Origin of the sequence: Niallia sp. RD1, from assembly GCF_024219955.1 — a bacterium.
GTDB lineage: Bacteria > Bacillota > Bacilli > Bacillales > Cytobacillaceae > Niallia > Niallia alba.
Genome location: NZ_CP100420.1, coordinates 2,751,103 through 2,866,445, shown reverse-complemented (window position 1 = coordinate 2,866,445; position 115,343 = coordinate 2,751,103). Strand labels below are relative to the sequence as shown.

General features: G+C 35.3%; 106 protein-coding genes, 1 tRNA gene and 3 pseudogenes (2 of these 110 only partly in view). 31 read left to right on the top strand and 79 right to left on the bottom strand.

Annotated features, from left to right (window positions below; genetic code table 11):
• On the top strand, positions 1–124 hold the final stretch of the coding sequence (locus tag NKG37_RS13780; protein ID WP_254414805.1) for a polysaccharide deacetylase family protein. 1,301 nt of this gene lie to the left of the window's left edge; only the last 124 of its 1,425 coding nucleotides appear in the window; its start codon lies beyond the left edge, outside the window; the stop codon is at positions 122–124.
• A gap of 503 nt (positions 125–627) precedes the next feature.
• Here NKG37_RS13780 and NKG37_RS13775 read toward each other — a convergent pair.
• Positions 628–699: transfer RNA gene (locus NKG37_RS13775), tRNA-Val, on the bottom strand.
• Between the two features lie 129 nt (positions 700–828).
• Positions 829–1,365: an NADPH-dependent FMN reductase gene (ssuE, locus tag NKG37_RS13770; protein ID WP_254414804.1), complete on the bottom strand. Its 537-nt coding sequence runs from the start codon at positions 1,363–1,365 to the stop codon at positions 829–831.
• 271 nt (positions 1,366–1,636) lie between these two features.
• Here ssuE and NKG37_RS13765 point away from each other — a divergent pair, with 271 nt between their 5' ends.
• Entirely contained in the window at positions 1,637–2,233 is a 597-nt protein-coding gene (locus tag NKG37_RS13765; protein ID WP_254414803.1) for a DoxX family protein, read from the top strand.
• Positions 2,234–2,593: 360 nt separating this feature from the next.
• Here NKG37_RS13765 and nrdG read toward each other — a convergent pair whose 3' ends face one another.
• Together nrdG and NKG37_RS13755 are read right to left on the bottom strand one after the other, a co-directional pair.
• Entirely contained in the window at positions 2,594–3,088 is a 495-nt protein-coding gene (gene nrdG / locus NKG37_RS13760) for an anaerobic ribonucleoside-triphosphate reductase activating protein (RefSeq protein ID WP_016204353.1), read from the bottom strand.
• The gene (locus NKG37_RS13755) at positions 3,085–4,929 is read right to left on the bottom strand and encodes an anaerobic ribonucleoside triphosphate reductase (protein WP_254414802.1); all 1,845 of its coding nucleotides are present in this window, start codon (positions 4,927–4,929) and stop codon (positions 3,085–3,087) included. The genes nrdG and NKG37_RS13755 overlap by 4 nt, the downstream gene beginning before the upstream one ends.
• Before the next feature lie 208 nt (positions 4,930–5,137).
• Between NKG37_RS13755 and NKG37_RS13750 the strand changes: the two genes are divergently transcribed.
• The 4 genes from NKG37_RS13750 to NKG37_RS13735 all read left to right on the top strand — a co-directional run bounded on the left by NKG37_RS13750 (position 5,138) and on the right by NKG37_RS13735 (position 8,043).
• The gene (locus tag NKG37_RS13750) at positions 5,138–5,863 is read left to right on the top strand and encodes an alpha/beta hydrolase (protein ID WP_205835583.1); all 726 of its coding nucleotides are present in this window, start codon (positions 5,138–5,140) and stop codon (positions 5,861–5,863) included.
• 389 nt (positions 5,864–6,252) lie between these two features.
• Positions 6,253–6,762, top strand: a complete 510-nt coding sequence (locus tag NKG37_RS13745) for a 2'-5' RNA ligase family protein (RefSeq protein WP_169188142.1) — start codon at positions 6,253–6,255, stop codon at positions 6,760–6,762.
• A gap of 6 nt (positions 6,763–6,768) precedes the next feature.
• Positions 6,769–7,194 carry a GNAT family N-acetyltransferase gene (locus NKG37_RS13740; protein WP_254414801.1) on the top strand — a complete coding sequence of 142 codons (426 nt, stop codon included), beginning with the start codon at positions 6,769–6,771 and terminating at the stop codon, positions 7,192–7,194.
• A 165-nt stretch (positions 7,195–7,359) separates the two neighbouring features.
• On the top strand, positions 7,360–8,043 hold the full coding sequence (locus NKG37_RS13735; protein ID WP_016204348.1) for a DUF421 domain-containing protein: 684 nt from the start codon (positions 7,360–7,362) through the stop codon (positions 8,041–8,043).
• Between the two features lie 6 nt (positions 8,044–8,049).
• Here NKG37_RS13735 and NKG37_RS13730 read toward each other — a convergent pair whose 3' ends face one another.
• Positions 8,050–8,307: a hypothetical protein gene (locus NKG37_RS13730; protein ID WP_169188140.1), complete on the bottom strand. Its 258-nt coding sequence runs from the start codon at positions 8,305–8,307 to the stop codon at positions 8,050–8,052.
• A 356-nt stretch (positions 8,308–8,663) separates the two neighbouring features.
• On the opposite strand from NKG37_RS13730, the gene NKG37_RS13725 reads away from it, so the two are divergent.
• Positions 8,664–10,997, top strand: coding sequence for a UvrD-helicase domain-containing protein (locus NKG37_RS13725; RefSeq protein ID WP_224427371.1), 2,334 nt, complete (start codon positions 8,664–8,666; stop codon positions 10,995–10,997).
• A 65-nt stretch (positions 10,998–11,062) separates the two neighbouring features.
• On the opposite strand, the gene NKG37_RS13720 is transcribed toward NKG37_RS13725, so the two are convergent.
• The 8 genes from NKG37_RS13720 to NKG37_RS13685 form a co-directional block, all read right to left on the bottom strand.
• Positions 11,063–11,317 (bottom strand): sporulation-specific transcription regulator SpoVIF, encoded by a 255-nt coding sequence (locus NKG37_RS13720; RefSeq protein ID WP_101730314.1) that lies wholly within the window; start codon positions 11,315–11,317, stop codon positions 11,063–11,065.
• 374 nt (positions 11,318–11,691) lie between these two features.
• Entirely contained in the window at positions 11,692–11,805 is a 114-nt protein-coding gene (locus NKG37_RS13715) for a YjcZ family sporulation protein (RefSeq protein WP_254414800.1), read from the bottom strand.
• A 146-nt stretch (positions 11,806–11,951) separates the two neighbouring features.
• Entirely contained in the window at positions 11,952–12,629 is a 678-nt protein-coding gene (locus NKG37_RS13710) for a DUF421 domain-containing protein (protein WP_016204343.1), read from the bottom strand.
• 62 nt (positions 12,630–12,691) lie between these two features.
• Entirely contained in the window at positions 12,692–13,048 is a 357-nt protein-coding gene (spoVAE, locus tag NKG37_RS13705) for a stage V sporulation protein AE (RefSeq protein ID WP_016204342.1), read from the bottom strand.
• A 74-nt stretch (positions 13,049–13,122) separates the two neighbouring features.
• Positions 13,123–14,133, bottom strand: a complete 1,011-nt coding sequence (gene spoVAD / locus NKG37_RS13700; RefSeq protein ID WP_016204341.1) for a stage V sporulation protein AD — start codon at positions 14,131–14,133, stop codon at positions 13,123–13,125.
• Positions 14,133–14,615 carry a stage V sporulation protein AC gene (spoVAC, locus tag NKG37_RS13695; RefSeq protein ID WP_212121797.1) on the bottom strand — a complete coding sequence of 161 codons (483 nt, stop codon included), beginning with the start codon at positions 14,613–14,615 and terminating at the stop codon, positions 14,133–14,135. Before spoVAC ends, spoVAD begins: the two co-directional genes overlap by 1 nt.
• A gap of 12 nt (positions 14,616–14,627) precedes the next feature.
• Complete coding sequence (locus tag NKG37_RS13690) at positions 14,628–15,107, bottom strand: sporulation protein (protein ID WP_254414799.1); 480 nt, start codon at positions 15,105–15,107, stop codon at positions 14,628–14,630.
• Positions 15,108–15,474: 367 nt separating this feature from the next.
• Positions 15,475–15,831, bottom strand: coding sequence for a DUF1360 domain-containing protein (locus tag NKG37_RS13685; RefSeq protein WP_016204338.1), 357 nt, complete (start codon positions 15,829–15,831; stop codon positions 15,475–15,477).
• Between the two features lie 160 nt (positions 15,832–15,991).
• Here NKG37_RS13685 and NKG37_RS13680 point away from each other — a divergent pair, with 160 nt between their 5' ends.
• A complete protein-coding gene (locus NKG37_RS13680; RefSeq protein WP_016204337.1) occupies positions 15,992–16,480 on the top strand; it encodes a CotY/CotZ family spore coat protein in 489 nt (162 codons plus the stop codon).
• Positions 16,481–17,007: 527 nt separating this feature from the next.
• On the opposite strand, the gene NKG37_RS13675 is transcribed toward NKG37_RS13680, so the two are convergent.
• From NKG37_RS13675 to mgtE, 4 genes are all read right to left on the bottom strand, one after another.
• Positions 17,008–17,514 carry a CotO family spore coat protein gene (locus NKG37_RS13675; RefSeq protein ID WP_169188138.1) on the bottom strand — a complete coding sequence of 169 codons (507 nt, stop codon included), beginning with the start codon at positions 17,512–17,514 and terminating at the stop codon, positions 17,008–17,010.
• A gap of 383 nt (positions 17,515–17,897) precedes the next feature.
• Positions 17,898–18,671 carry an enoyl-ACP reductase FabI gene (fabI, locus tag NKG37_RS13670; RefSeq protein ID WP_169188137.1) on the bottom strand — a complete coding sequence of 258 codons (774 nt, stop codon included), beginning with the start codon at positions 18,669–18,671 and terminating at the stop codon, positions 17,898–17,900.
• A gap of 281 nt (positions 18,672–18,952) precedes the next feature.
• Complete coding sequence (locus NKG37_RS13665; protein WP_254414798.1) at positions 18,953–20,806, bottom strand: monovalent cation:proton antiporter family protein; 1,854 nt, start codon at positions 20,804–20,806, stop codon at positions 18,953–18,955.
• Between the two features lie 19 nt (positions 20,807–20,825).
• Entirely contained in the window at positions 20,826–22,196 is a 1,371-nt protein-coding gene (gene mgtE / locus NKG37_RS13660; RefSeq protein WP_016204333.1) for a magnesium transporter, read from the bottom strand.
• Between the two features lie 186 nt (positions 22,197–22,382).
• On the opposite strand from mgtE, the gene prpE reads away from it, so the two are divergent.
• Positions 22,383–23,150: a bis(5'-nucleosyl)-tetraphosphatase PrpE gene (gene prpE, locus NKG37_RS13655; RefSeq protein WP_169188135.1), complete on the top strand. Its 768-nt coding sequence runs from the start codon at positions 22,383–22,385 to the stop codon at positions 23,148–23,150.
• A gap of 231 nt (positions 23,151–23,381) precedes the next feature.
• Here the strand turns inward: prpE and NKG37_RS13650 are convergent, their stop codons facing one another.
• The 4 genes from NKG37_RS13650 to NKG37_RS13635 form a co-directional block, all read right to left on the bottom strand.
• Positions 23,382–24,278 carry an RluA family pseudouridine synthase gene (locus NKG37_RS13650; RefSeq protein WP_016204331.1) on the bottom strand — a complete coding sequence of 299 codons (897 nt, stop codon included), beginning with the start codon at positions 24,276–24,278 and terminating at the stop codon, positions 23,382–23,384.
• A 21-nt stretch (positions 24,279–24,299) separates the two neighbouring features.
• The gene (locus NKG37_RS13645; RefSeq protein WP_016204330.1) at positions 24,300–25,094 is read right to left on the bottom strand and encodes an NAD kinase; all 795 of its coding nucleotides are present in this window, start codon (positions 25,092–25,094) and stop codon (positions 24,300–24,302) included.
• Positions 25,095–25,169: 75 nt separating this feature from the next.
• On the bottom strand, positions 25,170–25,802 hold the full coding sequence (locus NKG37_RS13640) for a GTP diphosphokinase (protein WP_169188134.1): 633 nt from the start codon (positions 25,800–25,802) through the stop codon (positions 25,170–25,172).
• A 150-nt stretch (positions 25,803–25,952) separates the two neighbouring features.
• On the bottom strand, positions 25,953–26,324 hold the full coding sequence (locus tag NKG37_RS13635) for a UPF0738 family protein (RefSeq protein WP_016204328.1): 372 nt from the start codon (positions 26,322–26,324) through the stop codon (positions 25,953–25,955).
• Between the two features lie 652 nt (positions 26,325–26,976).
• Between NKG37_RS13635 and NKG37_RS13630 the strand changes: the two genes are divergently transcribed.
• Positions 26,977–27,564 carry a CYTH domain-containing protein gene (locus NKG37_RS13630; RefSeq protein WP_169188133.1) on the top strand — a complete coding sequence of 196 codons (588 nt, stop codon included), beginning with the start codon at positions 26,977–26,979 and terminating at the stop codon, positions 27,562–27,564.
• A 169-nt stretch (positions 27,565–27,733) separates the two neighbouring features.
• Here NKG37_RS13630 and NKG37_RS13625 read toward each other — a convergent pair whose 3' ends face one another.
• Complete coding sequence (locus NKG37_RS13625; RefSeq protein WP_100525938.1) at positions 27,734–28,849, bottom strand: IS4 family transposase; 1,116 nt, start codon at positions 28,847–28,849, stop codon at positions 27,734–27,736.
• Between the two features lie 300 nt (positions 28,850–29,149).
• Here NKG37_RS13625 and NKG37_RS13620 point away from each other — a divergent pair, with 300 nt between their 5' ends.
• The 3 genes from NKG37_RS13620 (at position 29,150) to NKG37_RS13610 (ending at position 31,162) form a co-directional block, all read left to right on the top strand.
• Positions 29,150–29,776: a lytic transglycosylase domain-containing protein gene (locus NKG37_RS13620; protein WP_169188132.1), complete on the top strand. Its 627-nt coding sequence runs from the start codon at positions 29,150–29,152 to the stop codon at positions 29,774–29,776.
• Between the two features lie 106 nt (positions 29,777–29,882).
• Positions 29,883–30,290, top strand: a complete 408-nt coding sequence (locus tag NKG37_RS13615; protein ID WP_016204325.1) for a globin domain-containing protein — start codon at positions 29,883–29,885, stop codon at positions 30,288–30,290.
• Positions 30,290–31,162 carry a ClpXP adapter SpxH family protein gene (locus NKG37_RS13610; protein WP_016204324.1) on the top strand — a complete coding sequence of 291 codons (873 nt, stop codon included), beginning with the start codon at positions 30,290–30,292 and terminating at the stop codon, positions 31,160–31,162. Before NKG37_RS13615 ends, NKG37_RS13610 begins: the two co-directional genes overlap by 1 nt.
• Before the next feature lie 354 nt (positions 31,163–31,516).
• On the opposite strand, the gene pepF is transcribed toward NKG37_RS13610, so the two are convergent.
• The 11 genes and pseudogenes from pepF to NKG37_RS13555 form a co-directional block, all read right to left on the bottom strand.
• Positions 31,517–33,343 (bottom strand): oligoendopeptidase F, encoded by a 1,827-nt coding sequence (gene pepF, locus NKG37_RS13605; RefSeq protein ID WP_169188131.1) that lies wholly within the window; start codon positions 33,341–33,343, stop codon positions 31,517–31,519.
• A gap of 180 nt (positions 33,344–33,523) precedes the next feature.
• Positions 33,524–34,705: a competence protein CoiA gene (locus NKG37_RS13600; protein WP_254414797.1), complete on the bottom strand. Its 1,182-nt coding sequence runs from the start codon at positions 34,703–34,705 to the stop codon at positions 33,524–33,526.
• Between the two features lie 271 nt (positions 34,706–34,976).
• On the bottom strand, positions 34,977–36,494 hold the full coding sequence (gene cls / locus NKG37_RS13595) for a cardiolipin synthase (protein ID WP_169189626.1): 1,518 nt from the start codon (positions 36,492–36,494) through the stop codon (positions 34,977–34,979).
• A 529-nt stretch (positions 36,495–37,023) separates the two neighbouring features.
• A complete protein-coding gene (locus NKG37_RS13590; protein WP_109768540.1) occupies positions 37,024–38,340 on the bottom strand; it encodes an IS1380 family transposase in 1,317 nt (438 codons plus the stop codon).
• Positions 38,341–38,477: 137 nt separating this feature from the next.
• A complete protein-coding gene (mecA, locus tag NKG37_RS13585; RefSeq protein WP_254414796.1) occupies positions 38,478–39,152 on the bottom strand; it encodes an adaptor protein MecA in 675 nt (224 codons plus the stop codon).
• A 517-nt stretch (positions 39,153–39,669) separates the two neighbouring features.
• Positions 39,670–40,065 carry a transcriptional regulator SpxA gene (spxA, locus tag NKG37_RS13580; protein ID WP_016204317.1) on the bottom strand — a complete coding sequence of 132 codons (396 nt, stop codon included), beginning with the start codon at positions 40,063–40,065 and terminating at the stop codon, positions 39,670–39,672.
• A gap of 496 nt (positions 40,066–40,561) precedes the next feature.
• The gene (locus NKG37_RS13575; RefSeq protein ID WP_016204651.1) at positions 40,562–41,137 is read right to left on the bottom strand and encodes a GNAT family N-acetyltransferase; all 576 of its coding nucleotides are present in this window, start codon (positions 41,135–41,137) and stop codon (positions 40,562–40,564) included.
• 3 nt (positions 41,138–41,140) lie between these two features.
• A complete protein-coding gene (locus NKG37_RS13570; RefSeq protein ID WP_016204650.1) occupies positions 41,141–42,349 on the bottom strand; it encodes a putative glycoside hydrolase in 1,209 nt (402 codons plus the stop codon).
• A 202-nt stretch (positions 42,350–42,551) separates the two neighbouring features.
• Positions 42,552–43,490: an ABC transporter ATP-binding protein gene (locus NKG37_RS13565; RefSeq protein WP_016204649.1), complete on the bottom strand. Its 939-nt coding sequence runs from the start codon at positions 43,488–43,490 to the stop codon at positions 42,552–42,554.
• Between the two features lies 1 nt (position 43,491).
• A complete protein-coding gene (locus tag NKG37_RS13560) occupies positions 43,492–44,559 on the bottom strand; it encodes an ABC transporter ATP-binding protein (protein ID WP_101730325.1) in 1,068 nt (355 codons plus the stop codon).
• A gap of 12 nt (positions 44,560–44,571) precedes the next feature.
• A pseudogene (locus tag NKG37_RS13555) lies at positions 44,572–45,114 on the bottom strand (ABC transporter permease); the annotation flags it as partial.
• A gap of 240 nt (positions 45,115–45,354) precedes the next feature.
• On the opposite strand from NKG37_RS13555, the gene NKG37_RS13550 reads away from it, so the two are divergent.
• Positions 45,355–46,542, top strand: a complete 1,188-nt coding sequence (locus NKG37_RS13550) for an IS4 family transposase (RefSeq protein ID WP_254414795.1) — start codon at positions 45,355–45,357, stop codon at positions 46,540–46,542.
• A gap of 152 nt (positions 46,543–46,694) precedes the next feature.
• Here NKG37_RS13550 and NKG37_RS13545 read toward each other — a convergent pair.
• The 3 genes and pseudogenes from NKG37_RS13545 to NKG37_RS13535 form a co-directional block, all read right to left on the bottom strand.
• A pseudogene (locus NKG37_RS13545) lies at positions 46,695–47,081 on the bottom strand (ABC transporter permease); the annotation flags it as partial.
• A 2-nt stretch (positions 47,082–47,083) separates the two neighbouring features.
• Positions 47,084–48,019 (bottom strand): ABC transporter permease, encoded by a 936-nt coding sequence (locus NKG37_RS13540; RefSeq protein WP_169188129.1) that lies wholly within the window; start codon positions 48,017–48,019, stop codon positions 47,084–47,086.
• Between the two features lie 198 nt (positions 48,020–48,217).
• Entirely contained in the window at positions 48,218–49,834 is a 1,617-nt protein-coding gene (locus NKG37_RS13535; RefSeq protein WP_016204644.1) for a peptide ABC transporter substrate-binding protein, read from the bottom strand.
• A gap of 165 nt (positions 49,835–49,999) precedes the next feature.
• Here NKG37_RS13535 and NKG37_RS13530 point away from each other — a divergent pair, with 165 nt between their 5' ends.
• Together NKG37_RS13530 and trpS are read left to right on the top strand one after the other, a co-directional pair.
• A complete protein-coding gene (locus NKG37_RS13530; RefSeq protein ID WP_031540087.1) occupies positions 50,000–51,436 on the top strand; it encodes a DDE-type integrase/transposase/recombinase in 1,437 nt (478 codons plus the stop codon).
• A gap of 1,196 nt (positions 51,437–52,632) precedes the next feature.
• A complete protein-coding gene (trpS, locus tag NKG37_RS13525) occupies positions 52,633–53,625 on the top strand; it encodes a tryptophan--tRNA ligase (RefSeq protein ID WP_254414794.1) in 993 nt (330 codons plus the stop codon).
• A 307-nt stretch (positions 53,626–53,932) separates the two neighbouring features.
• Here trpS and NKG37_RS13520 read toward each other — a convergent pair whose 3' ends face one another.
• From NKG37_RS13520 to NKG37_RS13500, 5 genes are all read right to left on the bottom strand, one after another.
• The gene (locus NKG37_RS13520; RefSeq protein WP_016204642.1) at positions 53,933–54,679 is read right to left on the bottom strand and encodes a YjbA family protein; all 747 of its coding nucleotides are present in this window, start codon (positions 54,677–54,679) and stop codon (positions 53,933–53,935) included.
• Between the two features lie 422 nt (positions 54,680–55,101).
• Entirely contained in the window at positions 55,102–55,857 is a 756-nt protein-coding gene (locus NKG37_RS13515; protein WP_254414793.1) for a DUF2268 domain-containing putative Zn-dependent protease, read from the bottom strand.
• A 387-nt stretch (positions 55,858–56,244) separates the two neighbouring features.
• Positions 56,245–56,667 (bottom strand): Fur family transcriptional regulator, encoded by a 423-nt coding sequence (locus NKG37_RS13510; RefSeq protein WP_254414792.1) that lies wholly within the window; start codon positions 56,665–56,667, stop codon positions 56,245–56,247.
• 258 nt (positions 56,668–56,925) lie between these two features.
• Entirely contained in the window at positions 56,926–58,167 is a 1,242-nt protein-coding gene (gene fabF, locus NKG37_RS13505; protein WP_016204638.1) for a beta-ketoacyl-ACP synthase II, read from the bottom strand.
• Positions 58,168–58,233: 66 nt separating this feature from the next.
• Positions 58,234–59,172 carry a beta-ketoacyl-ACP synthase III gene (locus NKG37_RS13500; RefSeq protein ID WP_016204637.1) on the bottom strand — a complete coding sequence of 313 codons (939 nt, stop codon included), beginning with the start codon at positions 59,170–59,172 and terminating at the stop codon, positions 58,234–58,236.
• A 489-nt stretch (positions 59,173–59,661) separates the two neighbouring features.
• Here NKG37_RS13500 and NKG37_RS13495 point away from each other — a divergent pair, with 489 nt between their 5' ends.
• On the top strand, positions 59,662–60,069 hold the full coding sequence (locus NKG37_RS13495; RefSeq protein ID WP_016204636.1) for a hypothetical protein: 408 nt from the start codon (positions 59,662–59,664) through the stop codon (positions 60,067–60,069).
• 58 nt (positions 60,070–60,127) lie between these two features.
• Here NKG37_RS13495 and NKG37_RS13490 read toward each other — a convergent pair whose 3' ends face one another.
• The 11 genes from NKG37_RS13490 to NKG37_RS13440 form a co-directional block, all read right to left on the bottom strand.
• The gene (locus tag NKG37_RS13490) at positions 60,128–60,931 is read right to left on the bottom strand and encodes a Cof-type HAD-IIB family hydrolase (protein ID WP_254414791.1); all 804 of its coding nucleotides are present in this window, start codon (positions 60,929–60,931) and stop codon (positions 60,128–60,130) included.
• Positions 60,909–61,583: a transaldolase family protein gene (locus NKG37_RS13485; protein ID WP_169188127.1), complete on the bottom strand. Its 675-nt coding sequence runs from the start codon at positions 61,581–61,583 to the stop codon at positions 60,909–60,911. Before NKG37_RS13485 ends, NKG37_RS13490 begins: the two co-directional genes overlap by 23 nt.
• Before the next feature lie 260 nt (positions 61,584–61,843).
• On the bottom strand, positions 61,844–62,236 hold the full coding sequence (locus tag NKG37_RS13480; protein ID WP_224427407.1) for a PTS glucitol/sorbitol transporter subunit IIA: 393 nt from the start codon (positions 62,234–62,236) through the stop codon (positions 61,844–61,846).
• A 44-nt stretch (positions 62,237–62,280) separates the two neighbouring features.
• Entirely contained in the window at positions 62,281–63,303 is a 1,023-nt protein-coding gene (locus tag NKG37_RS13475) for a PTS glucitol/sorbitol transporter subunit IIB (protein WP_169188126.1), read from the bottom strand.
• A 16-nt stretch (positions 63,304–63,319) separates the two neighbouring features.
• Positions 63,320–63,871 (bottom strand): PTS glucitol/sorbitol transporter subunit IIC, encoded by a 552-nt coding sequence (locus NKG37_RS13470; RefSeq protein ID WP_169188125.1) that lies wholly within the window; start codon positions 63,869–63,871, stop codon positions 63,320–63,322.
• A gap of 235 nt (positions 63,872–64,106) precedes the next feature.
• Positions 64,107–64,556, bottom strand: coding sequence for a transcriptional regulator GutM (locus tag NKG37_RS13465; protein WP_169188124.1), 450 nt, complete (start codon positions 64,554–64,556; stop codon positions 64,107–64,109).
• An 11-nt stretch (positions 64,557–64,567) separates the two neighbouring features.
• Positions 64,568–66,502: a BglG family transcription antiterminator gene (locus NKG37_RS13460; protein WP_169188123.1), complete on the bottom strand. Its 1,935-nt coding sequence runs from the start codon at positions 66,500–66,502 to the stop codon at positions 64,568–64,570.
• Positions 66,503–66,619: 117 nt separating this feature from the next.
• Entirely contained in the window at positions 66,620–67,420 is an 801-nt protein-coding gene (locus NKG37_RS13455; protein ID WP_169188122.1) for an SDR family oxidoreductase, read from the bottom strand.
• Positions 67,421–67,657: 237 nt separating this feature from the next.
• Positions 67,658–68,668: a BMP family ABC transporter substrate-binding protein gene (locus NKG37_RS13450; RefSeq protein ID WP_169188121.1), complete on the bottom strand. Its 1,011-nt coding sequence runs from the start codon at positions 68,666–68,668 to the stop codon at positions 67,658–67,660.
• 22 nt (positions 68,669–68,690) lie between these two features.
• Positions 68,691–69,479 carry a Rossmann-fold NAD(P)-binding domain-containing protein gene (locus NKG37_RS13445; RefSeq protein WP_016204633.1) on the bottom strand — a complete coding sequence of 263 codons (789 nt, stop codon included), beginning with the start codon at positions 69,477–69,479 and terminating at the stop codon, positions 68,691–68,693.
• A 236-nt stretch (positions 69,480–69,715) separates the two neighbouring features.
• Complete coding sequence (locus NKG37_RS13440) at positions 69,716–70,453, bottom strand: lipase family protein (RefSeq protein ID WP_016204632.1); 738 nt, start codon at positions 70,451–70,453, stop codon at positions 69,716–69,718.
• A gap of 299 nt (positions 70,454–70,752) precedes the next feature.
• On the opposite strand from NKG37_RS13440, the gene NKG37_RS13435 reads away from it, so the two are divergent.
• Positions 70,753–70,932 (top strand): YjzD family protein, encoded by a 180-nt coding sequence (locus NKG37_RS13435; RefSeq protein WP_016204631.1) that lies wholly within the window; start codon positions 70,753–70,755, stop codon positions 70,930–70,932.
• Positions 70,933–71,106: 174 nt separating this feature from the next.
• Here the strand turns inward: NKG37_RS13435 and clpB are convergent, their stop codons facing one another.
• The 15 genes from clpB to NKG37_RS13360 all read right to left on the bottom strand — a co-directional run bounded on the left by clpB (position 71,107) and on the right by NKG37_RS13360 (position 90,672).
• Positions 71,107–73,701: an ATP-dependent chaperone ClpB gene (gene clpB, locus NKG37_RS13430; protein ID WP_169188120.1), complete on the bottom strand. Its 2,595-nt coding sequence runs from the start codon at positions 73,699–73,701 to the stop codon at positions 71,107–71,109.
• A 688-nt stretch (positions 73,702–74,389) separates the two neighbouring features.
• Positions 74,390–74,569 (bottom strand): YjzC family protein, encoded by a 180-nt coding sequence (locus NKG37_RS13425; protein ID WP_016204629.1) that lies wholly within the window; start codon positions 74,567–74,569, stop codon positions 74,390–74,392.
• A gap of 408 nt (positions 74,570–74,977) precedes the next feature.
• Positions 74,978–75,235: a hypothetical protein gene (locus NKG37_RS13420; protein WP_040343490.1), complete on the bottom strand. Its 258-nt coding sequence runs from the start codon at positions 75,233–75,235 to the stop codon at positions 74,978–74,980.
• 23 nt (positions 75,236–75,258) lie between these two features.
• The gene (locus tag NKG37_RS13415; protein WP_040343487.1) at positions 75,259–76,206 is read right to left on the bottom strand and encodes an IS110 family RNA-guided transposase; all 948 of its coding nucleotides are present in this window, start codon (positions 76,204–76,206) and stop codon (positions 75,259–75,261) included.
• 529 nt (positions 76,207–76,735) lie between these two features.
• The gene (gene argF, locus NKG37_RS13410; RefSeq protein ID WP_040344143.1) at positions 76,736–77,680 is read right to left on the bottom strand and encodes an ornithine carbamoyltransferase; all 945 of its coding nucleotides are present in this window, start codon (positions 77,678–77,680) and stop codon (positions 76,736–76,738) included.
• Entirely contained in the window at positions 77,680–80,802 is a 3,123-nt protein-coding gene (locus NKG37_RS13405) for a carbamoyl-phosphate synthase (glutamine-hydrolyzing) large subunit (RefSeq protein WP_169188119.1), read from the bottom strand. The genes argF and NKG37_RS13405 overlap by 1 nt, the downstream gene beginning before the upstream one ends.
• A complete protein-coding gene (locus tag NKG37_RS13400; RefSeq protein WP_169188118.1) occupies positions 80,795–81,877 on the bottom strand; it encodes a carbamoyl phosphate synthase small subunit in 1,083 nt (360 codons plus the stop codon). The genes NKG37_RS13405 and NKG37_RS13400 overlap by 8 nt, the downstream gene beginning before the upstream one ends.
• 79 nt (positions 81,878–81,956) lie before the next feature.
• Complete coding sequence (locus tag NKG37_RS13395; protein ID WP_016204625.1) at positions 81,957–83,114, bottom strand: acetylornithine transaminase; 1,158 nt, start codon at positions 83,112–83,114, stop codon at positions 81,957–81,959.
• Positions 83,111–83,884, bottom strand: coding sequence for an acetylglutamate kinase (gene argB, locus NKG37_RS13390; RefSeq protein ID WP_254414790.1), 774 nt, complete (start codon positions 83,882–83,884; stop codon positions 83,111–83,113). Before argB ends, NKG37_RS13395 begins: the two co-directional genes overlap by 4 nt.
• An 11-nt stretch (positions 83,885–83,895) precedes the next feature.
• On the bottom strand, positions 83,896–85,140 hold the full coding sequence (argJ, locus tag NKG37_RS13385; RefSeq protein ID WP_224427411.1) for a bifunctional ornithine acetyltransferase/N-acetylglutamate synthase: 1,245 nt from the start codon (positions 85,138–85,140) through the stop codon (positions 83,896–83,898).
• Positions 85,141–85,152: 12 nt separating this feature from the next.
• Entirely contained in the window at positions 85,153–86,187 is a 1,035-nt protein-coding gene (argC, locus tag NKG37_RS13380) for an N-acetyl-gamma-glutamyl-phosphate reductase (RefSeq protein WP_169188116.1), read from the bottom strand.
• Between the two features lie 650 nt (positions 86,188–86,837).
• Positions 86,838–87,554, bottom strand: coding sequence for a LutC/YkgG family protein (locus NKG37_RS13375; protein ID WP_169188115.1), 717 nt, complete (start codon positions 87,552–87,554; stop codon positions 86,838–86,840).
• Positions 87,551–88,981: a LutB/LldF family L-lactate oxidation iron-sulfur protein gene (locus tag NKG37_RS13370; RefSeq protein ID WP_169188114.1), complete on the bottom strand. Its 1,431-nt coding sequence runs from the start codon at positions 88,979–88,981 to the stop codon at positions 87,551–87,553. Before NKG37_RS13370 ends, NKG37_RS13375 begins: the two co-directional genes overlap by 4 nt.
• Positions 88,982–88,998: 17 nt before the next feature.
• Positions 88,999–89,718, bottom strand: a complete 720-nt coding sequence (locus NKG37_RS13365; RefSeq protein WP_016204618.1) for a (Fe-S)-binding protein — start codon at positions 89,716–89,718, stop codon at positions 88,999–89,001.
• A 225-nt stretch (positions 89,719–89,943) separates the two neighbouring features.
• Positions 89,944–90,672: a FadR/GntR family transcriptional regulator gene (locus NKG37_RS13360; RefSeq protein WP_169188113.1), complete on the bottom strand. Its 729-nt coding sequence runs from the start codon at positions 90,670–90,672 to the stop codon at positions 89,944–89,946.
• A 257-nt stretch (positions 90,673–90,929) separates the two neighbouring features.
• On the opposite strand from NKG37_RS13360, the gene NKG37_RS13355 reads away from it, so the two are divergent.
• The gene (locus tag NKG37_RS13355; protein ID WP_169188112.1) at positions 90,930–92,618 is read left to right on the top strand and encodes an L-lactate permease; all 1,689 of its coding nucleotides are present in this window, start codon (positions 90,930–90,932) and stop codon (positions 92,616–92,618) included.
• A 68-nt stretch (positions 92,619–92,686) separates the two neighbouring features.
• Here NKG37_RS13355 and glp read toward each other — a convergent pair whose 3' ends face one another.
• The 4 genes from glp to NKG37_RS13335 all read right to left on the bottom strand — a co-directional run bounded on the left by glp (position 92,687) and on the right by NKG37_RS13335 (position 96,471).
• A complete protein-coding gene (glp, locus tag NKG37_RS13350) occupies positions 92,687–93,943 on the bottom strand; it encodes a molybdopterin molybdotransferase MoeA (RefSeq protein WP_169188111.1) in 1,257 nt (418 codons plus the stop codon).
• Positions 93,944–94,042: 99 nt separating this feature from the next.
• Positions 94,043–95,056 carry a GTP 3',8-cyclase MoaA gene (gene moaA, locus NKG37_RS13345; RefSeq protein ID WP_224427412.1) on the bottom strand — a complete coding sequence of 338 codons (1,014 nt, stop codon included), beginning with the start codon at positions 95,054–95,056 and terminating at the stop codon, positions 94,043–94,045.
• Between the two features lie 199 nt (positions 95,057–95,255).
• Positions 95,256–95,564 (bottom strand): metal-sulfur cluster assembly factor, encoded by a 309-nt coding sequence (locus tag NKG37_RS13340; protein WP_101730336.1) that lies wholly within the window; start codon positions 95,562–95,564, stop codon positions 95,256–95,258.
• A gap of 118 nt (positions 95,565–95,682) precedes the next feature.
• On the bottom strand, positions 95,683–96,471 hold the full coding sequence (locus NKG37_RS13335) for an alpha/beta fold hydrolase (RefSeq protein ID WP_016204612.1): 789 nt from the start codon (positions 96,469–96,471) through the stop codon (positions 95,683–95,685).
• Between the two features lie 252 nt (positions 96,472–96,723).
• Between NKG37_RS13335 and NKG37_RS13330 the strand changes: the two genes are divergently transcribed.
• The 3 genes from NKG37_RS13330 (at position 96,724) to NKG37_RS13320 (ending at position 98,025) form a co-directional block, all read left to right on the top strand.
• Positions 96,724–97,542, top strand: coding sequence for a Cof-type HAD-IIB family hydrolase (locus tag NKG37_RS13330; protein WP_101730337.1), 819 nt, complete (start codon positions 96,724–96,726; stop codon positions 97,540–97,542).
• Between the two features lie 138 nt (positions 97,543–97,680).
• Entirely contained in the window at positions 97,681–97,833 is a 153-nt protein-coding gene (locus tag NKG37_RS13325; protein WP_016204611.1) for a hypothetical protein, read from the top strand.
• A complete protein-coding gene (locus NKG37_RS13320; RefSeq protein WP_016204610.1) occupies positions 97,834–98,025 on the top strand; it encodes a DUF3813 domain-containing protein in 192 nt (63 codons plus the stop codon).
• Positions 98,026–98,158: 133 nt separating this feature from the next.
• On the opposite strand, the gene NKG37_RS13315 is transcribed toward NKG37_RS13320, so the two are convergent.
• The 3 genes from NKG37_RS13315 to tnpA all read right to left on the bottom strand — a co-directional run bounded on the left by NKG37_RS13315 (position 98,159) and on the right by tnpA (position 100,048).
• Complete coding sequence (locus NKG37_RS13315; RefSeq protein ID WP_016204609.1) at positions 98,159–98,515, bottom strand: hypothetical protein; 357 nt, start codon at positions 98,513–98,515, stop codon at positions 98,159–98,161.
• A gap of 13 nt (positions 98,516–98,528) precedes the next feature.
• Positions 98,529–99,353, bottom strand: a complete 825-nt coding sequence (locus NKG37_RS13310; RefSeq protein ID WP_016204608.1) for a YitT family protein — start codon at positions 99,351–99,353, stop codon at positions 98,529–98,531.
• Between the two features lie 227 nt (positions 99,354–99,580).
• Entirely contained in the window at positions 99,581–100,048 is a 468-nt protein-coding gene (gene tnpA / locus NKG37_RS13305) for an IS200/IS605 family transposase (RefSeq protein ID WP_100525941.1), read from the bottom strand.
• Positions 100,049–100,302: 254 nt separating this feature from the next.
• Here tnpA and NKG37_RS13300 point away from each other — a divergent pair, with 254 nt between their 5' ends.
• Positions 100,303–101,163 carry a DegV family protein gene (locus NKG37_RS13300; RefSeq protein WP_101730338.1) on the top strand — a complete coding sequence of 287 codons (861 nt, stop codon included), beginning with the start codon at positions 100,303–100,305 and terminating at the stop codon, positions 101,161–101,163.
• A gap of 94 nt (positions 101,164–101,257) precedes the next feature.
• Positions 101,258–101,389 (top strand): DUF3941 domain-containing protein, encoded by a 132-nt coding sequence (locus NKG37_RS13295; RefSeq protein WP_081836758.1) that lies wholly within the window; start codon positions 101,258–101,260, stop codon positions 101,387–101,389.
• Positions 101,390–101,796: 407 nt separating this feature from the next.
• Here the strand turns inward: NKG37_RS13295 and NKG37_RS13290 are convergent, their stop codons facing one another.
• On the bottom strand, positions 101,797–102,675 hold the full coding sequence (locus NKG37_RS13290; RefSeq protein ID WP_169188108.1) for a CvfB family protein: 879 nt from the start codon (positions 102,673–102,675) through the stop codon (positions 101,797–101,799).
• Positions 102,676–102,875: 200 nt separating this feature from the next.
• Here NKG37_RS13290 and NKG37_RS13285 point away from each other — a divergent pair, with 200 nt between their 5' ends.
• From NKG37_RS13285 to NKG37_RS26340, 5 genes and pseudogenes are all read left to right on the top strand, one after another.
• Positions 102,876–103,370 carry a YajQ family cyclic di-GMP-binding protein gene (locus NKG37_RS13285; protein ID WP_016204605.1) on the top strand — a complete coding sequence of 165 codons (495 nt, stop codon included), beginning with the start codon at positions 102,876–102,878 and terminating at the stop codon, positions 103,368–103,370.
• Between the two features lie 140 nt (positions 103,371–103,510).
• On the top strand, positions 103,511–104,386 hold the full coding sequence (locus NKG37_RS13280; RefSeq protein ID WP_169188107.1) for an SDR family oxidoreductase: 876 nt from the start codon (positions 103,511–103,513) through the stop codon (positions 104,384–104,386).
• A 156-nt stretch (positions 104,387–104,542) separates the two neighbouring features.
• Positions 104,543–106,324 carry an alpha-glycosidase gene (locus NKG37_RS13275; RefSeq protein WP_254414789.1) on the top strand — a complete coding sequence of 594 codons (1,782 nt, stop codon included), beginning with the start codon at positions 104,543–104,545 and terminating at the stop codon, positions 106,322–106,324.
• 476 nt (positions 106,325–106,800) lie between these two features.
• Complete coding sequence (locus tag NKG37_RS13270) at positions 106,801–107,703, top strand: DMT family transporter (protein ID WP_169188106.1); 903 nt, start codon at positions 106,801–106,803, stop codon at positions 107,701–107,703.
• A gap of 184 nt (positions 107,704–107,887) precedes the next feature.
• Positions 107,888–108,378, top strand: a pseudogene (locus NKG37_RS26340) (GerAB/ArcD/ProY family transporter).
• A 46-nt stretch (positions 108,379–108,424) separates the two neighbouring features.
• On the opposite strand, the gene asnB reads toward NKG37_RS26340, so the two are convergent.
• Positions 108,425–110,272: an asparagine synthase (glutamine-hydrolyzing) gene (gene asnB, locus NKG37_RS13255; protein WP_169188105.1), complete on the bottom strand. Its 1,848-nt coding sequence runs from the start codon at positions 110,270–110,272 to the stop codon at positions 108,425–108,427.
• Between the two features lie 240 nt (positions 110,273–110,512).
• Between asnB and NKG37_RS13250 the strand changes: the two genes are divergently transcribed.
• Positions 110,513–111,076 (top strand): DUF2777 domain-containing protein, encoded by a 564-nt coding sequence (locus NKG37_RS13250; RefSeq protein ID WP_169188104.1) that lies wholly within the window; start codon positions 110,513–110,515, stop codon positions 111,074–111,076.
• Positions 111,077–111,521: 445 nt separating this feature from the next.
• Here NKG37_RS13250 and NKG37_RS13245 read toward each other — a convergent pair whose 3' ends face one another.
• Positions 111,522–112,079, bottom strand: a complete 558-nt coding sequence (locus NKG37_RS13245; RefSeq protein ID WP_040344131.1) for a histidine phosphatase family protein — start codon at positions 112,077–112,079, stop codon at positions 111,522–111,524.
• Between the two features lie 303 nt (positions 112,080–112,382).
• Between NKG37_RS13245 and NKG37_RS13240 the strand changes: the two genes are divergently transcribed.
• Positions 112,383–113,624, top strand: a complete 1,242-nt coding sequence (locus NKG37_RS13240) for an IS110 family RNA-guided transposase (RefSeq protein ID WP_254414788.1) — start codon at positions 112,383–112,385, stop codon at positions 113,622–113,624.
• 111 nt (positions 113,625–113,735) lie between these two features.
• Here the strand turns inward: NKG37_RS13240 and NKG37_RS13235 are convergent, their stop codons facing one another.
• Positions 113,736–114,356, bottom strand: coding sequence for an NUDIX hydrolase (locus NKG37_RS13235; protein WP_169188103.1), 621 nt, complete (start codon positions 114,354–114,356; stop codon positions 113,736–113,738).
• A 427-nt stretch (positions 114,357–114,783) separates the two neighbouring features.
• Positions 114,784–115,343, bottom strand: the 3' portion of a protein-coding gene (locus NKG37_RS13230; protein ID WP_016202046.1) for a Gfo/Idh/MocA family protein. 430 nt of this gene lie beyond the right edge of the window; 560 of the gene's 990 nt are visible here — the last part of the coding sequence; its start codon lies beyond the right edge, outside the window; the stop codon is at positions 114,784–114,786.

The window sequence follows — 115,343 nt, the reverse complement described above, 5'->3', positions numbered from 1 at the left end:
TTACGATAAAAGTGCTGATGCAGCAGTGGAAATCATCGAGAAGTTAACGAAAGAAGGATATCAGCTTGTGACTATTTCTCAATTACGAGAAGTACAGGAGGAACGGAAACTACTAGAAAACTAGAAAATATTTATTGGAGATTTAGTAAAAACAATTGATACATCTACTCATGATTACGAGTGTGACGGATGTACAAATTTTCTATTAAGGTTCATTATAGATAAAAAAGAGGATGGGACATAACTAAATAGATACTCTGTAAAGACGAACAATTTCTAATATAGCTAGTAAATAGCGGCTGCTTTCGCATACTTTTTACAAGAGGAAATATAATTAGTTGGAAAAACAGAGCAGCCGGAATACACGAAGACTCCTATGGGATTAGCGAGACAGTCTGAGACCCTGCAGGCCACAGGCCGAAGCGGCTCAGCGCGAGCCCCATGGAAAGCGAAGTGTATTCCGGCTGCGGGGAATCGCACCAAACTTCATGGAAACATCCTTTGAAAAACAAATAAAAGCCCGAACAATTATACGGAACATTCATTAGCATCTTCGTATAATTGTTCGGAATTATCCTTGGCTGGAATACTTATGTCCCAGCCTCTTTTTACATTTCGTATTCATAATGACCTGTACTGGGTTCGAACCAGTGACCCCTTGCCTGTCAAGCAAGTGCTCTCCCACTGAGCTAACAAGTCATGTTGTATAAAGTGAATAATATTTGACTATTGCCTGTTCTTTCTCAAATACTATTTCTATTCTTATCTTACCATGTCCTTTCTTTATATTCTAGAAAAAAATAAAAAGTGACGGTTCATTCCATCACTTTATTGAATCTTATATAATCCCTTAAGCACTTGCTCTAACTGGTTGGTAATCCTTGTCTCTGAATCGGTATCCAATAAGTAGGTTTGATTATCTTGTTCTGTTATTTGATTATCTGTTACATAAGCACCTGTTAATATATTTGTTGCACCTAAATTTGCTAATACTGGTTTTAACGCATAATCCATAACCAATAAATGTGCATAGGTTCCTCCAAGCATTAGTGGAAGGATATTTTTATTTCGAAGACTCTTTTGTGGCAAAAGATCTAAAAATGTCTTAATGATTCCTGAATAGGATGCCTGAAATACAGGTGATAAGACAATAACGCCATCACTTTGTTCCACTTTTTGTCTTGCCTCTACTATATCTTGGTTCATAAAGTCTGCCGTTATTAAGGCATCACTTGGTAATTGATGAACTTGTATAACTTGAACATTCACTTGCTTCTGTCTTAAAAAATCTGCAGCAAATTGTAATATACCTGTTAATCGTGAGTTTATTTTATGCCCACCAGCTATGATGGTTACTGTCTTCATTGAAGTCTCCCCTTTATGAAAATCTTCCCTTGTAAAATTATTGCTTTTTCTTCTTTTCTTATTCTAACATGAATAGCAGCATATATGCTTGAACTGTGTTTCAAATAACACGAGTTACAAAAATCGCTTTTATTATAAATACGTTCACATTTTAGACATATTCTTTTGAACAAATTGTGAATTGATTCACATTATTATTTTTTTCTAAGTAGTATTTGATATATTTAACTTGTAAATAATAAAAACAGAAAAATAAGAAAGGATGATTCTTATGTTTATAAAATTTTTAAGAGAAAATAAAATTGCAGCTGGCATTTTAACCATTATTCGTTTATTTCTAGGATATTCTTGGTTTACTTCTGGATTTGGCAAATTAACTGGTGGAGGATTTGATGCTTCTGGATTTTTAACAAATGCCGTTACTAACCCTGTGAAAGGTCCAGATGGCGCAGTAGTCTACGGATGGTATACAAGTTTTGTCGAAGGATTTGCGTTACCAAATGTTGGTTTATTTAATGTTCTTGTACCAATAGGCGAAGTATTAGTCGGTTTAGGATTAATGTTAGGCTGTTTAACAACAGCAGCAGCATTTTTTGGAGTGGTAATGAATTTCAGCTTCTTACTTGCAGGCACAATCTCTCATAACCCTACTGACATCTTGATGGGTATGATTATCATGTTCGCTGGAGCAAATGCTGGCTACTACGGTCTAGATCGATGGGTATTACCTTATATTAGAAAAGCAATCTTTAAAAATGAGGAAAATAACGAAGAATTGACAAAAAAAACCTCGTTTAAATTAAACAGAAACATACTGGGACATAAGTATTCCAGCCGAAGATCAACCCGGACAATGATACAAATGTAAAAAATATTTCGTATCATTGTTTGGGTTTTTTATTCATGTAAAAAAGAAGATTTGTCGTAATCACCCGCAGCCTGAATACACTTCGCTTTCCGTGGGGCTCGCGCTGAGCCGCTTCGGCTTCGCCTGCAGGGTCTCAGACTGTCTCGCTAATCCCACAGGAGTCTACGTGTATTCAGGCTGCTCCATTTTCCAACTTATTCAGTGTCTATAGCGCAATGGAACGAACTAGTTCTTTCACTGGACTATTTTTAAAAACACTACTAACCAAGTATGCGAAAGCACCCATTATTTAATGGCTAAATTAAGGATTATTCGTCTTTACAGAGTATCTATTTAGCTATGTCCTAGCCTCTTTCTTCTTTACTGCCATTCATTAAATAAACTAATCTTATGCTCCTTTAGACTTTTTTGACAGTCTATAATCCTTTGATTTAGGCTTCCTTTAAATAATAAGCTTAAATCTTTTTGTTCTATCTTAAATCGTCCATCTACTAAAGCGTCTAAATATATACTTAATTGTGTAAATTCATCGGGATAGGTGGTCATTAATTCTTCCCACAGAAATCCAGTATAGCACCAAATATTTTTATTTATCTGTTTACATTCTTTGGCTAATTGGATAAGTTCCCTTATTTGCAGCATTGGTTCACCACCACTAAAGGTAATATCATTTAAAGGGTTTTGATTTACTTTGCTCATGATTTCGTCAATCGACATTTCCCTTCCTCCATTGATTCTCCAACTCTCTGGATTATGACACCCTCTACAATAATGAGTGCACCCTGCGAAAAAGATAGTAGTTCTTAGCCCTGGACCGTCTACAATGCTATCCTCCACAATGGACAATACTCTCATCGATGTTTAACTCTTTCCCGCTCTTCTGCACGTTTCGCACTATTCCAACGATCAAGAGAGCCGACAAGATAGCCAGTTATTCTTCTAATTCTTTCAATCTTTGACTCTTCCTTTTCCCCACAATTAGGACATTCGTTATTAATTATCCCTTTATGTCCACAGCTTATACAACGATCAACAGGGTGATTAATACTTCCATAGCCAATTCCTGTTTCTTTCATCGTCCGGACAATTTTTTCAATCGCATCTAAATTCTTGCTTGCATCTCCATCTAATTCTACATACGTTATATGACCTGCGTTTGTTAGTGAATGAAATGGCGCTTCTCGTTGAATTTTTTCATATATAGAAATCGGGAAATGGACGGGAATATGAAAACTATTCGTAAAGTATTCTCTATCTGTCACTCCTTTAATAATTCCAAATTTCTTTCTAGCAGCTCGTAATGCCTTTCCAGCAAAAGACTCTGCTGGTGTTGCAAGGAGAGAATAGTTTAGCTGATATTTTTCCAATGCTTCATCCGCTTTTTGGCGCATAAACTGTACAATACGCAAACCAATTTCATAGGCCTTTTCACTTTCTCCATGGTGGACACCGAGTAAAGATACAAGACATTCTGCTAAACCAACAAAACCAATAGATAATGTTCCTTGCTTTAAAATGTCCTCAACCTGATCATCCAACTGCAATTCTTCTCCACCTTGCCAAACACCTTGGCCATATAAAAACTTGAAATTTGCTACTTTTTTCTTTCCTTGATATTGAAATCTTTCATGTAACTGCTGTATAACCAATTCTGTCGTTTCATCCAATTTTTGAAAAAACGATTCTATTGTGGTTGACTCTAAAGCCAATAGAGGGAGATTGATACTGGTGAAAGATAAATTCCCTCTTCCAATCGTTTGTTCACTCCCATGAATATTTCCCATTACTCTAGTTCGACACCCCATTGTTGCTACTTCTGATTGAGGAGTGCCATTATAATAGGCCAAATTAAATGGCGCATCGATGAATACAAAGTTAGGAAACAATCGTTTGCTTGTTGTTTCAATCGCTAAGCGGAATAAATCATAATTCGGATCTTCTTTTTGAAAATTAATTCCGTCCTTTACTTTAAAAACGATAATCGGAAAAATGGGGGTTTCTCCGGAACCAAGCCCCGCTTGTGTAGCCAGTAATAAATTCTTTGTTAGCATTCTGCCCTCTTTCGATTGATCGGTTCCTAAATTCACCGAAACAAAGGGAGTCTGACCGCCCCCGCGCGAATGCATACTGTTACAATTATGTATAAATGCCTCACAAGCCTGATACGTTTCTCTTTCGGTCCATTGCCATGTTTTTCTTTCTAACTCTTCTTCATTTTGAATTATCTCACTTAGTCTTGCTCTATTTTGTCTGTATGTTTTTTGTACATATGGTGCAAGGTCATAGTCTAACATTGGGATAGCTTGTCCCCCATGCTGCTGATTCTGGTTGGCTTGTAAAATGATTGATGTCAGTGCCATCGCACTCATAATAGATTTAGGTTCTCTCATAAACCCGTGGCCAGTATTAAACCCACTCTTTAAAATGGTTGCTAGAGGGATTTGACAGCATGTTGTCGTACCAGAAGAATAAAAATCAAGATCATGGATATGGATATATCCTTCTTGATGCGTTTTTTTGACGTTTTCCGATAGTAAATGTTCTACTGTATAGTATTTAGAAGCAGTAGCAGCAAATTGCATCATATGGCTCATCGGTGACATTCCATCCACATTTGCATTTTCTTGAATTAAATCTTGATTATCGCTTCTAATTATTTCTTCAAATTCATTTAATAATTGGACATTATTGCCCATTTAACTCACTCCATTCATCAAGGAATCTTTATCCATTATAATAGCAACCTATTCATTTTTTCTATATATTGTGTTCAATTCACAAAAAATACACAATATATAGAAATGATCAAACGGTGTAACGTAAGGAATATAAAGCTTTACACTATTCACAAAGTATTTTTATTGATAAACTTATTGTAAAATCAGTAGTAAAGGAAGGATAATTATGAATTCAAAAGGGACTATACAAGAGGATACTCTATATAGTAATGAGTTAGGAGAAGAAGTAACTTTACTTATCTATCTGCCTCCAGCCTTTTCTCCTCTTTATAAATATAATTTGCTTATCGCACAAGATGGGAAAGATTATTTTCAATTCGGGCGCATCGGCAGAGTGGCGGATGAATTACATATAAATCATCAAATAGCAGATAGTATTATCGTTGGTATTCCTTATTCCACTGTCCAAAATCGCCGGGAAAAATATCATCCAAACGGAACCCAAAATAAAGCCTATATTCGCTTTTTGGCACATGAACTTGTTCCCTATTTAGATGAACAGTTTCCGACCTTCCAAATGGGATTAGGACGTGGCCTTATTGGCGATTCGTTAGGAGCAACCGTCTCATTAATGACTGCTTTAAAATATCCGCATACTTTTGGAAAGCTTATATTGCAATCTCCACTAGTAAATGATCATGTTTTAGAAACGGTACGCAAGTTCGATCATTATCATTTACTTGAAATGGATCATATTATCGGTACAGGCGAAACAGCTGTCAAAACAACCATTCACACAACTGAAGATTTTCTTGCCCCAAATCGAGCATTATCCCAGCTATTGCAGTCAACAAATGCTGATTATACGTATGAGGAATTTGACGGAGATCATACATGGAAACATTGGCAGCCATATATAGCAAAAATGCTAGTTAAAATGTTTCCTTCTTAAGAATGTTGTTTTTTTATAGAACCCATATAAAACGTAGTGTATGCAGACTACGGATAACAGCAACAAACTTTACGAAACCAGCTATTCATAAAGAAAATTAACCATCAGCAAAGGTGTTCCTCAAGCCTTCACTGATGGTTAGTTGCGCTTATCGGACCTTTATGGGGTAAGTTTAGTCCTCGATTTTCCTTAGCTTCAAATTGGTCCGTTAAAAGTGGAATAAAGCAAACCTCCGTTCGCCAAACATTAGATTTTTTCTGAAATCTTTGAACTAAAAAGAAGAATTTTGTTATAATATCTTACATATAGAACATTGAAATCGTAATAATAGATAGTCCATTTTCTATATTTTAAATTAAACCTTTTATTTTGAAATGGAGGTCCATCGAATGAAATACGGTATTGCTATTTTCCCTGGAAAAGATTTGCAGGATTTGGCCAATTCTCTTCGAAAAAGATATGATCCAAAATATGCTTTAATTCCACCACATATTACGTTAATCGGCGATTTTGAAGCTAATAATGAAGAGATTGAAGAAATAAGTAAAAAACTGGCAACGATTGCAAGCCATTATCATTCTATTCCCATTAAAGTAACAAAAGTCAGTTCTTTTAAACCCGTAAGCAATGTTGTTTACTTAAAGATTGAGCCAAGTACAGACTTAGAACACCTGCACCAAGAACTAATAAGTACATTGGCTGTTAACCCAGAGCATCCATTTGTTCCGCATATTACCCTTGGGCAAAATTTATCGAGTGACGAGCATTTGGATTTATACAGTAATTTACGGATGCAAAACTACAATTTTGAAGAAACAGCGGACCGTTTCCATTTGCTTTATGAATTGGAAAATGGATCATGGACAGTCTATGAAACATTCCGTTTAGGAAAGGAATAGTGAAAAGTGGAAGTAGTAGTTGTTAAAACAGATAAAGAATTAGAAGATGCATTTTATGTACGACAAACTGTTTTTGTAAAAGAACAGAACGTACCAATGGAAGAGGAAATTGATGCGTATGAAAAGGATAGTGTTCATTTTGTCCTTTATGATGGCAACAAACACCCAATTGGTGCTGGACGCTATCGAACCTTTGATGAATACGGAAAAGTGGAAAGAATTTGTATTCTCTCTACCAATCGCAAAGGAGGCGCAGGTAAAGCAATTATGAGTAAAATTGAGGAATATGCCCTAACTAGCGGTGCCCCTACCCTAAAACTAAACGCACAAACACATGCGATTCCTTTTTACAGCAAATTAGGATATGAAGTAGTTTCGGAAGAATTCTTGGATGCTGGTATCCCACATAAAACAATGATTAAGAAATTATAAGGTTATTTTAGTTGCCCTATTGTTTGAAGCAAAGCTTTCCTGCTAAAAGGATAAAGCTTGTGGTTAAACTTAATAGGGCAACCTTTTTTGTTTCCACGATTATAGAATATAAAGGTTTAATTTTTCTACATCTGCCCAAAATAAATGTAGGAAAGGGTGATTTGCATGGAATTCACACATATATTCGGCGAACTTTTTATTGGCTATTTCTTATTGCTTCTTTTAACAAAAGTATTAGGAAAAACACAAATCACTCAGATTACTACATTTGACTTTGTCTCTGTCTTAGTACTAGGTGAGCTTGTTGGAAATGCTATGTATGATGCAGAAACTGGAATTAAGGAAATTATTTATTCCATACTTGTTTGGGGAGGGCTAATTTACATAACAGAATTTATTACCCAAAAGTTCCGAAAAAGCCGACAACTTTTAGAAGGAAAACCATCCATCATTATAAATAAAGGCAAAATTGATTTTAATGAGTTAAAGAAAAATCATTTAGATATTAATCAATTACAACATTTACTTCGTGCAAAAGATGTTTTTTCGATTACAGAATGTGCTTTTGCTATTCTAGAAACAGACGGTACAATAAGTGTTCTAAAGAAATCCGCGTTTGTTAATCCAACTAAGCAGGATATGAATTTACCACTTGATATTATTTCCCTACCGATAAGTATCATTCAAGATGGAGAAATCATAAAGGAAAATTTACCTCGTGTTGGTTGGAATGAGGATCAATTAATACAAGAATTAAAAAAACAAAATGTTCAATCCCATAAAGATATTTTATATGCCGAATGGCGCGAAGGGTCGCCATTATTTATTCAGAGCTACAAGATGAATTAAAACCCTTTATATCTGTGCATGAAAATAAGTGCCTTTTCCAGTTAATTGCGCCATTAACTTCTCATTGGCTGCTTGTTCTTCATGCATGTGTTTTTGCTGGTAAGAAGTCTGAGAAGGATGTTTCATCTCTAGATTGGCAGAAAAATTAGCGATTTTTGCAACAGGATAAATTTCTTCTTTCTTATAATTCTTCGCTTTGCTAACAATATCTCTAATCGCATACTGGTCTGCTTGAAAATGAGTGATTGGTAAAATATATCCCATCAGAATCTGTCCCTTCTTTTTTATTATTGGCTGTTTTGGTAAAGTTTGTTTCTATTCCCCGCGACCTGAGTATACTTCGCTTTTCGTGGGGAAAACGGAAGCCTCCTTAACGTCTGCCTCTCGGATTTCATCTATCTCGCTAATCTCCATAGCGTCTACGTATAATCAGGTTGCTCCATATACTATCTTTTACATTCTCCTATTAACAATCAACCTTATTATGGTATCCTTTTCCCTTCTTTTCCAAATACTAAACCCCTTTTCTACTCTTTCAACTATCCTCTGTTTTTGATATGATAGATATTATTTCTAATAATGCACGGTTACATGTATTACTAATAGATTCGAGGTTTCCTATGTTAACAGCTTTTTATTATGATAGACTCATTTCATTGCATACAATTGACAGACAAGAATTACAGAAAATTTATGAAGCTGGTAAAAATGGTTTTCTCGCATGCTCTGTATGTGGAGAAGCGGTAAAGCTATATTTGGGAATAAAAAGCGCTCCCTACTTTTATCATTATTCTTCTAAACAACCATGTATGACAGAAGCTCCTAATGTTGAAGAGGAACAAGCTGCTACCATTGATATCAATTACGAAGAGAAAAATGGCTTTCGAATTCCTAAGAGTAGAAGTATTTCGAAAAACAGTACAGAAAACACTCCTTTTCAACCGCCAATGTCCGTTAAAGCGACCAGTCATACATCTGAAATCGCAAAAAGTAAACCAGTCACTTTCCCAAAGGAATCTTATTTAACTATTCTAAAACAAAATGGCTATTCTCTTGATACTACCCAAAGTAAAGCTGTTGCAATAGATGATGGACCAATTCTGGTACTTGCTGGTGCAGGAAGCGGCAAAACGCGTGTACTAACGATGCGTGCAGCATATCTCATCCATGAGAAAAATGTTGATCCGTCATCCATTATGCTTGTTACTTTTACAAATAAAGCGGCTAATGAAATGAAAGAACGGTTATTGCACTATCCAATGATGAATAAAAGCTACGTGCAAAAAATTGTTTCAGGAACTTTTCATAGCATTCTCTACCAAATATTAATTTTTCATGAACGAGAGAAATGGCAGCGAAATAAGCTATTAAACAGTAATTGGCAAAGAGAACTTTTATTAAAGGAAATTGCAAGAGAAAAGCAAATGGAAGAAAAAGACTTTCCTTTCGATGCAGCTCTTCAATTGATAAGCGCTTGGAAAAACAACATGCTATTCCCTAAGGAAGTTAAACCTGTTAATGACTGGGAAGAAAAAGTCGCCCAGTTATACATTGGCTATGAAACGAAAAAACAACAGCGAAATCTGTATGACTTTGATGATATGCTTCTTGGTGGCTATCATTTCTTTCTTGAGAATCCAACTATTTTGGAATCTTATCAAAGACGTTTTACTCATTTCTTATTGGATGAATTTCAAGACATTAATAAAGTGCAATATGAATGGATGAGGCTAATGGCAAAATCAGCACAATCTGTTTATGCAGTAGGCGATGATGATCAATCTATTTATTCCTTTCGCGGCAGTGATCCAAAATACCTGTTAGATTTTGAAAAAGATTATCCGAATGCTAAAACAATTATTCTAGATTATAATTATCGCTCTTCTCAAGAAATTGTATCGGTAGCTAAATCCACTATTAGTAAAAACACGAAAAGACGCACAAAAAAAATGATTACTGGCTATTCAGGTAAACATCCGCTTGCTTTTTATCCATATGACGAAGAAGAAGAAGCAACCATGATTTTGAGCGATATTCAAGAAAAGATAAAGATGGGGTATGAGCCTAAGGATTTTGCGATTTTATTTCGGACAAATACAAATAGTCGGGCTATGTTTGAGCGACTTGCTTCGTCTAGTCTGCCATTTCGTTTAGAACAAGATACTGGCTCCTTCTATCAAAGATTTATCGTCAAAAGTATGATGGCTTATTTAAAACTTATCCATGATCCAGATAATCAGCAGGCTGTTGCCGATATTCTTCCTACCCTGTTTTTGAAAAAAACCGTGTTACAGGATATTAAAGCAACAAGTATTCTAGAAGATTGCAGCTTTTTAGATTGTCTTGTTTTTATTAAAACAGGCTTTGCCTTTCAAGAAAGCAGATTAAAAAAGATTCCAGAAATAATAAAACGATTAATTCGTTATTCTCCTTTAGATGCGATAAATTATATTGAAAAAGAACTAGGCTTTCAGGAGTTCATCAAAAAACGAGGCAATGAAGGAAATCAGTGGGATAAAGGGTCAGATGATATCCGAGATTTAAAGGTTGTTGCCCGCAAATTCCAATCAATTAAAGAATTTGTACAATATACGGATCATATGATTGCGATGAATGAAGAATTGCGAAAACAATTCAAAAATGAAGAGAATGTCATCAGCTTAAGTACGATTCATCGTGCAAAAGGTTTAGAATATAAAACGGTCTATATTCTTGGTACGGTTGATGGATCTATCCCTCATGACTTTGCATTAGATTCATTCCGCAATAACAACATCATTCCGTTAGAAGAAGAACGTCGTCTTTTGTATGTTGCAATGACAAGGGCACAACAAGAACTATTTTTATCAATTCCTATGTATTTAAGAGGCAAAAAAGCAAAGGCTTCGCGTTTTTTATCTCCCTTGTCGATAACAGCTTTTACTTCTGAAAAAAAAGATTGCCCAATAATATGAGTTTCTATTTTAAAAAAAATAGGGTAACTATGTCGTGAATTCGAGTAGTTACCCTTCCTTATTCCTTACTTTTTATTAATCATATTAGATAAAGTATTGAAATCAAGCTGTTTGCCGTCTTTTACAATAGATTGAACGATTTTATCCTCTGTTTGTTTCGGAACAGACTTTCCAGCTATTTGTGATACTCTGCGAATAACACTTCTCACTGTTTTTTCATCTTTAAAATTAGCATTTTGTAAGGAATTCGCTAGTTCCAAAATATCTTTCATATTTACGCCAGTTTTTGACTCGATATTTTTAAAGAAATTATTGTTCATACCTGTGTTTCCTCCTTCGATGAGCTACTTTACATTGTATGAAACAAAGAAAAAAAGGTGAGAACATAAGAAAAGAAAACAAAAAATGAATAAAAGGCTTATTAAAATAAAAGGCTGTTTTCGTAAAGTTTGTTGCGATTACCCGCAGCCGGAATACACTTCGCTTTCCGTGGGGCTAAGCTTAAGCCTCCTCACTTCGCCTCCGGGGTCTCAGACTGTCTCGCTAATCCCCGTGGCGTCTTCGTGTATTCCGGCTGCTCCATTTTTCCAACTAATTCTTTTTTCCTATTGAATAAACAACAATCCTTTAGAAAACAGCCAAATAAAAAGGAGCTCTCTATGAAAGAGAACTCCTTTCCCCATTGACTAATTGATTAGTTGTAGAAGCTAGCTCCTACGATAACTAAAAGGATAAATAAAACAACGATTAATGCAAAGGAAGAGATACCATATCCTCCACCGCCATAGCCATATCCACCATAACACATTCCTACTTCACCTCGTTTCTCCTTGTACTCATTATCAGAATATGGAGAATTGAAGTTTATGTATAGGCAAGCTACTAATAATAATTAGAATGTACGAATGTCATGAAAAAAATTATGCTTTAAGTATATTTCAACACCGAGTTATTCTAATCATAAAAATCAAAAGTTAGCTCTCCTTGATAATCTATTTGCGCGAGAAATACTTCACTTAAATGTATTCCTCTTTTTCTAAGTGCTGAATATACCCATTTCTCCGTAAGGTTACATTTTTCTAAAGTACTTTTATTAATTTTGCCGTCCATAATAATAGTATATAACTCTTTTTCAACAGGTGGTAAATCGATCATATCCTCTACAAGTAAAGGCTGTTTTGCTTTTTTTAAAAGGACACTTAATTCCCCATTTGCTTCTAATGTAGCAAATTCCACATCTTCTACTCGAAAGATAGCCTTGATTCGTAATTGCTCCAATAATTCATCTATACTATACTTTTCTTTTTTTAGATGCTTTTCGATTACGTTACCATCTTTAATAAACACAGTTGGTGTGCCTTCCACAAAATCTCTAAAGCGTTTGTACTTTAAAGATAGATAACTGATTGTAATAGGAATACATGTCCAAATGACAATAGAAGCAACCCCATCTACTATTTTCAACGTAGAGTCCAATGATATAGACCCAGCAATATCTCCAACTGTTATTCCAACAATATATTCGAAAAAGGAAAGCTTTGAAAGTTGCTTTTTACCGAGAAGTTTTGTAATAAAAAACAAACTGATAATAATCAAGATAGATCGGATAATTGTACTAATTAATTCATCCATATCAAGACCCCTAGTTATCCTATTCATTCTTTCATAAAAATTAATTCCTTTTATATCAGTATTTACCCCTTAGGCTTAAACAGCAATGCACCGATAAAACCAAATATAATAGCAGCAGATATCCCTGAGCTTGTTACTTCGAACATTCCAGTTAATACGCCGATTATACCGTGCTTTTCTGCCTCTTGCATTGCCCCGTGCACTAATGCATTACCAAAACTCGTAATTGGAATTGTAGCACCTGCGCCTGCAAAATCAGCAAATGGCTCGTATAATCCAAATCCATCCAATATCGCACCAGCAACAACTAATGTCGTTAATGTATGTGCAGGGGTTAGCTTAGCAACATCAAACATAAGCTGTCCAATAACACAAATAATTCCACCTATGACAAATGCCCAAAAAAACATTGGAAGCATAGTAATTCCTCCTTTTCCTTTATTTCATTCCCTATAACAATTAACAGGGGAAACTTGATACCCTGTCTTACTGATTAGATTTCAATTGATACAGCGTGAGCGATACAAGGGATTGATTCATTTTGTTGCACAGTTAGTGGAGAAAGAAGTGCACCAGTTGCTACTAATAGAATTCTTTTATACATCCCTTTTTTCATTTCATTTAATAAATGTCCATACAGTACAGTAGCAGAACATCCCGCTCCACTGCCTCCAGATTGCACAGGCTGCTCATTTGTATAAATTAATAATCCACAATCTTTCATTTTATTTTCATCGATCGCCAAGCCTTTTTCCTTTAAAAGCCCTATTGCCGTTTCTCTACCGATTTTCCCTAAATCACCTGTTACAATTAAGTCATAGTGAGAAGGATCCAAATTCAAATCTTGAAAATGAGTAAGGATGGTATCTGCAGCAGCTGGAGCCATTGCCCCACCCATATTAAAAGGATCTGCTAATCCCATATCTACAACTTTTCCAATTGTCGCAGAAGTTGTATACGGTAGTTGCTCATTTGATTGATTTTTGGTAACTAAGGCAACGCCAGCACCCGTTACGGTCCATTGAGCTGTTGGCGGCTTCTGACCACCATATTCCGTTGGATAACGAAATTGCTTTTCTACGGCTGCATTATGACTAGAGGCACCTGTTAAGACATTATTTGCCCCTTGATAGTTAACCATAAAAGAAGCAAGTGCTAAGCCTTCCATAGACGTTGAGCAAGCGCCAAATAACCCGAAATAAGGTATTTTTAAATCTCTTGCAGCAAAGCTTGAGGGCGTAATTTGGTTGATTAAATCACCAGCTAAAAAAAACTGTGTATCTTCTGGCTTGGTTTCTGCTTTTTTTAAAGCTGTTTGTGCCGCTTCTTCTAATAAAATGCGATGGGCTTGTTCATAAGAGGTTTTCCCCATCCATAAATCATCATGCAATATGTCAAAATCATCAGCTAGCATTCCATTTGCTTCAAAGGGACCGCCAGATACCCCGGTAGCTTTTATTACTGGATGATTTTGAAAAACCCAGGATTGTTTTCCCTGAAGCATTAGAATCCCCCCGTCATCATAATAAATATTGTTTTAATAAGCGCTACTACAAATGCAGAAAATACTCCGAATAAAATAACCGAACCAGCAAGTTTGAAGATATTTCCGCCAACTCCAAGTACAAATCCTTCTGTACGATGTTCAATAGCTGCAGAAATAATACTATTACCAAATCCTGATACAGGAACTGCGCTTCCTGCTCCTGCAAATTGTCCTAATCGATCATAAATTCCAAACCCCGTCAATAACATAGAGAGAAAAATAACCGTTGCTGTTGTCGGATTACTAGATGTTTGTTCTGTAAAATGAAAGAAATAAATATAGAAATAGGAAATGAGCTGTCCTATCATACAAATAAACCCGCCGACAAAAAATGCTTTTATGCAATTTTTTAGAACAGGCCGTTTTGTTTCATATTTTTGTTCGAATTTTTCATATTGCTGTTGTTCTGGTGTTTTATTCTTTTTTTTACTATCTGCCACTTTTTGCCCTCCTTACGTCAATTCATTATTTAGTTTAATAATTTCTTTTAAACGCTTTTCCGCTTTTTCTTTGCTAAAGTCTGGCTCTTGGGTTTTATCCCATAAGCGAATGGTTTCTAAGAAAATTTTAAAATCACTGGAAACCGTGAATTTTTCATCTGGATATTTTGATTTCAGCTTTTCTGTTAATTCTTTTTCAATTCGTTTCATTTTGAAACGGGCCATCTGCTTTACCTTATAGGCAACTAATGTATCCTTTTTCCCTTTAATCACAGCTACATCATAAATAGATGGCATCATACTTGTTTCTTCTTTTATTCCTTGGAGCAATTCCTCTTGACCGGCTGCTGTCTCCGTATAAAGAGAGATTGGAGCTGGATCTACCTTTTTCAGCATAGACCATCTGCTATTCGGAGTTTCTTTCTCACAACCAGTTAAGAATACACATATGCTAAAAATTAAAATATAAAAGGCATACTTTTTATTCGTCATATTCTTCCCTTCCTATGTAAATGATGAATTGATGTATCTTTATTTTTTTCTTATTAAGCATTATTTATTAGATATTTCCAAAACAAAAGACATCCAATTTTTTCAAACTAACTTTTGAGTACAAAAAAAATACCCGCACAAAGTCGGGCATTTTGCTTATTTTGATAATTTTTTTCCACAATTACATCCAGATTTTTTTCTTTTGCTTTTAGTTGGTTGTGGTTTTTTTGGTTCAGTTACTTTAGGTACTTTTTTTCCTAGCAACTCCAATCCCTCCAATATAATTATCTATGCACGAATAATGTGCTTATCACATTGTATGATGGTCAAAACTGTATGTGTAAATAACCAGCCTACCTACTAGTAACTATTCAACAAACAGTCTTTGTAAAACAGCTTCTATCAAAGAAGCAGCTCCAGCTATGGCAAAGACGAGAACAAAAGGTTCACAAATGCTTGGAAAGAAATAATATAAAATAGTAAGAAAGATAGCAACCCACACACCAGTACACCAATAACAGCTGATTAATTCACCAAAAAACCTGCGAATCTTTCCTGATTTAGGAACAATATAAACTTCTATCTGCCCATCTTTATTTTGTTCTTTTACTTCTTCCAAGAAAATTCCCCGAATAAATTCTGTGATTTGATCAAAAACGATTAATCTTGTTAAACGAAAACTTGCCAAAATTAATAAAAAAAGCTCCATCCAATGGATATTCATCCAGATTCTCCTCTCTAATCGACCAAGATATTCAATACGAATGGTCAAACGCCCAAATTTTGAGAAAAAAGGCGTTTGTCCGTAACCCATAAGGCTCTTCGGCAATATGTTAGTAATGTAAGAAACATAAAGAAAGAAACAAACAAGGAGGAAAACAATTATGGGTTGTGGAAAAAAAGAAGATATTTACGGTACATCCAGCTGTGTTTGCGAAGTGGTTCGTGCCATTAAAGATATCCAAGATAACGCTGAAGACACTTGCGAATGCGAAACTAACTGTTTCTCAGAGCCGCTAGGATCCCTTGTATCTCCAACAAAGCGTAACAAAGCAGATACTCGTGTATTCGTTTTAAGCACTGCAGATGGCTCTCCATTCCATGCATTTTATACAGGTTCAGACTGCAACTGTGTATCCATCTTTTTCCGAGTAGAGGACGTATTTGATAACTGCTGCGCAGTATTAAGAGTTCTTGCTCCGATCGGTAAAGACAGAGAAACACTTGATATCGTAGGACACAAAGGAATCGACTTAAGCAAAATTTGTGAATTAGAAGGATTCCGTCGTACTTCAAGCTGCATAACAGTTGACTTAAAATGCTTCTGTGCTGTTCAATGTATCGCTGATGTTGACTTAAATATTTGTGACTAATAACGGAAATTAGTATATGTTTTATCTCGGAGGACGTCTTTTAGGCGCCTCCATTTTGTTTTACTCCTCTCTGTTTTCATTTTATACGCAGAAAAAGTTTGCCATGTTACTAGACAAGTCTGATTCAAATCTGTTCACGAATTTGTTAAAAATAGGTTAATGAGAAGTCCAAAATTAATACCTGTTGTTTACGCTAAGGGAGTATGAAATAACTAATCCTTTCTGACTGATTGCGTAAAAGCAAGTTTTTTTTTTGCTTTATGAAAAAATGGCATTCATTCGCTTTATGAACGCCTTTTTTCTTGCTCTCTTGTTCAAAAATAGCGTTCATTCACTTTATGAACCCAAATTTCCCCTTTCTCTCTTGCACTAAAGCGGCGTTCATTTAAAATAAATTCCCCCACACACATGCTACCTATAAATAAAAAAGGTTATTTCAATTTGATAAATGCTCGAAATATAGTAGTAAAACCACTATATTTTAGGCACAGAATCTAATTGAAATAACCCTCTTAATAAATAGGCATTTATATACCAATCATTCTTACTTCCTGAATCACAGGTATATTTAAAGTGATGGTGGTCTGATCCATTAACTTTATATCTACTTTATCTTCTTTTAAATCAATAACAAATCCACGAACATTTTCGTTAGCAGTTATAACCAGACACGGTACGGGCGGTAACTGTTTAGGAAAATTAAGTAAGTACTCCAATTTCTCGATAATTTCCATTTCTTTAAAGCTCTTCAATCGTTTAAAGGCTGGTTTTCTTGGCGTTTTTTCAGCCTGCTGCTCTTGATAATGTTGGATTTGTTCTTGGAGATTAGAAATTGTTTGTTTCTCCGCTCCTTCTTTTACTTGCTCTTTTTGCTCTTTTATTTCTTGTAGCATTTCTTCCTTCTGCTTTTTCTCCATTAGCTCTTTGTATTGTTTTTGTTTGGAAATTTTCGCAGAATAGCTGACTTGCATATTGCCTTCCATCATTTTTGTACCAGACAGAGAAAGCTGAGGCTTACCATTCTCACTATACATCAAATTTCACCTCCTAAAATAAACAACACAATTTTATAGGATTCATCCTAATGTATGCATGATTTGCCTAATATGTAACTTTAATTAACGAAAAAGGGATAATTAGTAGCTGGAGAGGAATGAATGAAACAAGAAAAGCACAAGCACCTGCTTACACGGACAAACTGGAAGTACACGTGAGGTTCCTGAGGTAAAATTAGTGCGTTAGTGAGCCGATATTGACTTATCGTAAATAGAGAACGGGCCATCAGCCAATATCTCCTAAGTGCCGGGAGCTAGACACCAAATTAATGTGAGAAAACTTATACTTTCTAAAACGTTGAAAAAACAAAAGGCAACCAATCACCAAAATTAACGGATAGGTTGCCTTTACTTTAATGGAATTAACCAACAATATGAAAACCTGAGTCTACATGAATATTTTCTCCAGTAATTCCTCTTGCTAAATCACTGAATAAGAATAATGCCGTATCCCCTACTTCTTCTGGAGTAGTTGTTCTTCTAAGTGGAGAACGTTCTTCGATTTCTTTTAGAATCGAATTAAAATCACTAATTCCTTTTGCAGATAATGTACGAATTGGACCTGCAGAAATGGAGTTTACACGAATGCCTTCTTTTCCTAAATCAGCAGCTAAATAACGAACGCTAGCATCTAAAGAAGCTTTTGCTACACCCATTACATTGTAATTTCTAATCGCACGCTCTCCGCCTAAATACGTTAAAGTCACAATGCTTCCGCCTTCTGTCATTAGTCCTTTCGCTTCTTTTGCTACAGCTGTTAATGAATAAGAGCTAATATTATGTGCTAGCAAGAATCCGTCTCTTGTTGTATTCAAATAGTCGCCTTGTAATTCTTCTTTATGAGCAAACGCAATACAGTGAGCAATTCCATGAATTGTTCCGACTTCTTTTTTAATTGCTTCAAAGCATGTAGCAATCTCTTGATCATTTGTTACATCACATGGTAATACAATGCTATCTGTTGAATCTAAAGTAGCAACAAGGTCACGAACGCTTTTTTCTAATCTTTCCCCTGCATAAGTGAAAATTAAACGAGCACCTGCTTTATGCAAGGAAGTCGCAATTCCCCATGCAATACTTCTTTTATTTGCTACACCCATTACTACATAGGTTTTGCCTTTTAATGAAAAAGTCATTCTTATTCCTCCTATATACTATTACAAGTTATTAGTACCTAGTACTAATTTTACTACAAAAAAATAAAAAAAGAAAGCACTGTTACAATAGGCACTTTTATCAATTTTATGTTTTGGAGGGTGATTCTATTTCTCTTTTGCTTTTTTCTTGGACAAACGGCAGTGGTGATGCCTCTCTGTTACCTTTTCTCCCTGCATAAGGTAGCAATCCCTATTTACATCCAACTAAAAAGCTTTCTCCTCCTTTTATCCAAAAAGGAAGAAAAAGCTTCATTACTCGCTTATTTAAAATTAAATTCCAATTGCCGCTTTAATTCTGTTACATACTCATGTGAACCCGTTACAAGAAGATGGTCATGAAGCTGTAACTCCGTATCTCCATGAGGAATAACGAAATCAGACCCTCTAAAGATGCGAACGAAAATGACATCTCCAGTGAATGGGAATGAGCGTAAAGACATTCCTTCAAAATCTGTATTTCTTAATGTAATTTCATGTAATGATGTCTCCGTATTGCCAAGTAAAGCAAAAATATTTGGAGATTGTATTAGTGCTGTTAATAAAGCCTTCGTCGATGTCAACATGGAGAAAACCTCGATATCTTCTCTTCGTAACTCCTCTTCGTTCTCCATCGATTCCACACGACAAATAACTCGGTCCACTCCTGCCCTTTTTATCATAAGACTCATCTCAGCATTTAAGAGGGAATCTCCGGTCGAAACTACAACAATATCGGCTAAATAGATATCTGTTTGTTGAAGAATCGCTTCCGAATAATTTTCCAACTCAATAATTTCAAATAAGGAATCAGCAATTTGAAAATCCTGTTTTTCTTGTTTTTTATGATAGAAAGTGACATCATACAGAGTTGACTTCAATTCTTGATAAACTTGCATTGTTACTTGATTGACTCCAATAATAGAAACTTTTATCACTTTTTCTTGAACCACATCTTTCGGGAACAATTTTTTAAAGACTATTGGAGTAATAATACAAGAGATAATAGCAACTAGAATAAAGATTCCGCTCATTTGAGGTGTTATTATGTTTAATCGTTCACCAATTGTCGATGCTGCAATAACAAGAGACAAGGTTGATGTTAATAAAAACCCAGAAGCCACAATCGTACTGTTATCATACCATTTTTTTAAATAGTAGATGGGTAATAACTTACTGACTAATAAGGCAATTAATAATAACGGAATAAATAGTAATAGTTTAGGGTCTGTGAATAACGACCATAAATCCATCTCGACACCAATCATCACAAAGAAAATTGGGATTAGAAATCCATACCCAAAGGAATCTAACTGATGAACCAATTCCTCATTTGGTGATAATAGTGACACTAGCACACCTGCCAAAAAAGCTCCTAAAATATGTTCCGCTCCGACAGATTCTGATAAAGCGACAAGAAAGATAATCAGTGCAAATACAGCTCTTGTACCGATTTGTACCGTTCCTCTTGAAAGAGTATCCATTAATTTATTATTTTTTATTCTTCTACCAACAAAGTACAGAATTAACCCTGCTACAAAAAGAATTAATAAGAGCCAAGTATTTCCCCCTGATTCATGGATAGACGCAAAAATGGCAAGTAAAATCATTGTGACTAAGTCTGCGATAACTGCCACAAGCAAGATAATTTGCCCAATAACAGACTTCATTATATTTGCTTCTTTTAAAGTAGGAACTACTACCCCTAAAGAAATAGTTGCAATAATTATCGTCATTAAGAAAGCACTCTCAACAAAACCAGCGAGCACAAATAAAAAGCTTAATAAGATTGATAGAACAAGAATGGCGGCAAAAATAAGCGATGCTGTCGGAAAGGATTTTGGCTCTAATTTTCCATTAGGAAGGGTTTCTCTTTTTTTCTTACTAGAAAAAGCGGAAAAATCTATCTCTAAGCCACTTAAAAACATTAAAAAGATAAAACCTAACGTTGATAGAGTCTCTAGCCACATATCCTGCTCCACTAGATTAAATCCACTTTTTCCGATTATTAATCCCATTAAAATTTCCGCGACAACCACTGGAATAATATTTAGTTTTAGCCGTTGAAGAATAATAGGTGTTAACAAGGCAACCGTAACAACGATAACTAGTGATGCAAAAGAAGCACCGTGTTCCATCGCTATCCCTCCTCTTTTTCTAATTGGTTAAATAGCTCATAAACATTGTTGCCATACCAAAATAAATCAAAATACTGATAATATCATTAATTGTTGTAATAAACGGTCCTGAAGCAACAGCAGGATCAATATTAAACTTGTGCATGATAAGAGGGATAATTGCCCCAGCTATTGTTGCTACAATCAAGGTTCCAAGAATGGAAATGCCGACTAGCATACCAAGAAAGAAATCACCCTTCCATACATACACAACCATTGTAACAAGTATTCCACAGATTGTTCCCGTAATGAAACCAGTCCCTGCTTCTCTTACAATTAATTTCAAACTACTTTCTTTTCCTATATCTCCTGTGGCGATTCCTCGAACAGCTACAGCTAGAGCTTGCGTTCCTGTGTTCCCAGCCATACCAGCTATTAATGGAATAAACACAGCGAGAATGGCAACTTGATCTAACGTTTCTTCAAACCGGCCAATAAGGCTTGCTGTAAACATACCGAGAAATAATAAAATGATTAGCCACGGGAGTCTTTTTTTTGCAGCAGAAAATGGATGCTGATCAACAAAATCCATGCTAGATACAGCAGCAAACTTTGAATAATCCTCAGATGCTTCCTCTTGTATAACATCAACAATGTCATCAATGGTAATTATCCCAAGTAATCGTTTTTGAAAATCAACAACTGGAAGTGCTAAAAAATCATAGTCCTGCATTTTTTTAGCTACCTCTTCCTGATCCTCACTTACCGAGACCGAATAAATACGATCGTTCATAATTTCTTTTATTAGAGTTTGATTATCACTAATGATTAGACTTCGTAAAGATACAACACCGACTAATTGTTTTTCTTCATTTACAACATAAATATAGTAAATCGTCTCTGCGTTTGGAGCCTCTCTTTTCAAAATTTCCATTGCCGTTTCTACTGTTTGTTCTGCCGATAAACTAATATAGTCTACAGTCATAATACTTCCTGCAGTTGATTCTTCATAATGCATCAGTGCTTTAATCCTTGCTGCAGTAGGTTGTTTCATTATGGCCAAATAACTTTCTACTTGCTCTTTATCTAAAACATTTAAAATATCGACAGCATCATCAATAGACATATTTGCCAAAGTCTCTGCTACATAATTAGGCAGAAGCTTGGAAAATATCGCTTGATACTCCCAGTTATCCATTTCTAAATTCGCAAACATTTCGGCAATTTCACTTGGAGCTAAATATTCAAACACTTGAGCTCTTTCTTCTATCTCCATTTCCTTAAAAAAGGAAGCTTGATCATAAGGATGTAAATCAAGGAAATTTTTTCGAAACTCCTGTAAGTTTTCATTTTGTAAAGAATGGAGAATGACACCACGCTGTGCTTCATTTGTTAATATTTTTTCTGACATTCGCTTTTCCTCCTCTCTTTTTGGAAAATAAATATGTTTTTTATAGTAACAAAAGATAGACAATTTGTCTTTTATTTTTATACATACATGTCATCACTTTATCTTTCCCCAAAACCAGAAACAATTAACAAAAATGCTAGGTACAGCAATGGGGTATAGTATAAAAAGAACAGGAAGGGGGATTTTATGAAACTGGATATCATCGGAGATATTCATGGATGCTATGAGGAGTTCAAGCAATTAACAGAAAAATTAGGATACACTTGGGAACAAGGTTATCCACAGCATCCTCAAGGAAGAAAGCTAGCGTTTGTAGGAGATCTAACAGATCGTGGTCCTTCTTCCTTATCCGTAATAGAAACCATTTATCTATTAGTGAAAAATAATTTAGCCTATTATGTGCCAGGTAACCATTGTGATAAGCTATATCGCTTTTTCTTAGGCAGAAATGTAAAAATCGCCCATGGGTTAGAAACAACAGTAGCGGAATGGGAGCAATTAAATAAAAAAGAACAACAAAGAATAAAGGGAATGTTTAAAGACCTATACGAAAATGCACCGTTATACCACATCCTTGATAATCAAAAGCTCGTTATCGCCCATGCAGGCATTCGCGAGGATTATATTGGCCAATATCATAATAAAGTAAAAACTTTTGTGCTTTATGGTGATATTTCTGGAGAAGTACATGCAGACGGTTCACCAGTAAGAAGAGATTGGGCTAAATATTATAAAGGCAATGCGACTATTGTTTATGGTCATACTCCGGTAAGAGAAGTAAGAGAAATTCAACGTACCTATAACATTGATACTGGTGTTGTCTTCGGAGGAAAATTAACAGCCCTCCAATATCCAGAGTTGACGATTAAATCTGTACCGTCGAGTCTGCCATTTATTGCAGAAAAATTTCGCACTTTTGAAAATCAACCAGTAGTCGTCAAACAAAGCCCATGAATACATCAAAGTCTAATAAAAAGGCTGTTTTCGTAAAGTATGTTGCGATTACCCGCAGCCGGAATACACTTCGCTTTCCCTGGGGGTCTCAGACTGTCTCGCTAATCCCCGTGGCGTCTTCGTGTATTCCGGCTGCTCCATTTTTCCAACTAATTCTTTTTTTCGATTAAAAAACAACAATCCTTTAGAAAACAGCCAATAAAAAAGAGTTAAAGATCTTTTAAGTGATCCTTAACTCTTTTTCATGCCTTGCTCTATCCTTTTCATATCATCGGGAAGAGCAACGGTAAATGTCAACGATTGTTTTGTTACAGGGTGGGTAAACTGGAGAAAAAAACAATGCAGAGCTTGACGATTAATCCTGTCTCTTTTCCCTCCGTATAAGTCATCTCCTAGAAGCGGATGCCCTTTATAAGCAAGATGAACTCGGATTTGATGTGTTCTTCCTGTCTCTAGTGATAATTCTACGAGTGAGAAATGCTTACCTTGTGACAATACTCGATAATGAGTAATGGCAGTTTGCCCATCTGCTCTTACTTCTCTTTTAATAATGCTATCTGAGCATCTGCCAATTGGCTCATTAATCGTATCATTTAATGGCGAAATTTCCCCTTCTGCAAAAGCGAGATATTTTCTTTTTACATCGCCGCCTTTTTGCTGTTCGCTAAGTAAATGATGGATGTGGCGATGCTTAGCAATAAGAACTAATCCAGATGTATCTCGATCTAATCGTGTAACAATATGGGTTGTTGATTCAATTCCATGTTTCAAATAGTAACCAACTAAAGCGTTAGCCAAGCTGCCAGTAGGATGCTCTCTTGAAGGAATAGTATTCATCCCATATTCCTTTTGTACAATTAATAAATACTCATCCTCAAAAATAATGTTTAACGGAAGTTGTTCAGGACTTAATCCACTGCTAGGTAGCTCAGGTGGAAAAAGAACTACTAATCGATCGCCACTTTTCAAAGTATAGCGCACATTTTCTTCGCTCTCATTTACAAGAATCTTCCCACCTTTAAACTTTATATCTGTTAAGGCAGCCTTGGAGATACTTTGCTTCTTTAAAAAATCTTTAATGGTAATGCCTGTTTCATGCTGCATAACCCACTCTAACGTAAAGCTCAAACTATCGCTCCTGTCTATTGCTTATTCCGAAATGAAAGAATCATGTACTCGTTTCCAGAACGGAAATGGACGAAACCTTGCAAACCTTACTTTTTCTTCTGCTACTCGATATTGAATCGAATGTACTTTTTTATGTAATAGATTCAAATGATCAATCGAAATTTGAAAATTAGGTTCATTAACTGGTTTAAGTACACAAGTATGATGTTTCGGCAATATTAATGGCGATCCTACTGTTCGAAAAACTCGATTATTAATAGATGCCATTTCCGCAAGCTGTATCGCTTCAATGGAAGGATGTACAATTGCTCCACCTAATGCCTTGTTATAAGCTGTACTTCCTGAAGGGGTCGATACACAAAGTCCATCCCCTCTAAATCGCTCGAAATGTTTTCCGCTCATTTCCACATCCATTACAAATGTCCCTTCGATACTTTTGACCGTTGATTCATTTAAAGCTAAGTATCTCGTTTCCTTCTCTTCATTCTGGTAACGTACAATCACTTCTAAAATAGGATATTCAATAATGTTATATGGCGTTTTTGCGATGGCAATCACTAGTTTTTCCAATTCAGCAGGCGTCCAGTCTGCATAAAACCCTAAATGACCTGTATGCATCCCCACAAATGCCGTCTTGTCTAAACGATTGCTATAACGATGAAAAGCGTAGAGAAGGGTTCCATCTCCACCTACAGAGATAACAATATCTGGCTCTTCTTCATCATATTCAAGTTCAAAATCAAGTAAATATTGTTTAATTATTTGGACTAAGTTTTCTGATTTCGAATCACCCTTTGAGGTAACGGCAAATTTCATAAGTTTGGTAGCTCCTCTTCTCAGTTTAGAAATGCAGAATATAAAATGAGTTTCTTTTGAATTACTAAGAAAACACTAATTATTCTTGTCATTTTCTTTTTTACGATTAAAGAAAGCTTGTGCATCTTGAATTTCTCCCCGGATTAAAGACATTTCTTTATCCAAACGAAAGGCACCTTCGGCAGCTCCCTGTAACCTCATTTTAATATCTTCTGGAAATTGCCCTTTATATTTATAATTCAATGAGTGCTCAATCGTCGCCCAAAAATTCATTGCAAGCGTACGAATTTGAATTTCGACTAGGAGTTTCTTTTCCCCATTGATGGTTTGTACAGGATAGACAATTACCACATGATAGGATCGATAGCCGCTTTCTTTTCTATGTAATATGTAATCTCGCTCTTCAACAATTTCGAAATCATTTCTTTGTCTTAATAGTTCAACTACTCTTATAATATCGTCAACAAATGGACACATCATACGGAGTCCTGCAATATCCTGCATTTCCGTTTCAAGTTTGTCTAAAGGAATCCCCTTTTCATTTGCCTTATCCAATATACTTGCAATCGGTTTTACTCGCCCTGTTACAAATTCTATTGGAGAATGGTCATCTTCATGATCAAATTGACGTCTCATTCCTTTTAGTTTAACCTTTAGTTCCTCCACTGCTAACTTGTAGGGAGCCAAAAATTGATCCCATTGTTTCATATATAACACCTCATTTCCAAGGTTCTTTTCAGACGAGGTATTTCTTTTATAGAAGATTTGTTAATTATTTCTTATTCTTATCTAACAGGAGGAATGCCAACATTCTAAACTGCAATTATACTAATTCCTGTTTAAAAAAAATCTAACAAATCATTGTAGAAAAATGGATGAAACTGCTTTTTCCATATCCTCTCCATAATTTCCATTTCCTCGAATATTTTCAATTAAATATTCTATTTCCTCTTTAAAGCTTTCTAGCAATATTTCCCCATTTGCATCTTTTACAAAAAAGGCATCATTTGAATCTACTGCTTCTTTACAGTCCTTCCATACCTTTTCCGGAATTTCCAGATAAACATATTCGTTTTCTTTTTCAAGTAAATATATAAACGCAAGAGAATCAGAATCAACAAGGATTTGACCACATGCTTTCGTACTTTCTAGAATTGCATTCTCTTGCAATTGAAATACCAGTTCATTTTCCCTTTTTATTGTCTCTTTAATCTTCCATTTTTGCTTCATAATTCACCCTCCAACTATGCATATTTTACCACAATCAAAAGAATTATCATAGAAAAGCGGAAGAGCCTGATTAGCGGTGTACAAACTGGAAGGATATCGACTGAGATAAAGGAAACACGATGAGCAACAGCGAATCGATGTTGACTTATCGTAGGGAGGTAGCCTGAAGTTTGCTAACCGCTAGGCGCTGTAGCTAGACATATAGAAAAGCGGAAGAGCCTGGGTAGCGGTGTACAAACTGGAAGGATATCGACTGAGATAAAGGAAACACGATGAGCAACAGCGAATCGATGTTGACTTATCGTAGGGAGGTAGCCTGAAGTTTGCTAACCGCTAGGCGCTGTAGCTAGACATATAGAAAAGCGGAAGAGCCTGGGTAGCGGTGTACAAACTGGAAGGATATCGACTGAGATAAAGGAAACACGATGAGCAACAGCGAATCGATGTTGACTTATCGTAGGGAGGTAGCCTGAAGTTTGCTAACCGCTAGGCGCTGTAGCTAGACATATAGAAAAGCGGAAGAGCCTGGGTAGCGGTTTATATAACAAAAAATGAATGTAATAAGACCCTAAAAGAAAATCGTCAATAAAATAGCATGTTTGGCAATCACACTTTATAATAATAGACAAGTCATTTTGGAAAGGATTTATTTATGTCTCATAATCAAAACATTGAAATAGAATTTAAAAATATGTTAACAAAAGAAGAATACGCATTGCTCCTAACTCATTTTCACATTCAAAAAGAAGAACTATTTGAGCACGAAAATCATTATTTTGATACAAGTGATTTTGCTTTAAAGAAGAATCATTCTGCTCTAAGGATTCGCAAAAAAAAGGAAGATTATGAATTAACTTTAAAGCAGCCACATCGCGACGGACTTCTTGAAACAAATAAAATTCTTTCAAAGGAGGAAAGCGACGCTATTTTCGCAACTGGGAAAATAAATGATGAACAAATCTCTGGTCTTTTATTAAATATGAACATTAACCCAGCCTCCATATTATATTTTGGTAGCTTACGAACAATTAGAGCAGAAAAACAAATTGGAAATGGTTTACTAGTTTTAGATCATAGTTTTTATTTAAAAAAGGAAGATTATGAGTTAGAATATGAAGTAAGCAATCGGGAAAAAGGAGAAATATATTTTACAGAGTTATTATCTACCCTAAAAATTCCCGTTAGAAAAACGAAAAACAAAGTCCGTAGATTTTATGAAGAAAAATATAAACAGAAATAACCTTAATTTATTTAATCAAAGTCACTAGTGTTGCATAAATGTTGTTAGAATATTCAGTTTAAATATGTCCCCTGTTAAGAGCCAAAAAAGTAAATACCCAACTAAAGGTGGATCCATCCATTTGGAAATTTTTTACAATTAGACTTAAGAGACGACGACAATTTGTTTATTAAGGAATGGTTTTTCCTTCAATCTTTCGAAGCCAAATATGTGCTGGTTTCCACAAAGCTGCCCGTAAATATCGGCTAATTTGTAGGGTTTTTCGTTTACTTTTTGTCTCGATTTGTGCGAGAACATGCAGGCAAAAAACAATAAGTGCGATAAACACTTGATTCTGAATTGCCCATTCGCTTTGGCCGTAAAACTTTTTGATATGGAGATGTTGTTTAATCCATTTGAAAAATAACTCAATCGCCCAGCGTGATTTATACATCTTTGAGATTTCTTCAGCACTTAAATCAAAACGATTTGTGATTAAATGAAGCTCATTTCCTTTTGAATCAATCACTTTTAGAAGACGAAAGTAATTTTCGGCACGGTTTTGCGTCGTACCAATCAACACCATTTGATCCGACAAAACAGATGTATTCTCGGGTAGTTTAAAATCGTAAACCTCCCGTATGACTGCGTTTTTTCGCAGCCTAGAAAGGAAAAAGTAGCCGTCATCTGTCATCCGATCAAAGCGTTCGTAGTCTAAGTAACCACGGTCAAACACATACATACATTCCTTGTCATCAACCATTACTTCAAGCTGACCGCGGTCATGTTCTTTGGCCGTTGTCATAATGGCCTTTTCGGGATAGGATATACCTTTTTCCATAAACACAAGGCGTAAGTGCAATTTAACACCCGCTTTTGTTTTGCGGAATTTTGCCCATTTATGATTAGTCAAATTGAGAGGCAATGTGCTTGAATCAATGATTTTTAATGGCATCACAAGTTTCGTGTTGTGCGTTTTGGCATGAATTTGTGAAACTAAATCAAGGAAAAGCTTTTGGAATAAGTCTGGATTCATGCCATTTAAACGGCGTGAGAGTTGGGAAATACTGATAGAATCAAGATCAATGCCCTTTTGCAGTTGATCATCGAAAAGACAATCGCTCAGCGCATGCAGACTTTCGACTTCTTCTAGCTGCGCAAAAAGTAATAATTTTAGAAATGACTCTGTCGTTAGTTTTTTCGTATAGAAATCTAATTTCAACGTTTTCACGTTTTCTTCAAATAATTGAAGATTTATTGGTGAAAACCATTGTCCAAATGAAGTTTTTCGTGTAATCTTGTCCATGCGATAGTCCTTTTTAGTGGATTTGGACGGGTTACCACCTAACTTATCCATTATAAAGGACTTTTTCTTTGCATAAAATGATAAAATTGAACATTTCAAGTATTTTTAATAGTTAAATTAAATTAACGCAACACTAGTGAATCAAAGTACAAATTAAATCACTTAAAAACAGATTAATCTTTTACACCCTGATATGTAGCAATAAAGATTTTCACACTCTTTATTGCTTCTATTTTGTTAGCTACAAAAGCGTTTTACATTTTGTTATTTTAAGAAGTTGCTAATAGACGGAGGAAAGCAATGAAAATTGATCAATTTAAAGTAATGCTTGAACTCCAAGCTTTACAAGGTTTAAATTCAACAAACACTACCAGTAATGCATCTACTCTCTTCCAAGATTTTCTCAGTAATATGTTGACATCTGAAACAAATTTAACAAATTCAATCGAAAACAATACATTAGGAGCATCTTCCACACCTTTAGGATTAGCGAATAATGTTTCCCTTCTGCCACTAAGTTTAACTAAGCTGAATGCTTCATCGTCATCCACCACAGATTTCGATGAAATGATTAGAACAGCAGCGGAAAAATATAATTTGCCTGAAAAACTAATAAGCTCTGTAATCAAAGTAGAATCCAATTTCAATCCAAATGCAACTAGCTATGCTGGTGCATCCGGTTTAATGCAACTAATGCCAAGTACAGCAAAATCATTAGGAGTACAAAATGTATTCAATCCATTGGAGAACATTATGGGCGGAAGTAAGTATCTAAAACAAATGTTAGAAAAATACAGTGGAAATGTCGAACTTGCTTTAGCTGCATATAATGCAGGACCAGGTAATGTAGATAAGTATGGGGGTATTCCGCCTTTTAAGGAAACACAGAATTACGTCACTAAAGTGACACAGCATTATATGGCATAATTTTCATCTCGATCTATTTACAAGCTATTTATTTGTACAATGAAATGTCGATTGTTACAATATAATTAAAGTAACGATATAAAAGAACAATAAAGGAGTTTTAAATATGGTCGAGAACATGTCGACACCTTATGAACGAATTGGTGAAGCCACATTAAATAAACTTGTAGATTTATTCTACAATCATGTTGGTCAACATCCTGACCTAGCTCCTATCTTCCCAGAAGATTTAACAGAAACAGCTCGTAAACAAAAACAATTTCTTACACAATTTTTAGGTGGTCCAACTCTTTATTCTAATGAACACGGTCATCCAATGCTAAGAGCGAGACATTTACCTTTCCCAATAACAGAAAAACGTGCACTAGCTTGGTTAGCTTGTATGGATCAAGCTATGGAAGAAGTAGAATTAGATAGCAAACTACGAGAAGAGATTTTTTCAAGACTCGTGCTGACAGCAAAACATATGATTAATTCGGAGGAAATCGAAACTAAAAAAGGTGATAACACGTGATGGAAAAAGACTTTTCTGTATCCAAGCCGAAAACAGCTGATGACAATTGCCAAGAAAGCAAACCACTCGAAATATATATGTTTATCGACCCACTCTGTCCTGAATGCTGGGCGCTTGAGCCTATTATGAAAAAATTGCAGATTGAATATGGACGATATTTCTCCCTTAAACATGTATTAAGCGGTAGATTATCTGCCTTAAATTGTAGTAAGAAAAGTAAGTATGCGAATATCGCTGAATTTTGGGAAAAAACCGCTAGTCGTTCAGGGATGTCATGTGATGGATCTTTATGGTTTGATAATCCAATCATTTCTCCTCATTTGCCTTCCATTGCACTTAAAGCAGCAGAATTGCAAGGACGGAAATCTGGTATGAAGTTCTTACGAAAATTACAAGAGCTATTATTTTTGGAGAAAAAAAATATTGCTACATTTGAAGTTCTTAAATCGTGTGCTAAAAGTGTGGGAATTGATGTAATAGAATTTATAGCTGATATTCATTCAAACAGTGCAGCTAAGGCATTTCAGTGCGATTTAAAAATCACCAGAGAAATGGAAGTAAATGAAATTCCCACACTCGTCTTCTTTAATGAAAATATCGAAGAAGAAGGAATTAAAGTGACAGGTTATTATCCATATGAGGTATACGTACAAATTATCGAGGAAATGCTGCAAATCCAACCAGAAAAAGCAGCTCCACCACCGCTTGAAAACTTTTTAGAATGTTTTAAGTTTGTCGCTTCAAAGGAATTATCTGTTGTTTATAATAAATCGATTCAAGAAATTGAAAAAGAAATGAAGAAGTTACAATTACGACAATTAGTAGAGCAAATACCAGCTAAATACGGGGTATTTTGGAAATATATTGGTTAAAAATGGGGGATGTGGCTATCTATTAAGATGCCATGTCTATTTTTTTATATAGTGTATTTTAATTATAGGAATGTCAATTTGAATAAAAATAAAAAAGGACTTGCTGTCTCAAGGCAAGGCCTTTTTTATTTTTACGAACAAAGGGGATGGGAGAAATTTTTCACGGTCAAACAAAGGGGTATAAGTTTGTTTGTGATTAACTTCACAACTAAATAGTATCATAGATCGATAATTTTCTGCAATACACCTGGTACTTTGTTCACAAAAATGTCAAAATTAAAAGATAAAAAGAAGAACCAAATGAAAAAACGAGCAAAAGAGCTGCCTCTCTTACTCGTTTTTCCATTCTAAAGACTATTGAAGCTCATTCAATAAGCTTTCCATTTCATTTAATTTCTCTTCAAAAACCTTACATGCTTCTTCAATTGGTGTTTTGCTTGCCATATCTACTCCAGCTTTTTTCAGTACTTCAATTGGATAATCAGAACTACCAGCCTTTAAGAAATCGATGTATCGTTCTACTGCTGGGTTTCCTTCCTCTAAAATTTGTTTACTTAAAGCAGTTGCAGCACTATAGCCTGTCGCATATTGATATACGTAGAAATTATAATAAAAATGTGGAATTCGAGACCATTCCAAACCAATTTCTTCATCTATAATGATATCTTCTTCTCCAAAATACTTCTGATTTAATGCATAGTATTCTTTTGTCAATAAGTCTGCCGTTAAAGGCTCGTTATTACTTGCTTTTTCATGAATTAATTGCTCAAATTCAGCAAACATTGTTTGGCGGAATACAGTTCCTCTGAATCCTTCTAAGAAATAATTGAGCAAGTATAGACGTTTTTGTTTATCCGTAATGGTTTTAAGCAAGTAATCATTTAATAGTGATTCATTACAAGTTGAGGCTACCTCTGCAACAAAAATTGAATAGTTTCCATAAGGATATGGCTGGGATTTTCTTGTATAGTAGCTATGCACAGAATGACCAAACTCATGGGCTAATGTAAATAGATTGTTTACATTGTCCTGCCAGTTCATTAGAATATATGGATTTGTACCATATGCTCCTGAAGAATAGGCACCACTTCTTTTCCCTTTATTCTCATGGACATCCACCCAGCGGTTTTCAAATCCTTCTTTTAAAATAGAAGCATACTCTTCTCCGAGAGGAGCCAATCCTTTAATGACTAAGTCTTTTGCTTCTTCATAAGGTATTTCCATTTTCACATCTTTTACCAATGGAGTATATAGATCATACATATGGAGCTTATCTACACCTAAAACCTTTTTACGCAGCTTCACATAGCGATGCAATAATGGTAAATTTTTATTAATCGTTTCCACAAGGTTTTCATATACTTGTTCTGGAATATTGTTACCAGCAAGTGCCGCATGTCTTGGTGAATCATAATTTCTAATTTTTGCGTTAAAGGTATGATTTTTTATTTCTCCACTTAATGTTGAAGCAAACGTATTTTTAAATTTACCATACGTATCATAAACTGCTTTAAAGGCATCACGACGTACACGTTGATCCGCACTCTCCAAAAAGCGTGTGTATCTACCATGTGTAACCTCTACTTCTTCTCCATTTTCGTCTTTAATGCTTGGGAATTCCAAGTCAGCATTATTTAACATTCCGAACGTGTTGCTAGATGAATCCAATACCTCTGAAGCTTGGGCAAGTAACGCTTCCTGTTCTGCATTTAAAACATGTGGACGTTGTAGATTAATCTCTTCTATCGCCTTCTTATAAAGCTTCAGTTCTTCCTTTTCTTCTAAAAAAGTATTTATGACTTTTTCATCAATCGATAATAACTCAGGAACGATATAAGCAAGTGCACTTGCAGCATGTGCATATAAGCTTTTAATACGACCTTCTACTCCTTGATAAAAGCTATTTGTTGTATCCTGGTCGTAGCGCATATGTGCATATGTATATAATATCCCAAGCCTTGATAGTAGCTCATCTTGATATTGTAAAGCTTCATAAAGTACATCAGCACTATCAGCAAGCTTGCCCTGATATTCGGTAGCCTTTTGTGATAAATTCTTTACTTCTTCAAATTCTTTGTCCCATTCTTCATCACTTGCGAAGATATCCTCTAATCTCCAAGTATCTTCTGCTGGAACCTCATTACGTAGTGGTAATTTCTTAACACCTGTTTCTGTTGACATGCTTCATCCTCCACTCTATTATTTCGCCATACGAATATAAACCTTACTACATATTCTCTGTTTGCCGACTAACTCCTTCTTATTCTAACAAATTTTCGCTCTATTTCCGATTTTAACGCATGAACTAGTTGCATACATATCCAAGTAGCATATGTGTATTTTATGCTATTTCATTTATGTTTATTGCATATCATTTAATTTTTTTAAATGCTTATAAAATGCCACTTCTTCTTGTGTCTGTACCTTATAATTTCTGATTTCTTTCCAATAAAGAAGACGATAAAAATTCGGTTTTATTTCTTCCATAATTTTCAAATTAATAAGTGTCTGTAAATATTGCTTAACGGCTACTTTCCAGTTTTTCTCTTTTAGAAAAGGCAAGTCTCTTATCTTTATATTGCCTTTTTCTATTCTCCTTTGGAAATGTCCATAAACTTTTTGGAGGGGATATATTTTTGTTGCATCGAAAAAGCTGTCTAAAAAAATAGTGGCCTGCCAATAAAGTGGAGGTGTTTCTATGAGGAAGCCTTCTTTTAAGGGTATACCGATAAATGGCGGTAAGAAATGGAGATGTAGTTCCCTTGCATATAGCTCTTTTAAAAAATGATCATTTGTTTTTGTTGGATAATGCACATCCTTTGTCTTTTGACGGTGAATCAACTCTCGCCAATAAGAGATAGAAAAATTCTTATTTGATAGGATGGGAAGTTTCAGTTCGCCCTCCATTTTTACTAAGGGATAGGAAGAAGTGGAGATAAATGTTTGAGAAATAGAGATAGGGACGGGGTTTTGAATCAAGTAAAATACCCTATCATAAGGACAATATGTTGGGAGTAGATACTGATTCTGATAAAAAGTGAAAAATTGATAAATAAAGGTGGAAAGTTTCACTTTGATCGGATTCCATTTTTTCAAATGATGAAAGCCAATAATCCAAATCGGGTAAATATTTATTTTTCGATAACCTTCTGTACGTTTTTTTACTAATTGCGGAGAAATAACTGCGCATTGATATTCGATCACATATTGCTCCTTGTTAAAGACAAAACTAATATCTGCTCGCTGCTTTATTTCTGGAAAATAAGGTTCTAATTTAGGTTCAAGATTAACTTCGAGCAATTTTTGATATAGTTGTAGCTTTCCTTGCAAATGATAAGAAGACTCAGCCTCTCCATTCCCCGCACACCATTGTGTCCTCTCATGTGCAAAATGAGTAATCTTCTTCTCCCCCATTTTTAAAATGACTCTCCCTTTACATTCTGGACAATATATCGGCAATTCACGTAAGCCTTTTAGCTCATCCTTATTTTCCATCGTAAACAAGTTAATCATTTTTCCTTCTGCCGTTATTGCTGTATACAAGTAATATCCCTCCTTTTATCCTCTTTTTTTATTATTCTTTTTTGTTCTTCTTATTCCTGCAAAAAATTTAAACTTCTCAGAAATACTCACAAAATGAATTTTCTATAAAGACAACTTTAATACTCTCTTCAGCAAAAGTAATTCTCCTAAACCAGAAAAGGGCTAAATTTTCTTCACATTACCATTGAACAAAAATGCTAACATAAAGAGAATTTTAGTCCTTTTCAGAAGTATTTCCTTACATTTATTTCATATATCAAAAAAACAGCATTTATAATAACGGAGATAACAATCTAGAAGTCGATTCAAGCATTCGATATCCGTAATGCCTTTTATTAAAGGTCTCCACTTCTAATTCGATTGAGTGAGTTATATCTTCTAAATAATCTTTCACTAGTTTTTCTGTACTTCTTGTCCTATATAAAAAGGCACTTACTTCAAAATTTAAATGAAAGCTTCTCATGTCCATATTACATGTCCCAATGGAAGCAATTTCACCATCTACAATAATAATTTTGCTATGCATAAATCCTCGATTGTATTCAAAGACTCTTACTCCTGACTCCAGTAATTCTGGGAAATAAGAACGAGAAGCATGGAAAACGATTCGTTTATCTGGTTTGCTAGGAACAAGAATCCGAACATCCACTCCACTTAATGAAGCGATTTTTATAGCAGAAAAAATATCTTCATCCGGAATAAAGTAAGGAGTAGCAATCCAAATTGATTTCTTCGCCGAAGTAATCATGCTGAAAAAAATACTTTTAATAACACTCCATTCATTATCTGGACCACCTGCAATCAATTGTACTCCGCCATGGGAATTTTCCTCAGAAACTGGTGTTAAATATTCCTCTGTTAAGAAACTATGGTTGGTCATATAAAACCAATCTTGAAGAAAAATCAATTGTAAAGACCTAACCGCATCTCCTTTCAGAAGCAAATGAGTATCTCTCCAATAACCAATCGAAGGATTTCTTCCTAAATACTCATCTCCAATATTTAAACCTCCTACAAAGCCGATATTTCCATCAATGATAATAATTTTGCGATGGTTTCTAAAATTAAATTTGCTATTAAAAAAAGGCATTTTAACAGGACTAAAAGCAACCACTTCAATGCCAGCCTCTTTCATTTCTAAGCAGAACTTTTTAGATAGCTGCCAAGACCCAACAGCATCATATAAAAATCGAACCTGTACTCCGGCTCTTGCTTTTTCAAGCAAAATATCCTTTATCTCTTGACCTATATCATCATCTCTCACAATATAATATTCCATGTGAATATGGTGTTTCGCTTTCCTTAATTCCTTTAAAATGGTCGAAAACGTCTCATCTCCATCTGTTAGTACTTGAGTGGAAGTACCAAATGAAATTGGACTATTTCCAAGTTTCTCGGCTAAGTGAAATAAATTGCGTTGATGTCCATCCAGTATCTTTTTCTTCTCTTCTTTTCGGGAACTAATTTCACGTTCAATCTTCAGAAATGCTTCTTTATCTAGAAAGTACTTTTTTCGATAAATTCTTTCTTTGCGATAGTTCCTCCCGAAGAACAAATAAAAAACAAACCCAATAATTGGAAAACTTCCTAATACAATTAACCAGGTTAATGTTTGTGTCGGATGCCTATTTTCAAAGAAAATGACAAAGCCGATAAAAATTACCGACAAACTTATAACTAAACTTAACTGTCCGTAAATTCCCCCTTTTACGGAGAAAAATAAATTAAACACATAAACAAATAGAGCTGCTACTACAAAAAACAATCCTAACCTAGCAGTATGATTCATGACAGGCACCGCCATTCTCCCATTTACTTACAATAAGCTTCGTATAGCTCATTTATTATTCCCTTATATTTACCCACAATGCCACTAAAATACTCCCATCTAAAGCGTTCCTCCGCTCTTTCTGTAAGTAGAGTGAGACCTGACATGCTTTAAGTGATTTAGGTCTATCATTACATTTTCTACAGGTGTCTATATCTATTCATCAAGCTTGGCATTTATACATCCTTCTTCTGCTTCCCTCTTATCTGTACACAAAAAAACTCTACAATGATAGGCACTAACCACACATTGCAGAGTTTCTATTTAGCATCAAATTTTTCTTATATTAATTAAACCTGAATTATTCATACTTCGAACTTAAGTCATAAATAATACCAAAATATAATACTTTTCTACACCCTCGAAAAAATTCATAGTAAATTGGGACACTTCGATGTGGTTTTCAAGCAAGTGCTTGAAGAAAGTCGGTTTTTGGGCAGACTACTCCCTTGGTCAGACATTAACTTTTAAAAAACAGGTATTAAGATGGTTACTCTAGCTTCAAGTTCTGAATTCGCCGAAGTACTTTCCAAAAGAATTCTTGGTACACAAAACTTGAAGATAGTTTAAAGTAAAGGGATCTTCCTGACTTTACTAATTTACTAGCAACTTTAATAATCCGTGTTCGTATTGTTTCGATTTGCATAGTCTTTTGTTCTTCCGGAAAACAAAGTGTACGCAGCCAATTCGTTAGGTTATAAGCTAGCAGACTCAACATCATCTTTACTTCGTTTACCTGGAAAGAATGACTATTCATTTTATCTAAATAGAAACCATTCTTGGCTTCCTTGATATAGTTCTCCATCGTACCTCTTTTCTGGTAAGAAAGAACAATATCTTTTGGTGAAAAGGCGTCTATCAAGTTCGTTACAAAAAAGGAATGCGTGAAAAACAACTCGTCTGCAGGACGGATGGATTTAATAATCACTTTTCTAGGCTTAGACCATGATTTCGCTTGATAAATGGTTTCTTCATAATAACATTCCGTATTCGTGACCTCGGAAGTCATAGATGATGGATGGAGTTCATCCGCAATTCGTTGTAGATTGGCATTTGCTTTGAGTCGAATAACGTAATAGACTGATTCTTTTTCGCACAAATCGTACAGAGCTGGGATGGCAAAGCCACTATCACCACGAACAAGTGGTGTAGTTTCTGGGAACTTTTCATTGTAATGTTCAATGAGCGGTTGAATGAAATCAACAACACCGTTAGAAGTATAGACATTCCCAGGACGAAGCTTAGCTTTGATAAAGTCACCGGTTACTCCATCGAAGGCAACTAATGGGTGGAAACCGACTGTTCCGTAATGGGCATTGTAAGCCGCGGACTCTTGATTTCCATAGGTATCTGAATGCGTGGAATCCAAATCAAAGATGAGTGCTTTGGACTCTCTGATTTGATGTGCTTTGTCAATAAGGTCTTGGTTAGCTAGATTTAATTCCGCTATGGATTGGCTATCAAACCGTTTAAAAAATCGTGACAAACTAGGCTGGGAAGCTAATGCATCCGTTCCAATAATTTGAGTGAATACAGGGTCTTTCGTTAGTTGATCGGCAGCGTCGTCTTCGGAATAGCCAGCAATGATTTGATATATCTTTTGACGAAGCAAGTTTTCATTTGAATGAAAATAGTAAAGTCTGTCATCTTTCAAATTTAAATGTTTAGCCAATGTTTCTGAAAAACCAATTTTTTCATCGAATTCTCTAAAGATGAATTCACCCGTATCGGACGAAAGAGAACCTCCATCATTTGATAATTTGACCTTATGATTGAAATCAAGCGTTAATTGCGGTAAAGTAGCCATTATAAGAATCCTTTCTGATGGTTATTTCGTAGTTGCTTTAACCTTATCAGAAACGGATTCTTTTTTCATTTATTAAGTGAATTACTTCTTAACAAAAAAGCTTATTATACAGGCGTTAGTTGCCAATTAATGATTTTCTATGAATAATTCAGGTTAAAGTATTTTCTTAACTCCATAAATACTTCATTCTCCATAATAACCTTTCCATACTCTTCAAGAACATGAATAGTCATTTTGGAATCCTCTTGAGCATATTCCAGTAAAATGCTTAATGCATTTTCTACTTCCTCTTCTGGAATTTCCTCGTCAAGGAACTGTACAAATAAGTAATATTTTCCATTGTAGCTATAGAGTTTTGTATCCATTCCTTCTAGCCCTTGCATTTTGGATAAGGAAATGATGTCCTCAAAATCATTAAACGTTAAAAGAAATTCAAGACTCTCATCATACTCCTCTTCACCATCTTTTATAGTAAAGTGTTGATCCATTAAGTCTTCAAAACGTTCATCAATAGGTAAATCCTTTAGCTTATCCTCCGGAATGGAAATTTCAAACTTCTGTCCGTCTTTAGAAAGCTGCGCTTTTGTAACAAGAATTTCCAAGCCTTTTTCTAGAGCTTGAACTTGGATCCATAATGGTCCATCAAAGATAAAGTCCTCTTCTTGATGCACTTCGTCCATCATTTCCCAAAATAATTCCTCACTGCGCTCCCGATTGTACCAAATCTCCTCACGTTTAAATCCACGTTCTTCTATATCAATATACGAAATATAAAACTTTACTGTATGATCATTAATTCTTTCAATTTCCATACGCTAACACTCCCTTCAGACTATGATGGAAGGGACAAGAGACCCCCATACAGATTTGTTTTATTTCTTACAAGTAAACTTTCTGAAATAAAATATAATTTTTCCTTGTATTGTACCTTGTACTTTATATTTTATGACAAAAGCAGTATAAATGGAATTAAAACATCTTGGGTTTGAAAAAAACCATTATATGCCTATTCAAAAAACATTCACAATTCTCCATTTTTTTCATGGTTGATAGTTGACTTCTACTTATTCTTTTTTAATACCATATTCCTGTTTAGTTATATTTAGTAGTATTACCTCATAGAAATTATTTCAAACTAAAAAGAAAAGGCAATCAGTGACAGTTTTAACCAAATCCCCAAAGTTTTTATCAGAATCTGTTTCTTCTATTCATAAGGGGAAAGAAAAGGAATTAAATGTTTACCCGTGAATAAAAAAGAAAAATCTGACTGAAAGATACCAAATATATATTTGGTATCGATTAAGTCAGATCTTTTATACTGCGTTCATATTAGTTAACTAATCGTTGTGCTTCTCGTAATTGGAAAGTACGAACTTTTCTTGGTAAAAATCTGCGAATTTCATCTTCATTGTACCCTACTTGCAGCCTTTTTTCATCAATGATAATCGGACGTCTTAATAGCCCTGGGTTATTTTGAATAATGCCAAATAAATCTTGTAATGGCATTGTTTCTAAATTCACATTTAGTTTTTGAAAAGTTTTACTTCTTGTTGAAATAATCTCATCTGTTCCATCTTCTGTCATACGAAGAATTTCTTTTATCTCCTCAATAGAAAGTGGCTCAGAGAATATATTTCTTTCTTTATAAGCAATTTCATGTTCCTCTAACCATGCTTTTGCTTTTCTGCAGGATGTACAACTTGGTGAAGTGTATAATGTTACCATTTTACAAATTCACGCTCCCTTTATTTAGACATGTAATTAACTACATTCGTTATAATTATAAAAAACTTGAGTTCTTGCTTGGAAATTCTTAAATTATAATTAATTCAATCAAGTAATTTATATTAATTATTATACACTAATTGTTTGCTTTATGGTATATGTTTTAAAAAATTTATCCACAAGTATAATTAATTTCTGTATATTAGCTATTAATCTTACGTTATTTGTTGTTATTCTCCTCCTTTATGTAAGAAAAACTCGTTAAATTAAACCGAATTTCTCGCTTATTTTCTTGCTTATCATTATAGACGTTTGAAAACAAAAAAAGTTTCAAAAATTTATCGTATCTGTTAAAATATTTGTTCTAAAATATATACTTTCTGATTAATTACCCATCATTCATTTCTTTTAAACCTATTTCTATTCTCAATTAAAGATATTTTAATGAAAATGAATGTTTCCACTATTAGCTTCTCATTTATGCTTATTCATAAAATCAAATATCATCAAGTATATTTTTCTGTTCTTGGCCATTATTAAATTGAACGACTTTATCGACTGGTTCATAAGCTTCCCCGTAAAAATGGATATCATTATACGTATGAATTTTATTATAGGTTTTTACCAATGCTTGATAAACGACATCTTCGTTTTCATTATTAGGTGCCCAATAAAGTATCTCCATTGCATTTACTTCCCTTGTGGCTAGGGATAACCTTCTATACCCAATGGATGTTGCATGTTTAAACCCTTCTCTTTGGTAAAACTTAAGCCTTTTTTTCGTATCACTATCCTTGTAATTTATTGGTTCCACTTCTAATATAATTGGTTTATCCTTTTCTTTTAACTTCTCCACTAATTGATGCCCAAGCCCCTGACCTCTGGCTTCATTGGAAACAAATAAATAATCAACAAAGATAAAATCCTCTGCTTCCACATACATTAATACATGGTATTTCCCTTCATCTTTATGATAATATTCCGGAAAATCCTTTAACAAGGCTTCCATATGTTCTTGTGATTTCATTTCTTCTACGGGAAAATACTGATTTAACTTATCATACCAATGCATGCCTTAATCTCCTTTTTTCTCTTCATTTTTCGGTGTGTAATCTACATTCTTCGTATAATTATTCCCTGCATTCCATAGTAAAAACTCGTTAACTCCTTGATCATTTAATGCTTCAATCTGTTTTTGAACCTCTTCTTTTCCGTATACTTGATAATTATCTTTTCCAAGCCATGCAGCCGTAAAATCTTGAAGCCATGGTCTTGAAATAGGCGGGTTCTTTAATTCATTCAACTTTTTCTTTTCCATTTTCGTATACTCACTCACAAGTTCATAAGGATGCAAATCTGGTTTTTCAATTCCAAAATACGCGGTCCAATGACTTGGATAGATCATCGAAGAAATGACATCAACATGATTACTTATTTTAGAGAAATTTTGACCGATTCCTGGTGCTTCTTCTAAAGTTGCTGTATATCCAAATATATCCACAGAAACCTTCACGTTATAGGGTTCTAGCTTTTCTTTGGCATACTGAACAAAATCTGTTACCGCTTCTACCCGTTTCTGCCCTTCACTTTTATTTAAATTCTCATAATCACCTTTTGTATAGGTTAATTTATCTCCCTTATTTTCAAAGCCTTCTGGAAAACGAACGTAATCGAATTGGATTTCCTGGAAACCCATTTTAGCCGCTTCAATAGCAAGATTGACATTATAATCCCAAACCTTTTCTTCAAAAGGGTTAACAAATGCTTCTCCTCTTCCATTGGTCCAAACCTTTTCTCCCTCCACAAATGACCATTCTGGTTTTTCTTTAGCTAAAACGGAATCCTTGAAAACAACAATTCGCGCAATCGGATAAATTTTCTCTTTTTCAAGCTGCCCTAATAGAGCCGTCATATTTTTGATAGAATTACTACCAATTTTCCGATATGATGAGCTTTCTTCCGGCATAAAGGTCAAATTACCATGATCTTCTTTATAATCAATTACCATTGCATTTAAATCGGTCGTTTTTATTAAATCAATTAATTGATTCCATTTATTCCCTCCAATTGAATTTGCATTTACATAAATCCCTCTTACAGCATCAGGGTATGTAAATTGGAAGGAATTGTTTTTCATTCTCGGTAAAGAATCTGGCCATTGTTTAACCATAATCTCCATTTGTTTTGTTGGCTGTTTTGGAATTACCTTCTCCTCTTTCGCAAATGCAATATGTGGAACCAATAAATAGAAACTTAATCCAAAGGATAAAAACTTTTTATTCATAGTGAAAACTCCCATCTATGTACAGTATCAATTATCTACTAACGTTGTATATATTATGTATACCTTTTATTGTAACAAACACAAACAACCTTAAGCTAATTTAGTTATTTTCGAACTGCACAAAGATAGAATTGCCAATAACAAGGCTCCAAAACAAAAAAGTCGACAACCTCCTTTCCGCTGAGATTGTCGACTTTGAGAATTATTTATTCTCCAATTGCATTTTATATTTTTTACATTCACTTTCAGAGCAATAAACAAAATGTCCTGGCTTAATTTCTCGCATTTTAAGTTCTTCGCCCTCTTCATATTGATGGACGGTCGGATCATAGACTGTTCTTTTTCTTGTACGCTCTGTTTCTGGATCTGGCAGAGGAATTGCTGATAATAAGGACTGTGTATATGGATGCATTGGGTTGTTATACAATTCATCTGCAGGCGCTAATTCAACTAATTTCCCAAAATACATCACACCAATACGGTCACTTATATACTTAACCATTGATAAATCATGGGCAATGAATAAGTAAGTTAAACCTTTTTCTTTTTGAAGTTTCTTCATTAAGTTAACAACTTGTGCTTGAATCGAAACATCTAATGCGGAAATCGGTTCATCAGCAATGATAAAGTCTGGATCTACTGCTAGAGCACGCGCAATTCCAATTCTTTGTCTCTGACCACCAGAGAACTCATGAGGATAACGATTAGCATGCTCTTTATTTAAACCAACTGTATGAAGCAGTTCGTATACTTTTTCCATTCTTTCTTTTTTGTTTTTCGCTAAACCGTGTATGTCAATACCTTCTGCAATAATATCAGCAACGGTCATTCTCGGATTTAAAGATGCATAGGGATCTTGAAAAATCATTTGCATTTTGCGATTAAACTTCTTTAAGTCCGTTCTTGATTTTCTTCCATGTACGTCTTCTCCGTTAAATAGTACCTGACCACCTGTTGCATCATACAGGCGAATAATGGTTCTTCCAGTTGTTGATTTCCCACAACCTGATTCCCCAACTAAGCCTAGTGTTTCTCCTTTGTAAATATCAAAGGTAACATCATCTACTGCTTTCACGACATTAGGAGTACCGACATTAAAATACTGCTTAAGATTTTTTATTTCTAATAACTTTTCAGCCATCTTATTTATCCCCCTTTACTAATACTGGTGTTTCAAAGTTAGAGGGTAGCTTTCTTATTCTTTCTTTAACAGAAGCAGGTGGTTCTACCGCTGGCGCATCTGGATGCAATAGCCACGACTTTACAAAATGTGTCTCAGACACTTGATATACTGGCGGCTCTTGTTCAAAATCAATTGCTAGCGCATATGGATTTCGAGCAGCGAACGCATCCCCAATTGGAGGATTTGTTAAATCTGGCGGTGTTCCAGGAATAGCTGCAAGCTCATCTTCATTATCATTATCTAAACTTGGCATGGATGCAAGGAGTCCCCATGTATATGGATGTCTTGGATCGTAGAAAATTTCATCCACCGTACCCATTTCAACGATTTGTCCTGCATACATAACAGCAACTCGATCCGCAACATTTGCCACAACCCCTAAATCATGGGTAATAAAGATAATGCTTGTATCCATTTTCTCTTGCAAATCTTTCATTAAATCTAAAATTTGCGCTTGAATCGTAACGTCTAATGCTGTTGTTGGTTCATCTGCAATTAACAGATGTGGATTGGCTGCTAACGCTATGGCAATCATCGCACGCTGCCTCATTCCACCAGAAAATTCGTGTGGATATTGATCTACTCTTTTCTCTGGTTTTGGGATTCCAACTAAACTTAAAAGTTCAATTGCTTTCTTTTTTGCTTTATCTTTGTTCATTTGCTGATGTTTAATCAGTACTTCCATAATTTGCGTTCCAATACGCATTGTCGGATTCAAAGATGTCATTGGATCTTGGAAAATCATACTCATTTCTTTTCCGCGGATGCTTTCCATCTCTTTATCTGTTTTTTGAACAATATCTTCCCCATTAAATAAAATTTGTCCACCTTTAATATGACCAGGAGGCATAGGAATTAATTTCATTAATGTTTGTGAAGTAACACTCTTACCCGAACCAGATTCACCAACAATTGCTAATGTTTCTCCTTTATATAAATCAAAGGATACTCCGCGAACCGCCTGCACTTCTCCTCCATACGTATGGAATGAGACTTGTAAATCCTTTACTTCTAATAATTTTTCCATTTATCTCACTCCTTACTTACGTAGTCTTGGATCAAGCGCATCTCGAATTCCGTCGCCAATAACATTAAATGCAAAGATTGTTAAACAAATAAAGATTGCAGGGAAAAATAAGCGCCATGGATAATATTGCATTGCACCAATTCCATCATTAGCCATCGTTCCCCAACTCGCTAATGGAGGAGTTAAACCTAAACCAAGATAACTTAAAAATGCTTCTGTGAAAATAGCATTTGGAACAGTAAGTGTTAAAGTTACAAGAATTGGTCCCATTGCATTAGGAATTAAATGCTTGCCCATAATTCTTGAAACACTTGCTCCTAATGTTCTAGAAGCCAGAATATACTCTTGGCTCTTTAATGATAATACTTGTCCACGAACCATTCGAGCCATATTGATCCAGCCAGTAATACTCATTGCTAAAATCATTGTCCAAATTCCTTGACCAAGAACAACCATTAGAAGGATAACAAGTAAAAGGTAAGGAATTCCATATAATACGTCAGCTATACGCATCATTACTTCATCTGTCTTTCCACCTTTATAGCCTGCAATCCCAATGTCATAAACCTAAATTGTAAAAATATGTAAATATTAAAAAAGATTCATAAAATTGTTGTATAAAATTGAAAAAACCCCTTGACTTTTCAGAAACACCTCCATAATCAGCGTGAATACCAGTTCTTGGTATATCTCGTACGAAATGGGGTTTTTTTGTTGAAAAAAAGCAAGTTTTTAGAAGCGATTGAAGTATGTAGGGAGGTATTGTACGATTTCCATTTCATGTGCGATTCCCGCATGAAATCAACCTACTTTACACGTAAAGGAGGCAAATTGACTTTCCCAGAAACAATTTTGTTTGTGCTAAATCTAGTAACGAGAAGCTTGCAGATTGAGTTGAATGACTTTTTTGAGTTGATTAAAAAAGAAGGAGAAATTATAAGTAAACAGGGATTTTCACAAGCGCGAAAAAAAATAAAACCAGAAGCCTTCAAGACGTTATTTGACACCATTACGACGTGGTTTTATCAGACAAATAACTCCTTTAAATATAAGGGCTTCCGGTTATATGCGATTGATGCGTCTATCATAGAAATAGCCAATTCCCAAAGGCTAAGAGATACCTTCGGCGCATCAAAGGGCAATGGCAAGGAACTTGCCAGAGCCATGGTATCTACTATTTATGATATCGGAAATGATTTATTTGTAAAGGGGATAATCACAAAATGTACAGATAGCGAGCGCACAGTAGCGATAGAATTAATTGATAGTTTCCTAGAACTGCGTTCTAACCACGACCTTTTTCTTTTTGACCGTGGGTATCCATCTCAATATTTCTTTCACTATCTTTTGAAGAATAAAGTGAATTTTGTTGTTAGAACGCCAGTTAATTTTTACCGAGCCGCTATAAAAGAAGGGATCCCTGATCAGGTCATTGAACTCAAGTATAAAAGCAACGTCATGCGTTTGCGTGCGGTCCGTATCCCATTAGGCTCTGGAGAAGATGAATTACTTATAACGAATATATTAGATGAGTCTTTTGATATTCCGGCTTTTAAAGAGTTGTACTTTAAACGATGGTCAATCGAAACAAAATACGATGTCTTAAAAAACAAAATACAGATTGAAAGATTCTCAGGCGAAACAAAACAGACGATTGAACAAGAGTTTTATGCTGCTTTATTTTTAAGCAACATGGCTTCCCTACTAAAGCATGAGTCAGATGTGATCATCGCCGAGGATCAGAAGGATAAAGACTTAAAGCACAAATATAAAACTAACACCAATATTTTAATTGGCGCACTAAAAGATAAGCTCATTTGTTTAATCATTGAACCAAGTCAAAGGCGAAGAAAAAAGATGTATAAAGACCTACTGAACGAAGTTCAGCGAAATAGAGTCCCAATTAGACCTGGAAGGAAATTTAAACGTTCCAGAGGGCTAAATGCGAATAAACATGGATTTGGACAACGACCAGCTATCTAACAAAACGAACAAATAGGAAAATCAGGGAAATGCCAAAAAAATTAAATAGGCACTTCCCGGGCATCCTATTGGCTTTTTTAGTTATCAGAATATTATAAACATCAATTTTGGTTTACCACTGGTAATTACTGGTTTCTTAACTTGATGACATTGCCTGCAATCCCTCCCCAGATTACACCAATTACTAGGTCAATAAAGGCTGCCGCTATCCCAATAAACAGCGAGATTTTTGCGCCATACCAGATACGTTCGAACATATCTCGACCAAGTTCATCTGTTCCAAAATAGTGTTCTGCACTTGGGGGCTGATTCGTTTTTGTTAAATCATTTTCATAATAATTATATGGAGTTAATAATGGCCCAACAAAAGCCATAGCGATTAAAAGAATTAATAGGACAAGTCCAAATACGGCAAGCTTATTTTTTTTGAAACGAGTAAATACATCTTTCCAGAACGATAGACTTGCTTTTGAAATTTTTTCTGATTCTATGCTGCTATTGCCTACTATTTCAAATTTATCTTTCGAAATTTCTTGCATCTTTACGCTCCTTTCTTCCCGCTCGATAGTTTTATTCGAGGATCTATTAATCCGTACAACAAGTCGACAAGAAGAACAGATACTAACAGGATAATACTATAAAAAACAGTTACTCCCATAATCGCTGTATAATCACGGTTGTTTATGCTTTTTACGAACTGTGATCCAAGACCAGGAATCCCGAAGATTTTCTCTATTACAAAACTACCTGTAACAATTCCCGCAGATAATGGACCCATGTAAGAAACAACTGGAAGGATCGCATTACGGATGGCATGCTTCACTGTAATATTAAAACCGCTAATCCCTTTTGCTTTTGCTGTTTTAATATAGTCATTGCTTAATACTTCTAACATAGAAGATCTAGTTAAACGGGCAATAAAAGCTGTAGGACCTGCTGCTAGAGCCACTGCTGGTAGAACACTTTGCATAAAAGTCCCCCATCTAGCTACAGGGAAAATGCCTAGTTTCATTGCAAAAATATATTGTAAAAAAGCGGCCATTATAAAAGATGGAACCGAAATTCCTAATACAGCAACAATCATCGCTAAGTAATCTTGCCATTTATTATGTCTTAATGCCGCGATTACTCCTAAGGTAACACCAATTGCTAAAGCAATGAATATTGCTTCTAATCCCAATACTAATGAAACGGGAAACCCTTCATTAATTAATTGATTAACAGTTTGGCTCTTATATTTAAAAGATGGACCAAAATCCCATTGAACTACACGTAGCAAATATTCTCCATATTGAACATACCAAGGCTGATCAAGACCATAATGGGCATTTAAATTTGCTTCGATTGCAGGTGGCATTTTCTTTTCCGATGTAAATGGGTTACCCGGTGCCATTCTCATGAAGAAAAACGTTGCTGTAATGATTAACCATAAGGATATTGCCATAAACAGCAAACGTTTTGTCAAGTACTTAATCATGGTTTTACCTCCATTTTTTTCTAAAACAATGCGAATAGAAAGCAAGAGGATGCCTTAGGGAACGAGAATACGAAGTATCACTCGTTAAATAAGACAGCCTCTTTTATCTCTTTGGCTTGTACATCCTAAAAAGGTCCGGATTATCCGAAAGTACGCACCTTTCTTAAACATGATTGAATAATTAAGCCATTCCCTTAATTATTCAAAATGTGCCCATTTTAACTGAGCTTCTCCTAAGCCTGAAATTACTACATCTTTCAGGTTCTCTTTTTGCACCCATGTGTTTGTATAGAAATAAACTGGCGCAATTGGAAGTTCGTTCATAAGAATAGCTTCTGCATCTTGTAATAACTGTTTACGCTTCGCCTCATCTGTTTCTTTTTGTGAAGCAATAAGAAGTTCTTTGTATTCTGGGTTTTCCCAACCAGTGTCGTTATTTCCACCGTTTGCATCACGGTAAAGCTCTAGGAAATTAAATGCGTCATTATAGTCACCAGACCATGACATACGTCCAATTTGATAGTCACCAGAATCAATTTTTTCTAAATATACTTGCCATTCTTCGTTATCTAATTCTACGTCGATTCCAAGATTCTTCTTCCACATATCTTGTACTGCTTGTGCAATCTTCGCATGTGCTTCACTTGTATTGTAAGATAAAGTGATTTTTGGTAAATCTTTTACACTTGCATAGCCTTCTTCTTTCAACCCTTTTTCAAGAGCGGCTTTTGCTGCTTCGATATCATTATCTTTAAAGTAACCTTTTTCGTTTTCTGAGAACATTGTTGGAGGAACAACTGCCATAGCTGGAATTTGTCCACCTTGTGTAATTTGCTCAACAATTGCTTTACGATCAATCGCATATGTTAATGCTTTGCGAATATTTTCATTGTTAAATGGCTTTTCTTCTGTATTAAATTTATACCAATAAGTACCTGCGATTGCTTTCACATTTAGGTCCCCATTGTCTTTCAATGCTTTAATGGAATCGGTAGGTAATGCTCCAAATGGTAAGCCAGCCCAATCTAACTCATCGTTATCAAACATACTTAGTTCGGTTGTTGGCTCTTCCACCATTGACATTTCTACTGTCTCTAATTTAACTGTGTCAGCATCCCAATAGTCTTCATTCTTTTCTAGAAGGATCGATTCACTATGATTCCACTCTGTCATTTTGAATGGACCATTTGTAACATAGTCATCTCCAGCATCTTTATACCAATCTGGATTTGCTTCTGCGACATTTTTATTAACTGGGAAATAAGTATAAAAAGCTAATAGTTGCAAGAAATAAGGTGTAGGATTTACTAATGTCACTTCTAATGTTTTTTCGTTCACAACTTTAACAGCCACATCATCAAGACTGCCTTCACCATTATTTGCTGCTTCCGCACCTTTTATGGAATATAGTTGATATGCATATTGAGATTGATTTTGAGGGTCAATTGCCCATTTCCAAGCATATTCAAAATCTTCAGCTGTTACTGGATCACCATTTGTCCATGTAGCATCTTCACGAATTTTGAATGTATAGGTTAATTGATCATCCGAAACTTGGATATCTTCTGCCATAGCAGGCTGAGGAACACCATCTTTATCAATACGTGTTAATCCTTCAAATGTTTGAATTAACACACCACCTGATGTTGAATCTGTAGCTAATGCTGGATGTAATGTTGGTGGCTCTGAAACGATATTCAGACGTAAGTTTTGTGATGATGATTTATCACTACCACCTTTGTCATTACCACATGCAGCAAGAAAAGCACTTAGTATTAGCACTAAGCTCATTAGTACAAGCATTCTTTTTCTCATGTAATTACCCCCTAAATAATTTTCGTATTGTCAAAACTTTATATAGAAATAGGCTATTATATCCTATAATAGCGGGCTTTTTGAGCAAAAAAATTGCCACCCCCTGAATTCTAAGGATAATTGAGGTTACCACACACCCAACAACCTAGAATAGGAAGTGACAAATTGTACCCTCAAATTATAACCTATTTACTTACTTTTATTAAGTACCAAGATCAGGTTATTCGAACATTATTAACTCTTTTGATTGGGAAAAGTATGTTTGATAAACCTGTAGAAAAACCTGTAAATAAGCCTTATCGAAAACTACAGGTAGACGACCTCCCAATCATCGAAACCCTACAAAAGTTTGATTATAAACTTCTTTTGAATGAGTATCAGGAGAAAAATGGGAAACCCCTTAAACCTGTTCGAAGACACTCAAATTCAAAAACAACTGTTCCTTCCAGCATAAAATGTCCAAAGTGTGGTGCTCCATCTGATTTTCTTTATGCAAATAACGGAGACAAGGGACAGTATCAATGCAAGGTGTGTGCATGTTTGTTTAACCAAAAAAATCATTATTCAAAAGAGGCAATTTTAAAATGTCCTCACTGTGCTAAAACGCTTGAAAAGGTCAAAGAGAGAAAAGATTTCGATGTATTCAAGTGTAAAAACAACGACTGTTCTTATTACCAAAAGAAACAAAATGGACTATCTTCAAAAGAGAAAAAACAGTTTAAAAAGGATCCACAGGCATTTAAAATGCGTTATATTTTCCGTCAGTTTCGTATCGATTACCAACCCTTATCGAAGCGTTCACCTCAGAAACCAAAGTTGGATTTATCAAGACTATATGTGTCGCCACATACATTGGGACTGATTTTGACCTACCATGTGAACTATGGGTTGTCAGCCCGTAAAACAGCTGCACTCATGAAGGATGTACATGGTGTATCCATCTCCCACCAAAGCATTTTGAATTACGAAAATAGCGTAGCACTGATGCTTAAACCTTATGTGGACCATTATCCTTATGAGCTTTCTGATCAATTCTGTGGAGACGAGACCTACATTCGAGTGAAAGGTCGCTGGCATTATTTATTCTTCTTTTTTGATGCCGTAAAAAAGATTATTCTGTCTTATCCTGTTTCTCCTAATCGAGATACTCAGTCAGCCATTCTGGCTATCGATGAGGTTCTTCTAAAGATGAAGGAAATCCCTAAAAACCTCACGTTTATTGTAGATGGCAATCCGATTTACCTATTAGCCCAACATTTCTTTGCCCAACATGATATTTCGTTTGATGTGAAGCAAGTCATTGGATTAACCAACGAAGATCCAGTATCAACAGAATACCGACCACTCAAGCAAATTATTGAACGACTCAATCGAACGTTTAAAGGAAATTATCGCTCGACTCATGGGTTTGGATCTGATCATGGATCTGTTTCTTTCGTCACTTTGTTTGTCGCATACTTTAACTTTCTACGGCCTCATTCAGCCTTAGAAGGAAAAGTACCTGTGATTCATCCAGAGTTACTTCAGCTTCCCAATATGCCAGCAAGATGGACTAAGCTAATTGGATTAGCTCAAGATTGGATTATAGAACAAACAACCTAGCTTTTGTTTAGCTGAGCCCTGAACCAGCAATCGGCGGAGCGAACTCTTGACAAACCGAACTTGCCAATGGTTTAAAATGGAAAAAATCAAGGGCTTATTTGGCATGCCTTCTTTTGTCCCCTTCGCCCTTGATAACCTGAATTCAAACCATTGGTGTGTTTGTCAAGAGCGATTGCGAGCCTCTCCACTTCAAAAAGGAAAGAAGAAAAAGACTTCAGGTTACTTTTTCATAGAAGTTTTGACACTACCATAATTTTCCTCAAATGGAACTTCGAAAATAGCTTTCCCATTCTAAACCTCAGAATACACAAGTAATCATTTCCTAAATAGTCAGTTATTTTAAATGGCTGTTTTCGTAAAGTTTGTTGCGATTACCCGCAGCCGGAATACACTTCGCTTTCCGTGGGGCTAAGCTTAAGCCTCCTCAGCTTCGCCTCCGGGGTCTCAGGCTGTCTCGCTAATCCCCGTGGCGTCTTCGTGTATTCCGGCTGCTCCAATTTCCCTATTAATTCTTTTTTCCTATTGAAAAAACAACAATCCTTTAGAAAACAGCCTTTTAAATAAATAACTATTTGCCGAACAAAATAAAAAACGTTAATAAAACCTATATAATGTTATACAAAAATAATCATTTCGTTCATTCTATTCATTATGTATTCTTACTTGTTTTAAATAATCTGAAATATCACTACCTAATCCATTCGTAATGACAATTATATAATCGGAATATTTATTACGCAAGAATTTTGTAGAATTTTGTAGAATAAAAACAAATCTGAAATATAAAAATCTACAGAATAATTATATTAATATAAATATATCCGAATTATCACAATTAGAAGAATACACTTTCTACTTCATTATTTTATTTTCACTCACTGATCTCTTTTCCCTAAAAGATACCGACAAAAGAATCCCTATTTTTTTATTAAAATCGACAAACTTTAATAAAACAGCCTTTGAATATCAACTAATCATGCTAAAATGGTTATAATAATAATTATAATTAAGTTTCTAGATTCTATTTTAAAAAGTGATTTTTGTATTTGCTCGAAGAAAGCGTTGTTTTGGGAAGATATTGTCTTTCTTTTGCAGATTAACATAGCTAGTAAAAAGGCCTATTAAATAGAATGAATCACTTGATTAGATGCATCTGCCACCTAATCCTGTGTCTAGAATACATATTGGAGGAAGTAATGATGAAAACTATCTTTTCTGGAATTCAACCTAGTGGAACTATCACATTAGGAAATTATATTGGTGCATTAAGCCAATTTGTGGAGTTGCAAGACGAATACAATTGTTTCTTCTGTATTGTGGATCAGCATGCTATAACAGTACCGCAAGACCGGCTGGTACTTAGAAATAACACTCGTAGCTTAGCTGCCCTTTACTTAGCTGTGGGTATTGATCCCCAAAAAGCTACTTTATTTATTCAATCTGAAGTTCCTGCCCATGCTCAAGGAGCTTGGTTGATGCAATGTGTCTCTTATATCGGCGAATTAGAGAGAATGACACAGTTCAAAGACAAATCAACTGGCAAAGATGCTGTGTCTGCCGCTTTATTAACATACCCACCATTAATGGCTGCAGATATTCTTTTATATAGTACAGATATCGTTCCAGTTGGAGAAGACCAAAAGCAACATCTTGAATTAACTCGTGATCTTGCCGAACGTTTTAATAAAAAATACAATGACATTCTGACAATTCCAGAAGTGCGCATTCCAAAAGTGGGGGCAAGAATCATGTCCTTACAAGATCCTACAAAAAAAATGAGTAAATCCGATACAAATAACAAAGCAACTATCACTTTGTTGGACGAACCAGCCCAAATTATTAAGAAAGTCAAAAGCGCTGTTACAGACTCAGAAGGTATAGTTAAATTTGACCGAGAAAACAAGCCAGGCGTGTCCAATTTATTATCTATTTACTCTATCCTTTCTGAGGAAAGTATTCCAAGCCTAGAAGCAAAATACGAAGGTAAAGGCTATGGAGAGTTTAAAACAGACTTAGCGAATGTTGTAGTTGATGCATTAAAACCAATTCAAGAAAAATACAACGAGCTAATGAATTCGACTGAATTAGATGACATTTTAGATGAAGGCGCAGCAAAGGCAAATAAAGTCGCAGGTAAAATGATTAAAAAAATGGAAAATGCGATGGGATTAGGTCGTAAACGCCGTTAATATCCGCTCTTATAGAAACGATGGATGACTCCATCATTTCTGTTTGTCGACAAAAGCATTTTAAAAAAGTTAAATGAAATTTTCTTGCGTTGCTTGAAGTGGAAGGGGGGAGACTCCTGTGGGATTAGCGCGAGCCCCATGGAAAGTGAACCCCTGAAACGGAAAGCAACATCCCTATTAGAAAAGGCAATATAAAGAAGACCATAGGCAAAAATTTCAAATTTCAAGAAGTTTGTCTACAGTTCTAAAGCCCGATGAAAATTCATCGGGCTTTTTCATTCCTATTAATTTTGTAAAACGGCTACTCTTAATTTACTTTCGGACCATGCTCCATTTCCCATAGCTTTTCAAAAAACGGCTGACCTTTTATAATATTCTCACAAAACTGCTCATGCTTATTCGACCAACCGTATTTTGTACACTCAAATAGTTCATTCCATGCATGTTCAAAATTTAAATGCTGAATCTCAAAATAACGTTCCGGACTCCATTCCGTATACCAATAGCGAACTTCTGCCACATTTTCAGACGAATATAGTTGATCTAGCGCCATAAACAATAATTGCTTTAATTGTCTTTCTTTTCTTGTTAATCCATTCATCACATGCGGCTCAGGTGATAAAATATGGAATTCTTTCTTTTCTTCGTTGTTTTGAAAGTTATAATAAATAGTTTCTTGATTTTCAAGCAGTTCATAGGCTAACTGTTCTTGTCTAGGTATCATTCGGCTCTTCCTAATTGGTACAGAATAACCTATTGTATCTACTACTAAAAGACCAATTCCATCAGAAACTACAAAACAATAATCTAATTGAATTCGTTCATGATTTTTTCGTAGATATGCCTTTTGATAAATTTCTTCTAATAATTGTCGTGGTATTTCCGCTAAATCATTTTCTATGTAATTGTATAAACATGAGTCTACTTTCAATAGCGGAACTTGATCCAATAATTCAACACCATCATCTTTTCTCCATTCATGAAAGTGACAAACATTATATCCGTTTTCTTCCCCTTCAAACCAATTTACCCAAACATCATGAAGATACTGCATATTTTATCCCTCACTTCAACAACTGTTTGTCCATAAGTATTGGCAGAGCGTAGTAAATTTATTCCTATTTTCAAAGGATTATTTTTAATCCTCCATTAATTTTGAAAATAACTTACTATCATAATATGTACAAACTTTCGCTTACATGTCTTTTTCATACTACTTTTATGACTATTTTTTCAGTCTGGTTATCCCAGTAAAAGAGATTCCTCTTAGTTTTTCAAATAAGATGCAATAGACGAGCAGATTCAACGCTCGCCTTAAAAAATTTCTTATCCTCTCTTAACGCGTAGTAAGCTCCAATCGCAAACTGAGGAAAATCGAGAAAGCTAGGTGTTAAAACTCTCCCGTAAGGTACGATAACTTTAACTAACCTAACGATCAATAAGGATGAGGTTAGTCCCCCGCTGATAGAATTTTTCTTATAAAAATGCTTCGCTTTTTATTGTAAAGTGCATTTTTTCTGCTATTTTTTTTTGAGAATGATAAGTATTAACTAGATAGAAGCCTGTATTATAACCAATCATTCGTGGATAGCGTCCATATCCATACAATAATTGATCATGTATCTCTTCTGTTTTTTTTACATCTAGATGCTCCTTTAGCTCTTTACCCCAAAATTTCTTTATTTTATCCTCTTCATATAAGTGACACCAGTTGGCATTATATGCTTCTCCACAGTTTTTCTTAACGGCAAGCTCAGCTAATCCTTCCATGATAATAGAATCTAGTAATGTATAATTCTCAATATCTTTTTTTTGATGATGAATTCGGCAAACATGATGGTATTCGTGGATAAAAAGGGCTTCTAGCTCCTTATCATTTTCTACTTCTCCAATAAACAAGAAAAGTTGATTTGGAAACGATACACCGGATTTATTTTCATCTCCTCTCCAGGAAGCCTGAAAAGGAAAAATATATATAGGTACATCTGGTCCATTCCATTTTTTCTTATACTTTTTAAAAAATCGGTCTATTTTATTCCATGTATCTAGTTCTTTCATTTTTTCAAATGTTTGCTTTGAACGTCTTGATGGCTTATACATTCCAAAGTCCATTAAATATCGATATATATTTTGAGTTTTATCTCCATTAAATGTTGCTTTAAAATGTTCACATATAGAAGTTGGCTCATAAAAGTCATCCTCTAACCATTTATTTGTTTCGATTACCCCCACCAATATTTCCCCTTTTAATTCATTTTGTCCTAATCATTTATCAGTATATGGATACTTAATTTATTGGTTCCATAACTATCATCACCTTACAAAAACTTCATTTCCTATTTAGAAAATCACAAGCACCTAGTAAACTTCAAATCAACTTTCCATCGATATTAAAAAAGGGATATACAAAGAAGAGCCTCATTTCGAGTTCTTCTTTGTATATCCCTTTCTTAACAAGCAACGATTTCTGTTAATGATGAGAAAAAACAAGTTATCTTACTATCTAATTTTTATTTATGTGAATCTTTCATAATCCTGCTTCCACACCCACAAATGATCGAGTGCTTCAATTTTTTTATTGGTTGTTTACACTCTAAACAAATAATTTCCTTTTTTCTTTTATGCTTTTGAACACTGCTGACAGGTTCCATAAAATTGGAGATTATGGGAGCTGATAATGAATTTAGATATGGATTTCGCAAATGCTTCTACCTCCCTTAATGTAGGATACCAAATATCTACTATCTCTCCACAATCACTACAGACAATATGATAATGTTCCTCTTTTTTCCATTCATATTTACTTAAGCCTTCTCCAAATTGTATCTCTTTTAACAACTGCAATTCCGTGAATAAATGAACGTTATTATAGACAGTCGTAATACTTACTGATGGCATATTCTCATTTAGTACATGATAAATTTCATCTACTGTCCAATGCTTATTATCTTTAGAAAGTATATTAATTAATTCTAGCCTTTGTGGCGTTAAACGGACATTTTTTTCTTTCAATAGGTTTTTAGCCTTTTCTATACTCAGCATAGAGTTCTTCCTTTCTCTGTAATATCCCTTTATACTGCCCACCTTAAAAAGAAAGCGTTTTCTCAATATGATAATCAAATCCGGCTTGTCTACGTTAAATAATAGAATTATAGTTTTAATTATATACACTTTATAATAATAGTCAATATTAATTTAAAATAATTATAAATAAAGGTTTTAAAGAAAAAAAACTGTTAGAATCTGCCTATAGGATATGACAGATTCTAACAGTTTAATAAATGCCTTTTTCTTTTATAATTATTGATATTTCTTAAATACTATTGTAGCGTTATGGCCACCGAAGCCTAGAGAATTACTCATCGCTACATTTACTTCTTGTTTTCTATGGGTATTAATTACATAATCTAGGTCACAATCGGGATCTGCCGTTTCAAAATTAATAGTTGGTGGTAAGATACTATCTCTTATTGCCAATACACTAAAAATAGCCTCAATTCCACCTGCTGCACCTAATAAGTGACCAGTCATTGATTTTGTAGAACTCATTGGAACTTTATAAGCATAATCTCCAAATACTTCTTTTACAGCCATTGTTTCGAACTTATCGTTATATGCAGTACTTGTACCATGTGCATTAATATAAGAAACATCTTCTGGTGCAAGTCCAGCATCATTAATTGCCATCTTCATTGCTCTTGCTCCACCTTCGCCACCTGGTGCAGGTGAAGTAATATGATAAGCGTCTCCAGTTGAACCATATCCAACTATTTCTGCATAAATTTTAGCGCCTCTTGCTAAAGCATGTTCTAATTCTTCAAGTACAACAATTCCTGCTCCCTCTCCAATAACAAAGCCATCACGATTTGCATCAAATGGTCTGCTTGCTGTTTTCGGATCTGGATTGAAAGATAAGGCAGTATTCGCACAGAAACCAGCAACAGACATCTTTGTAATAGGTGCTTCTGCGCCACCAGTAATCATTGCATCAGCATCTCCACGCTGAATAACTTTAAACGCATCTCCGATTGAGTTTGTTCCAGTTGCACATGCAGTAACAGTACAAGAATTTACGCCTCTTGCTCCTAATGTTATTGAAACTTGTCCAGATGCCATATCCGGAATTAACATTGGTACAAAGAAAGGACTTACTCGTTTATACCCTCTTTTTTGGAAGATTTCATATTGATTTTCGAATGTTTCCATTCCACCAATACCAGAGCCAATCCATACTCCCACACGTGGTGCATTTTCATCCGTGATTTGTAAATCAGCATCTTTAACAGCCATCAAAGAAGCTGCAAGCGCATATTGTGTAAAGCGATCCATTTTTCTTGCATCTTTTTTATCCATAAAATCTTCTGGATTAAATTCCTTCACTTCTGCAGCTACTTTTGCTGGATATTCATCAGCATTAATTCTTGTTAATGGTCCAATTCCTGAAACTCCAGCAACAATATTTTCCCAGGTAGTTATTGCATCATTACCAAGTGGCGTTACAGCCCCAATTCCAGTAACAACTACTCTTTTATTCGTACTCATGACCTATTCTCCTTTTCTATATAGCATCAAATTTAAAGTATGTTCTATTTTATAGGAAGAAATTTATTATTTTCCCCAACGCATAGCAATTGCGCCCCAAGTCAAGCCTCCACCGAAACCGACCATTACAAGCACATCATCTTCTTTAATTTTGCCTGCTTCTAGTTCTTCCACTAATGAAATTGGAATAGACGCTGCACTTGTATTTCCATATTTATGAACCGTTTTAGAAAGTTTCTCTTCTGGTAAATTCAATCTTTGTCTAGACGCTTCCATTATGCGAATATTCGCTTGGTGTGGTATAAGGAAATCTACATCTTCCTTAGATAATCCTGCTTTTACTAAAACATTTTCACTGCTTTCACCCATTTGACGAACTGCAAATTTAAAGACTTCTCTTCCATTCATATAAATATAGTCTTCATCATCTAAATAAAGATGTTTTCCACCAGAACCATCTGCTCCTAATTCAAAAGAAAGAATTCCTCTTCCTTCTGAAACTTTACCTAGTACAGCAGCTCCAGCTCCATCTCCAAAAAGAACAGCAGTATTACGGTCTTCCCAGTTTGTTATTTTGGACAGCTTCTCTACGCCAACTACTAACACATATTTATATACACCTGTATCAATAAATTGCTTCGCTGTTACCATCCCATACATAAATCCTGCGCAGGCAGCACTTAAATCCATGGCAGCGGCTTTTTTAGCCCCTAACTTTTCTTGAATCATACATGCAACAGAAGGAAATGATTGATCAGGTGTAACAGTTGCAACCATAATCATATCGATATCTTCTGGATGAATACCAGCATCAGCAATTGCTTTCTTGGCCGCAGCTAATGCAATATCAGATGTATTTGTATTGTCATCTGCAATTCTTCGTTCTTGTATACCAGTTCTTGTTCTAATCCATTCATCATTTGTATCGACCATTTTTTCTAAATCAAAGTTTGTTAAAATTTTCTCTGGAAGTTCACGGCCAATACCAATTATTCCTGTACCCAAAGCTTTCAGCTCCTTTATAGTCACCGGTTTATCCGGTATGTGTTTCTTTTTGACTGTTATTTGCATAAAAAAGCTATATGAACAGTCTTTTTCATAAACTCTCGTTAAATAAGCTAATTTACCCCACTCTTAACGGACAGTAAAACTCCCCCCTCAAGCTTATTGGAAGTTTCACTTTATCCGCAGCCTGCATACAAGCAAGGAGTATAGGCTGGCTACTAGTAGATCTTAAGCCGAAAATAAATCCAATAGTGATTCTTTTAGTTTACCCTAATTTTATCATTATGGACTTACAAGAAAAGAGAAAAAACAGCCTTATTACAGTAATATATTATTATCAATTATTATGACTTGGTACTAATTTTATCAAATTCCTCCACCCTTTTGCAACATATTTTACTTTCTATTATATTGGTCTAAGCATTTCCCGATATTTTTCATAGCATATTAAGAACATAACGCGAAGATTGTGTAATAGGAGGAAATATAGTGGAGGATTATAATGATGAATTCTACGATGAAAAGGAAAAAGTAGATGTGACAACAGAGGAGGAAGAAAAAGAAATTGATCACTTCTCCCTGTTTATGTTTGGTACAAACAGTCGTTCCATAAGAAAAAATGAAAAGATAGACCATGAACGACTAAGCGATGAGAAGCCTTCCTACAATAGAAGAATGAAAGGAGATAATTGGATTCTAGGAAGGGGCGGCGGCGGAGATATAAATCAAGTGGAAGAAAAAGAAGAAAACGAAAATTTCGATGCCATTGCAAATTTCATAAATCAAATTGACCTTGAGCTTCTTATGAAAAATGTAGATATGTTTATGACATCTGCTAATGATTTAAAACCGATTTTCAAAAAGATAACTCCCTTCATAAAAAAATGGATGGATTAACCAAATAACAATGTGATTGCTTGTTAATCCACCCCTTTTTTATAGAGGATTTAAAGACTCATATAATTCCACATAATCGTAATCCATTTGCAATACCATCTTCATTATTACTTGTTGTAACATAAGTGGCTGACTTTTTAACAATGTCAAAAGCATTTCCCATTGCAACTGGATATTTTACTAGCTCAAACATTTCTAAATCATTTAATCCATCTCCAAATGCATATGTATTTTCTACAGAACAATTTAAATGCGAAAGTAAATACTCTATACCTGTAGCCTTTGACTTACCAGCCGGATAGATATCACATCCATAAGGTGAATTTCTTATAAACTGAAAATGTGGAAATTTCTCTTGATAAAAGGTTTCTTCACCAGGTTCACAGAAGATTAACATTAGATGAATAGCCTCTTGATCGTACAAGCCTTTATTTATCGGAGGATATTTCCCCCCTACTCTTTCATAATTTTTCCTGATTAGAGTAGAGCCCTCACTCGTAACACTTATCTTTGCAGCATTATAAAAGGCCATTTCATGCCTATTTTTTATTGCCTCTAAGTGCAGTTCTTTAACCTTTCTTACCTCTAATGGATTTTCATAAATGACAGTTCCCTTATACATTACATACTGTCCATTCATCGCAACAACTGAATTGATGCCCGTCGCTTCTAAAATATAGCCAATTTCCATTAAAGTTCTCCCTGTTGCTATAATAGGCTCAATCCCTTTTTCTTTTAGCTTTTTTATTGCCTCTATTGAACTTTCGGACACTTTAAGCTCGCTTGTTAGAAGCGTTCCATCTAAATCAAAAAAACAATCTGGTTTGTTTCCATACTTGTTACCACTCCTTTCCAATTTCATTACCGTACGCTTCGTTCCATTGACTTTGAAATACTTTCACATCTCTTTGAGTTGCTGGAAAAGCAATTAACTTTTCGATTATTTCTGGAGCTACAGTCACTGAATGTGCTCCAGATAAACAGGCTTGATAAACTTGGTTTACGTTTTTAAAACTTGCTGCCAATACTTCAGTACTGATTTTATGAATAGTAAATAAATGAATAATATCACTTACTACTCGGATTCCATCTCCTGATAAATCATCGATTCTATTAACATAAGGAGCCACATATTTTGCTCCTGCATTAGCAGCTATCAATGCTTGAAATGGTGTATAAATGGTAGTAGCTAACGTTGGAATATTTTTGGAGGTTAATTGTTTTATTGCTTTTATTCCTTCCTGTGTAACTGGAATTTTTATAATGTTTTTCCCTGGAATCAACTCCTGGAAATATTCAGCTTCCTCTACTATTTCACTAGCACTATCTGCAATAACTTGGATAAAAAGTTCCTTTTCTTCTCCTATTATCTTTCGAATCTCTTGAAGCGATTGAGTATAATGCTTTTTCTCTTTTACGAGAATAGAAGGGTTTGTTGTTACACCCGAAATAGGATAATATTCATTTATTCTTTCAATTTGGGTAAGATTTGCTGAATCAATATAAAGTCTCATGAAGTAAATTCCCCCTTTATAAATAGAATGTTTTCGTAAAGTTTTTTCTGGTTACCGTAACTTGTAGCCTGAAGAGTTTCCACACCTAACTTCCTCGATATTCTTCAGCATGAGGTGGGGTTCTTACTGCCTGTTAAGTGTGGATAAAACATTTAAAAATTACAATAGGAGATTCCCTTTAACGATCTAATCATGCAACAATTTAGCTAACTTCATGCAAGGATTAAAAAACGAGTTGGAAGTCTCCTATCATTTTGTTCTTATTTTGAAACTATTTTCAACTTAGTACCAATTTCAAAAACTGGCATTTCTTTATCTTCTATATAAAGAGTACCAGGTAATTCAGGGTTAGTTGATCCATCAAACCGGATCGTAATATGGCCGATAGATGTTAAGTTTCGTTCTACAATTTCACCTACAGAGGTAATTTCAAATGATTCATTATTTATTAATAATTTCTGACCTGGTTTAATACTATCCTCTACATCAACTATTTCAATCCCATAGCAAAACTCTGCTAATTCTTGAGGTGCTCCATCCCCAAAAAGAATAATCATTTTTTCCTCTAAAAAAGTTGTGGCTAATGGCCCTATGCTATTAATTGTGTTTTCGTAAATTGTTTTCATCCTGTTCGGCATATTGAATAATGCCATTCGCCTCCATTCATTGTTTTTATCGCTTACAACTTTCCATATTCTTAATTACTATATAATCCAAAGCTTGCTAACCAAGCCACAAACACTCGTGGTACACCTATTAAGAACCTAGAGTAGAGTACTGACGGTACGCCTACTTCAACTGTTTCTGCTTCTGCCTCTGCTAAGCCTAACCCAACTGGAATAAAATCAGCAGCACATTGAGTATTAATTGCAAAAACGGCTGGCAATGCTAAATTTGGCGGGATATTTCCTTTTCCAATTTCAACACCAATCAAAGTTCCAATAATTTGTGCAATTACTGCTCCAGGTCCTAATAAAGGAGAAAGAAACGGCAGGGAACAAATAAATCCGATTAATAATAGACCAATAATATTTCCCGCTAACGGTGACATTAATTTAGCAAATAGGTTTCCGACTCCTGATCCTTGAATAATACCAATTAATAAAGAGACAAAGGCCATAAATGGGATAATGGTGTTTATTAATGTTTGAACTGCTTCACGACCAGCCTGATAAAAAGTACTAATAACTTTACCAGCGCCAAGACCTATTTTGGTAAGCAGTCCTTGTTTTTGATTTTCAGCCAAGGTTTGAGAGATTTTTTTATCTGAACTATATTTATACTCTTTCTTAGGAGTGTCCTTTTCCTTTTCTACAGCACTAGCATTTTCTAATAAAGCTTCCTCTTCTACAAGTTCAATTTGATTTAATCCTACTGCAGATACATAGATGTCTTCTGTAATAAATTTTGCCAAAGGTCCACTTTTACCAGTAGGCATAATATTAATCGTTGGGATTCTCTTTTGTGGATAAATACCACATCTTAATGTCCCGCCGCAATCTATAATAGCAATTGCAATTTGCTCATCTGGTACAGATGTTTTAAATCCATTTACTGGCTCAGCACCAGTTAATTCCGCAATTCTATCTACAATATCTGGTTTTGCTCCTCCACCAGTAATATACACAATTTTATTTCGTTGCTCCGTTGGTGTAACAATTAATGGACCACCAAATCCACCATTTCCTTTTTTTATTTTTATTGTTCGATATTGTGCCATAATGGAATCCCCCATTTTAATGATTTAATTTTACTTCGGAACTTAGTTTGATTCCTTGCTGTTTTTCTACCATTTTTGTTGTAAAATCAGTGATCCAGCCTGCAAAGAAGTTCATTACTATTCCAACAAGGAAATATCTAACTGCTAGATCTGCCGTACTAAATCCTAATTGTTCAATACCTGCTGCAATTCCTAGAAAAATAAATAGTTCGCCTGGATTAATGTGAGGAAATAATCCATTACTTGTGTGACAGAAATAAGAAGCAGATGCATAATAACTAGGTTTATACTTCTCTGGTAAAAATCTTCCTAAAGATAAGCCCATCGGATTCCCTAGCATGAATGTTCCTAATAATGGCAAAACTAAGTATCTTAATAAGGGATTTTTTGAAGATGCCGACGCTAATCGATTGATGCGATCTTCACCAATTAATTGGATGATTGTATTCATCGCTACTAGTAATAACAAAACAACTGGTACAATGCCTGTCATCCATGAAATAAAGGTCTCTGCTCCTGTATCAAATAAATTTCTAAACCCTTCAGCAAACTTAATGATATAATCCATGAAATCCACCTCTTCTTATTTTTTGGCTGTTTTCTATAAGATTGTTGCTTTCTCAATAGAAAAAATCAATTAATGAGGAAATCTGAGCAGCCTGAATACACGTAGACTCCTGTGGGATTAGCGAGACAACCTGAGACCCTGCAGGCCAAAGGCAGACCGCGGCTCAGCGCGAGCCCCACGGAAAGCGGAGTGTATTCAGGCTGCAGGTCATAGCAACAAACTTTACGAAAACAGCCTATTTTTTAAATGAAACTGCATTTTCTGCACGTATCATCATTCTTTTAAAGAAACTATCTTTTTCCGGCACTACGCCGCCACTCATAATAATTTTATAATTATTGGAAGCATCTAAAATTGCATCCCTTAATAATTTGTTGCAATGCTTTAAATCTTCTTCTTTTAAATTTCTAATATTTTTATCAAGAAAACCTGGCAAATCACGAAACTTCGCCATGACAGTTACTCCTTGCATTTTTTTTGCGGCAAGGATTCTTCCATTATTGTTGATTGCAAATAAGACGATTGTCCCCGCTTTAATTCGACCAGGTTTCTTGCCAATAGCTACTTTCCCCATTCTTCTTAGTTCCGAATAGCCCTTTGTAAAATGTTTAATCTGTAAAAATCCTAACCCCATTTGAATAACAAATGCTCCTGCTATTAAAAGCATCAAAATAATTAGTTCCATTCTTTCACTTCCTAACTATCTTTTTTAACGCCATCTTCAAGATAAAGACATAAATCTTCATAGTTTTCAACATAAACCATCTTATTCACCAAATTAGTATTAGAAGATATATTAATAATTTCATCATAAATTTTCACTAATAAACTAGCATCATATTCTGTATTCTCAGGTAGAGCTAATAAAAATACTATCTTTAATGCATAATTATCCTGCCAGACTGTTTCTGGAAAAATACCTATTGCTAGCTCTATTTTGTCTGACTGATAATTGATGGTATGTGGAAGTGCAATATATTTATCAAATATCATCGAACCTTTTTCTTCTCTTATTTGCAAGCGCTGTTTGAAGCCATCATCGACGTAACCATTTAAAACGAGTTGATCAACCATTCGATTTAAATTTTCTGAATAACTTAACGACTTATCCAAAATAAAGAATTTCTGTTTATTTAGTAGTAGTTTAATAACAGATTGGAAACTTGTACTACTATTTTCATTTATCTTAAATTTATCTAAGTAACTAATACGTTCAATTTGTTTGAGAACCTTTTTCTCATCAAAGATTTCATTAATGATTACTAACGGCGTTTGAATGGCATAAGGTATATTAACTGTCGAAAAGACAATATCGTACTTATCTAATGTATTCTTACTTACTTCATTTTCAGAAAAAATATCTATTTTAGTATGAGGGTCGAGTATTTTCTTCAGCTGCATTGCTACAATTTTTGCTGTCCCTCTACCTGTTCCGCAAACAATAACTACCTGTTCCAATTTCTTAAGATTTTCCTTATTATTTTCGATGAAAACACCAAAATATAGTGCGATATATCCTAGTTCTTCTTCTGAAACTTTCATTCCATATTCTTTGAAAATTCTTTCTCCAACTATTTCTGACATTTGATATGCCAAAGGATACTTTTCTTTGATATCATCTAATAAAGGGTTTTTTAATTGGATATTAAACATTAGACGGTTAATCATGAAAGTAAGATGATATTGTAAATCCTTGTAAAAATCTCCACTTTCTTTTACCTTATTTAAATTAAAGCCTAAATAAATGATGCTATTATCTAATAAATTCGTGATTTCCTTTGTCACTGTAATACCTTCAATGGAATGACTATTAATTGGTGTCCTTCTCCCGACGATTGGCAATGCAATAAAAACAATCTCATCTCTAGGTATGTTTATCGATAATTTCTGTTCAAGCACTTTGCCTATTTCTAAGGCTATATGAAAATCAGGTGAATTTACTATCCTATGGTATTTATCATCCATCTCTTTTATTGAATATCCTTTTAAAAGACGATCAAGCATAATGATAATGGAATGAAGTAACCTATCTCTCGTACTTATCTCAAAGTCGTAATGATTAGCGATGTTTATAATTTCCTCTTTAATATCCTCATCCAACGGATCTTCGGTAAAAAGATAGGAAAATAAATTATCCAATATAAAAAATCGCAAATCAATTTCTCTTCCCTTTAAGTACATCCCCTTGTTCTGTTTTCCTTTAATGGCAAGATTATACGTTTCTAGAGCTACTGAGGCTTTTTTTAATTCATTCACTAGTGTTGTTCTTCCGACGTTTAACTGAAAAGCCATTTCATCCATTGTTATTATTCCGTCATCATTCAATAACATATTTATAACAGTGGCAATTCTTTTTTGTGGTGAATCAACCTTGTGCGAATATACATTAAGGTTTTCTATAACCTTGTTAAGTTTTTGCTGATCATTGATTTTTAAACAAAACCCTTTCCCTCTTTCATTAATCAATTCTGCTATTCCTTGTAATTCTTTATTAAATTGATTAATTACCAGTCGAACTGTTCTTGTACTTACCCCCATTTGCTGGGCAAGATAATCCAAAGGACAGTACATTTTCTTAGTTGTTAATTCGAATATTTGCCTTATCCGATTACTTGTATTTAAATCAGTCATTCCATTACACACCCTTATATCGTATTGCTCATATATGCACAATGCTTATATTCAATTTACTAAATATATCATAAAGCGCTGGTGAATTAACTGATTTATGCATGAATCATTAGTTTGTTAACCACGGGACTTCCCGCCTGATATATTAAAGGTTGTTCCTGTAATATAGCTAGCTTTATCCGAAGCAAGATACGATACTAAATCTCCAACTTCTTGTAATTTACCTTCCCTGCCAATTGGAATTGATTTACTATAATCAGTTGATAATCCATCTACCGTCACTCCGCGAGTATAAGCTAAAGCCTCATTATAAGCATCTGTTCGCAATCCTGTTTTTTCTAATATTCCTGGAGCAATCGCTACTACGCGAATATTATAAGGACTTAACTCTTTAGCCCATGCTCGAGAAAACGAAATTAATGCCCCTTTTGTTGCCGAATAGCAACTCTGACCTGCTGATCCCTCTTGTCCTGCTTCTGAAGCAACATTGATAATTACACCTTTTCCATGTTTCAGCATTTCCTTTGCTGCTGCTTGGGCACAAAAGTACGGACCTTTTTGATTAACAGCAACCATAAAATCAAAATCTTTTTCATTTAATTCATATTGTGGTTTTTCACCCTTTACATCTACTAATAATCTCGGTAAATTAACCCCAGCATTATTTACTAAAATATCAATCTTTCCAAACTCTGCAACTGTTTTACTAACCATTTGTTCAACGCTTTCTTTATTAGTTACATCACATTTAATAAGATATGCTCTGTCCGCTTGTGGTCCCTCTTCTCCTACTAAATCGGAGATAATTACTTTTGCACCATTATTAATTAACTCTTTAGCAATGGAATAACCAATCCCAGAAGATCCTCCTGTTACAATTGCCACTTTTCCTTCAAGGTTTAACCAAGAATTATCCATCCAACTTTTCCTCCTCATCATTAAGCGTTTTCATTTCTATGGTTTAAGTATAAGACTCATTCTTTATTACATTAATACCTTTATTTGCACATAATAGTGCAGAGTGTGGTATTAATTAGTCGCTTTATATTTATAGTCATTAATTTAAACTTGATTTATTGCATAATAAAAATCATTTTTTCTAAAAGAGCGTCTGAGCCTTTTTTTAGAAAAAATGATTTTTTATTGTCTTCTCTTTTAATTCTCATTTGGCAACTTTCCTGTTTTCTTATACCGATTTAGCTCCTTCTGCAATATTTCTACAAATTCTTTATCTACATTGGGACTAAATTCCCCTAGAAAAATGGTATTATCTCTAATCCCACATAATTGATTCCCAGACTTCAGTTTTCCCTCATCAAACGCCTGAGCTACCTGGCCATACAGCTTAGGTATGTCTTGAATCGTGCTTGTTAATACCGTATATTTTCCTATTGTAGACTGATCTGAAATATATCCAATCGCATATAATCCATTTTCTTTCATTCTTTCAATGATATCTACATGAAAGCCATCACCAATTGGATAAACAATGTCTACATTTTGACTAATTTCATTATCTAACAGACCCATCGCTTTTTCCCGATCATCCCAATCATTGACAAATTCTTCAAGAACCCTTACATCCTTATTGATATAGTGAGCCCCTGCTTCAAATCCACTGGCTTCCTCTTGCCATTCGTAAGCACCGATAACTCCAACCGTATTTGTTCTAGTCATATAACCGGCAACCATTCCGCCAAAAAAGCCCATCGGATAATTTTCCATTCTAATGTTACTTGTATTCTTTTGTGTTGCTAGTTCTCTTCCGTTTAAACTGACAAAGTGAATGGAGGGATATTTATTTGCAAGGATATTAAAGTACTGCACAAAGTCTCCCCCATGACCAAAAATTAAATTAACACCTTTCCCTTGAAACTCCTTCACTGCTCTTTCTGCAACTGTATAAGAGTCGATTGACTCTTTATAAAACACGTCTAGGCCAAGCTTTGTATGTATATTTAATAAACCTTTATACCCTTGCGTTCCCCATGCTTGATCACTCACAGTTCCAGCCACAAAGAGACCTACTTTGTCTATCTTTCCTTTTTTCTCAGACGAATCATAAAAGAATAGGAAAAGAAAAAGAACACACGCAATTATAGGAATGATTAAAATAATCTTTCTCCTAAAAATCGATTTACGGATGTTCGTTAATATACTTTTCATGGTAATTACTCCTATAATACTACTAAATTCTATATAATAAATGATGCTTTTTTTGCTGTTCTAAATTATCTTTTATCGTTTCTTTATTTTCAACCATCACTTCTTGTAAATAACTGGAGAAACTTATATCTTTCGTTAATCCTTTTGGCATATCCCATTTTAATTGTTCTAAGCATCTTTGCCAATGGTTTATTTCCGTACTCTTTAATAGAATATCATTATTTTGTCCTTTCTTTGTCTGTTTTACTACTTCCTTTACAGCATCTTCGATAAATATTGCATCATTTGTATATTCTCGGATATTTAACTGAATATTTTTCTGCTCTTTTCCTTCAATGACCTGTTGAAATAGAAAATCACTAGGCTGCCAGGGTCCATATAGTGTTGGTAAATATACTACTTGCATCGCATAACCATTTAGAATATCTTTTATGGATGTAATAAAATCTAATTCCGTTTCTATGGATATAACATTTACTAGAAAAACGAACCTTTTATTTTGTGATTCCTTTTTATCACTGTACTCTGAAAACAGATTTTTCACCTTATCATATTTCGATAATTGTTTTAGCGTATAGAAATCAAAATATAAAACTTCTATGTTTGTATCTTGGAGAATAGACGTAAATTCAGCCAAGCTTTTTTCACTAAAATTTGCATTTCGACCTATCTCCATTCTTTTCTCATCTAGGTCTTCTACTACTAGGTCAGGATAAGTTATCCCAATTATTTCTTCTCCTTCTTCAAGTAACGCTGAGCATATATGAAACCCAAGAAAATGGTATGCACCGAATATTACAGCTTTCTTCATTAAAAAGCCTCCCATACAAAATACTTACTGTATCATATGCATCGGAAAAGACAAATATTTCGCAGCTTAACAAAAGCGTTTCCTACAAATTTTACTTACCGAACCTTTGCGGATGAGTTTCAACACCTAACTTCCTAGATTATCAGCAGTTTACGGTTTGGCCTTACTGACCATTAAGAACGGAAAAAAATGATGCTGTTCTTTTAGCAAATGCTATTAGAACAACATCATTTTTTTCATAATGTTTTTTCATACTTCTTAAAAAACGAGGCAATTTGTTTCGGAATGGCACTCCGTTTTTCTGGTAAAACATAGGAAACGAAAATAGGCAGATTTTTTTCTTCCCAAATAACAGAAGCTTTTTTTAAACCATGTGATTGATAATAGGATCTACCATTATGCAAAATTTGAATAATTTTTGTTGGTATGTCAGTCTCCTCTAATTGATACTCCTTTTTCTCCTTTACTAGCTCGAATAATTCATGCTTATTTGTATTAAAAGCAATACTTATTTCATTGGTTAATTTTTTTATAAAAAACTTATGCTCTTTCTCTCTTTCTAAATGTTCTTTCAAAGATAAAATCGGGTTTAACAAAACAACAGAGCGTATATTATCTTTCATCTCCATCATCAATCGAATCGCTGTCAGTGCTCCCATGCCTTCAGCAATAATATGAATTCTTTGGTTCAATATTTCTGTTCGAATAATATGTTCATATAATCTTCTAGCCAATTGTAAGGCTTTTTCACTTCCCCAGTTCTTTCCATAAAGATTGGAATAAAAAATCGTATATCCATTATCCCGTAACGATTCAATTAAGTTACGTTTTCCTTCATTTTGATTCCAAAAACTATTTGTGTCTGTTACAAAATTTCTTTCGTCTCCAATTATTAAGATACCGAAACCATTAGGTCGATGAGGATAATGTATCATGTTCCATTCGGTATCTAGCTGGAAGTTCCGGTTCTCCATCTTAAAAACTCCTTTTTAGCATTTTCCTTTTAATAATGTATGTCTCTTTTATTAAAACGTAAGGGAGTTTGCCTATATTTAAAGAAGAAATGCGGAGTTACATGACTAAATGCTGAAAAAATCGAATCAATTTTTTTCACCAGAAGAATGACTGAATAGCCTATGCGTGCATACTATTAATACATAAAAAGTGAAGAAATTAAGAAAGCTACATTAATCACATTTATTATTTATCTACAATGTGGTAAGATGATTATGATAAGCAAGCTATAAAGAGGTGAATTCGGTTGCGTTACATAATGACAATTTTTTGGACATTTTTACTTGCTCAAATGTTAGTTTATGTTGTTGGTTCAATGAATGGGGTTCCTTTTAGTTTTTCAATGGGGCTAATCCTAACAGCTGTCTTTTCAGTATTAGTTTTCATTTTATCAGCAATTATTCCAGATGAACCTACTCATGAAGAAGGTTCTCACTAAAACATGAATATTGTAGTAAATGGTGATTAAATAATATGCAAAAATAGTGGAAGAATTCCTCTATTTTGTATATATTACTTAATCACCTTTTTTCTTGTAAGTGATGATCTTAAATAAAAAAACCTGAATACTATATTGTCTAACTGTATTCAGGTCCTTATTAAGGTTAAGTTACTACATATGTCTTAAAATAATATGTGCATTTTCTTCATCAATTTGAACATGATCAATTTCTTTTATTTTACCAGCAATTATCTCTTTTGCTAGCAGTGTTTCTATTGTTTTCTGTAAAAACCTTCTAAGTGGTCTTGCGCCAAATTTTGGATCAAAGCCATTTCTTGCAACAAATTCTTTCGCTTTTTCTGTCATTTCTATGGTGATATGCTGATCAGTAAGCCGCGCTTGTAATTGAACAACAAGCTTTGAAACAATATCTTTAATATTTTCTAAAGATAAAGGTTTAAATAAGATCACTTCATCGATTCTATTTAAAAATTCTGGTCTAAAATGACCATTTAATTGATTCATGACTCCCTCTCTTATTTCTTCTGGTATTTCCTCTGCCTCTCCCGTTTCTAATAATAAATGGGAACCAATATTAGACGTCATGATTATAACTGTATTTTTAAAATCAACAGTTCGACCTCTTGAATCTGTAATTCTGCCATCATCAAGAACTTGAAGTAAAATATTGAATACTTCCGGATGAGCTTTCTCCACTTCATCTAATAGGACAACAGAATATGGTTTTCTTCTGATTGCCTCTGTCAATTGTCCTCCTTCTTCATATCCTATATATCCTGGAGGAGCGCCGATTAAACGAGACACAGCATGCTTTTCCATATACTCAGACATATCGATACGGATCATTTGCTCTTCACTATCAAAAAGCGTTGCTGCTAATGTTTTTGCAAGTTCTGTTTTTCCAACACCAGTAGGGCCTAGAAATAAAAAGGAGCCAATTGGTCTATTCGGATCTTTTATTCCCGCTCTTGCTCTTAGCACAGCATCACTAACTAACTGGACAGCCTCTGATTGGCCAACAACTCTTTCTTGAAGAATCGATTCTAGTCGTAATAGTTTTTCTCGTTCTTTTTCTACTAATTTGGATACAGGAATTCCTGTCCATCTAGCAACAATATTGGCAATTTCCTCTTCTGTCACTTCTTCACGAAGGAGACGATTCTCCTGTTCTTGCTTTGCCTTTTCTTCCATTTCTTTAATTTCTTTTTCTAATTTTGGGATACTTCCATGTCTTAACTCGGCTGCTTTATTCAAATCATAATTATTTTCTGCATCCTCTAGCTCTCTCTTTTTCCGTTCGAGTTGTTCTTTTTTCTCATGTATGGATTGCAAAGCATCCTTTTCCTGTTGCCATTTTGCTTTTAAGGCATTAGAACGTTCTCTTAAATTAGCTAGTTCCTTTGCAATAACAGCTAGTCTCTCTTTACTTTGTAAATCTTCTTCCCCATGTAAGGCAGCCTCTTCAATTTCTAGCTGCATAATTTTTCTGGTAAGTTCATCAATTTCAATAGGCATGGAGTCTATCTCTGTACGAATCATCGCACAAGCCTCATCTATTAAATCAATCGCTTTATCTGGCAAAAAGCGTTCTGTTATATACCGATCCGATAAAGTTGCTGCTGCAATAATCGAACGATCTTGAATATTCACGCCATGATGAATTTCAAATCTTTCTTTTAACCCTCTTAAGATTGCTATCGTATCTTCTACAGTCGGCTCCGAAACAAGCACCTGCTGAAAACGACGCTCAAGTGCTGGATCCTTTTCAATATACTGGCGATGCTCATCTAATGTTGTAGCACCAATACAATGGAGCTCTCCTCTTGCTAGCATGGGCTTAAGCATATTTCCTGCATCCATTGCACCGTCTGTTTTTCCTGCCCCAACAATTGTATGCAATTCATCAATAAACAAGATGATGCGTCCATTGCTATTTTTAACTTCTTGTAAAACCGCCTTTAAACGTTCTTCAAATTCCCCTCTAAATTTAGCTCCTGCCACCAATGCACCCATATCTAAAGAAAAAATAGTTTTATCCTTTAAGCCTTCTGGCACATCTTTTCGAACGATTCTTTGGGCTAAGCCTTCTACAATTGCTGTTTTACCTACTCCAGGTTCTCCAATTAATACTGGATTATTTTTAGTCTTTCTTGATAAGATTCGGATTACATTCCGGATTTCATTATCACGACCAATTACTGGGTCCAGTTTTCCCAATTTTACTTCTTCCACTAAGTCTCGACCATATTTACTAAGTACTTCATATGTCGCTTCGGGATTTTTGCTTGTCACCTTTTGTGTCCCCCTTATCTCTTTTACTGCTCTTTTCATTTCTGTTAATGGAATATCTTCTTTTAATATACTTCCTACCTTAGACTGTGCTACTTTATATGTTGCAAGAATGAGATGCTCTACGGATAAGTATTCATCTTCCCATTCAGCCATCTCTTCTTCTGCTCTCGTTAGAAGTTGCTGCAAACCAGCTGTTATATATACTGTTCCTTGTTGAGCACCACTTAACGAAACTTGTGGCTTTTTCTTCAATTCTTCTGTTAATTTATCAATAACCCTATTTGGATCTTTTTGTAGCTTATTTAAAATGGTAGTCAATAAATTATCCTGTTGATGAAGAATAGCCAAAAACAAATGAATATCATCTATTTCTTGATGACTTTCTTTTATTGCAAGGGATTGCGCTTCTGTTATTGCTAATTGGACTCTTTCTGTCATCTGCTCTACATTCATTTTACCAGACTCCTTTTTGACCTTTTTTGACCTTTGTTTTTATTATAGTATAATTTATCCATATGTAAAGAGGCTGGGACATAAGTATTCCAGCCAAGGATAATTCCGAACAATTATACGAAGATGCTAATGAATGTTCCGTATAATTGTTCGGGCTTTTATTTGTTTTTCAAAGGATGTTTCCATGAAGTTTGGTGCGATTCCCCGCAGCCGGAATACACTTCGCTTTCCATGGGGCTCGCGCTGAGCCGCGGTCTGCCTGTGGCCTGCAGGGTCTCAGACTGTCTCGCTAATCCCATAGGAGTCTTCGTGTATTCCGGCTGCTCTGTTTTTCCAACTAATTATATTTCCTCTTGTAAAAAGTGTGCGAAAGCAGCCGCTATTTACTAGCTATATTAGAAATTGTTCGTCTTTACAGAGTATCTATTTAGTTATGTCCCATCCTCATCTTTAAATAATTTTAATTAAAACCTGATAGTTAGTTGCACTTATCGGACCTTTTTCAACACCTTGCTTCCTCGATCTTCCAATGTGTTAACAAGATCTCCCGAGAGAAATGGGAGCCTCTTAGCTAAGCCTATTATATTAGATCTCCCACTTTCCTTTATCTCCTCTAGGAGTCAAAATGCTTGCAGCAAGAAACAACTCAAGAAAATTAAACTTCATTTTAAACCTTAAAAATACATTCTTAAGGTTTTCTTTGATACGACCATAATCTATTGTGATTGGACGTTTCTGGAAAGCGATCTCCGGCTTTCATTTTTAATTTTTGAGGATTATTTACGTTACTTCCGGTTTCACCAATTTCTATATATAAACCATTGTTTGGTGCCTTTTGCCCTGGACGAAACTGTCTATTTTGACCCAAAATAAACTCCTCCTTTATCCATTACCAAATCGAAAGCTAAGTAAACACGAAGCAAAAATCGTCTTACTTAACTGCTTATTAGTATTGCCTTTTTTTGATTGAACATTACGGAAAATAATGACTGGTAGAAGTAAATACTTTTTATTTATTAGAGCATGCTATAAAGAATACTTCCATGATTGGGTGTGCACTTATCAAACCTTTACAAATACCTAGCTTCCTCGCGGGTTGGGTTGGTTGGGTCTTACTGCCCTTTACATATCTGGATTGTATAATCGCTGGTTTGTAAAAAACAAAGGCTGTTTGTATGAAAACTCTTTAGGTAAAAGGCAACACTAAGCTGAACCTTCTAAATTTGAACTTTTTTAAAAGGCTAGGAATGATTAAATATAGTGCTTTTGTTATTCATTAAGCAATTTGTTCATTAGTGGGTTCAATACGATACCCTTTCCTTTTTAAGTATTGAATCATTTTTTGTTCTTTACTTTGTTCGAGATCAACATAATCAGGGCCTAGTTCCTGATATGGTTGCCTTGTTTTTAAAATATTGTAAGCAATTGTTAGGATTAAATGAGCGGAAGCGATCCGTGCTTTCGATTTTCCTTGTCGTTTCATAATTCTTTTTCTATGTGCAGATATGCGATTATACTGTCTATCTGTAGCCATGGAACATTCAACAGCGGTGGTTCTTAATGATTTGTTTCCGTACTGAGTTTTACCTGTTTTTTTTTACCGGCACTCTCATAATTTCCTGGACTCACTCCAGCCCATGAGGCTAGATGTTTAGAACTTTTAAATACTGACATGTCTACACCCATTTCAGCTATAAAGATTGCGGATGCATTTTTATCCACACCCGGTATGGTATCTAGTAGTTCGCACTCCTCTTGATAAGGAATAAGCGCTTGGTCTATGCGTTCAACTACTTTTTCGATTGTTTCATCGATGTGATTGATATGGTCCCAATGGAAACGTAACATATCAATATGATGTTTACGTATTCCACCGTTAAGGGCTTCTGCAATATCTGTTGTGCTCGCCTTAACTCTTGAATCAACCATTTGTTGAAGTTCAAACACACCTATTTTTTCGCCGTTTATTAGGGCTTCAATAATGCGACAACCAGTGACACCAAAAATGTCAGATAAAACAGAAGTTAGTTTAATATTTGCATCCTGTAGAATTTTGTGGATTCGATTGCGCTCAGAAGTTCGTGTATGGATGAGTTTTTTACGATACCGGGTTAAATCTCGCAAATCACGAATTTCTTTGGGCGGTACAAAATTTTTTTCAATTAGTCCAGAACGCAAAAGTTTAGCTAACCACTCCGCATCTTTTACGTCTGTTTTCCTTCCGGGAACATTTTTAACATGTTGGGCATTGGCGAGGATTAATTGGAAGTCACATTCTATAACATTCCAAACGGGCTTCCAATATACACCGGTACTTTCCATTACAGCATCCGTTATTTTGTGTGAGGATAGCCAGTCGCTAAGTGCCAAAAGGCCACTTGTGGTTGTTGGAAAGGTTTGAATCTCTTTATTTGGTTTTTTATCTAATGAACCAAATAAAACACAAGCAACTACTGTTTCTTGGTGTACATCTAGGCCTGCACACCGTTCAATCATAGCTTCCATATAATCACCTCAAAGATTTTAATACAATACAAGCGACAGAAGTCATCATACAAAATTTTTGTATTCGTGTTTATAAACACATTAGACGGTTCTTTTAAACTGTCACAACCAGTTTTTCTAACGGGGTATCAACTTGTATTGATCCACCAAACAGTCTTCGGACTGGTCGTATTGTACTATTAATTATGGTCAGGTGTTAAGTGGTTTAGACTTTCTATCATGGGATAGGAGCAAGTTTTCATGATAGACGGTGGCGGCGGGTAACGCCGCCATGAGAGTTTTTCTAAAGGATTGTTGTTTTTTCAATAGGAAAAAACAATTAGTTGGAAAAATGGAGCAGCCGGAATACACGTAGACTCCTGTTGGATTAGCGAGACGGTCTGAGACCCCGGAGGCGAAGCTGAGGAGCTCAACGAAGTGTATTCTGGCTGCGGGTAATCGCAACAAACTTTACGAAAACAGCCAAAACAAAAAAGTACTATTAACAATCACTTCCATTGTTAATAGTCCTGAGGGATTTATTTACTAATCATTTTAAAATCTCAACCAGTAATGCCTTTTGTGCATGCAATCTATTGCCTGCCTGCTGGAAGACATAGGAATGACCGCCATCGATAATTTCTGTTGTTACTTCTTCTTCACGATGTGCTGGTAAACAATGTAAAAATATATAATCAGCTTTTGCATGCTTTACTAATTCTGTATTAATTTGAAAGCCTTGAAAATCCTTTAAGCGCTGTTCATTTTCTTCTTCCTGACCCATGCTGGTCCAAACATCTGAATAAATTGCATCTGCCTGTTGAACAGCCTCTACAGGATTATTTGTTAAAATAATCTTACTTCCACTTGCTTTAGCAAAAGCAGATGCTAATTCTGCCACCTTTGCATCCACTTCGTAGTTTTTTGGTGTCGCTATGGAAATATCTATTCCTACTTTTGAGCATGCTATTAGCAAGGAATGAGCAACATTATTTCCATCTCCTATATATGCAAGCTTAAGACCTTGTAAAGTTCCTTTCACTTCTAATAAAGTAAGTAAGTCTGCTAATGCTTGACATGGATGGTATAAATCCGTTAGGCCGTTAATAATCGGTATTGTTGCATGTTCTGCTAATTCTTCCACAATGTTGTGAGAAAATGTACGAATCATTATCGCATCTACATATTGGGACAGAACTTTTGCAGTATCAGAAATTGTCTCCCCTCTGCCAATTTGAAGATCACGACTATTTAAATACAGTGCATGACCACCCAACTGTAGCATTCCTGCTTCAAAGGACACTCTTGTTCTCGTAGATGATTTCTCAAAAATCATTCCCAATGTTTTCCCTTTTAAAGGAGTAATGATGTCCCCCTTTAAGTGTGCTTCCTTCATCGTTTTTGCCTTATTGATTAATTCAAGAATCGTTTCCTTTGAATAATCTGCTAATGTTAGTAAATCTTTTCCCTTTAAATTTAGGTCTGATGCAATCATCATACAGTACTCACTCCTTTTCTTATATGTTCATGCCATTCCTGAATCGAATGAACGGTTAATTCCTTCCCTTTAAAGGATGAAATAAATGCCTCTAAACTTTCTTTTTGTGTAAAAGTAATAATTCGATTTCTAGTTGCTAATTCACGAGATTGTTTATCTTCTTGTAAATTTGTTGGATTGTAAAAGGCAATCGTTCCCTTATCTGCTAATAACGATTCAACTGTCTTATTATCAGCCATTTCAACTGATAAATGGACTAGTTCAGCCTTTTTACAAATATCCACTACATCTTCTGTCGTTTTAACGACAATTTTCATCTCCTGTTTTGACACTTTCTTTAAAGTTGGATGAAATACTTTTTTCAAGGCTTCTTCCACCGTATCTGCCAGCGCAATTCCCTCTCCAGTTGAACGCATTTCTGGCCCCAATTTAGAATCTAAGCCCTTTAAAGCATAATTTGAATAAACAGGATATTTAATACAAGTGAATGCTATTTCGTCAGTAAATACTTTTTCTTCTTCTGTGAACGTATATTTCCCAAGCAATATTTTTGTCGCAATTTGCACTAATGATACCCCAGTCACCTTACTTACAATCGGTACAGTTCGACTAGCACGAGGGTTTACTTCCAGTACATAAACATCTTCCTTATTTATGATATATTGGATGTTCATTAATCCTTTATAGCCTGTATGCCGCACAATTTTTTGAGCGTACTCTATCATCTTTGCTTTTACATTTAATGATAAGTTTTTAGCAGGTAATAAAGATAAACTGTCCCCTGAGTGTACTCCTGTTTTCTCGATATGCTCCATAATAGTAGGAACACAAATATCCATTCCATCTGCAGCTAAATCCAATTCCGCTTCAGAAGCTTCCATAAACTGATCGACGAGCACTGGATATGGTACATCTGTTTGCAAGTAGAATTGTAAAGCTTCTTCATCGTTTATGCGTTCCATTCCTTTACCGCCAATAACATAGGATGGACGTATTAGAACCGGATAGCCTAGTTTCTTTACTGATTCAACGATCTGCTGCTCATTTTCTGCGATATCTCCTTGGATATGAGGAATATCTTCTTCCTCCAATAGCTTATAAAATAAATCTCTATCTTCTAAAACATCAATCGTCTTGCTATTTGTTCCAAGAATATGAACTCCATAGGCTTCTAGCTCTTTTGCGACGTTAAGGGCGGTTTGACCACCTAATTGGACAATTACGTCCTCTATACCTTCCGATTCAATGACATTCATAATATCTTCTACTGTTAATGGTTCAAAATATAAACGATCTGCTGTTGCAAAATCCGTACTAACAGTCTCTGGATTATTATTAATAATGATGGTTTCAATTCCTTCTTCTTTTAATGCAAAAACGCCATGAACCGAGCAATAATCAAACTCTATTCCTTGCCCAATTCTAATTGGTCCACTACCAATAACAAGTACTTTTCGTTTATTGCTTTTATTTTGCTCATTTTCTCCATAGAAACTGGAATAATAGTAATTAGTTTTTGCTTCAAATTCGGCTGCACAAGTATCAACCATTTTGTAAATCGGAAGCACTTCTAATTGTTTTCGCTTTTCACGAACATCCTTTTCTGAGCTATTCCAGGCACTAGCTAAGAAGGCATCACTAAATCCTTTTTCTTTCCATTTCAGTAGATTTTCTTTCGTCACTGTTTGAAGTGAACAATCGATTATTTCTATTTCCATACCTATTAGTCTTTTAAAACTATTCAGGAAGAATAAATCAATTTTTGTTAAATCATGGATTTTTGCAACAGTCTCTTCTTTTCTAATTAATTCTAATATTACAAAGAATCTTTCATCCGTTTGTTCAAGCATTTTTTCATATAACGCTTCAACTGTCATATCCTTTAACCCTGGGAGTGTTAAATCACTTCCTTTTATCTCAAGAGAACGAATTGCTTTTAATAAAGCCCGCTCCATATTGCGATCTATCCCCATGACTTCTCCTGTTGCCTTCATTTGCGTGCCGAGTTTTCTTGAGACAGCTGGAAACTTATCAAATGGCCACTTCGGAATTTTTACTACGACATAATCTAATGCAGGTTCAAAGCTTGCAAATGTATCTCCAGTTACCGGATTTATCAATTCATTGAGATTATAACCCACTGCTAATTTGGCCGCCATTCTCGCAATTGGATAGCCAGTTGCCTTTGATGCTAGAGCAGAAGATCTACTTACTCGTGGATTTACTTCAATTAAATAATATTTCTTACTGTTCGGATCTAATGCAAATTGGATATTGCATCCGCCAATTATTCCTAAAGCAGAAATGATTTTAATAGAAGCAGAACGCAGCATCTGATATTCTACATCTGTCAATGTTTGCGATGGAGCAATAACAATGCTGTCTCCAGTATGAATTCCGACTGGATCGATGTTTTCCATATTGCAAATGGTAATACATGTATTCATACTGTCACGCATTACCTCATATTCTACTTCCTTAAAGCCAGCAATACTTCTTTCCACTAGGCATTGACCAATTGCACTCTCTTTCAAGCCGCCAGATACAAGACTAATGAAATCTTCCATGTCCCCAGCAATACCGCCACCAGTTCCGCCTAAGGTATATGCAGGTCTCACAATGATAGGAAAACCAATTTCATTTGCGAAGTCTACAGCTTCTTCGACTTCATGCACAACTTTGCTTTCTGGTACAGGTTCATTTAATTGATACATTAATTCTCTAAATGCTTCTCTATCTTCTCCCTTTTTGATAGATTCAATAGAGCTTCCTAGCAATTTCACTTGATACTTTTCTAAAATGCCTTGTTCACTCAATTGAAATGCTAGATTTAATCCCGTTTGCCCCCCTAAAGTAGCAAGAATTCCATCTGGTTTTTCTTTTTGAATAATCATTTCGAGAACATCTACTGTTAACGGTTCAAAATAGATTGAATCAGCAAAGGTTTCATCTGTCATAATCGTAGCTGGATTATTATTAACAAGAATGACTTTATATCCTTCTTCTTTCAAAGCCATGCATGCTTGTGTGCCAGCATAATCAAATTCTGCTGCCTGACCAATCACAATTGGTCCAGATCCTATTACAAGTATGGTTTTTATCGTCGTGTCTTTAGGCATATGCAAAAACTCTCCCATTATTTGCTTTAACATTTTCTATAAATTCATCAAATATATAACACCCTTCTGAAGGGCCTGGATTTGCTTCTGGATGGAACTGTACAGTTTGTAATGGATAAATGCTGTGAGATAGTCCCTCAACCGAACCATCGTGAAGATTATAAAATCTCGCTTCACAGCCAGTAGTAAGCAAGCTTTCTTCTTTCACTACGTAACTATGATTCTGCGAGGACATAATCACCTTCTTTTTTTTGCGATCCATCACAGGATGATTCGCTCCTCGATGTCCGAATGATAGTTTCGTAGTTTCTGCTCCTAGAGCTAATGCAGCAAGTTGATGTCCTAAACAAATACCAAGAGTTGGATAATGCTTAATCAACCCTTTAATCGTTGGTAGAATGCTTATTAATTCCTTTGGATCCCCAGGCCCATTTGATAAAAGAATGCCATCAGGCTGCAGTGATTTAATACGTGTAAATTCTGTATCATATGGAACGACTGTTACTTTACAATCACGCTCTAATAATGCTGTTAACATACTTTCCTTTTTGCCAAAATCAACAAGGACTATATGATATTTCCCCTGTCCATACGTCTGAAATTTCATTTCTGAAACTTTCGCTACTTTGACATCTTCCTTTAAAGAGAATGTATGGACTGAAATTTCTTTTTCTTCCGTTATAACGGCCGGCATGGAACCTGATTGTCTAATATTTTTTACAATGGAGCGAGTATCTACATGGCCTAACATCGGGATATTCCATTTATTCAAATAATCTTGTAATGAATATTCAGCTTGATAATGATATGCGTCACTATTCGCTTCATAAACAATAACACCAGCTACGTGAGGCTTTTTACTCTCAAAATCTTCCTTATTAATGCCATAGTTTCCGATTAACGGGTACGTAAAGACAATAATTTGATCTTTATAAGATGGGTCTGTTAGTACTTCCTGATACCCAGTCATTCCAGTAAAAAATACGATTTCTCCCTTTATTTCTCTGACAACGCCATTTGTAACAAAATCACCTTTATATTTCACACCATTGTTTAAGTGAAGATAACCTTCCATATTGAATACACCTCTATAATGAATGTATAGTTACTCTTTATTTCTTATAATTATACACAAACATGCAAAAAAATACATATCAGATCGTTAATTTTGCATGAATATTTAAATTTTTCTCTAAAATGGCTATTGCTCTTTCTATATCTTCCTTTGGGGTATTAAGACTTGGTAATAGTCGTATAACCTTTTCTCCAGCATTTAAAACGATTAATCCTTCTTTTCTCAATTCTTCTAAAATGGAAACTACAGGCATATCTAATTCAATTCCGATCATTAGTCCTAATCCTCGAATATCCTTTACTAGTTGATTTCCAGACAGTTTTTGCTTTAGAAGACTAAAAATCCATTCGCTTTTCGTTTGTACCTCTTCTAAGAAAGTGGGTTGAAAGATTATTTCCATTGTTTTAGTAGCTGCTGCCATGGCTATTGGATTTCCTCCAAATGTTGTTCCATGACTGCCGGGACCAAAAAATTCCTTTAATCTCCCGTCTGCAACGATAGCACCTGTTGGGATTCCGTTTGCCATTCCTTTTGCCACACTGATAATATCTGGTTTAATTCCAAAGTGCTGAAAGGCAAATGCTTTTCCTGTTCTACCAATTCCCGTTTGAATTTCATCAATTAACAATAAAGCACCCTTTTCTTTACAAAGCACTTCTACTCCTTGAAGAAACTCTTTTGAAGCAACATATATACCGCCTTCTCCTTGAACTACCTCGAGCATTACCGCAGCTACCTCTTCTGTTAATTGTTGTTCTAATGCTTGTAAATCATTAAATGGAACATACTCAAATTTATCCAGCATCGGACCGTACCCTTGCTTAATTTTATCCTGACCTGTTGCTGACATTGTCGCAAATGTTCTACCATGAAAGGATTGGTGGAATGTAAGGATTTTCGTTTTTCCTGTTGCCTTGCGCGCAAGCTTAATTGCTGCCTCGTTTGCCTCAGCACCACTATTTGCAAAGAAAACAAGATCTAATCCAGATGCATTTGTCAATATTTCCGCTGTCTTTTCTTGCAGATCTATTGGAAAAAGATTCGAAATGTGCCAAAATTTATTTAATTGTTGTTCAACAGACTCTTTTACTTCTGGGTGACAATGACCTAAATTACATACTCCTATTCCTGAAGTAAAATCTAAATACACACCACCATCTTTACAGTATAAGTAGCTGCCTTTTGCTGATTCTGGCTCCAGCTCCCATTTTGAATAGGTGGGGAATAAATGACTCATTCTACAATCCCTTCTTTCACAACGATTCTTGTTCCAAGTAATTCTTGACCATCAAAAAACTGTTTTTTCCCTGATACAATCATTACACTATTTAGTCCACTTTCTAGTGCAGCTATGGCAGAGGTAACCTTTGGGATCATTCCCCCACTGATCTGCCCGACTTCGATAAAATGATTAATTTCCTCTTGCTCCATTACTGATTGAAACTCGCCATTTATTAAAATCCCTGCTACATCTGTTACAAAGAGGCATTGTTCTGCGTGTAAATACTTAGCAACTGCTGAGGCTACATAATCTGCATTTATATTTAATTTTCTACCGTCCTCTGTAATTCCTAATGGAGTTATTACTGGGATTAAATTCTTCTCTAATAAAGAAGAAATTAACCTTATATTAACTTCAGAAACCGCACCTACCAGTCCAAGCTTTTCTTCATCAATCAGAGAAGCACTAATACAATTATCATCTGTCCCATTAAGTCCAATCCCGCTTAAGCCATGCTCCCTTAATAACTGAACAAGCTTACGATTGGTTTTGCCTGAAAGGACCATTTCAACTATTTCCAACGCCTCTTTCGTCGTTTTACGAAGTCCATTATGAAAGGTCGCTTTCACTTGAAAATGATCAAGCATTTCATTAATGTCAGGACCACCTCCATGTATGAAAACAAGTTGATAGCCATTATTCTTTAACATTTTCAAACTAGTAAAAAATTCTGGTGTAAGCTGATCAATTACACTGCCACCACATTTTATAACAATGGTTTTCATCCATTATCACCTCAAGTTCTGTAGCTTGCGTTTATCTTTACATAGTCATAAGATAAATCGCAGCCCCACGCTTTTCCTTCTCCTTTTCCATTATGCAAATCAACAAAAATCTGAATAAAATCCTGATTTAAATAATTGATTGCAACTTGTTCTGAAAAGGATTGTGGTTCACTTTCCTTAAGCATCACGATATTTCCAATTGCAATATCAACACTAGCAGGGTTAACTGCTGTATTTGTTTGACCAATAGCTGTAATAATTCTTCCCCAGTTTGCATCTGATCCATAAATTGCTGTTTTCACTAAATTGGAACCAACAATTTGCTTGGCAATAGCACGTGCTTCCTCATCATCTTTACTACCTGAAACTTTTACTTCTATTAGCTTTGTAGCTCCTTCTCCATCTTTTGCAATTTGCTTGGCAAGACTCTCACAAGTAGCAGAAAGTAACTCTAAAAAGATCGGATAATCAGGATGCTCTTCTGTAAGAGCTTCGTTTTTCGCCATTCCATTTGCCATGACTAACACTGTATCATTTGTAGAAGTATCTCCATCTACTGTAATTTGATTAAAGGTAGTAGGAATAACTTTACTTAAAGAGTCTTGAAGAATTTCCGACGAGATATTTACATCTGTCGTTATAAATCCAAGCATCGTTGCCATATTAGGATGAATCATTCCAGAACCTTTTGCCGTTCCTCCCATCGTTACGGTTACTCCAGCAATACTAGCGGAATAGCAGCATTTTTTCATAACTGTGTCAGTAGTCAAAATTGCCTCTTGAAATGCTTCAGCATGTTCCAGGGTAGAATCAAAGATAAATTGGTTAATTCCTTTTTCGATTTTATCCATTTGCAGGTATTCGCCAATGACACCAGTTGAAGATACAGCAACATATTCTTCCTTTATGTGAAGATGGTTTGCCATTATCTTTCTCATTTGATATGCATCATTTAAGCCTTGTTCTCCTGTACATGCATTTGCACAGGCACTGTTTACTACCACTGCCTGAATTTGTTTTTCCTTTGCTATCGATTCTTGCGTTACTTTTAACGGTGCAGCTTGAAAGTGACTTGTCGTATACACAGCGGCGCAATTTGCGGGAACTTCACTCACAATTGCACCAATATCTTTCTTGTTATATCGAAGTCCGGCATGTACTCCTGCAGCTCGAAAGCCAATTGGAGTAACGATACTTCCTTGTTTGATTTCTTCAATATGAGATGAATGCTGATGAATATTGTTAATAACCTGCACGTAGGCTCCTCCTTAAGGGTAAAGCGGAAGAAACTGTAATCCCATCGTTTCTTCATAGCCGTTCATGATATTTGCGTTTTGAATGGCCTGACCCGCAGCCCCTTTCACTAAATTATCAATAACAGATACGATCGTTAATCTTCCTGTACGTTCATCCACATTTATTCCGATATCACAAAAATTAGAGCCAGTTACTTCTTTTATCGAAGGATAGGTATGAAGTGGTCGAACGCGTACAAAAGGACTGTTCTTATACATTTCCATATATAAATCATGAATATGTTCACTTGTTATACTTTTATTTAATGTAGCGTATATAGTTGCCATTATCCCTCTGCTTGTCGGCAATAGATGAGTCGAAAAAGTAATAGCCTTCATCTCAGCATTCCAATCAACTAATTGTTGCTCTATTTCTGGAATATGCTGATGTTCATTCACTTTATAAATTTTAAAATTTCCACTCATCTCAGCGAACATATTAGCCCTTGAGGGACTCCTTCCCGCTCCAGAAATGCCAGATTTAGCATCAATAATAATACTATTTGGTATAATCAGATTTTCTTTCACTACTGGTGCTAATCCTAAGAGCGTTGCAGTGGGGTAACACCCTGGGTTTGAAATTTTCTTGCTAGAAGCTATGTTTTCCTTATTCCATTCGGAAAGCCCATAGGCAAAGCTCTTAACAACCTCAGCCGATACAGGTTCTTTTTTATACCATTTTTGATAATCTTCTGTATTCCTTAAGCGCAAATCCCCAGATAAATCGACCAGTTGTATCTCTTTATCTATGAATTCTTGCACCAACTTTCCGGAAACACCTGTTGGAGTAGCAAAAAAGACAATATCGCATTCCTTTGCTATTTTTTCTGGATTTATTTGTTCAAGTTTATTTTCTATAATATTAATCAGGTGCGGATATTCATTCCATACTGGGACTTCTTCTCTTGTTGTATGTACAGACTTGATTGTAAACAATGGATGACTATGCAAAATTCTAATTAATTCCACTCCTCCATAGCCAGTTGTACCAATAATAGCTGCCTTCATAACTTCCTCCTTTCGATAAAATTAATGTATATTTAATCATTTTTATTTATATTTATTAATCTAAGATTCTCTTATTATAAAAACTACTGGATATAAAATCAACACTTTTTCATAAAAGTAGTAGTTTTCTTATTATTCAGATAATTAATTAGATATAGTGATGTTAAAAAAAATCCTAGTTGAGTTAAAAATTAAGGTATAACGTTCAAAGCCGATACAAATTAGAGCAAAGATTATAATCGAAAATAGCATAACTAATCCAAGTTTGAAAGATTGTTTGTTTTAATAAAAAAATTCTATTGAAAAAACTAAACAACAAACTTGAGGAAAACAAACCAATTAAAATTAATCTAGCACTATCTCCATAAAATGAAACTTCCATCAGTGGGGGTTCCTTCCTCCCCACTGATGGTTAGTTGAACCAATCGGACCTTTACGGACAGTTAATCTCCCACCTAGATTCCTCGTATTCTCCTAAGCTTGAGAGAGGAGGCTTAAGCTTAGCCCCACGGAAAGCCAAGTGTATTCCGGCTGCGGGTAATCGCAACATACTTTACGAAAACAGCCATAAAGAAAAAGAATTTCATTTAACAACATCATCATATGAGGCATTTATCTAGTGGTGTCAGAAATTTCCACATAAAGCTTATCTATAAATCTTCCACTACTAGATAGGCAGCTTTCACTGGACCATGGACACCGACGACTAGATCCATTTCAATATCCGCAGAGTTGCTTGGTCCTGTAATATAGTTAATGCATGACGGGAGTACTTCTCCCTTTTGAACTTTTTCTCGTAAGATTTTTGCTGCTTGAGTCATTCTTGGCACAATCGTACTTTTTGGGACAATTACGATACTATGAATAGGTAAAAAACTGACTGTTCTCCCTCGATCCTTTCCACTATAAAAAACAACAGTGCCTGATTCCGCTAACGTAATTTCGCTTATGGTAATGCCTATATTTGCTTGTTCTGCTTTTACAATATTTTCTTTTCCTAAAGAAGCGTCCCATTCAAAAACATCGATATTTTCTTCAAGCAGTTTCTCTTTAAATAAAGCGTGGAGTCCATACTGCTCATACCGCGCATCCTTCCAAGTAACAATCTTTCCTCCACCATATTCTTTTATTAAATTATACAGTGTGTGTGTTAGTTCCTTTTGGGAAGTAATAACTAAGTCTGTATGAATAAGCGTACATTGCGATTTTAAGACCTCAACTAACTCATCCTTTGTTGCCTCCTTCAGCACTTCTTCTTGTGGATGATAATTCCATTGCGGCTGTTCTAGCTTGGTTTTCCTTTGTCTACCTAATCTCGATGCAATTGTTTCGAGAAAAGCGTCTCTGTTCTGGATAGTCCCTGTCATTCTTTCCCCTCCTCCTTGTCTCGATTCTTGAACCAATCGCGAAATCTCTCTTTATTTGGTGCTGGAAGATCACGGATATCTGTCCATTCTTTTAACATTCCGACACCCTTCGTAATTTTATCTCCTTTTACTAATGGTTTCGTCACGGCTGGGGCGATTTTAGAACCAATATTGTATAGCTTGGGTGAAGAAGCACCGATACCAAAAGCTTTAAATATCATCTTTTCAGAAATTGGCGCTTTTCCTTCCTTTTCCACAATTACTTGTCTATGCTTATGCAGCAGTTCATGAAGCGGAATTTTTACCGGACACGCATCTGTGCAAGCCGCACAAAGAGTGGACGCATATGGGAGCTCTTTATATTCTTCATACCCACCTAACAATGGTGAGAGAACAGCTCCAATTGGTCCTGAGTAAATAGAACCGTATGAATGTCCTCCAACATGTCTATATACAGGACAAACATTTACACAAGCTGCGCAGCGGATACATTGTAGTACGGATTGAAATTCTCCACCTAGAATATCTGAACGACCGTTATCCACAATAACTAAATGAAAATCTTCTGGTCCATCTACATCCTCAGCCTCTTTAGGACCAGTTAACGTTGTCACATAACTAGTTAATTTTTGGCCTACGGCACTTCTTGTTAACATGCCAACCAATACTTCCATTTCGGAAAAAGTAGGGACAATGCGTTCCATCCCCATCACAACTATTTGTGTTTTGGGAAGTGCTGCAACTAAATCAGCATTTCCTTCATTTGTTACAAGTGTAATCGATCCTGTTTCTGCAACAGCGAAATTGCATCCTGTAATGCCCATATCCGCAGTTAGATATTCATTTCGAAGTACTTGTCTTGCATGCCATGCTAATTCTTCTGGCTTTTCTGTATTGGTATAGTTTAATTTTTTTGAAAAAACATCACGGATTTGTTCTTTATTTTTATGCAAAGCTGGAACAACTATATGGGATGGAGGATCATGATCATCTACCTGCAAAATATATTCTCCTAAATCCGTTTCAATTACCTCACACCCAGCTTCCTCTAACTTTTTGTTTAAGGAAATTTCTTCTGTTACCATCGACTTTGCTTTTACCACTTTTTTCACTTTTTTTTCTAACGCTACTTGCTCAATATAATGACTTGCCTCTTCTGCTGTTTTGGCGAAAAAAACATTCCCACCACGCTTTGCCACTTGTTCACTCAGTTCGAATAAATAGTAATCAAGATTTTCTAAAACATGCTGGCGGATTTCTTCTCCATGGGACCGCCATTCCTCCCAATTTCCCATCGCCTCGGTCACATTATTTTTTCTTGCTTGAATTGTTTGCTGCGCTTTTGATACAGCACCACGCATAAATACGTTTTCTAGTTCTGTTGACACTCTATCCTTAAATTTTTGAGAACTTGTTTTCATCGACATAGCTTTTCATCCCCCTGTTATGCTCGACTATTTAATACTTCTGCTATATGTAAAGCCTTAATTGATTTGCCCTTTCGACCCATTCTTCCCCCGATATTCATTAAGCAGCCTGCATCTGCACTAACTACATATTCAGCATTTGTGGATTCTACACATGCAACTTTTTCATCTACCATCTGCTCGGAAATTTGCCCCATTTTCACAGAAAAAGTCCCCCCAAAGCCGCAACAATTCTCCTTTAATGGTAATTCGGTATATTCTACCCCTTTCACGTTTTTTAATAGCTTAATAGGAGCGTCTTTCACTCCTAGTAATCTCGTCATATGACAAGATGTATGGTAGGTAACTTTCCCATGGAACGTTGCTCCTACATCTTCAACTTTTAAGACATCTACAATAAACTGTGTTAATTCGAACGTTTTAGAGGCAAGTTCTTTTGCAATTGGCTCCCATACCGGATCCCCTTTAAAAATATGCTGGTATTCATGAAACATATAGGCACAGGAACCAGAAGGACAAACAATATATTCAGCATCTTTAAAGGATTTCATCATTGTTTTCATTACTTCCTTCGTTTCCGTTACATAGCCACTATTATAGGATGGCTGTCCGCAGCAGATTTGTGTCGTTGGAAAATCGATTTCGCATCCTAATCTTTCTAATAATTCTACCGTTGCTCTTCCCACATCACTTTGAAACATATCAACAAGACAGGTAGCAAATAATGTCACTTTCATTCTGAAAATCCCCCTCTAAGATTAAACTGTACATCCTAATAATCATCAGATGATATGAACAGGTCATCTGATGACCTTATTATTAAAAGCACCCTACATACATTTATAGAGTGTTTTTTACTATTATTGGAAAAATAATAATTAAAGCGTTTTCATTAATATAGAGTTAATTTTTCAATTTGCAAGAAGAAAAAATTTTAAAACATTTACATTTAAAACTGAATGTTAAGCTTTATGCTCTTTCTCAGCAAAATATTCTTTAAGCACCGCTTCAACCTTTTGTAGATGATAAAGCATTGCCTCGCTTGCTTCAGCCTCATTATTCTCCACAATAGCCTCATAAATGGTTAGATGCTCCTCATACAGGCGTTCTGTCGTTGTTTTTTTAGAAAATAACCATAACCGCCTCGTTTCTTTCATTGCTTCTTGCATGATATCAGAAACGTTAAGTAATAAGTTTACAAGCAAAGGATTTTGTGAAGCTGCTGCAACTGCTAAATGAAAGTTCAAATCCGATTTTTCTCCTAATTCTTCTATTCCATTTGCCTGTTTCATTTCTTCTAACGCTTGTTTCATTTTTTCTAAATCTTCGGTTGTGCGGTTTTTTGCTGCAGCAGCAGCTGCGCCTACCTCCATAATTCTTCTTACTTCAAGGAGATGATTTAGGTCTTCTTTCTCCATCAAAATCGCAGAAGGAAAAGAAAACATAATTTGATCAGCTTCAAACTCTTTTACATAGGTCCCTTCTCCTTGCCTCATTTCAATCAAACCTTTTGCTTTCAAAGAAGAAAGCGCTTCCCTTACAGCAGAACGACTTACGTGGAAATTTTCTGCAAGCTGCTGTACAGATGCCAATTTTTCACCAGGTCTTAAACCTCCTGAGCGAATTCCTTCATGCAAGGCTTCTGCTATTTCTTCATAAATTTTTTTGGGTCGAATCTGCTTAAATTCCATTATTCTACCTCCAAAGCGTCCATCCCTTTTATTGTTATTATACTGCTAAAAGTCGCAATGTACATAAAAAAAGTCATAAAATTGTCAATTTTATGTTGTTTTTTGGAAAACATCATTTTATAATAGGTTCATCAAGTCATCAGATGACCTAATTTTTGGAAGATTGAAATGATAGCGGTTTCTTCATCTGATCATTGTCTAATAATCAATAATTCAACATGAAATGGAAAAAGAAATATAATAAGGGAGATGAATTTATGACGTTTACTCAAAATTTTACCGCTGTTGGCGACAATTTGGCATTATCTGCTATAGTAGCAGTAATTCCAATTTTGTACTTTTTTTGGGCGCTTGCCATTAAACGGATGAGAGGACATGTAGCCGGAATTACTACCTTGCTGCTCGCTTTACTTCTTTCTGTAATCGCTTTCAATATGCCTGTTGGAATGAGTATGATGTCTGCTAGCCAAGGCATCGTTTATGGACTATTACCTATTGGCTGGATTATCGTTACATCCGTGCTTTTGTATAAATTAACCGTTAAAAGCGGACAATTTACCATTATACGCAATTTTATTTTGTCCATTACAGAAGATCGCAGACTTCAAGCATTACTTGTAGCTTTCTCATTTGGAGCATTTTTAGAAGGAGCTGCTGGCTTCGGGGCACCTGTTGCTATTTCTGCTGCCCTTTTAGTCGGGTTAGGTTTTAATCCATTATATGCTGCCGGTATCTGTTTATTGGCTAATACGGCACCTGTTGCATTTGGGGCAATCGGTATCCCAATCACCGCTGTAGAGGGGCCTACTGGCATTCCGGCGTTAGAAATTTCTAAAATGGTTGGGCGTCAACTGCCATTTATTTCAGTTTTTATTCCATTTTATCTAGTTATTATTATGGCTGGCTTTAAACGAGTATGGGAAGTGCTTCCTGCTATTTTAGTATCAGGTATTTCCTTTGCATTCACACAATATTTATCATCTAATTTCCTAGGACCTGAATTGCCTGATATTTTATCTGCCTTAGTTTCTTTATTTGCATTAGTTATTTTCTTAAAATTCTGGAAACCGAAAAAGATTTTTCTCTTTAAAGGGGACGCGGAAACTGCAGCAGCATCAGCAGAACAAGAGAAAACTCCAGAATCTACATACACAGCTGGTGAAATCTTTCATGCTTGGTCTCCTTTTTTAGTATTAACTGCCTTCATCTCCCTTTGGGGAATTCCTACTGTGAAGTTAGCATTATCAGGTTATTATGAAGGAACAAACATTATTTTGAAGGGTCTTAATAAATTAGGAGAACTTTTGACCTTTATGCCTGAAGTACCACTACTTCACAATAAAATTATTAATGGTGCTAGTGAAGAAGTTGCAGCCATTTATAAAATAGAAATGTTAGGTGCTGCTGGAACTGCAATATTATTTGCTTGTATTGTTACAAAATATATTGCCCGACTTTCCTGGAGAGAAGTGTATGAGACATCAAAGGAAACACTTCAAGAGTTAAAATTTCCAATCTTAACAATTTCGTCTGTAGTTGGTTTTGCCTATGTAACAAATGCATCTGGTATGTCCACAACGCTTGGAATGACATTAGCTAAAACGGGAGCATTATTTCCATTCTTCTCTCCAGTCCTTGGATGGCTTGGCGTATTTATTACTGGTTCTGATACATCGGCCAATTTACTATTTGGAAATCTACAAAAAATCACTGCTATATCTGTTGGCATGGACCCTGTGCTTGCTATTTCAGCTAATTCAAGTGGAGGAGTTACAGGGAAAATGATTTCTCCACAATCTATCGCTGTCGCATGTGCTGCGGTTGGTTTGGCTGGCAAAGAATCTGAACTACTTCGCTTCACCTTAAAACATAGTATATTCCTTTTGCTACTTGTATGTATTATTACCTTCCTGCAAAACAATGTGTTATCCTGGATGATTCCTTAAAATTCATCGACAAAAAAGTAGAGAAATCCTTGTAAGATTGCTCTACTTTTTTCTTCTTCCTACAATAATCATTGATTTTCTGTCTCTTCCAGCAAAATCACTTTTACTATATCACCACATTTATAGCCTGAATCTCCTCCAGGCAATATTGTTAAGCCATTTGCAAAGGCTAAGCTGCTCACAATATTCGATTTATCTACGCCACTTGTGCCTGTTTCTAGCTTTCCATCTACAATGGAGACTCTACTTCTAATAAGACGTGTAAATGGATTTGCCATTGGAAAATCTTCTTGCAACACCGCATCAACTATAGGCAAATGAGGCTTCTGGGAAAACAGAAAGCTTTTTATGATTGGGTTTGTAAACAATTCAAATCCCACATAACACGCAGAAGGATTTCCTGAGAGTCCAAATAATAATTTGCCATTTAGCTGTGCTACTGTTGTGACGCTCCCAGGTCTCATCGCAATTTTATTAAAAAGAACTTCAGCCCCCAGCTTGCGGTAAATATCTGGCAATAAATCATAATCGCCAACAGAAACCCCACCTGTCGTAATCAGCATATCAACTGAATCTAGTTCATGTCGAATGGCTTCATAGCTTGTTTCCATAATATCTGGCAACTTGCCGAAATAACGAGGAATAGCACCTGCCCGTTCGATTTGCGCCATTATCATATAAGCATTGCTATTTCTGATCTTTCCTTCTTCCAGTTCTTCATCCACTTCCAATAATTCTGTTCCTGTCGCAAATACACCTATAATTGGTTTCTTGGCAACAGGAACTTGTTCTATTCCAAATGTTGCTAAAAGCGCTACTATTCCCGGATTTATTTTTGTTCCTTTTTTTATTAAAACAGTTCCTTCCTTTACATCTTCTCCTTGAAACGATATATTTTCTCCTTTATGTAAAACATGGTCTATTTTTATATAGGTTCGTTGTTCCTTTTTCAGCTCTTCCGTTTTTTCAAACATTACAACAGCATCTGTATCAGTTGGCAGCATGGCTCCTGTCATAATCCTGATTGCTTGATACTTCCCTATTTTTTTATGTGAGACTTGCCCGGCCCCAATTTCATCAATTATTTCTAATTCAGTTGGATGTGTTTTTGATGCAGCAATTGTATCTGCTGAACGTAATGCAAACCCATCATAGCTGGAGCGATCAAATCGTGGAACATTATGTGAAGCTTTAATATCTTCAGCTAAATAACGACCGTTGCTATTAAAGATGGATACACCCTCCTTTGTCCCTTCCCTTTTATATTCCATTACTCTGCTTATTGCATCTTCTATTAGAATAGGAACTCTATCCTCTGCTGTCATTGCCTTTTCCTCCTTATCCAAGAAATAACTAAAAAAGAACTATTCTAATACCATAAAATATTTCTTCCCGTATTTTTCCTTGCATTTATCAGATAGCTCTCAACCACCAATATAAGACATTTCTACTTTTGTGCGAGAAGTGGTTGCTTCTTCTTTACGTTCATCTGAATATCTATCCTGTCTATTCCGCCAAATAGTTCGAATATATTCAAGCAGCTCCGTATCGGTTGCCCCTTGTCTCATAAAATCACGGATATTATGGCCATTTCCGTTAAAAAGGCATGTATATAAATGACCGTTTGCCGATAACCTTGCTCTCGTACAGCTCGAGCAAAAAGATTCAGAAACAGAGGTAATAAAGCCAACTACTACATTGGAATCCTTGTACTTATACTTTTTGGCTACTTCTCCAAAGTAATCAGCCTCTACCGGCTCGAATTCAAATGATTCTTGCAACTGATTATAGATTTCTCTTTTTGTTATAACATCCTTCATTTTCCACCCATTTGTACTGCCAACATCCATATATTCAATAAAACGAAGTTCTAATTCATTTTCTTTACAATAGGTTGCCATCGGGATGATTTCTGAATCATTCATTCCTTTTTTTATTACCATGTTTATTTTAATTCCTAAGCCAGCTTTTTTAGCAGCTTCTATTCCTTTTTTAACAGGAGTAACGCCTACATTACGACCATTCATCTGACCAAACAATTCATCATTTATGCTATCTAAACTAATGTTTACTCGCTTGAGACCAGCCTTCTTTAGGTCGTCGGCATATTTAGGAAGAAAAATTCCGTTTGTTGTTAAGGCAATATCATTTAGACCTTCTAATGGAACAAGTCTTTCAATAAGCAAGGGTAAGTCCTTACGTAACAATGGCTCTCCACCAGTCAACCTAATTTTCTCAACACCTAATTGCACAAATAATTTCGCTATTCTTTCTATCTCTTCATAAGTTAATAATTCACTTGGAGGAAGAAAGGGATAATCTGGACCAAAAATTTCTTTCGGCATGCAATATTGGCACCGTAAATTACAGCGATCAATAACACTAATGCGCAAATCCCTTAGTGGTCGATTTAACTGATCCTTCATATTCGATCTCACTCCTTTTTACTAAACTTTCATAAAGTGAAACTTCCATCAGGGGGGAGTCTTACTGTCCGTTAAGGGTGGGATAAAAGTTTCACTTTGTATTTTTCTATCATATCATTTTTCATAATATACAGTATATTATATACAAAGAAAAAAAGAAGAGGGTTTCCCCTCTTCTTAATAACCATATAAAATTCATCTACCTAGCTTCTTATCGGACACCTAAGGCAATTTTTGCATATCTGGACATTCTATCTTTTGTCCAAGCTGGCGACCAGACAATGTTTACTTCTGTCTCTTTTACTTCTGGAATATCTGTTACAGCTGCCTTTACTTGATCGACAATGACGCCTGCAAGCGGACATCCCATTGCTGTTAAAGTCATTGTTACAACCAATAATCCCTCTTCTTTAAGCTCCAAATCGTAAACTAATCCTAGGTTTACAATATCGACTCCAAGCTCTGGATCGATAACAAGCTCTAGTGCACCCATAATACTGTCTTTTAATTCTTCATTCATTCGAAGGCACCCCTTATTTTTATTTATATTCAAACGTATTTATTTTTTACCGTAAATGAAGCTTTATCTTTATAGTTACACTATAACAAATAATTATGATTAGAAAAAAGGATTTGAATCACGCTTTTATTAATCCCTCTGCTAAATGTTTTTCAAACCATTCCACTGTTTTAAGCATGGCTTTTCGGCTTACTTTATGACCAGTATTTTCTTCGGAAAGGTATACTAGTCGATCTGGTGCTTCCCTGTACAAAGGTTTTATATGTTCATAAAACTGATGGGAGTATTCATAAGGAACCACTTCATCTTTTTTGCCATGCCAGAACATAAGCGGACGATTTTTTAATTTTTCTGGAGCCTTACTTAAATCCAATTCTTCTAACTGCTTAATTAATGCTTCAATTTCGCTATCATTTAGTGGCAGCTCATAGCCCCTCTTCTTCACTTCAGAAATGGTATAATGAGCAAATTTTTCATAATATGGCATCCCCATTAAGCTAACTGCTGTGTTAATCCAAGAATATTTTCTTAATGCACCCAATGTAACGATTCCACCCATACTTGTTCCAACTACACCTATATGTTGATCATCGATAAGCTCTTTCTTACTGAAATAATTTTTTATCTCTTCTATTTCATCAATCGTTTTCATTACGATATTCCAAAAGTGCATGTTTAATTCCATAGCAGATAGTCCTTGTTCTCTTTCTCCATGATATAAACAATCAGGCAGTACAACACGAAAACCTTTCTCTGCTAAGTGATAGGCAAAATGGAGATTGTGCTCCTTTGCACTTGTGAAGCCATGTGTAAATTGAATATATGGTCTTTTTTGATCATAGTAGTCTTTTTTTACAATATGCAATACAGGAATATCTTCTATATGTAATTTTTCAACTAGAATCATTATCCACCCCTCCTTTTTTGGAAAAAATAACTGATTCATGTAAAATAAAAGGGAAACAATAGAAGGGGAATATATCTTCTATTTCTTTGCTTTTTTTTACATAACTTAACACCGTGAAAGTAGAATTAACGAATAAAGTGTAATAATATTTTATATGTATAAGTAAGTGTAACATGAAGTGGCATTTTTTTCGAAAAATACGCCCCTACTAGCTGGAATAAAAATTAATATACTGACACTAAAGGAGACACTATGACAGAAAAACACCTAATTGCATTAGACCTTGACGGAACTTTATTAAAAGATGATAAAACCATTTCTCCCCTTACCAAAAAAGTTATTCAAAAAGCGATGGATGAGGGTCATGAGGTGATGATTGCAACGGGAAGACCATTCCGCGCAAGCGAAGCGATTTATCACGAATTAAACTTACGTACTCCTATCGTTAACTTTAATGGAGCTTTTATTCATCATCCAAAGGATACTAATTGGGGTTTTTATCATTCTCCACTTGATATAAAAACGGCGCGGGACATCGTAGCTGCCTGCAATGATTATCCTTTTCTCAATATTATCGCAGAAGTAATAGATGATGTTTACTACCATTATCACGATGAAAAATTGATTGATATTTTTTCCTTAGGAAATCCAAAAGTTACAACCGGAAATCTATTGGAATTTTTAGAAGCGTCACCTACTTCTATCCTAATTCATGCCGAAGAAGAACATGTTCCTGCGATCCGTAAGCATCTATCTGATGTTCATGCAGATTTAATTGACCATCGCCGTTGGGCCGATCCATTTCACGTCATTGAAATTGTTAAATCTGGAATCAATAAAGCCATCGGATTACAAAAGGTATCTGATTATTATCAAATTCCACAAAAAAATATTATTGCATTTGGCGATGAAGATAATGATTTCGAAATGATTGAGTATGCTGGCACAGGTGTAGCAATGGGAAATGGAATTAAAGAGTTGAAAACACTTGCCAATGATATTACTTTATCCAATGAAGAGGACGGTCTCGCTATTTATTTAAATGAAGCTTTAAATCTTCGTGTTCTTTAAGATTTGGGTATCATTACCGTCTTTATTACAACTGTTTTCGTCCATACTATAATTGAAGCAGTCATTACTGTTTCATATGATATTTAAAATGCTTCTTTCTGTCTTTCCAATTACACTCAACACTCGGAGGGATCATTAATGGGAAAACGAAACAAATCGAAACGTTTTGTACAACAAGGAGTAGATTCTGTGACAAAGCATTCCGAACGTATCCCTTATCATATGACATATGCTGAAGCTGAGAGCTATAAAATGTCAAATGAAAGACCATCTGATGGAGGATTAGAATAAATGGGAAATAGACTTTTTCAAGAAGCTAGACAAGCAGTCGAAGTAGCTAAAAATGCTAACGGTCAAGATGTAAACGGCTTAGTTGATAAAGCAAAGAATGCAATTAGTTCTGCTTATGCTAATACAACGACAGCCGAACAGCATCAATTAGCCGAATTACAAACAGAGCTGGATCAAATTCAGACACATTAAATTAAGAAGAGCTGTCCATAAAGGAACCCTCCATAAGCTATAAAAAGAGAAATGCTTGGGAGACAGACCTTTATTGGGCAGCTTTTTTGCTTCAACTTAAATTGCAACGCAAAACTCCATTCAAAATCAAGTTTCACGAAAATGTTTCTAATACTACTGAATATGGTTCTTTCCCTTCTTCAGAAAAATATAAAATTACTGTTCCATTCGTCGGCAAATCTTTTTTATTCAAATGAATTTGCAATAAAAATCTGTTATTGTTAATTTGTAATTTTTGCTTTGTTAATAATTCATTATGCCCATCTTCGACAGAATAAAAAATAGTCCCTGCTGTTGTTGCTTTCCCTTTTACAACATAATTTCCGTTTGTACCACTAACAGTTACATCTTGTAGTTTTACTTGCTCTTTCGTCGAGTTTGCTGATGCCGCTATCGATAGGAATGGCATACTAATGAACAAACATAAAATTATTGCAGTAATTTTTTTCAAAATGCTTCCTCCTTTATGCTTTTCTAAAGAAACCGAGTACTGCTGTTGTCTGTACAACATTGGTAAATGCTTGCGGATCAACTTCCTTAATGACACGTTCCAAATCAAATAATTCATACCGAGTCACTACAATCATTAGCATTTCCTTTGGCTCATTAGAAAATGCTCCACGAGCAGGCAAAATCGTAATTCCCCTCACTAATTTTTCATGAATTGCAACTTTTAGCTCATCTGTTTTCTTTGTAACAATCATCACCGTTAATTTTTGGTGGGCTGTATGTATCGTATCAATCACTTTTGTCGCTGCATAAAGATTCACTAGCGTATATAAAGCTTTTTCCCAACCGAACATGGCTCCAGCTGTGATAATAATAGCTCCATTCAGAATAAAGAAATAGGTACCGACGGGCTTATCTTGTACACGTGAGAGAATCATGGCGATAATGTCCATGCCTCCAGTTGATGCCCCCCACTTCAACGTTAATCCAACCCCAACAGCCGCAATGACACCGCCAAAAACAGCATTTAACAAAATATCATGGGAATAGCTATGGACTGGAATTATTTCCATAAACAAAGACATAAAAACAACACTTAAAAAACTAAAACACGTAAATGATTTTCCCACTTTGATCCAACCAAGAATCGCAATTGGCACATTTAGGATAAATAATAAAATCCCGGTAGAAATAGGTGTTACTTTTGATACAAGCTGTGCGACACCAGCAAATCCGCTTGCGTATACATCAGCAGGTATTAGGAAAAAATTCATGGCGATGGCATTTAAAAGTGCCCCAAAAATAACGACAATTAATTTTTTTGTTAATAACCAATACATAAGTATCCTCTCCAATACGATATATAGTAATTTTTACTATTTTAACTGTTACTATTCATTGTTTTTTCCTGCAAAGTTTTATAAACTACAAATCAAAACCACCAGTGTGAACTGGTGGTTTGCTCTGCGGCTAAAAGCCTCTCTTACCGGCCTCGGCCTTAAAGGCCCACTGAAAAGGTTTCCCTTCTGCACCACATTCACTCACCAATTCTAAAGAATTTCTTTATTTACTTCCGATTTTTCTCACCCGTGAACGGATCGAATTCTTCGAACAAAGTTAGCTGATCAGCCATATAATCTTCTTTCAGCTGATTTCTTATATATTCTTGTATTTGTTTCTTATTTCTCCCCACGGTATCAACGTAGAAACCACGACACCAAAATTTACGATTCCCATAGCGATATTTCAAATTCGCATGTCGATCAAATATCATCAGGCTACTTTTTCCTTTTAGGTAACCCATGAACTGCGATACACTTAATTTTGGTGGAATACTAACCAACATATGGATATGATCCGGACAGGCATTTGCTTCATGTATAATGACACCTTTTCTTTCACATAGCTCTCTTATGATTTGTCCTATACTCTTTTTGTATTTGCCATAAATAATTTGCCTTCTGTATTTTGGGGCAAAGACTATGTGATACTTACAATTCCATGTTGTATGTGCTAAACTGTTCATGTCCTTCATAAGGGCATACCTCCTTCTTGCGTGAGATAAAGTGGTCGGGAAACCAACTTTATCCTACCATGAAAGGAGGTTTTTTTGTTACCTCGCTATAAGCTCTCCGGAACCCCCGGCATAGCCAGGGGTTTTCGAAACCATCAAATAAGTATGCCTTGTTTTAAAAAAACAAGGCATTTTTACAGAGATTATCGTTATTTATCATAACAGTACTCCAATTACCATATGTTTTTATAAAAAAAGAAAGAAGTGAAATGAATATGACTTTTAAAATCCTAGCAGATAGTGCAAGTGATTTACCTCTATCCTATTATGAAAAAAACGAGGTTTCACTACTACCGCTAAAAGTTAACCTAGACGGTAAGGAATATGAGGATTTGAAAACAATAGAACCACTTACTGTCTACAATGCTATTCGCAGTGGACAAGTTCCAAAAACCTCTCAAGTTTCTCCTGCATTATTTAAAGATATTTTTACAGAATTAGCACAAAATAATGATAAAGGTGTTTATATTGCTTTTTCTTCGCAATTATCTGGAACCTACCAAACAGCAGTAATGATATTAGAACAAGTAAAGGAAGAATATCCTGATTTTGATTTAACGATCATTGATAGTAAATGCGCATCATTAGGTGCTGGATTAGTGGTTCAAGAAGCGGTAAAATTACGCGATCTAGGTAAAGACATAAGTGAAATTATACCACGCCTGCAGTTCTTATGCGAGCATATGGAGCACTTATTTACAGTAGAGGATCTAGAATATTTAGCAAAAGGCGGACGTGTTTCAAAAGCCTCTGCATTTCTTGGTGGGTTATTAAATATTAAGCCTTTATTACACGTTGAAGATGGGAAGCTTGTCCCTCTTGAAAAAATTCGTGGCAAAAAGAAACTTCTCCGCAGAATGATTGAGCTAATAGAAGAACGAGGAGATAAGTTGGATCAACAAGTGTTTGCAATCAGTCATGCCGATGATGAAGCGACAGCTTTAGAAGTAAAAGAAATGATTGTAGACAAATTCCAACCAAAAGATGTGTTCATTTCATCAATTGGCGCATCTGTTGGTTCTCATACTGGTGCTGGAACAATCGCTATTTTCTTCTTAAATAAACTACCTGAATAAATACGTTAAGTTAAAAAGAATAAAATTTACTCCTTTCACTCATACTAACAATGTTCTAATAGAACAAAAGCTGACGTTGAAAGGAGTATTTTTTATGCCACATACTTCTGATAATGATAAAAAAGCCAAAGATAATAATGCATTGCGTCATGAAAAGAACATGATGCGTGAAAAAAACCGCAAAAACGGCAAACATCAGTATAGTAAAAAAACAGATCACCTGTAAGAACAACGGAGATCGGAATGCTAATATAGGAACTGCCTGATTTTTAAGGCAGTTCTTTTTTGGCACTGCCTCTGGGTAAAAAGTTATCGAGGTTATTTCTCTGTTACCTTTTGGTGCTTCCTTTTGCTGAAACGGGCTCTGATGTGGATTCTCTGTTACCTTTTGGCTTCCTTTTTTGATGAAATGGGCTCTGACGCGACTTCTCTGTTACCTTTTGGCTTCCTTTTTTGATGAAATGGGCTCTGATGCGACCTCTCTGTTACCTTCTAGCACTTCCTACGTCTGAAAAAGGCATTGAGATAAACCTCCCTATGCGTCTTTAACTTTCCAAGCCTTTTCTATAATTAAAAAGGCATCCCAAAGATATAAATACTTTGAAATACCCCATTACCCAACCTATATTTGGATTAGTTTTGACTGTCTTCCTTTAAATACGTCCATCCTTCTTCTTGGTAGACTTTATTTTCCTTCATTAGCTTTCCAAGCGCCCGTTTGAAAGATCCTTTACTTAAATTAAATCGTTCTTTAATATCCTCTGGCATGCTCTTATCTCCATAAGGCATTGCACCCTTTCGAGTAATTAAATAATCTAGAATTAGTTGGGCATCTTTATCAAGCGCTTCTTCTTTTCTCGGTAATAATGATACATTTACCGTACCATCTAGCTTTACATCAATGATACGACCGTTCACCTTTTCTCCTAATCTTGGTTCCTGGCCTCTCTCTGATTCATGGATAAATCCTTTAAAGCCTTCCGCTGTATAAATCCAGCTACCAACCTTTGCTGTTCGATAAATATAGCCATGGATGTTTTTATTAAAATCCGCTCTTGTCGCTTTTGTTGCCATTTCTTCAATGATAGGATCTGTAGCAGGTTTAACATATAAGTAGTTGTTCTTATTTACCTTTAACGTAATATAAAGCATATCCCCAACTTCTGGCCAAACCTCTTCATGAACCGGTAAATCATCCTCGCCTAATAGCATGTCCTTTTTTAAGCCTATATCAAAGAAACAGCCGATTCCCTCTTTGCGATCCGTTACCTTTACCCAATCATACTTCCCGACTGCGATGGACGGAATAAACGTACTCGAGCACGCTCTTCCTTGTGAATCACTATAAATAAAAACGCGTACTTCATCGCCCTCTTCAAATTTCTGATCAGTTTCACTAAAATGCAAAAGCACATCCTCGTCTTCCTCTTCTAACGTCAAAAAGTACCCGAAAGATGCTATCCTAGCCACTGTTAATATTTCTACTCGTCCCATATAATCTCTTAACGACATTTGGTTTCCTCCTTTAATTCTTGTCTATTTCAACTTTACTCTATATTCTGCCATCCTAATTATTCCCTTATTTACGAATATTCCATGCCTAAAGTTGTTACAACTGCTTAATTTTACTATAATACAAGCATAAAAGAAATTGGATTTACTACAGACTTACTTATAATTCGTATTAAATTCCAATTAATCAGGAGGTAAATATGGCAAAAGAAAGTTCATTTGATATTGTATCAAAGGTAGATTTTTCAGAAGTAACGAATGCTGTCCAGCTGGCGATGAAGGAAATTCAAAATCGTTATGATTTTAAAGGAAGTAAAAGCAATATCACATTAGACAAAGAGGACTTAGTGCTTGTTTCAGATGATGAATATAAATTGGAACAGCTAAAAGATGTACTTATTAGCAAAATGTTTAAACGTGGGATTCCTATCAAAAACTTAGATTATGGCAAAATAGAAGGTGCTTCAGGTGGTACGGTTCGCCAAAGAGCGAAATTGATACAGGGCATTGATAGAGACAATGCAAAAATAATAAATGCATTAATTAAAAATAGTGGTTTGAAAGTGAAAACGCAACAACAAGACGATCAAATTCGTGTAACTGCTAAAAGCCGTGATGATTTACAAAAGATTATTGCTGCTGTTAAAGACGAATCAAAAATTACAATTGATGTGCAGTTTGTCAATTATCGCTAATAATAAAGGGTGGGAACCATTTGGGTACCATCCTTTTTTACCTGCACTCCTTATCAAACAACCCTATTTTTACCATGTTTATTTCAACTGATTTGGGAAAAATAAGTAAACATGCACAGAATATAGAAGGAGTGATTGAAATGGCTAACAATAATAACGAACAAATTGAACAAACATTTCCCCCTCAACATCAAGAACAACAACCAGGTATTCAAACTGAAATGAATCCTATTCCGAAAGATGTAGATCCCTCTTATAAGGGATCTGAAAAATTAAAAGGAAAAGCGGCAATCATCACTGGTGGTGATAGCGGAATTGGCCGTTCTGTTGCTATTTACTATGCAAAAGAAGGTGCTGATGTTGTAGTAGTATACTTAGATGAGCATGATGATGCAAATAAAACAAAAGAATTAGTCGAAGCAGAAGGAGTAAAATGCTTACTGCTTGCTGGGGATATTGGTGATGAAAGCTTCTGTAAAGAGGTGGTAGAAAAGACCGTTTCAGAATTTGGCAAGGTTAATATTCTCGTAAATAATGCTGCAGAGCAACATCCGCAATCAAGCATACTGGATATCACGTCAGAACAATTAGAGAAAACATTCCAAACTAATATTTTCTCTATGTTTTATTTAACAAAAGCCACTCTTCCACATTTCCAAGAAGGCGATACGATAATCAATACAACATCGATTACTGCCTATAAAGGGAATGAAACATTAATTGATTATTCAGCTACGAAAGGAGCTATTACTGCCTTTACTCGTTCCTTATCAGGTTCTCTAGCTGGACAAGGCATACGAGTTAATGGTGTAGCACCAGGACCAATTTGGACACCACTAATTCCTTCTACCTTTGATAGTGAACAAGTGGCATCTTTTGGAGCAAATACTCCTTTTAAACGTGCTGGTCAACCTTGTGAACTTGCACCAGCCTATGTATATTTAGCTAGTAATGATTCCACTTATGTTACTGGACAGGTCCTCCATGTTAATGGTGGTACAATTGTTAACGGATAATTTTCGATATAGTAAATGTAAGCCGCTCGCTCCTCTATTTTGCGAGTGGTTTTTCCATTAATAAACTAATTTTCTTTTCTCCCTTTTAAAATCTTTCTTAACTGTCAACACTATTGGCAAAAAGATATAGAAAGATTACAAAGGGAGTGTGAGAAAATGATTGATTTAGCCTCTATCTATCATCGCAGCGGAGATAATTATTGTTATTTACAAAATGGAGATACCCTCCATATCCACATTCGAACAAAAATAGCAAATGTCAAAGAAATAGAACTAATCTATGGGGACCAGTACGAGATGATTGACTATCATTGGGTATCTCAGCGCATAACAATGGAAAAAAGCGGATCTGATTCCCTGTTTGACTATTGGCATTGCACAATTACCAATAAAAAAAGAGTCCGCTATGGCTTTATAATAAGAGATAATGAACAACAAATAACCTATACAGAAAAAGGATTCTTTCCTTTTATCCCAGAAGATGCTGGCTATTATTTTTGCTTACCTTATCTTCATCAGAAAGATGTTTTCACTCCCCCTTCTTGGGTATCCACAACTGTCTGGTATCAAATTTTTCCGGAACGATTTCGCAATGGAAATAGCTCCTTGAATCCAGCGGATATTGCTCCTTGGGGGCAAGAGGAGCCAGGATTGTGGAATTTTTTTGGCGGTGATTTTCAAGGGATTATCGACTCTTTAGACTATCTTTCTGACCTTGGCATAAATGGTATTTATCTTACTCCTATTTTTCACGCAAAAAGCAATCATAAATACGATACCATTAACTATTTAGAAGTAGATCCGCAATTTGGCGATACCGAAATGCTCAAACGTCTTGTAAAAGAATGTCACGAGCGTGGAATTCGAGTAATGCTTGATGCCGTATTTAATCACTGTGGTTATCAATTTCCACCATTTCAAGATGTTCTAAAAAACAAAGACAATTCACGCTATAAAGACTGGTTTCATATACATAAATTTCCTTTAAAAGAAAATGACACATTAAATTATGAAACATTTGGCTTTTATGAAACAATGCCAAAGTTTAATACAACAAACCTAGAAGTAAAGGATTATTTATTACATGTAGCACAATATTGGATAAAAGAATGTGATATCGATGGCTGGCGCTTAGATGTTGCCAATGAAATTGATCATGATTTTTGGAGATCCTTCCGTTCCGTCGTTAAAGATCTAAAACCTGACCTCTTTATATTAGGAGAAATTTGGCATGATTCTTTACCATGGCTAAGAGGTGATCAGTTTGACTCCGTTATGAATTATCCATTGCTAACAAAAGCGTTACAATTTTTTGCTTATGACATGATTTCTTCTCAACAATTTATGGAAGAGATGACAACCACTATACAGTCCTATCCAGATACAGTGAATAAAGTATTATTCAACATTATTGGCAGCCATGATACCCCACGGATTATGCATGAATGCAGTTATCGCAAAGAACGTGTAAAACTTCTGTTTACCTTTCTCCTCACTTACCCTGGGACTCCATGTATTTACTATGGAGATGAAATTGGGTTAGGCGGGGGCAGCGACCCTGGATGTCGAAAGTGTATGCCATGGAACTCAGACGAACATGACGAAGAATTAAAAGGCTTTGTTAAGCGATTAATTCAAGTCCGTAAACAAAGTTCCTTTCTCATTAATAATGGCTCTTTTTACTTTTTGTCACAATCTGACTCTTGTTTAGCGTATTATACAAAAAAAGACGATGAAATCCTTTTAACAGTTATAAATAAGAGTGATATGGAAGCACAATTTCTTCTTCCCTTCCCATTACGAGGAAAAAAAATATCCCTTTTATTAACAGAGGAAGAATATGCTGCTGAATCAGATGATCTTGCAATAATTCTGGGACCATATGAATGCAGCATCCTTCGTTTCGATATGAACTATGAATTTATCCATGCAAGGTAAATAACAAAAGCAACTAGAGATTTAAAGATAAGTATTCCAGCCAAAGATAAATCCGAACAATTATACGAAGATACTAATAAAAGTTCCGTATAATTGTTTGGTTTTTTATTTGTTTTTAAAAGGATGTTTCCATGAAGTTTAGTGCAATTCCCCGCAGCCGGAATACACTTCGCTTTCCGTGGACAACGCTTGAGCCTCCGGGGTCTCAGACTCTCTCGCTAATCCCCCGTGGCGTCTACGTGTATTCCGGCTGCTCTGTTTTCCCAACTAATTATATTTCCTCTTGTAAAAAGTATGCGAAAGCAGCCGCTATTTACTAGCTAAATTAGATATTGTTCGTCTTGACAGAGTATCTATTTAGTTATGTCCCAACCTCTCTTTTTTCCAACAAATGAAAAATAATGATTGTTTCCTGCTGCTGAACGTACTATATTTACTATTATATCAAATTGTTTGAATTGTCAGGGGGAAACAAAGTGAATCAGCAATCATCAAAATCTATTGGACTTCCATTACTTATCTCGATTATCGCTATCTCGTTTTCTGCGATTTTCGTAAAATGGTCGGAGGCTCCTGCCACTATTTTAAGTATGTATCGAATGTGGCTTGCATGTCTTATTATGATTCCTATGGTATATATTCATAGAAATGATTTTAAAAAACTAACGAAAAAAGATTGGTCGTTCTTATTTTTTTCAGGTTCTTTTTTGGCTTTACACTTTGCTCTCTGGTTCAGTTCTCTAAAGTTTACTACTGTAGCTAGTTCTACGATTATCTTGGCACTGCAGCCTATTGTATCCCTTCTTGGCGGATTTATTTTCTTTCGTGAAAGAACTACTTCTGCAGCGATTATGACAATGGGAATTGCTATCGTTGGCGCTATGATGATCGGATGGGGAGATATTGGACTAGACAGCAATGCAGTCATTGGAGATATTCTTTCCTTTTTGAGCGTGATTGCTGTAGTTGGTTATTTATTAATCGGTCAAAATATTATTAAAAAAATGACCCATTGGATATATACCTTTACCGTTTTCTTTTTCGCAGCTTGTTTGTTAACCATTTATAATCTAATAGTTGGTGAAACATTGACAGGCTATTCTGGAAAAGAATGGGGTATTTTCGTATTGCTTGCCATTGTGCCGACACTTGCACATGTTATTAATAATTGGTTACTTAATTATGTTAATGCAACAACTATCTCTATGAGTATCCTAGGAGAACCCGTTGGGGCTACGCTTTTAGCTGTTTTACTTTTAAACGAGCGGTTAATCCTTGCTCAAATCATAGGCGGATTACTCGTTTTGTTCGGCGTCTTCTTTTTCTTACTACAAAAGCAGCATAAACCTGCCATTACGCAAGAAAAAACAATAGGATAGATTATTATTAAAAATCAGTGGACATAATCCGCTGATTTTTCAGTGTAAACAAGCAGCTATCTATCCATTAATAAAGGAAAAGTTCTTTACGATCGAAACTACTCTTTCTTTTTTTGAATATTCCTGGTAAATTGGCAAATACTACTTTAAGCATATACATATTTCCAATTAGGAGATTCCTTTCATGCTAAAAGAAAATCTATCTTTAAGCCAGTTATTTGCTATTATTATTGGATTTAATCTGGGCACTACCCTTGTAATTGTACTTGGTATTTCCGCAAAAGAAGATGCGTGGATCGCCGTGCTGCTTACCACCGCTATCGGCATATTAATCGCCTCTTTTTTTCTCAATCTAAACGAGTTAGTGCCTTCAAAAAATTTATTTGAGATTATTGAATTTGGATTTAATAGAGTTATTGCTATTCCAATAACGCTAATCTATACCCTGTATTTTTTTATCTTGCCTCTAGAACCATTAGAGATTTTGGAGAATTAACGTCTACCTTTATCCTACCTTTGACTCCGATTGAGGTCATTGTGATTACGCTAATGGTTATTATAGGCTATATTGTGTATTTAGGTATTGAAATACTAGGACGGACAACGGAAATATTTATTCTATTAATCAAGAAGATTAAAAGGAAAGATAAGGCTAAACTACATGAAAATCCCTAGCTAGCATGAACATTCTCATACTAACTAGGGATTTCTTTGTATTATTTTACTCTACAACATTGATATTATAATCTTTAAACCAATAATGAATTTGTACTAAGTGTGCGAGTAGCTGTGGACCTGTCATCAACTGACCAAACCACGGCTCTTTAAATGCAGAGCCTTCTGTTTGAATAATTTCTGCGAGACGTTCTTTATCAAAGAATTCATATAAAGCAGAGCTCTTATCTGTTAAAGCAGTTTTTAACATATCTGTTACTGTTTTTGTGTAAATAGGATTATGTGTTTTTGGATAAGGGCTTTTCTTGCGATATAATACTTCATCTGGAAGAATTCCTTCTAACGCTTTTCGCAATAATCCTTTTTCCCTGCCCATATAATTCTTCATTTCCCATGGTACATTCCACACATATTCTACTAAGCGATGGTCAGCAAATGGTACACGTACCTCTAGGCTTGCTCCCATACTCATTCTATCTTTTCGCTCCAATAAAGTGGTCATAAACCAGAGCTGATTAAGATAAAATAATTCTCGGCGTTTTGCATCTTCTTTGTTTTCTCCAGCTAATTTAGGTGTCTCTGCAATTGTTTGGTTATATTTATCCATCATATAATCTTTTAATTGCAATTTATCGCTCCATGCATTTTTCAATAGCTTTTGTCGTTCTTCAATCGATCTCATCCACGGGAAGCCTTCTCTTTGCAAATCCGCCTCTCTCCTAAACCATGGATAGCCACCAAAAATTTCATCTGCACATTCGCCGGATAAGCTCACAACAAAATCTTTCTTTATTTCTCGACAGAACCATAATAAAGAGGAATCCACATCCGCCATCCCCGGCACATCTCTTACCGTTACCGCCTCATGCAAAAAGGCAGCTAATGTCTCTTGGGTGATCACACAATTATGGTGGATGGTTCCAAAAGTGTCCGTCATTTTTTGGATATAAACGCCATCTGAATTTGGCTGGAACTCATTTGCTTTAAAGAATTTATCATTGCCTTCATAATCGATGGAATACGTATGAAGCGGTCCTTTTCCCGTTTTCGCATATTCCATGGAAGCAATGGCTGTAATAGCACTGGAATCCACACCACCTGAAAGAAAAGTACTTAATGGTACGTCTGATACTAATTGTCTTGTAACAGCATCTTTAAAAAGGAAACGTACTTTTTCAACTGTTTCATCAAATGTATCTTTATGTTCTTCACTTTTTACATTCCAATACCGCCATACTTTCAGCCCATCCTGTGTAAACTTTAATGCATGCCCTGGACGAAGCTCTTTAATGCCTTTAAAGATACCACTTCCTGGTGTGTGAGAAGGCCCAAGAGCAAACACTTCTGCTAACCCTTCTCTATCTAGCTCTGTTTTCACATTCGGATTTGCTAGCAATGCCTTTAATTCAGATCCAAAGATAAAGCTAGTTCCAACTTCAGCGTAAAACAACGGTTTAACCCCTAATCGATCTCTTCCAATGAATAAGGAATTGCGTTTTTCATCCCAAACGGCAAAGGCAAATATTCCATTTAAGTATTCGAGGCAATCTTCTCCCCACTCTATATAAGAAGTAAGTAAAACTTCTGTATCAGAATGACCTTGAAATGAATATCCTTTTATTAGTAATTCTTTTCTTATGTCTTCCGTATTATATAACTCACCATTGTAACAAATCGTGTAGTGATAACCCTGTTTTTCTTTTGTCATTGGTTGAATACCATTTAACGGATCTACTACCACTAATCGTTTATGACCGAATCCTGCATGCAGTGTAGTCCAAACATTTGTATCATCTGGGCCTCTTTTGGCCAACGTTTCTGCCATAGCTGATAATACTTCCGACTCTTTTCTTAAGTCTTTTTTGTAATCAGCCCAACCTGTTATTCCACACATGATTATCATCCTTTCTTTCGTGGAACTTATGATTAGATACCAATCAATCAGTATGGAGTATTCTATGCCCTAAAAATAAAATGGTTATTTGTCCATATGAAGTTTATCTAATGTTCCATTTTAAAAAAGAAAATTAATCGTTTTCAATCTTTTAAGGAAGGAAAAAGAAGGATTAGTTATAAAATTTTGTTTATCTGTCTAAAAAGAATTTATGGGCGTGTAATCTTTGGGAGGTTTACAATGAACAATCAGCACAGATCAAAACTAATTGAATTTCAAACGCGTGCCTTTACAAAAGGGACAGTTGAATATATAAATAATCAATGGATTTTTTTCGATGAAGAAACAGAAGACGCAGCTATGCTTGATGAATATTTACATCAAGAAATTGAAATTCTCATCTTAAATCGTTGGCGAAAAGGAATTCTACTTGAGGAGGGCAAAGTAAATGTTTCTAGTTCCATCCACTTTCTAGAGCATGAAGATCCAATTCGCATAAGAAAACATCTAGTATTTGCCTTAGAAGAATTATTAGATGATTTAAGTGACGATAGCTTTTATCAGTTTATTACTACGTTAAATTCGATGAAGTTCTCCATTTATGATTGTATATATTGTTATAATCACCTTACCTTTTTAAAGGATGAAAAGCGGAAGAGTGGTGTAAATATGATGATTTTTGATAATGAGGAGGGACTCTGTAGCGTTAATCATCATTTCTTTTATAATGAAAAAAGCACCGACCGTTTTGAATTCACCTTAAATACTGGAAAACGAATGATTGTGGAGAAGCTTTCTTCTTGAAACATTTCCTATCCATTTTTAAAACTGTCGACAGGATGAACTGCCGACAGTTTTTTATATCAAATAAGTGTTTTCGTTGTCATTATTTCCATCCAAAAAACAACTTCTGTTCATTTCGGCCACGAATTTCGAAAATAGTTCTCTAACTATCTACATGCACTTTTGCGATCTCTTTGGCATCCTCCCCTTTTGCTTTTCTAATAATCATATATACTCTCCTTTTTCTCCTTATATATGGAAGGATTTCTTCCCTTCCCATTCCTTAAACCAAGTTACTTCAAGTCCAATTGATCCTGTTTGTATCCACTCTACTGCCTTTCATACAAGTGGAGAAGCATTATCTATGGATAGTTTATCTAAATTTTCTTATGAATAACTAACAATCTATTATTTTCTATGTAAATTCCATATACACCAAAAGGTAGATGAAAATTTTTCTGTTCGCTCACATGTTATTCCTCCAGATTCGGTTTACAGTTATCTTCTCTTGATTGAAATGGACCTGAAGAACATCTGGATTCGAGAGCTCTCTCCATTCTTTAAAACATACTGTTTGATCAAAATATTTCCATATCAAAGAAAGCAAGTTTCCATGAGTAACAATTGCAAAAGTCGTTTCCTTTCTATACATACACTCTTTTATAACAGTGACGCCTCTTTCCATTGCTTGTCTACTAGACTCTCCACCTTCGTATACGATGTCTAGGTTTGTAAAAGATTTTTCTAATAGCAAGAGCCACTCATCCAAGTTTTTGTCACTAAGCTTTCTCTCGATTAAACGTTCATCTTTATGGATCGGCAGCTGAAGCCTTTCTGCTAAAGGTTGAATTGATTTATAGGCACGCAAATATGTACTGGATAGGATATATTGAATATTCTTTTCTTCGAGAAAATCTGCTAGTTTAACAGCCTGTTTTCTTCCATTTATCGTCAGTTCAGCATCTTCATTTTGTCCTGTCGCCTCACAATGACGAATTAGATACATGGTTTTGTTTTTATTCATTTTTATATCCATTCCTTTCGCTTCGCTCAAGGCACAAAACGTAATGAAACAAGTTTGCACTGAGCGTTATTTTGGCAAATCTATAGCCATAGGGATACCAATCAACTACAAATCACGCGGAGGTGAGTGGGCTGCTCCAGTTGTGGAGTGACCGCATTTTTATATGTGTAGATTGCCTTTCCAAGCACAAATAAGTGTGACTTCGAGCACGCAGACTTATCTTTGTATAAACATTACTCGTTTATCGCTGGGCAATCAGTCAATGTTGTCTATCCCTATAAATCTTATAAAGGAGTTTTCCCTATGGCTTTAAAAATTGTTTATCCCATTTGTTGTGGAATTGATGTCCACAAATCCTTTGTTGTGGCTTGTATTGCCTCCACTTCCAAAGGAGTAACCACTTACAAACGCCATCGCTTTTCAACCTATACAAAAGGATTGCTTGAGCTGTCACAATGGCTTTGTGAAAATGATTGTCAGGATGTTTGTATGGAATCTACCGGGAAATACTGGATTCCTGTGTTCAATGTACTAGAAGATTCCTGTAACATCACCTTGGCGCATCCTAAGTATGTCAAGGCAATCCGCGGTAAAAAAACCGATAAAAAAGATGCTAAATGGATTGCTGATTTATTTAAACATGATCTTGTAGCCGGAAGCTTTATGCCTCCACTTGAGATTAGGCAGCTTCGTGACCTTATGCGTTATCGCTTCAAGCTGACTAACTTTATGTCGAGTGAGAAAAACCGTCTTCAAAACAGTTTAACTGTGTCTAATATTCAGCTTGGAAATATTGTTTCGGATACCTTCGGCAAAAGCTCCATGAACATTATTGAGAAGCTACTAAAGGATCCATTAGACACCTCATTTGATTTAGAACCTTTAATTCATGGCTCCATGAAGCATAAACTTCCTGAACTCGAGCTCGCTATTGATGGATACATTACATCTGAACAGGCTGAAAAATTAAAGGTTATTAAACAACATTATGAAGACCTTGGAGCCCGTAAAGCAGATCTTGAAAAAATTATTCTTTCACTTGCCACGTCCTACCATGATGAAATCAACTTAATCTTAACTGTTCCGTCTTTTAAAAACATTTTTTCCGCCATTGCCGTGGTTTCCGAAATAGGTGTTGATATGGACGTGTTTCCGACAGCTAAGCATTTATGCTCCTGGGCAGGACTTACACCCACAAATAACGAGAGTGCCGGCAAGAAAAAGTCAGTAAGAATTTCAAGAGCTGGATGTTACATAAAACCACTTTTGGTGCAATGTGCAACCGCAGTGGTTAAAAGTGAAAAACATCCCGAAATTCGAAACCGTTACCTACGGCTAAGAAAACGCCGTGGTCACAAACGAGCAATTATTGCGATTGCACGAATGCTTTTAACAGCTATCTACAATATTCTCAAAAAGAAAGAAGCCTATAACGCTGAATTATATTTAAAATCGGATGTTCTTCCAGTAAACCGTGAAATCACGGTAGAACAAGCGATTTTATTAGCTAAAAACCATGGTTATCATGTGTTAGAAGCATCTTGATTTTGTCGTATAAATTTTAAAAAAATCATCCAATGATGGTTTATTTGTCATGCATTCTTTTTGAGATAGTGATTTCAATAATTATTTCAGACTTCTCTCCTTCTCCCCCATTTACAAGTTCTCCTTTAAAGCTTGCATTAATCGATTGTAATAAGAAATAGGATGTGGCGCAAAATTTTCTCGTCCAACTTGTCGCTGAATCATTTCTCGTTGTCCACTTTCCTTCCTTTCATATCCAACAACTTCGATTAGCTGTTCCGTTCCTTCCCATAATGCATAGAAATCTTCCAATCTAGTCGATACAATTCCCGCTACTTCTTCTTCCTGTAATTGAAACTCATCGAAACCTATGTTTCTTTTATATAAAAAAGTATGGGCAAATTCCTTGTCCAAAAAGTTTCCATTGTTCATTTCATAATTCAACACACCTAAGTAAATTAACTCCTCCATTTTCGCATATATCCCAATCTCTTCTTCCATCTCTCTTATACCATCTACAATCTCTTCATGTGCTAGCAAATGACCCGCTGCCGTAATATCTAAAAGATTGGGATAATCCTTTTTCAAAGGACTTCTAATTTGTAAATAGAGGTACAATTGTCCATCCTGTTCAGATACAATCCAACAATGAAAGGTTTCATGCCATAATCCCTTTTCATGAACTTCGCTGCGGGTTGCAATACCGATTTGTACTCTCTTTTCGTCAAATACTTTTAATTGCTCTTCTTCCATGATGTTATCGCTCCTCTTATATTCTTTATAATAGAATCCTTCTTTATTTACTAACCATTATGAGTTAAATCTCCTTAATTTTGTATACTTTTATATCTCCTTTTCATAAGTGCAATATTAATGGGCTTAACTATTACCAATGAGGAAACACATTATAAATAGACATTCTAGAAAATGATAAATTGAAACTTCCATCAGTGGGGTTTTCCTTCCTCCCCCACTGATGGTAAGTTGAAACAATCAGACCTTTGTGGACAGTTGATCTCCCACCTATCTTCCTCGTATTCTCATAAGCTTGAGGGGGGAAAGTCTTACTGTCCGTTAAGAGTGGGATATAAATACCTGTTTTATCTATATATCCATAAAGGTTGGACTAATGACTAAAAAGAGTCCTCTATTAATAGAAGACTCCATTCTTACCTATATTTTATAATTCATCGGCAGCAAATACTATTCCCGCCCTTTTTCTAGCAACTGTAATAATCTCCATCACCTGAAGGCTATGTTCTAGTTTTTTCAACATTTCACTTTTATTTTTCTCACGAATTATTCTTTCGAATGCGACAAATTCTTCGTACATTCGATGTGTATGCTCATTTTTATTCATATTTTCAACTACTTTACTAGCAGTACTAATTGTAAAAGAATCAAGACTATTAACAGGTCCATTAACTGTTAAGAAGCCATTCTCTCCTTGAATAGTAGCAAATGATTGACCCATACTATCTTTAGATCCGATACAGACCGCTTTAAAGCGATCATATTCTAAAATCAAGACTCCAGAAGTATCAATTCCCTGAGACAGATTTGGATAATACTGTACACCGTTTGGTTTCCCAAATATCCCTACAACAAAATGAATATTATAACTATTAATATCCATTAATGCACCACCTGACATCTCAGGATTAAAAGCCGGTAAGATATTGCCTTCTTTAAAGGCATTGTACCGAGATGAATATTGAGAATAATTTACTTCTACAACCT

Coding starts and splice junctions, on each gene's coding strand:
- NKG37_RS13620 (WP_169188132.1), top strand. CDS start 29,150: ATGAAAATTGATCAATTTAAAGTAATGCTTGAACTCCAAGCTTTACAA.
- tnpA (WP_100525941.1), bottom strand. CDS start 100,048: ATGAAGGACATGAACAGTTTAGCACATACAACATGGAATTGTAAGTAT.
- NKG37_RS13720 (WP_101730314.1), bottom strand. CDS start 11,317: ATGAACAATAATTTCTTTAAAAATATCGAGTCAAAAACTGGCGTAAAT.
- NKG37_RS13435 (WP_016204631.1), top strand. CDS start 70,753: ATGACAATTTTTTGGACATTTTTACTTGCTCAAATGTTAGTTTATGTT.
- trpS (WP_254414794.1), top strand. CDS start 52,633: ATGATGAAAACTATCTTTTCTGGAATTCAACCTAGTGGAACTATCACA.
- fabF (WP_016204638.1), bottom strand. CDS start 58,167: ATGAGTACGAATAAAAGAGTAGTTGTTACTGGAATTGGGGCTGTAACG.
- NKG37_RS13640 (WP_169188134.1), bottom strand. CDS start 25,802: ATGAAACAATGGGATCAATTTTTGGCTCCCTACAAGTTAGCAGTGGAG.
- asnB (WP_169188105.1), bottom strand. CDS start 110,272: ATGTGTGGAATAACAGGTTGGGCTGATTACAAAAAAGACTTAAGAAAA.
- glp (WP_169188111.1), bottom strand. CDS start 93,943: ATGACAGCAGAGGATAGAGTTCCTATTCTAATAGAAGATGCAATAAGC.
- argB (WP_254414790.1), bottom strand. CDS start 83,884: ATGAAAACCATTGTTATAAAATGTGGTGGCAGTGTAATTGATCAGCTT.
- NKG37_RS13610 (WP_016204324.1), top strand. CDS start 30,290: ATGGAAAAAGACTTTTCTGTATCCAAGCCGAAAACAGCTGATGACAAT.
- NKG37_RS13735 (WP_016204348.1), top strand. CDS start 7,360: ATGGAATTCACACATATATTCGGCGAACTTTTTATTGGCTATTTCTTA.
- mgtE (WP_016204333.1), bottom strand. CDS start 22,196: ATGTCAGAAAAAATATTAACAAATGAAGCACAGCGTGGTGTCATTCTC.
- NKG37_RS13355 (WP_169188112.1), top strand. CDS start 90,930: ATGACGTTTACTCAAAATTTTACCGCTGTTGGCGACAATTTGGCATTA.
- NKG37_RS13235 (WP_169188103.1), bottom strand. CDS start 114,356: ATGGAAGAAGAGCAATTAAAAGTATTTGACGAAAAGAGAGTACAAATC.
- NKG37_RS13335 (WP_016204612.1), bottom strand. CDS start 96,471: ATGATTCTAGTTGAAAAATTACATATAGAAGATATTCCTGTATTGCAT.
- NKG37_RS13470 (WP_169188125.1), bottom strand. CDS start 63,871: ATGGATTATATCATTAAGTTTGCTGAAGGGTTTAGAAATTTATTTGAT.
- NKG37_RS13630 (WP_169188133.1), top strand. CDS start 26,977: ATGTCTCATAATCAAAACATTGAAATAGAATTTAAAAATATGTTAACA.
- NKG37_RS13765 (WP_254414803.1), top strand. CDS start 1,637: ATGTTTATAAAATTTTTAAGAGAAAATAAAATTGCAGCTGGCATTTTA.
- NKG37_RS13645 (WP_016204330.1), bottom strand. CDS start 25,094: ATGAAATTTGCCGTTACCTCAAAGGGTGATTCGAAATCAGAAAACTTA.
- prpE (WP_169188135.1), top strand. CDS start 22,383: ATGAAACTGGATATCATCGGAGATATTCATGGATGCTATGAGGAGTTC.
- cls (WP_169189626.1), bottom strand. CDS start 36,494: ATGAATCATACTGCTAGGTTAGGATTGTTTTTTGTAGTAGCAGCTCTA.
- NKG37_RS13750 (WP_205835583.1), top strand. CDS start 5,138: ATGAATTCAAAAGGGACTATACAAGAGGATACTCTATATAGTAATGAG.
- NKG37_RS13710 (WP_016204343.1), bottom strand. CDS start 12,629: ATGGATGAATTAATTAGTACAATTATCCGATCTATCTTGATTATTATC.
- spoVAD (WP_016204341.1), bottom strand. CDS start 14,133: ATGCTTCAGGGAAAACAATCCTGGGTTTTTCAAAATCATCCAGTAATA.
- NKG37_RS13745 (WP_169188142.1), top strand. CDS start 6,253: ATGAAATACGGTATTGCTATTTTCCCTGGAAAAGATTTGCAGGATTTG.
- NKG37_RS13330 (WP_101730337.1), top strand. CDS start 96,724: ATGACAGAAAAACACCTAATTGCATTAGACCTTGACGGAACTTTATTA.
- argC (WP_169188116.1), bottom strand. CDS start 86,187: ATGAAGGCAGCTATTATTGGTACAACTGGCTATGGAGGAGTGGAATTA.
- NKG37_RS13480 (WP_224427407.1), bottom strand. CDS start 62,236: ATGGCATTATTCAATATGCCGAACAGGATGAAAACAATTTACGAAAAC.
- NKG37_RS13510 (WP_254414792.1), bottom strand. CDS start 56,667: ATGCTGAGTATAGAAAAGGCTAAAAACCTATTGAAAGAAAAAAATGTC.
- NKG37_RS13420 (WP_040343490.1), bottom strand. CDS start 75,235: ATGGCTACAGATAGACAGTATAATCGCATATCTGCACATAGAAAAAGA.
- argF (WP_040344143.1), bottom strand. CDS start 77,680: ATGATTGCATCAGACCTAAATTTAAAGGGAAAAGATTTACTAACATTA.
- NKG37_RS13395 (WP_016204625.1), bottom strand. CDS start 83,114: ATGAGTCATTTATTCCCCACCTATTCAAAATGGGAGCTGGAGCCAGAA.
- ssuE (WP_254414804.1), bottom strand. CDS start 1,365: ATGAAGACAGTAACCATCATAGCTGGTGGGCATAAAATAAACTCACGA.
- mecA (WP_254414796.1), bottom strand. CDS start 39,152: ATGGAAATTGAAAGAATTAATGATCATACAGTAAAGTTTTATATTTCG.
- NKG37_RS13370 (WP_169188114.1), bottom strand. CDS start 88,981: ATGTCGATGAAAACAAGTTCTCAAAAATTTAAGGATAGAGTGTCAACA.
- NKG37_RS13540 (WP_169188129.1), bottom strand. CDS start 48,019: ATGATTAAGTACTTGACAAAACGTTTGCTGTTTATGGCAATATCCTTA.
- NKG37_RS13325 (WP_016204611.1), top strand. CDS start 97,681: ATGGGAAAACGAAACAAATCGAAACGTTTTGTACAACAAGGAGTAGAT.
- NKG37_RS13455 (WP_169188122.1), bottom strand. CDS start 67,420: ATGGATAATTCTTGGTTAAACCTTGAAGGAAAAGTGGCAATTGTAACA.
- spxA (WP_016204317.1), bottom strand. CDS start 40,065: ATGGTAACATTATACACTTCACCAAGTTGTACATCCTGCAGAAAAGCA.
- NKG37_RS13550 (WP_254414795.1), top strand. CDS start 45,355: ATGAAATCAACCTACTTTACACGTAAAGGAGGCAAATTGACTTTCCCA.
- NKG37_RS13300 (WP_101730338.1), top strand. CDS start 100,303: ATGACTTTTAAAATCCTAGCAGATAGTGCAAGTGATTTACCTCTATCC.
- NKG37_RS13310 (WP_016204608.1), bottom strand. CDS start 99,353: ATGTATTGGTTATTAACAAAAAAATTAATTGTCGTTATTTTTGGGGCA.
- NKG37_RS13685 (WP_016204338.1), bottom strand. CDS start 15,831: ATGAATATCCATTGGATGGAGCTTTTTTTATTAATTTTGGCAAGTTTT.
- NKG37_RS13715 (WP_254414800.1), bottom strand. CDS start 11,805: ATGTGTTATGGTGGATATGGCTATGGCGGTGGAGGATATGGTATCTCT.
- NKG37_RS13405 (WP_169188119.1), bottom strand. CDS start 80,802: ATGCCTAAAGACACGACGATAAAAACCATACTTGTAATAGGATCTGGA.
- NKG37_RS13535 (WP_016204644.1), bottom strand. CDS start 49,834: ATGAGAAAAAGAATGCTTGTACTAATGAGCTTAGTGCTAATACTAAGT.
- NKG37_RS13280 (WP_169188107.1), top strand. CDS start 103,511: ATGGCTAACAATAATAACGAACAAATTGAACAAACATTTCCCCCTCAA.
- NKG37_RS13485 (WP_169188127.1), bottom strand. CDS start 61,583: ATGAGACTTTATATTGATTCAGCAAATCTTACCCAAATTGAAAGAATA.
- NKG37_RS13475 (WP_169188126.1), bottom strand. CDS start 63,303: ATGGCACAATATCGAACAATAAAAATAAAAAAAGGAAATGGTGGATTT.
- NKG37_RS13450 (WP_169188121.1), bottom strand. CDS start 68,668: ATGAAAAGTATATTAACGAACATCCGTAAATCGATTTTTAGGAGAAAG.
- NKG37_RS13460 (WP_169188123.1), bottom strand. CDS start 66,502: ATGACTGATTTAAATACAAGTAATCGGATAAGGCAAATATTCGAATTA.
- NKG37_RS13240 (WP_254414788.1), top strand. CDS start 112,383: ATGGCTTTAAAAATTGTTTATCCCATTTGTTGTGGAATTGATGTCCAC.
- NKG37_RS13560 (WP_101730325.1), bottom strand. CDS start 44,559: ATGGAAAAATTATTAGAAGTAAAGGATTTACAAGTCTCATTCCATACG.
- NKG37_RS13575 (WP_016204651.1), bottom strand. CDS start 41,137: ATGCATTGGTATGATAAGTTAAATCAGTATTTTCCCGTAGAAGAAATG.
- fabI (WP_169188137.1), bottom strand. CDS start 18,671: ATGACTTTTTCATTAAAAGGCAAAACCTATGTAGTAATGGGTGTAGCA.
- NKG37_RS13360 (WP_169188113.1), bottom strand. CDS start 90,672: ATGGAATTTAAGCAGATTCGACCCAAAAAAATTTATGAAGAAATAGCA.
- NKG37_RS13725 (WP_224427371.1), top strand. CDS start 8,664: ATGTTAACAGCTTTTTATTATGATAGACTCATTTCATTGCATACAATT.
- nrdG (WP_016204353.1), bottom strand. CDS start 3,088: ATGAGAGTATTGTCCATTGTGGAGGATAGCATTGTAGACGGTCCAGGG.
- pepF (WP_169188131.1), bottom strand. CDS start 33,343: ATGTCAACAGAAACAGGTGTTAAGAAATTACCACTACGTAATGAGGTT.
- NKG37_RS13675 (WP_169188138.1), bottom strand. CDS start 17,514: ATGTATAGTGAGAATGGTAAGCCTCAGCTTTCTCTGTCTGGTACAAAA.
- NKG37_RS13250 (WP_169188104.1), top strand. CDS start 110,513: ATGAACAATCAGCACAGATCAAAACTAATTGAATTTCAAACGCGTGCC.
- NKG37_RS13245 (WP_040344131.1), bottom strand. CDS start 112,079: ATGAATAAAAACAAAACCATGTATCTAATTCGTCATTGTGAGGCGACA.
- NKG37_RS13520 (WP_016204642.1), bottom strand. CDS start 54,679: ATGCAGTATCTTCATGATGTTTGGGTAAATTGGTTTGAAGGGGAAGAA.
- NKG37_RS13755 (WP_254414802.1), bottom strand. CDS start 4,929: ATGGGCAATAATGTCCAATTATTAAATGAATTTGAAGAAATAATTAGA.
- NKG37_RS13570 (WP_016204650.1), bottom strand. CDS start 42,349: ATGAATAAAAAGTTTTTATCCTTTGGATTAAGTTTCTATTTATTGGTT.
- NKG37_RS13465 (WP_169188124.1), bottom strand. CDS start 64,556: ATGGAACTAATTATTTTGATGCTTTTAATAGCAGGAGCATTTGTTATT.
- NKG37_RS13615 (WP_016204325.1), top strand. CDS start 29,883: ATGGTCGAGAACATGTCGACACCTTATGAACGAATTGGTGAAGCCACA.
- NKG37_RS13365 (WP_016204618.1), bottom strand. CDS start 89,718: ATGAAAGTGACATTATTTGCTACCTGTCTTGTTGATATGTTTCAAAGT.
- NKG37_RS13375 (WP_169188115.1), bottom strand. CDS start 87,554: ATGACAGGGACTATCCAGAACAGAGACGCTTTTCTCGAAACAATTGCA.
- NKG37_RS13680 (WP_016204337.1), top strand. CDS start 15,992: ATGGGTTGTGGAAAAAAAGAAGATATTTACGGTACATCCAGCTGTGTT.
- NKG37_RS13440 (WP_016204632.1), bottom strand. CDS start 70,453: ATGGAGAACCGGAACTTCCAGCTAGATACCGAATGGAACATGATACAT.
- NKG37_RS13665 (WP_254414798.1), bottom strand. CDS start 20,806: ATGGAACACGGTGCTTCTTTTGCATCACTAGTTATCGTTGTTACGGTT.
- NKG37_RS13565 (WP_016204649.1), bottom strand. CDS start 43,490: ATGGCTGAAAAGTTATTAGAAATAAAAAATCTTAAGCAGTATTTTAAT.
- NKG37_RS13445 (WP_016204633.1), bottom strand. CDS start 69,479: ATGAAGAAAGCTGTAATATTCGGTGCATACCATTTTCTTGGGTTTCAT.
- NKG37_RS13285 (WP_016204605.1), top strand. CDS start 102,876: ATGGCAAAAGAAAGTTCATTTGATATTGTATCAAAGGTAGATTTTTCA.
- NKG37_RS13635 (WP_016204328.1), bottom strand. CDS start 26,324: ATGAAGCAAAAATGGAAGATTAAAGAGACAATAAAAAGGGAAAATGAA.
- NKG37_RS13290 (WP_169188108.1), bottom strand. CDS start 102,675: ATGTCGTTAAGAGATTATATGGGACGAGTAGAAATATTAACAGTGGCT.
- NKG37_RS13590 (WP_109768540.1), bottom strand. CDS start 38,340: ATGGCTACTTTACCGCAATTAACGCTTGATTTCAATCATAAGGTCAAA.
- NKG37_RS13340 (WP_101730336.1), bottom strand. CDS start 95,564: ATGAATGAAGAATTAAAAGACAGTATTATGGGTGCACTAGAGCTTGTT.
- NKG37_RS13415 (WP_040343487.1), bottom strand. CDS start 76,206: ATGGAAGCTATGATTGAACGGTGTGCAGGCCTAGATGTACACCAAGAA.
- NKG37_RS13320 (WP_016204610.1), top strand. CDS start 97,834: ATGGGAAATAGACTTTTTCAAGAAGCTAGACAAGCAGTCGAAGTAGCT.
- NKG37_RS13490 (WP_254414791.1), bottom strand. CDS start 60,931: ATGAAATTGGAAAGGAGTGGTAACAAGTATGGAAACAAACCAGATTGT.
- NKG37_RS13730 (WP_169188140.1), bottom strand. CDS start 8,307: ATGGGATATATTTTACCAATCACTCATTTTCAAGCAGACCAGTATGCG.
- NKG37_RS13295 (WP_081836758.1), top strand. CDS start 101,258: ATGCCACATACTTCTGATAATGATAAAAAAGCCAAAGATAATAATGCA.
- spoVAE (WP_016204342.1), bottom strand. CDS start 13,048: ATGCTTCCAATGTTTTTTTGGGCATTTGTCATAGGTGGAATTATTTGT.
- NKG37_RS13690 (WP_254414799.1), bottom strand. CDS start 15,107: ATGACGAATAAAAAGTATGCCTTTTATATTTTAATTTTTAGCATATGT.
- NKG37_RS13275 (WP_254414789.1), top strand. CDS start 104,543: ATGATTGATTTAGCCTCTATCTATCATCGCAGCGGAGATAATTATTGT.
- NKG37_RS13400 (WP_169188118.1), bottom strand. CDS start 81,877: ATGGAAGGTTATCTTCACTTAAACAATGGTGTGAAATATAAAGGTGAT.
- NKG37_RS13625 (WP_100525938.1), bottom strand. CDS start 28,849: ATGGACAAGATTACACGAAAAACTTCATTTGGACAATGGTTTTCACCA.
- clpB (WP_169188120.1), bottom strand. CDS start 73,701: ATGAATGTAGAGCAGATGACAGAAAGAGTCCAATTAGCAATAACAGAA.